Source organism: Acidovorax sp. AC410 (assembly GCF_979253235.1).
The window spans coordinates 4804228-4919570 of sequence record NZ_CEEDCG010000001.1 but is presented as its reverse complement, the minus strand read 5'-3'; the positions used below and the strand labels follow the sequence as shown (position 1 = coordinate 4919570).

At 67.7% G+C, this 115343-nt stretch carries 84 protein-coding genes (1 of these 84 running past the window's edge); 50 read left to right on the top strand and 34 right to left on the bottom strand.

What is annotated here, in order from left to right; translation table 11 throughout:
- The 3 genes from AC0IZS_RS22735 to AC0IZS_RS22725 all read left to right on the top strand — a co-directional run.
- On the top strand, nt 1-276 hold the 3' end of the coding sequence (locus AC0IZS_RS22735; RefSeq protein ID WP_471637721.1) for a hypothetical protein. It extends 519 nt beyond the left edge of the window; only the last 276 of its 795 coding nucleotides appear in the window; the start codon falls outside the window, past its left edge; its stop codon occupies nt 274-276.
- 233 nt (nt 277-509) lie between these two features.
- A complete protein-coding gene (locus AC0IZS_RS22730) occupies nt 510-2018 on the top strand; it encodes a M12 family metallo-peptidase (RefSeq protein ID WP_471637720.1) in 1509 nt (502 codons plus the stop codon).
- A gap of 284 nt (nt 2019-2302) precedes the next feature.
- Nucleotides 2303-2605: a hypothetical protein gene (locus AC0IZS_RS22725; RefSeq protein ID WP_471637719.1), complete on the top strand. Its 303-nt coding sequence runs from the start codon at nt 2303-2305 to the stop codon at nt 2603-2605.
- Nucleotides 2606-2879: 274 nt separating this feature from the next.
- Here the strand turns inward: AC0IZS_RS22725 and AC0IZS_RS22720 are convergent, their stop codons facing one another.
- The 18 genes from AC0IZS_RS22720 to AC0IZS_RS22635 form a co-directional block, all read right to left on the bottom strand.
- Nucleotides 2880-3476 (bottom strand): hypothetical protein, encoded by a 597-nt coding sequence (locus AC0IZS_RS22720; protein WP_471637718.1) that lies wholly within the window; start codon nt 3474-3476, stop codon nt 2880-2882.
- 165 nt (nt 3477-3641) lie between these two features.
- The gene (locus AC0IZS_RS22715; protein WP_471637717.1) at nt 3642-3899 is read right to left on the bottom strand and encodes a hypothetical protein; all 258 of its coding nucleotides are present in this window, start codon (nt 3897-3899) and stop codon (nt 3642-3644) included.
- Between the two features lie 2 nt (nt 3900-3901).
- On the bottom strand, nt 3902-6217 hold the full coding sequence (locus tag AC0IZS_RS22710) for an LPD3 domain-containing protein (RefSeq protein ID WP_471637716.1): 2316 nt from the start codon (nt 6215-6217) through the stop codon (nt 3902-3904).
- A 291-nt stretch (nt 6218-6508) separates the two neighbouring features.
- Complete coding sequence (locus AC0IZS_RS22705; RefSeq protein WP_471637715.1) at nt 6509-6634, bottom strand: hypothetical protein; 126 nt, start codon at nt 6632-6634, stop codon at nt 6509-6511.
- Between the two features lie 145 nt (nt 6635-6779).
- Nucleotides 6780-7193, bottom strand: coding sequence for a hypothetical protein (locus AC0IZS_RS22700; protein ID WP_471637714.1), 414 nt, complete (start codon nt 7191-7193; stop codon nt 6780-6782).
- Nucleotides 7194-7238: 45 nt separating this feature from the next.
- On the bottom strand, nt 7239-8060 hold the full coding sequence (locus tag AC0IZS_RS22695; RefSeq protein WP_471637713.1) for a hypothetical protein: 822 nt from the start codon (nt 8058-8060) through the stop codon (nt 7239-7241).
- 46 nt (nt 8061-8106) lie between these two features.
- The gene (locus AC0IZS_RS22690; protein ID WP_471637712.1) at nt 8107-8394 is read right to left on the bottom strand and encodes a barstar family protein; all 288 of its coding nucleotides are present in this window, start codon (nt 8392-8394) and stop codon (nt 8107-8109) included.
- Nucleotides 8395-8515: 121 nt separating this feature from the next.
- Nucleotides 8516-8755, bottom strand: a complete 240-nt coding sequence (locus tag AC0IZS_RS22685) for a hypothetical protein (RefSeq protein ID WP_471637711.1) — start codon at nt 8753-8755, stop codon at nt 8516-8518.
- A 38-nt stretch (nt 8756-8793) separates the two neighbouring features.
- Nucleotides 8794-9036: a hypothetical protein gene (locus AC0IZS_RS22680; protein WP_471637710.1), complete on the bottom strand. Its 243-nt coding sequence runs from the start codon at nt 9034-9036 to the stop codon at nt 8794-8796.
- Nucleotides 9033-10829, bottom strand: coding sequence for a hypothetical protein (locus AC0IZS_RS22675; protein WP_471637709.1), 1797 nt, complete (start codon nt 10827-10829; stop codon nt 9033-9035). Before AC0IZS_RS22675 ends, AC0IZS_RS22680 begins: the two co-directional genes overlap by 4 nt.
- Nucleotides 10830-10940: 111 nt before the next feature.
- Nucleotides 10941-16412 (bottom strand): MuF-C-terminal domain-containing protein, encoded by a 5472-nt coding sequence (locus tag AC0IZS_RS22670; RefSeq protein ID WP_471637708.1) that lies wholly within the window; start codon nt 16410-16412, stop codon nt 10941-10943.
- Between the two features lie 11 nt (nt 16413-16423).
- Entirely contained in the window at nt 16424-17470 is a 1047-nt protein-coding gene (locus AC0IZS_RS22665) for a hypothetical protein (protein WP_471637707.1), read from the bottom strand.
- Nucleotides 17467-17967 carry a hypothetical protein gene (locus AC0IZS_RS22660; protein WP_471637706.1) on the bottom strand — a complete coding sequence of 167 codons (501 nt, stop codon included), beginning with the start codon at nt 17965-17967 and terminating at the stop codon, nt 17467-17469. The genes AC0IZS_RS22665 and AC0IZS_RS22660 overlap by 4 nt, the downstream gene beginning before the upstream one ends.
- Nucleotides 17968-17976: 9 nt before the next feature.
- Nucleotides 17977-18909 (bottom strand): hypothetical protein, encoded by a 933-nt coding sequence (locus AC0IZS_RS22655; RefSeq protein WP_471637705.1) that lies wholly within the window; start codon nt 18907-18909, stop codon nt 17977-17979.
- Nucleotides 18910-18912: 3 nt separating this feature from the next.
- On the bottom strand, nt 18913-19353 hold the full coding sequence (locus tag AC0IZS_RS22650; protein ID WP_471637704.1) for a GNAT family N-acetyltransferase: 441 nt from the start codon (nt 19351-19353) through the stop codon (nt 18913-18915).
- A complete protein-coding gene (locus AC0IZS_RS22645) occupies nt 19350-20705 on the bottom strand; it encodes a hypothetical protein (RefSeq protein ID WP_471637703.1) in 1356 nt (451 codons plus the stop codon). The genes AC0IZS_RS22650 and AC0IZS_RS22645 overlap by 4 nt, the downstream gene beginning before the upstream one ends.
- Nucleotides 20706-20707: 2 nt before the next feature.
- Nucleotides 20708-20944, bottom strand: coding sequence for a hypothetical protein (locus tag AC0IZS_RS22640; protein ID WP_471637702.1), 237 nt, complete (start codon nt 20942-20944; stop codon nt 20708-20710).
- Between the two features lie 16 nt (nt 20945-20960).
- Complete coding sequence (locus tag AC0IZS_RS22635; protein WP_471637701.1) at nt 20961-23261, bottom strand: portal protein; 2301 nt, start codon at nt 23259-23261, stop codon at nt 20961-20963.
- A gap of 754 nt (nt 23262-24015) precedes the next feature.
- On the opposite strand from AC0IZS_RS22635, the gene AC0IZS_RS22630 reads away from it, so the two are divergent.
- The 16 genes from AC0IZS_RS22630 (at nt 24016) to AC0IZS_RS22555 (ending at nt 58786) form a co-directional block, all read left to right on the top strand.
- On the top strand, nt 24016-27840 hold the full coding sequence (locus tag AC0IZS_RS22630) for a beta strand repeat-containing protein (protein WP_471637700.1): 3825 nt from the start codon (nt 24016-24018) through the stop codon (nt 27838-27840).
- A 92-nt stretch (nt 27841-27932) separates the two neighbouring features.
- Entirely contained in the window at nt 27933-28772 is an 840-nt protein-coding gene (locus tag AC0IZS_RS22625) for a sulfotransferase (RefSeq protein WP_471637699.1), read from the top strand.
- A 544-nt stretch (nt 28773-29316) separates the two neighbouring features.
- Nucleotides 29317-36132, top strand: coding sequence for an Ig-like domain-containing protein (locus AC0IZS_RS22620; protein WP_471637698.1), 6816 nt, complete (start codon nt 29317-29319; stop codon nt 36130-36132).
- 345 nt (nt 36133-36477) lie between these two features.
- The gene (locus AC0IZS_RS22615; protein ID WP_471637697.1) at nt 36478-37302 is read left to right on the top strand and encodes a sulfotransferase; all 825 of its coding nucleotides are present in this window, start codon (nt 36478-36480) and stop codon (nt 37300-37302) included.
- A 15-nt stretch (nt 37303-37317) separates the two neighbouring features.
- Nucleotides 37318-42207, top strand: coding sequence for a beta strand repeat-containing protein (locus AC0IZS_RS22610; protein ID WP_471637696.1), 4890 nt, complete (start codon nt 37318-37320; stop codon nt 42205-42207).
- Between the two features lie 233 nt (nt 42208-42440).
- Nucleotides 42441-46670 carry a DUF4347 domain-containing protein gene (locus tag AC0IZS_RS22605; protein ID WP_471637695.1) on the top strand — a complete coding sequence of 1410 codons (4230 nt, stop codon included), beginning with the start codon at nt 42441-42443 and terminating at the stop codon, nt 46668-46670.
- Nucleotides 46671-46799: 129 nt separating this feature from the next.
- Nucleotides 46800-47207 (top strand): DUF4345 domain-containing protein, encoded by a 408-nt coding sequence (locus AC0IZS_RS22600; protein ID WP_471637694.1) that lies wholly within the window; start codon nt 46800-46802, stop codon nt 47205-47207.
- 286 nt (nt 47208-47493) lie between these two features.
- Nucleotides 47494-47979, top strand: a complete 486-nt coding sequence (locus AC0IZS_RS22595; protein WP_471637693.1) for a hypothetical protein — start codon at nt 47494-47496, stop codon at nt 47977-47979.
- 292 nt (nt 47980-48271) lie between these two features.
- Nucleotides 48272-49336, top strand: coding sequence for a J domain-containing protein (locus AC0IZS_RS22590; RefSeq protein ID WP_471637692.1), 1065 nt, complete (start codon nt 48272-48274; stop codon nt 49334-49336).
- Between the two features lie 207 nt (nt 49337-49543).
- The gene (locus tag AC0IZS_RS22585; RefSeq protein WP_471637690.1) at nt 49544-51790 is read left to right on the top strand and encodes an ATP-binding protein; all 2247 of its coding nucleotides are present in this window, start codon (nt 49544-49546) and stop codon (nt 51788-51790) included.
- On the top strand, nt 51783-52247 hold the full coding sequence (locus AC0IZS_RS22580) for a response regulator (RefSeq protein WP_471637689.1): 465 nt from the start codon (nt 51783-51785) through the stop codon (nt 52245-52247). The genes AC0IZS_RS22585 and AC0IZS_RS22580 overlap by 8 nt, the downstream gene beginning before the upstream one ends.
- Nucleotides 52231-54438 (top strand): response regulator, encoded by a 2208-nt coding sequence (locus AC0IZS_RS22575; protein WP_471637688.1) that lies wholly within the window; start codon nt 52231-52233, stop codon nt 54436-54438. Before AC0IZS_RS22580 ends, AC0IZS_RS22575 begins: the two co-directional genes overlap by 17 nt.
- A gap of 195 nt (nt 54439-54633) precedes the next feature.
- A complete protein-coding gene (locus tag AC0IZS_RS22570; RefSeq protein WP_471637687.1) occupies nt 54634-55035 on the top strand; it encodes a hypothetical protein in 402 nt (133 codons plus the stop codon).
- A gap of 77 nt (nt 55036-55112) precedes the next feature.
- On the top strand, nt 55113-55613 hold the full coding sequence (locus tag AC0IZS_RS22565) for a GNAT family N-acetyltransferase (RefSeq protein WP_471637686.1): 501 nt from the start codon (nt 55113-55115) through the stop codon (nt 55611-55613).
- Between the two features lie 470 nt (nt 55614-56083).
- Nucleotides 56084-58120, top strand: coding sequence for an elongation factor G (gene fusA / locus AC0IZS_RS22560; protein ID WP_471637685.1), 2037 nt, complete (start codon nt 56084-56086; stop codon nt 58118-58120).
- Between the two features lie 318 nt (nt 58121-58438).
- The gene (locus AC0IZS_RS22555; RefSeq protein ID WP_471637684.1) at nt 58439-58786 is read left to right on the top strand and encodes a tetratricopeptide repeat protein; all 348 of its coding nucleotides are present in this window, start codon (nt 58439-58441) and stop codon (nt 58784-58786) included.
- Nucleotides 58787-58894: 108 nt separating this feature from the next.
- On the opposite strand, the gene AC0IZS_RS22550 is transcribed toward AC0IZS_RS22555, so the two are convergent.
- Nucleotides 58895-60385, bottom strand: coding sequence for an RCC1 domain-containing protein (locus tag AC0IZS_RS22550; protein WP_471637683.1), 1491 nt, complete (start codon nt 60383-60385; stop codon nt 58895-58897).
- A gap of 205 nt (nt 60386-60590) precedes the next feature.
- Here AC0IZS_RS22550 and AC0IZS_RS22545 point away from each other — a divergent pair, with 205 nt between their 5' ends.
- The 3 genes from AC0IZS_RS22545 (at nt 60591) to AC0IZS_RS22535 (ending at nt 63278) form a co-directional block, all read left to right on the top strand.
- Nucleotides 60591-61277 carry a hypothetical protein gene (locus AC0IZS_RS22545; protein ID WP_471637682.1) on the top strand — a complete coding sequence of 229 codons (687 nt, stop codon included), beginning with the start codon at nt 60591-60593 and terminating at the stop codon, nt 61275-61277.
- Nucleotides 61278-61363: 86 nt separating this feature from the next.
- Nucleotides 61364-62734 (top strand): MATE family efflux transporter, encoded by a 1371-nt coding sequence (locus AC0IZS_RS22540; RefSeq protein WP_471637681.1) that lies wholly within the window; start codon nt 61364-61366, stop codon nt 62732-62734.
- Nucleotides 62735-62909: 175 nt separating this feature from the next.
- Complete coding sequence (locus AC0IZS_RS22535) at nt 62910-63278, top strand: hypothetical protein (protein WP_471637680.1); 369 nt, start codon at nt 62910-62912, stop codon at nt 63276-63278.
- 14 nt (nt 63279-63292) lie between these two features.
- On the opposite strand, the gene AC0IZS_RS22530 is transcribed toward AC0IZS_RS22535, so the two are convergent.
- Nucleotides 63293-63649 (bottom strand): hypothetical protein, encoded by a 357-nt coding sequence (locus AC0IZS_RS22530; protein ID WP_471637679.1) that lies wholly within the window; start codon nt 63647-63649, stop codon nt 63293-63295.
- A 185-nt stretch (nt 63650-63834) separates the two neighbouring features.
- On the opposite strand from AC0IZS_RS22530, the gene AC0IZS_RS22525 reads away from it, so the two are divergent.
- The 4 genes from AC0IZS_RS22525 to AC0IZS_RS22510 all read left to right on the top strand — a co-directional run bounded on the left by AC0IZS_RS22525 (nt 63835) and on the right by AC0IZS_RS22510 (nt 66199).
- Nucleotides 63835-64200 carry a VOC family protein gene (locus AC0IZS_RS22525; RefSeq protein ID WP_471637678.1) on the top strand — a complete coding sequence of 122 codons (366 nt, stop codon included), beginning with the start codon at nt 63835-63837 and terminating at the stop codon, nt 64198-64200.
- Nucleotides 64201-64296: 96 nt separating this feature from the next.
- The gene (locus tag AC0IZS_RS22520) at nt 64297-65220 is read left to right on the top strand and encodes a hypothetical protein (RefSeq protein WP_471637677.1); all 924 of its coding nucleotides are present in this window, start codon (nt 64297-64299) and stop codon (nt 65218-65220) included.
- A gap of 68 nt (nt 65221-65288) precedes the next feature.
- Complete coding sequence (locus tag AC0IZS_RS22515) at nt 65289-65699, top strand: nuclear transport factor 2 family protein (protein ID WP_471637676.1); 411 nt, start codon at nt 65289-65291, stop codon at nt 65697-65699.
- Complete coding sequence (locus tag AC0IZS_RS22510; protein ID WP_471637675.1) at nt 65696-66199, top strand: MerR family transcriptional regulator; 504 nt, start codon at nt 65696-65698, stop codon at nt 66197-66199. Before AC0IZS_RS22515 ends, AC0IZS_RS22510 begins: the two co-directional genes overlap by 4 nt.
- 15 nt (nt 66200-66214) lie before the next feature.
- Here AC0IZS_RS22510 and AC0IZS_RS22505 read toward each other — a convergent pair whose 3' ends face one another.
- Complete coding sequence (locus AC0IZS_RS22505) at nt 66215-66637, bottom strand: GNAT family N-acetyltransferase (protein ID WP_471637674.1); 423 nt, start codon at nt 66635-66637, stop codon at nt 66215-66217.
- A gap of 106 nt (nt 66638-66743) precedes the next feature.
- On the opposite strand from AC0IZS_RS22505, the gene AC0IZS_RS22500 reads away from it, so the two are divergent.
- From AC0IZS_RS22500 to AC0IZS_RS22490, 3 genes are all read left to right on the top strand, one after another.
- Complete coding sequence (locus AC0IZS_RS22500; protein ID WP_471637673.1) at nt 66744-67418, top strand: hypothetical protein; 675 nt, start codon at nt 66744-66746, stop codon at nt 67416-67418.
- 133 nt (nt 67419-67551) lie between these two features.
- A complete protein-coding gene (locus AC0IZS_RS22495) occupies nt 67552-67947 on the top strand; it encodes a DUF6713 family protein (protein ID WP_471637672.1) in 396 nt (131 codons plus the stop codon).
- A gap of 57 nt (nt 67948-68004) precedes the next feature.
- Nucleotides 68005-70866, top strand: a complete 2862-nt coding sequence (locus AC0IZS_RS22490; RefSeq protein WP_471637671.1) for a PAS domain-containing protein — start codon at nt 68005-68007, stop codon at nt 70864-70866.
- A gap of 12 nt (nt 70867-70878) precedes the next feature.
- On the opposite strand, the gene AC0IZS_RS22485 is transcribed toward AC0IZS_RS22490, so the two are convergent.
- Complete coding sequence (locus tag AC0IZS_RS22485; protein WP_471637670.1) at nt 70879-71145, bottom strand: hypothetical protein; 267 nt, start codon at nt 71143-71145, stop codon at nt 70879-70881.
- A 510-nt stretch (nt 71146-71655) separates the two neighbouring features.
- Between AC0IZS_RS22485 and AC0IZS_RS22480 the strand changes: the two genes are divergently transcribed.
- The 6 genes from AC0IZS_RS22480 to AC0IZS_RS22455 all read left to right on the top strand — a co-directional run bounded on the left by AC0IZS_RS22480 (nt 71656) and on the right by AC0IZS_RS22455 (nt 77731).
- Entirely contained in the window at nt 71656-71871 is a 216-nt protein-coding gene (locus tag AC0IZS_RS22480) for a hypothetical protein (RefSeq protein ID WP_471637669.1), read from the top strand.
- Nucleotides 71872-72105: 234 nt separating this feature from the next.
- Nucleotides 72106-73119: a hypothetical protein gene (locus tag AC0IZS_RS22475; RefSeq protein WP_471637668.1), complete on the top strand. Its 1014-nt coding sequence runs from the start codon at nt 72106-72108 to the stop codon at nt 73117-73119.
- A gap of 576 nt (nt 73120-73695) precedes the next feature.
- Entirely contained in the window at nt 73696-74184 is a 489-nt protein-coding gene (locus AC0IZS_RS22470) for a hypothetical protein (protein WP_471637667.1), read from the top strand.
- 54 nt (nt 74185-74238) lie between these two features.
- A complete protein-coding gene (locus tag AC0IZS_RS22465) occupies nt 74239-74409 on the top strand; it encodes a hypothetical protein (protein ID WP_471637666.1) in 171 nt (56 codons plus the stop codon).
- A 94-nt stretch (nt 74410-74503) separates the two neighbouring features.
- Nucleotides 74504-74968 carry a hypothetical protein gene (locus AC0IZS_RS22460; protein ID WP_471637665.1) on the top strand — a complete coding sequence of 155 codons (465 nt, stop codon included), beginning with the start codon at nt 74504-74506 and terminating at the stop codon, nt 74966-74968.
- A gap of 1065 nt (nt 74969-76033) precedes the next feature.
- Nucleotides 76034-77731 carry an ankyrin repeat domain-containing protein gene (locus AC0IZS_RS22455; RefSeq protein ID WP_471637664.1) on the top strand — a complete coding sequence of 566 codons (1698 nt, stop codon included), beginning with the start codon at nt 76034-76036 and terminating at the stop codon, nt 77729-77731.
- Nucleotides 77732-77746: 15 nt separating this feature from the next.
- Here the strand turns inward: AC0IZS_RS22455 and AC0IZS_RS22450 are convergent, their stop codons facing one another.
- A complete protein-coding gene (locus AC0IZS_RS22450; RefSeq protein WP_471637663.1) occupies nt 77747-78367 on the bottom strand; it encodes a hypothetical protein in 621 nt (206 codons plus the stop codon).
- A 363-nt stretch (nt 78368-78730) separates the two neighbouring features.
- Here AC0IZS_RS22450 and AC0IZS_RS22445 point away from each other — a divergent pair, with 363 nt between their 5' ends.
- The gene (locus tag AC0IZS_RS22445; protein WP_471637662.1) at nt 78731-79891 is read left to right on the top strand and encodes a hypothetical protein; all 1161 of its coding nucleotides are present in this window, start codon (nt 78731-78733) and stop codon (nt 79889-79891) included.
- 69 nt (nt 79892-79960) lie between these two features.
- Here the strand turns inward: AC0IZS_RS22445 and AC0IZS_RS22440 are convergent, their stop codons facing one another.
- The 3 genes from AC0IZS_RS22440 to AC0IZS_RS22430 form a co-directional block, all read right to left on the bottom strand.
- Nucleotides 79961-88534 (bottom strand): glycoside hydrolase family 94 protein, encoded by an 8574-nt coding sequence (locus tag AC0IZS_RS22440; protein ID WP_471637661.1) that lies wholly within the window; start codon nt 88532-88534, stop codon nt 79961-79963.
- Between the two features lie 226 nt (nt 88535-88760).
- Nucleotides 88761-88895, bottom strand: coding sequence for a hypothetical protein (locus AC0IZS_RS22435; protein WP_471637660.1), 135 nt, complete (start codon nt 88893-88895; stop codon nt 88761-88763).
- Between the two features lie 221 nt (nt 88896-89116).
- Nucleotides 89117-89926 (bottom strand): alpha/beta hydrolase, encoded by an 810-nt coding sequence (locus AC0IZS_RS22430; RefSeq protein ID WP_471637659.1) that lies wholly within the window; start codon nt 89924-89926, stop codon nt 89117-89119.
- 547 nt (nt 89927-90473) lie between these two features.
- Between AC0IZS_RS22430 and AC0IZS_RS22425 the strand changes: the two genes are divergently transcribed.
- From AC0IZS_RS22425 to AC0IZS_RS22410, 4 genes are all read left to right on the top strand, one after another.
- Nucleotides 90474-91310 (top strand): hypothetical protein, encoded by an 837-nt coding sequence (locus AC0IZS_RS22425; RefSeq protein WP_471637658.1) that lies wholly within the window; start codon nt 90474-90476, stop codon nt 91308-91310.
- A 43-nt stretch (nt 91311-91353) separates the two neighbouring features.
- Nucleotides 91354-92913 (top strand): glycine betaine ABC transporter substrate-binding protein, encoded by a 1560-nt coding sequence (locus AC0IZS_RS22420; RefSeq protein ID WP_471637657.1) that lies wholly within the window; start codon nt 91354-91356, stop codon nt 92911-92913.
- 125 nt (nt 92914-93038) lie between these two features.
- The gene (locus tag AC0IZS_RS22415) at nt 93039-94433 is read left to right on the top strand and encodes a hypothetical protein (RefSeq protein ID WP_471637656.1); all 1395 of its coding nucleotides are present in this window, start codon (nt 93039-93041) and stop codon (nt 94431-94433) included.
- A gap of 236 nt (nt 94434-94669) precedes the next feature.
- Nucleotides 94670-96445, top strand: coding sequence for a methyl-accepting chemotaxis protein (locus AC0IZS_RS22410; RefSeq protein ID WP_471637655.1), 1776 nt, complete (start codon nt 94670-94672; stop codon nt 96443-96445).
- A gap of 224 nt (nt 96446-96669) precedes the next feature.
- Here the strand turns inward: AC0IZS_RS22410 and AC0IZS_RS22405 are convergent, their stop codons facing one another.
- Together AC0IZS_RS22405 and AC0IZS_RS22400 are read right to left on the bottom strand one after the other, a co-directional pair.
- Nucleotides 96670-97311, bottom strand: a complete 642-nt coding sequence (locus AC0IZS_RS22405) for a DNA-3-methyladenine glycosylase (protein ID WP_471637654.1) — start codon at nt 97309-97311, stop codon at nt 96670-96672.
- Nucleotides 97311-97808: a YciE/YciF ferroxidase family protein gene (locus AC0IZS_RS22400; protein WP_471637653.1), complete on the bottom strand. Its 498-nt coding sequence runs from the start codon at nt 97806-97808 to the stop codon at nt 97311-97313. Before AC0IZS_RS22400 ends, AC0IZS_RS22405 begins: the two co-directional genes overlap by 1 nt.
- Nucleotides 97809-98064: 256 nt before the next feature.
- Here AC0IZS_RS22400 and AC0IZS_RS22395 point away from each other — a divergent pair, with 256 nt between their 5' ends.
- The 8 genes from AC0IZS_RS22395 (at nt 98065) to AC0IZS_RS22360 (ending at nt 105795) form a co-directional block, all read left to right on the top strand.
- Entirely contained in the window at nt 98065-99528 is a 1464-nt protein-coding gene (locus AC0IZS_RS22395; protein WP_471637652.1) for an RCC1 domain-containing protein, read from the top strand.
- A gap of 98 nt (nt 99529-99626) precedes the next feature.
- Nucleotides 99627-100574 (top strand): TIGR03571 family LLM class oxidoreductase, encoded by a 948-nt coding sequence (locus tag AC0IZS_RS22390; protein WP_471637651.1) that lies wholly within the window; start codon nt 99627-99629, stop codon nt 100572-100574.
- 87 nt (nt 100575-100661) lie between these two features.
- Nucleotides 100662-101636, top strand: a complete 975-nt coding sequence (locus AC0IZS_RS22385; RefSeq protein WP_057268273.1) for a magnesium and cobalt transport protein CorA — start codon at nt 100662-100664, stop codon at nt 101634-101636.
- A gap of 259 nt (nt 101637-101895) precedes the next feature.
- On the top strand, nt 101896-103035 hold the full coding sequence (locus tag AC0IZS_RS22380; RefSeq protein WP_471637650.1) for an ABC transporter substrate-binding protein: 1140 nt from the start codon (nt 101896-101898) through the stop codon (nt 103033-103035).
- Between the two features lie 221 nt (nt 103036-103256).
- Nucleotides 103257-105089, top strand: coding sequence for an autotransporter outer membrane beta-barrel domain-containing protein (locus AC0IZS_RS22375; RefSeq protein WP_471637649.1), 1833 nt, complete (start codon nt 103257-103259; stop codon nt 105087-105089).
- An 11-nt stretch (nt 105090-105100) separates the two neighbouring features.
- Nucleotides 105101-105406 carry a YciI family protein gene (locus AC0IZS_RS22370; RefSeq protein WP_471637648.1) on the top strand — a complete coding sequence of 102 codons (306 nt, stop codon included), beginning with the start codon at nt 105101-105103 and terminating at the stop codon, nt 105404-105406.
- Nucleotides 105407-105451: 45 nt separating this feature from the next.
- Complete coding sequence (locus tag AC0IZS_RS22365; RefSeq protein ID WP_471637647.1) at nt 105452-105634, top strand: hypothetical protein; 183 nt, start codon at nt 105452-105454, stop codon at nt 105632-105634.
- On the top strand, nt 105631-105795 hold the full coding sequence (locus AC0IZS_RS22360) for a hypothetical protein (RefSeq protein WP_471637646.1): 165 nt from the start codon (nt 105631-105633) through the stop codon (nt 105793-105795). Before AC0IZS_RS22365 ends, AC0IZS_RS22360 begins: the two co-directional genes overlap by 4 nt.
- Before the next feature lie 162 nt (nt 105796-105957).
- Here the strand turns inward: AC0IZS_RS22360 and AC0IZS_RS22355 are convergent, their stop codons facing one another.
- Entirely contained in the window at nt 105958-107028 is a 1071-nt protein-coding gene (locus tag AC0IZS_RS22355; protein ID WP_471637645.1) for a hypothetical protein, read from the bottom strand.
- A gap of 267 nt (nt 107029-107295) precedes the next feature.
- On the opposite strand from AC0IZS_RS22355, the gene AC0IZS_RS22350 reads away from it, so the two are divergent.
- Nucleotides 107296-109083 (top strand): calcium-binding protein, encoded by a 1788-nt coding sequence (locus AC0IZS_RS22350; RefSeq protein ID WP_471637644.1) that lies wholly within the window; start codon nt 107296-107298, stop codon nt 109081-109083.
- A 139-nt stretch (nt 109084-109222) separates the two neighbouring features.
- Here AC0IZS_RS22350 and AC0IZS_RS22345 read toward each other — a convergent pair whose 3' ends face one another.
- The 3 genes from AC0IZS_RS22345 to AC0IZS_RS22335 all read right to left on the bottom strand — a co-directional run bounded on the left by AC0IZS_RS22345 (nt 109223) and on the right by AC0IZS_RS22335 (nt 112235).
- Nucleotides 109223-110704, bottom strand: coding sequence for an RCC1 domain-containing protein (locus tag AC0IZS_RS22345; protein WP_471637643.1), 1482 nt, complete (start codon nt 110702-110704; stop codon nt 109223-109225).
- A 112-nt stretch (nt 110705-110816) separates the two neighbouring features.
- A complete protein-coding gene (locus AC0IZS_RS22340; RefSeq protein ID WP_471637642.1) occupies nt 110817-111305 on the bottom strand; it encodes an AtaL-like protein in 489 nt (162 codons plus the stop codon).
- A gap of 48 nt (nt 111306-111353) precedes the next feature.
- Nucleotides 111354-112235 carry an SDR family oxidoreductase gene (locus AC0IZS_RS22335; RefSeq protein ID WP_471637641.1) on the bottom strand — a complete coding sequence of 294 codons (882 nt, stop codon included), beginning with the start codon at nt 112233-112235 and terminating at the stop codon, nt 111354-111356.
- Between the two features lie 101 nt (nt 112236-112336).
- Here AC0IZS_RS22335 and AC0IZS_RS22330 point away from each other — a divergent pair, with 101 nt between their 5' ends.
- Entirely contained in the window at nt 112337-113245 is a 909-nt protein-coding gene (locus tag AC0IZS_RS22330; protein ID WP_471637640.1) for a LysR family transcriptional regulator, read from the top strand.
- Nucleotides 113246-113292: 47 nt separating this feature from the next.
- Here AC0IZS_RS22330 and AC0IZS_RS22325 read toward each other — a convergent pair whose 3' ends face one another.
- Entirely contained in the window at nt 113293-114168 is an 876-nt protein-coding gene (locus AC0IZS_RS22325) for an alpha/beta fold hydrolase (RefSeq protein WP_471637639.1), read from the bottom strand.
- 234 nt (nt 114169-114402) lie between these two features.
- Nucleotides 114403-115191 (bottom strand): hypothetical protein, encoded by a 789-nt coding sequence (locus tag AC0IZS_RS22320; protein WP_471637638.1) that lies wholly within the window; start codon nt 115189-115191, stop codon nt 114403-114405.
- Nucleotides 115192-115343: the final 152 nt, after the last annotated feature.

The window sequence follows — 115343 nt, the reverse complement described above, 5'->3', positions numbered from 1 at the left end:
TCCAGCAACACGGGCGCCACGTACAACGCCACCGCCACCTTCACGGCCGCCCAGGCGGTGGTGGACACCTCCCGCATCCCCTCCATCGCGGTGCCCAGCATCAGCGTGCCTTTCGACGGTCTGGGCAGCAGCGGCGACCGCATCTATGCCAACCGCGACTTTCCGCTGTACCTGGTGTCGCTGGACACGACGGCCGCCGCCCGCTACCCGCTCGCGCTGGCCTACCAGGCCAGCGACTCGAGCGCGTCGCACATCTTCGTCTGCGCCAGGCGCTGAAAGCGCCTGGCCCTCAGGCATCTCTCGCACGCGCGGCTGACACCCCACCCGGGGCGAAGCACCTGCAGTGCACCGTCCAGCGCCTGTCTGATACCGCCCGTCGGCGCGCAGCGCCATGTCGTGACATTTGGTTTCACGCCACAGTACGCGCCCTACCCCGGTGATAGATTCGCCGGTCGCTCGGGCCACGCGCCGGGCGTGCCCCGATCCACCGCCCAGAAATACCTCACCCCATGGCCGTTACCGTCTCCGACCTGCAGAACATGCGTTTTTCCGGCAACCCTCAGGCCGATGCCCTGCTGGGCGGCACCCCCATCTGGAACTTCTGGCCCGATGGCCGCAAGGTCATCTACTACACCTTCGACGCCAGCGCCGGCAGCGAAGCGGCCAGGAAGACCGGCAGCGCGGTCACGGCCTTCAACGCCGACCAGAAGCAATCGACCCTGCAGATTCTGCAGCACGCCGCGGCCGTCACCGGCATCGTCTTCACCGAGGTGGCCACCTCGGCCCAGGCCGACCTGCACTTCGCGGCCACCAACCTGCAGGGCCCCTCCACCGCGGGCCTGGCATCCTCGGGCTACAACTACAGCTACTCCGGCCCCAACCAGGTGGTGGGCTCGCTGAACATCGAAGCCGTGGTCTACCTGGACAACGTGGAGCACGCCGGCATCAACAACCGGCCCACGGCCGGCGGCTCGGGCTACGAAGTGCTGCTGCACGAAGTGGGGCATGCGCTGGGCCTGTCGCACCCCTTCGACTCCTCGCACCCGCTGCCCGCAGGGCAGGACAACACCAACAACACCGTCATGTCGTACACGCATGCGGGCCCGAACAAGACCACCTTCCAGGGCTACGACCTGCTGGCGCTCGACTGGCTGTATGGCCGCGACGGCCTGGGCGGCACCTACGGGTTCAACTCGACCAAGGGCCCGACGCTGAACTTCGATGCGGCACCAGCACCAGCACCAGCACCAGCACCGGCACCGGCCCCGGCGCCCGGCCCGGCTCCGGCACCTGCGCCCACCCCCACGCCAGCCCCGGCCCCCAAACCGACACCCACCCCAGCGCCGGCACCGACCCCCACGCCCGAAAAGCCGGTCCCGACGCCCAGCAACCCCCACCTGCCCACGGGCAACCAGGGCACTGCCGACGCCGACCTGTTCAACAGCAAGCCCGCCAACGAGACCTTCACAGGGGCTGCCGGTGTAGACACGCTGCTGACCCATGGCGCCCGCGGGGGCTACACCCTGCAGCCGCTGCCAGGTGGCGGCTGGCAGCTCAACGACAGGGGCGCCGGCCACGACGGCCTGGACACCTTGCAGCAGATCGAGCGCGTGCGCTTTTCCGACCACTCCGTGGCGCTGGACCTGAACGGCGCCGGCGGCACCGCCGCGCGCCTCATCAGCACCTTGCTGGGCTCCGATGCGCTGAAGAACCGCGGCCTGGTGGGCGCCGTGATCAAGGCCGTGGACGAATCGGGTGCCACGCCCCAGCAACTGGCAGAACTGGCCCTGGCCGCCGTGGCCGGCCCCTCCGCCACGCCCCAGCAGGTGGTGGCCCTGCTGTACGCCAACCTGTTCGGCACTGCGGCCGATGCCGCCACCGTGCAGAACCTGGCGGGCCTGCTCCAATCGGGCAGCTACACCGGCGCATCGCTGACCTGGGCCGTGGCCAGTTCGGACCTCACGGCCAGCAAGATCAATCTGGTGGGGCTGAGCCAGGTGGGGCTGGAATACATCTGAACCGAATGGTTGCGCAGGCACCGCCTGCGCAACCACGGCCTACGCGCAGTCAGCTGCGCACGCAAGGCGAATCAAGGCGCCCGGCGCAGCCCTACCTTTGGGGGATATCACCCGCCAGAAATTTGCGCTCCAATCACGATCGATGCTCCCTGGCAAGCAATGTTTTGCCAAGGACAGACATGCTCGCCCCCGGCGACCCCAGGCCCCGGAGAACAACTCCCCGCGGGTGCCATGGTCCCTGAGGCACAACACCTGGCCAACCCAGTGACTGTGGCATACCCAACGTGATTACCGCACTCTTCGAATTCAGCCGCGCCGGCATCTGCAGGTTTGCGCCCAGCGTATCCGCCTCCACCGACGCCCAGGCCGTGCTGCTCAACTGGACCCTCATGGCCAACGACCGCGCATTCCGCACGGTGCTCGACCTGCCCGACCGCCTGGTGGCCGAACTCACCTGGAACGAGCGGCACGACACCGCCCAGCGGCACGACCTCGACTCCTGGGCCCGCCGCCTGGACGTCACCGTGTCCAACGCACTGCGCATGTCGCAGGTCGACCGCCCCATCGCGCGGCCGCTGGCGGCGTAAGGCGCCTCGCCTGCCCCGCCCCTGGTCAGCCCACCGGGCCTGCCGGCACCTGGCAGGGCCTGATCGCACCGCCGCCCGATACACCGCCGTTGCAGTGAACAGAGCGGCCCGCCGGGCTACTCCGGATAGGTTACTTTCCCCCCGCCAATAATCACGGGGCCTTCACACCGGACCTCAAATTCGGGAACCTTTCAATACCCCGACTTCCCGCCAAAGGGTGGGCGGTATTGAAAGATGCCCCCATGGCTCGGCAAAGCGTACCTACCAACTGAAGCTACAGCAAAGGCACTTCGTAGAATCGGGAGTTCAACTTGGGCTGCACTGCATTCCATAGCATCAGCTTGTTGGACGCCCAATAATCATCGCCTTGCCCTCCCAGTATCGCTGCAAGCTTGCCATTTTTTTGCCAGCTCAAGCACAGAGCAACCTCGCACGGCCGATTCTCCAGTCGAGGATTAATCGGATTTTCCTTGATGATGGACATGCCAATCAATTGATCACCGACAAAATCGCGCCATTTCGCTTGCGAAAAGACGGGATCTGATGCTTCAATTGGAAAAAGTACACCCTCCTTTTCGCTCATCGGCGTGGCGCCAAGCCGCCTATGTCTGTCACTGTCAAGCCAAACAATCGCACTATTAAGGCTGTCATCCTCCCCAACCCCGAGGATTCCGGCTCCTTCGAACGTGAGACCCAGCGGCCCTTCAGTCCCTTCAAAAACACGCGAAGGCGACTCTTCCATTTCGGCTCCCGCCTCTTCCTTGGGAAATATGCTGTATCTCGTGAATGAAATCAGCTTGCGCCCCAAGAAAGTTCGGAGAAGAGGAATCGATTGAGATGGCGTCGGTTGATCTTTATATTGGTCAATCATTAAAATCCCTATTTTCCTTCGGCCAATTTTACCAAATAATCGATCATCTTTATGTTTTTTCGATAACCCACATCACCCACCGCAAGCCTCAATGGGTCAGATATCACAATACCACCATCTTTTCCCACAAGAAGTGGGACTGCCCACATATTAAAATAATCCAGCTTACAGCAGCTCTTTTACATAAACATCAAAAACATTCGACTCATTTTTTACATACAACCGGTCACATTCCGTGCATCGATAAACAAGCCTGGAAACCTTATCAATCTCATCAAAGAAGTTCTCCGACGATACATTTCCAGATTCAAGCTGATCTGAAATATTTATCACTGCGGCCTCGGGAATCAGCGAAAACTCGTACGGCGAATCGGCGCCGGTCAAACGCATTTCATGCCCGCAACGGCAACGAAATTTGGCCATCTTTAATTTCCTTTCTTTGGTCGAGGTACATAAATCATTCTCCCACCGGAGTCTTGAAAAAACAAGCTCTGAATCCTTAACGCATTTGGTTTTCCCCAAAATCTATCCTGGATCGCTTGGATACTGGCATCGTCGAGGTCCGTCTGTATAAGAACTGACGTAGCCTGCTCCTTCTTGCGTTCAATTTCCCGAACAATATTTTTCACTTCAGACGTATTCGGTGTGTAAACGTCCACTTGCCCAATGCCTTCAACCTCCAGATCCGCCGTGGGAGTCTCCGGCACACCAAGGTCATTCGCTGTAACTTTATGGATGACGTTGTAGCCTAAATCAGCCAGGCTTCGGCCAGCGCGAAGCTCATTTGCATCAGGCCTCGCGCCCTGCTGAAATGAAATGCGGCCAAATGCGTGAGGCGCTCCATTTTTTGATTGAAGTTCCTGCGGCCCCATTGAAACGCCTTGGCTCGCTCGACCTGAGGCATTGCCATGGAAATCACCTCGCTCCGAAGAAAAATCCCCAGCCACAGGGCCTGAATCAATGCCGCCATTTCGAACCTGTGAGAATGGCACCGGCGCGCCCTCGGCAGGGAGGGTATCCACGACCCCGACCGGAGACGCATGCCCAGCCAACGCCTGTCTCGCCCGCTCGACGCTCCCCGCCGTGACGATCACACCCTCTGGCCCATCTGTCATGGCACCCCCGGGGATGCCCGCGTCCTCAAGCCACTGGCGCACCGCCTTGGTGTCGCCCTGCACGTCGAGCATGCCGCCCTCGCGCATCGACATCTGCACCGATGGTGACGGCTGCCTTACCGCATCGGCATCAGCGCCAGGCTGTAGCGGTGCCAGCACCTGCTGGGCCCGTGCAGCCTGCTCGGGCCCGACCCATACGCTGTCGAGCCACATCCACACCTTGTCTACCCCGGCATTGCGCAGTCGCTTGTCCAACTGGCGAGGATCCCCCTCCACGCTCAGCGTGCCTTTGTCGGTCAAGTGCATTGCACCGACAGGCGCCGCCGTTGGGGCATCTACCACCGGACCCGCCGTGGGCACTTCTGGCTCCATGGCCGGGGTACTTGCGTCCCCAGAGACGTCTTTCAGGTTGACCGTCAACAGCCCGCGAATTACACTGGCTACGTCTCCTGAAGTAGCCTTGCCGGATCGCTCCACACCATCCTTGGTGTCAGTCCCGGAATACCTGGTATTCAGGAGACGCTCTTTTGTACTCACACTGTGCAGATACATCCGTTGAGTATTCGGATCTTTCTTGACCAGCACGGTGACGACGTTCCCCTTTTCATCGATCTCTACCGGCGCGCTGATGTAAAAACTCGTCGCATCTCGGTCATGCTGCGCACTGAGCACAAGTGCGCCGCCCTCGACGACGGCCTTCACGGCCGCGAATGACACGGCCTTGGATGGATTCATGCCGTGTGCCATGGAGTCTCGCACCGCTCGCTCGTCGAGAACCACTTCGCCCAACTCCGGGTGAACAGCGACGCCACCAGCATCCGCGAAGAGCTTGGAGGCCCATGCGCGCAACAAGGCAAATCCGCGGGGCGCCTCATTGCCTAGCAAGATTGCAACGGGCTCACCCTGCAAGATCCTTGCTTTCTTGACCGTTTGAGGATCAAGCGTGGAGATAGCGTTACCCGATGGCCGGTATCCATTTCCATCAGCAGCACCGGGCAAGCGGCTGCCGTCACCGGTTGGCAAGGTTGAAGTGACATCAGCATCTGCCGCGCTGTCTTCCCGTGCCGGCAGTTCATCCGTTTTCGTCTTGCGTGCAAGACTGCTCGAAGCAGTCACACCGTTTTGCACCACTTCATGAGCCAAGCCCTCCGCCTGATCCCTAGACGAGGCGGCCTCGCGCATCGCATCGGGCGGCACTTCAGCCCGAGAAGGCGCCTTCCGCCCAACAGGTGATTGGGAGGATCCCCTGTCCACTTGCATTGCGGGGCTCAGGGCGACAGCATTGCGTCCGGCCAGTACCTGCCGGGCATCCTTGGAAAGCGCAAGTACTTCTACCGGAGCCATGCCCCATTCGCCCACCATCTCCGCCAACACCTGGCCGGGCTGGTCGATCTGGCCCTTTTGCGCCAGTTGCTTGCCCGCCTCGCCGGCACCACCCATGGCTCCCTGCACACCGGCCTGCAGCGGTGCGTTGATGGCCTGGCGCACGAGCTGGTTTTTGATAGCCCTGGGCACCAGCGTTTTGCCAGCCACCCCGCCGGATGCAGCATCCAGCGCACCAACAATCAAGCCGCCCTTGCCCGCGTAGGACATGGCTGCACGAAGCATGTCGGGGTCGGCGAACAACCGGCCAAGCCCCTCTTTGTCGGAGAACGTGTTTGCGGTCTTTTCGGGGCCGCGTTGGGGCGCAACCGGGATGAGTGGATGCTTCGGATGCGCCGCATGGGCTCGTGCCCATGCAAGCAGCCGGGGCGTCCAATCGCCCGATTTCGCCCCAACCCTTCGGGCAAGTGCCTTGCCGGGCGGTCTGCGGCGTTGCGGCGCTTGTTGATAGCGGGGCTATCAACTGCACCCCGCGCCTTGCATCCCATCCCGGCAAGGCACTTGCGCGGCCCCGAAAAGGCCACAAACACGTTCTTATGGGTCCACGCCGTTGTCGCGGGCGAATTCACGGATGGCGCTGCCGAACTCGGTCAGTGCGCTGGTGCCCCCGGCGACCGCCGCGCCACCCACCGGCCCGGTCGTAGCGGCGGCCACAATCATGGGGATCATCTGCGGGAGCGACGGGACCGCAGCCTGGTCGCCCCGCACCACGAGCATGCCCGAGTCCAGCACTTGCACCGGGGCCGGGCCTGGGCCGCTGCGGCGAACGGCAAGACACCCGCTCAGCGAAGTCGCCTGATCGCGGTTACGGAGCTACTTCAGGATCGCCTGCCACGACTATAGAAGATGCGTTGCTCGCGGTCGTCGCTGGCGAGTCGATCTCGCTGTTCAGCAATTCCAGCCAGTGTGCCGCGACCGCGTTCGAACTCGCTGTCTCGGGACGGTGCGCGTTGACTTCGTTTCCGGCCAGCCCCATCCAGTACTTCGCCTCGGTCAGGTCCGGATTCTGCCCACTTGCCAGCGCCTTGTTCCTCGCGTGAGTCTGCCCATCGGCCCAAAAGGGCGCGCAAGACAGCTCCTCGCGCAACCGTGCGCCAGCCGGCGCCATTCGCTGGTATAGCGCTCTCAGTTCGTCCGCCGTCAAAGGATCGAGCCAGTGCTTCTTTGAAGAGTCGGTCGCCGGTGCGGGCGTCGATGAAGTGGCCGGTGTCGAGGTCATGGGTGAGGTTCCTGGCTTCGGGGAAAGCAATGTCCAGAGCGGCGGCTATTGCGCTACTTCACTGGATCTTCGGTTGCGGCTGTAGAAGATCCGTTGCTCGCGGTCGTCACTGGCGAGTCGATCTCGCTGTTCAGCAATTCCAGCCAGTGTGCTGCGACCGCGTTCGAGCTCGCCGTCTCGGGACGGTGCGCGTTGATCTCGTTTGCGGCCAGCCCCATCCACTCTTTCGCCTCGGCCACCTCTTCGCTCTTCCCCTGGGCCCTCGCTTGAGCCCTGGCTGCCTTGATCCCATCGGCCCAAAAGGGCGCGCAAGACAGCTCCTCGCGCAACCGTGCGCCAGCCGGCGCCATCCGCTGATAAAGTGCCCGCAGCTCTTCCGACGTTAAAGGATCGAGCCAGTGCCTCCCTGGATGTGATGTCTCCGGTGCGGGCGTCGATGAAGTGGCCGGTGTCGAGGTCATAGGTCAGGTTCTTGGCGTCGGGGAAAGTATTTTCAAGAGTAGCCAGATTCACGTCAATCAGGCGCTGGATGTTGCCCACGCTGTCGCCATAGACCCAGAGCAGCGGAGGAACGCCGAGTCTGGCATCGCCAGCCACTTGCCGTGGGTGCGGTGCAAGGTGGTCTGTGGTGCCGAACTTCAAGGCGCTAGACAGCATCAACTCGGCAAGCCGGAGTAGCGCCGCATCGCTCACACCCGAAGGGTCGCCAATGAGGATGCGCCCCGTGTTGTGGGCATAGTTGGCCGCAATGCTGTAGGCCATGGCTCCGTTCTGCCCTGGCTTGAATTGCAACAGATCGATCCATGCGTCCGAGCGCGACGCAACCGGTGGAGGCTTCAGGCGTGGGCGCTCCCAGATGATCGTCACCAATCCCTCCGAGCATCAACTCGCGAGCCGTGGGAGATTGCCTCAGCTACTTCAGCCGCAGCTCGAATTTCTCTTCCAGGCCCCAAGCAGCATCCTGCTTTTCAACCTGACGCATTAATTCGATGATTGGTTGAAACCTGTCCCCCAGAGCCGCTTGCGACGCCTGCGCATCCTTCCACACCAGCACAACTGGCCGCTCGACATCACCCGTCAAAACATCCCAGAGTGCGTCCAGGTTACGTCCGTAATACCCAGGAAAGTCCAATGCCGAGGCAATCGCCGCATGGAATTCAGCCTCTGATCGGATTTTTTTGCCTTCAAGCTCTTTGATCATCATCGCCTCCATTGTCCTATCGAGTACACCGTCTCGTAGTGGTCGTGGGAAATGTAAAGTAGGCCGTCGCTGGAGTAGAGCAGCCGTGTTCCCGGTTGGCTCGCTCGCTTCCTCGTAGGTATCAAACCGACGTCGGCTTCGTACCAAATCCGCCCATTGATTGAGGGGCAAGCCCCGTCGTGTTCAGGAATTCGTCACCACCGATCTGACCGTTTGGCAGGTAGCTGGCCAGTGCCTTTCCTGGTTTCCAGTCCAATTGAACGGCGTGCTGTTTCGTCAAAAATCCAGACCACCGGCCGCGTACATTTTTTGGGCTGCAGGCATTGAGGGCTACCACTGCGCCACTCAGCCAGAAGAGCATATTGAGCGGCACCTGCCTCTGGCTTTAATTATTGAATACTATTTCAGGTATCCGGATAACCGCAAAAGCTCTGCCATAACCATATCCAGGTCCGAATCAGGAATCCCCCCCTGAGCCCGAACTCCGACCCAGCGTCGAACCAATTGAATTGCTCCAGCATCTAACTCTGGATATTGCATGGCAAGAAGATGAGAAAGATCTCGCCCCGTCAAGGTTGGATCTTTCTTCAGCATATCCCTAAATAAAACGGATGCAGCTACGCCTTGAGCTAGTTCCATCATAAATTTGGCCTCCTAAAATAAGCAAACTGCACGCGCCCCATTGGGGCTGAAACCAAGACTTGAGTATAACCGTATTTTGAGACAACCCTACCCGTCCAGGTACTCATTGCAGCTCGCTCCTTTGTCATTCCGGCGTTGATATTCCGTACGAATTCGGCAGCATTCACGCTGTCGGTTTCAGAATCCCATAGCCCATTAATTCCATTAATCTCAATATTTTCACTTTTTATTCGCTGCATCAAGCTGGCAAACATGTCTATACCTGACCCCAGGACGGACGCGTCGCCTTGAGCACGTATCTCGAATAAGAGAATTCCGTCTCGATTGACGTAGGCATTCAAGCCATGGATTCCATTTTCTGCATCAAGATAGTCGATATTAATCAGGCCATCAAGTCGGTTGATACTAAATCGCTCACTTACATCCAACCTGGGTATAGGTGGCCCTTGAGATGCCTCATCCAACTGCTGGGTGAGATTTGGATTCTTACCTTCATTTGGATTCCTACCTTCTTCACGCGAAGTCGCCCAGCGCGCATCCCGCAGCAGCACTGGCGCCCCCGTGCGGGCCTTGAGCACCGTGCCCACAACGAACGCCTCGGCCTGCGTCAGCGTCATGCCGCGCAATCGCCGGGACACCTTGGGCATGCCCCACTGGTGCGCCAGGTCGGCTATCCAGGCAATCGTGCGCCGCACCCAGCCCGCCATCTCCCGGGTGCCTATGCCACGGCGGCCATGGTGGATTTCTTCAGCCATGTCCGCAAGGGCCTCTTCCACGGCCTTGGCATACCAGTCGTTGACGGGCAACTTGCCCTTGCTGCTGTGCCCGTCTTCTGTCATTCTCCAACGCGCAGCGTACTTGCGAACCAACGGGTCCGACAAGAATTTGAGCATCGCCTGGCGGTATTCTTCAGGCTTGACCGACTGACTGAGGCCCAGATGAAAAAGTTCGTGGAATACGACCCTGAACCCCTCAACCTCATCCCTGATTCCCTCAAGGTAAAGGTAGATTTCACCCCTCCTATTGCCTCCACTTGGTACTTCGCTCGAAGGGGCGACAAGGCCGATAGCCCCGGGATTGCTCTGAACCTGCGGCGTGACCATTCCACGCATCCCCAGACCATCAAGCGCCTTGTCCACAATGTCTTGCGCCTGCTGGGCCGTTATGCCCGGCCCTGGCGAAACCGAAGCTGAGGGCTCGTCGAACTCGCTGGCATATGCCGGGTTCTCGCGCTGTGCCACTGCAAACGCCAAGTCCACCAGATCCTGGCTGTCGAACAGCTCGGGCCGATTTGTGAGCCTGTCCCACGCCCCGCGCATGGCTGCCCGCACCCGGGCCAGCCAGCCCTGCACCGTGGTGATGGGGCGCATGGCCGTAGGCTCCACGCCCAGCTCCATTGCTACCTGCACGGCATAGGGGAACAGTTCTTCGCTGCTGTAGTTGGCCGCGTCTGCGCCCGCCGGGCGTGAGGCATCCACGCGCCGCACCGCCTCGTCGTACACCTGCCGCTCCAGGCTGCCATCGGGCTTACCCACCCAGGTGCCGATTACCTCGTGCAGTTGCCTCCAGCCCCTCTCACCGAGCACCGCCTTGCCGTGCTTGTGCATCAACTCGTGCGCAGCCACAGCCATCTCCTGGCCGGCTTCGATGTGGTCGGCGATCAGGAAGACGGTTTTTGTTTCTGGGTCGTAGAAGCCATGGGCAAGGCCGGTGTCTTGCGAGCCCATGTCCACCTCGCCGATCAGGGGTTCCCAGTGCGTCTTGATGTTGGCTGAGGTGACGACCGTAGCCATCAAGTGACCCACGTCGCAAGACCTTACCCTTCAGTCCAAGCAGTTTGACTCACCACAATATCGAAGGGAGGTCCCGGTGCTCACCTAAAGTAGACCGCAGGAGTGGTACTTTTAAAAGTCCGAACGGTTCTCCTTTTTCCAACCTCCGAACTGCTTGTCAGTTAAAATACGTCGTGTTCCCGGCTTGTTCTGAAAAGCATCGGAGGATTGGACTCTGACCCTTCGCAGGACATCCGGGAATACTTTTTTGTCGATGTACCAGGCCTTTCCTTCGCGAGCCCATTTGCCCACAGGTGGTGGGCCGCCGTCCTTGTCGTAAGCATTGGTCAGTAAACCGACGGTCACTCCCGGCCTGTTTCCCTGGGCTTTGGGATTGATGGTCATCATGACTATCGCGCCGTTAACAAGCTCTGGCGCTATCAGCACCAAATCACCGGTTACCGTGTCAGAATCAAAAACTGCGGCTGGAGTCTCCAGCCATTGCGGTACGTTCTTCCATTGCTCGGCGGTCATGTTGGGATGTTTTGCGGGTGAGCCCCGCGGCAAACCGCGATCTGGCTTGCCTACTGCAGTTTCGTCCAGGTAAACCGGGCCGTTGGTGATCTTAAGGAATTCCAGCATGTCGGACCGATCAAGTACGACTGCGGCTTGCTCACCCCGATGAATGCCCCTCGGCTTGTCTCCAGCGAATAACGCATCAATACGCGCTTCGAAGGTAGCCTTTGTCCCAGGTGAGCGGCTGAATTGGAGAACTGCAGTTTCAGCTTCGCTGGTGGCACTTGTCCCGGCAATTGCCTCCTCCACCTCGGTATTCGATGTGGCGAAGGGATGTCTCGAAATCTCCCGCTGCGCCACCGCAAACGCCAGGTCCACCAGGTCCTGCCCATCGAACGCCTGCGGATTGCCCGTCAGCTTGCCGAGTACGGCCCGCAGCGATGCCCGCACCCGCGCAAGCCACCCCTGCACGGAGGTGATGGGCCGCATGGCGGTGGCCTCCACACCCAGCTCCATCGCCACCTGCACGGCATAGGGGAACAGTTCTTCGCTGCTGTAGCTGGCCGCGTCTGCGCCCGCCGGGCGTGAGGCATCCACGCGCCGCACCGCCTCGTCGTACACCTGCCGCTCCAGGCTGCCATCGGGCTTGCCCGCCCAGGTACTTATCACCTCATGCAGTTGCCTCCAGCCTGCCTCCCCCAGCACCGCCTTGCCATGCTTGTGCATCAGCTCGTGCGCAGCAACGGCCATCTCCTGGCCGGCTTCGATGTGGTCGGCGATCAGGAAGATGGTGTCTGTGTTCGGGTCGTAGAAGCCTTGCGCCAGGCCCGGGTCTTGCGAGCCGACGTCCACCTCGCCGATCAGGGGTTCCCAGTGCGCCCTGATCTCGTCGGACGTGGCAACCACCACGCGACCCCGGCCGCCGGCCAGCAGGCCCATGCTGTTGGTCAACTTGGCAACCGCAGCGCGCACGGATTGAACCGTGGCGGGCTGCGATGGCAGGCCCCTGGCCTGCGAAGCCTGATCTGGCGCAGGTGGCGCGCTGCGGCTGAACTGCTGGCCCTGCCGGGATGGGCTGGTCGAGGACTGGGCTCGCGCAGCCGCCAGCAACACTTGCCGTGCCTTGCCCACCTGGCCGAGCCCAACCACGAGGCCACCATTGCGCTCGATCACGCGGTCCACCCCGCCGGCCAGCAGGCGGGCACGGATGAGCTTGGCGTCGCCCCTGACCATCAACGTGCCATCGCGCAGTGGCTCCATTTGCACGGGAGCTGGTGCATTCCCAGCACCGGCTTGCAGGTCGGCCTGAGGATCTTGTGCACTGAGGGTGCTGAACCGCGTCTGACCGGTGCTCGTAACCTCACCGCCTGTCGCCCCAGCATGGTCAATGGCGCGCATCACGAAGCGCTCGGCCTCGTTGTAGGTCATCGCCCGGATCGACTGGGCCAGTTGGCCTATGCCCATGCGGTCCGCCACGCTGGCCAGCCAGCTTGCGAGCACGCGTACCTGTGGGCCCAGGCGCAAGCCCGCCTGCATGCGCCCGCGAAGCTCCTCGGCCACCACGGCCAAGCCCTCCTCGATGGCCAGCGCTTCATACTGCGCTGTCAGCTCGCTGCCAGTCCATCCGGCATCGCGCAGCGCCTGCAACTGCATCGGCGCTTCAGGTGCGTCCTTCTTCCAATCCATCGCGTACTGCTGCACCCTGGCATCACGCTTTGCCAGATCGAGCATGGCCTGCACATAATCACGCCGGGGCAAGATGTTGCGCAGCCCGGCATGGAACAGCTCATGAAAAACCGTCTCTCGAACCTGTACGACCTGCCGATGATTCTCGACGACGATGGCAAGCCGATTCCCCGTCCATACACCCATTGCACCTTCCGGCGCGACTATCCCCAGGTCGGCAGCCCTCAGCACGACATCAACTGGTGGCGGGTTCCTGAGCCCCGACAAAGCTTGCTGTACAAGCTGCTGCACCTGTTCAAGCGATAGACTTTGAGCAGAGGTGTCGCTGCGTGTGCTGAACCTCGGCGCAGCATCGCGTGGCGCGGTTGCAGAGATACTGGCAGTTGGAGCCTCCACATTGACCGTCAACAACCTGCGAAGTACACTGGCCACGTCTCCTGAAGTTGCCTTGCCGGGTCGCTCCATGCCGCTTGCGGTGTCGGCCCCGGAATTACCGGACTTCAGGAGGCCTTCTTTGGTGATGGCACTGTGCAGGTACATCCGCTGGCTGTTCGGCGTTGTACGAACCAACACCGTGACAATGTTCTCCACCCCTCCGATATCCACTGGCGCACTGATGAAGTGGCCCGTTGTGTCGCGGCTGTGCTGCGCGCTCAGCACCAGCGCGCCGTGCTCCACCACTTGTCTTGCTGCGGCGAACGCGACAGCCTTGTAAGGGTTCATGCGGTGTGCCATGGAGTCGCGTACCGACCGCTCATCCAGCACCACCTCGCCAATCTCGCGGTTCGTGGCCTTGCCGCCGAAAGCCTGGAACAGCCGCACGGCCCAATCGCGCAGGAGTGGATACCCGTGGGGTGCTTCATTGCCTTTGAGCACCGCCACCGGCGCGCCCTGCAGGATGCGCGCCTTCTCCAGCGTTCTGGCGTCAGCCTGGCCGTACCCACTGGCTGGTGCGGCTGAGGCGGCTTCGGGCTGCGGTGTAGCCGCTAACAGTTGCCGCGCCTTGTCCACCTGATCGAGCCCGACCACGAGGCCACCCTTGCGCTCGATCACGCGGTCCACCCCACCGGCCAGCAGGCGGGCACGGATGAGCTTGGCATCGCCCCTGACCATCAACGTGCCATCGCGCAGTGGCTCCATTTGCACGGGGGCCGGTGGCAGCGCGCGCACATCCGCAGCGCTGGCTTGCGGGCCAGCCTGCGGACCCTGCGATGTGGGTGACACGGCGGTGCCAGCCGCGCTGGTGCCTGCGGTTCGTGCTCCGGCAGAAGTGCCGGAGGCTGCCGGTTCTCCACGATGGACTGCCGAGGCTTGCTGGGCTCCCTGAGGGCTGGCTACCCCCTGCCGCGCAGCGTTCTCTGTCGTCAGGGCCTGCTGTGGCACGCCGCCCACCTGCCGGTGGGCCGGTTCGACAGGCGGTGCGCTCAGCACCCGCCGCGCCAGGGCCGCCTGCTCCACCGGCACGACCGTCACGCCAGAGAAAGACCTTGCACCGCCCACGCCGCCTGCCTGCAGGCGCGACTGGATCGCGGCTCGGTCGCCCCGCACCACGAGCATGCCCGAGTCGAGGGCCTGCACCTGCATAGGAACCTGGGCCGCTGCGGTGTGGCGGGCTGCGCCCTGCTCTTCGGCCTGCGCCGCGCTGGGATCGGCGTCCGCAGAGGTGGAAGCGGCGGTTGATGGAGCAGCCTGACCCACATCGGCATCGGCCGGCGCATCCTGCGCGGGCAATGCATCGGCCTGGCGCAGTATCTCGGCCTCGGCCTGGGCCTTCCTGTCGGCGGCGGCCACCTCTGACCAGGTGGCGCCGCTGCCGGGCAGCATGCCGCCGGAATAGGCGTAGGAATGCTCAATCGGAGCAGCAGAGAGGTCTGCAGAGGGAGAAGGTGGTGAGGGCGGCGGGGGCGATGCGGGCCCACCAGCAGTGTGCGGCTCGGTGCCCCGTTGCTCACGCGCTGTGGGCGGTGCAGGAGGAACGGTGGGCCGGGTGGGCTGCTGTGGCACGCGCGGGGCTGCACCCGCACCGTGCGCCCCCGCAGTGCCGCCCATGATGCCCCCCACGGCCATGCCCTGCCCTGCGGCCTCGCCGGCCATCTCATCGAGCTTAACGTCCTGGCCGGCCCGCGAGAGTTCCAGGCCCTTGGCCACTGCGCCGGACGCTTCCTCGGCCCCCTCGGAGAACGATTCGGTTCCAGCGGATCGGGCCCTTCGCACCAGCACCTCCAGCGCCTGGGAGCCAAGGCTTCCCTCCATCCCCCTCGTCAGCGGCCGGGTCATGAAGGAGGTGGACTTGACGGCCTCGCGCGCCGTGCCCTTCAGGTGCGAGGGCAGGAACATCTTTTCGATGGCGTCGCCGCCGGGCACCAGCTTCATCGACAGCACGGACGCCCCGGTACCTACCAGCAGTGCGCGGTTTGCGGCCGCCGCGGCCAGGATGCTTCGGGCCTTGTCTTCGCCGTGCTCCCGGGCCAGTTGCTGGAACTCAGGCTCCGCCGCAAAGGCGGACGTGGGCAGCTTCTGCAGCTCTGCATACAACTCGTTGGCGACCGAAGCGCCTTGCTGCGCAGCCGATACCCCGACGGCGCTGCCGGACGCCACCACCGGTGCCGCGTTCTTGAGGGCCACGGCCGATCTGGCCGCAGCCTCGGACCCCGTGGCGATGGTGCGCCCCAGCAGCGCATTGCCCGCGGCATCGACCGCGCTGCCCGCAGCCCGCCCGAACAAGCCCCCGGCGAGCATTCCCGGCCCGCTTCGCGCAACGGCATCGCCCAGCAAGGCCGGGTCGGTCAACGTCTCCCACCCCGCCACGGCCAGCTTCTCACGCCAGCCTTCGGCGGTGGAAAGCTTCTTTTGCAGGGCCTGCGCGTGCGCCTGCATGGCGGGGGACTTCCCGTCCTGCAGCACCTCTTGCGTGCCGCGGATCGCATTCAGGTACGCCGTATCGTAATCGCCCGTGAAAGCGCTGTAGGCCACGCCCGGCAGCGACCCCACGTCGAGCAGGCCCTGCGCCAGCGACTTGGAGGTATCGGACAATGCCTCACCCCAGCTGCGCTCCGGCACGGATGATGGCGAGGTTGGAAGCGACTTCTGCGGCACAGGTGCCTGCTTGCGCAGCAGGCTGCGCGGGTCATCGGCCGCGCCGCGCCCGGCGCCTGCGTTCACGCGTTCATCCGGCGCACGGTCCAGTTCACCGTTGAACAGCAGGTACCCTGCCGGCAGAGGCATGGCAGCCGCCCGCCTGGGCAGATCGGCGGCCATGGGTGGGTTCACCACGCCGCGCCCACCGCCCGCATTCACGCCCACGCCCACATCCACGCCTACGGGGTCAAGGTCGCCCGTGAACAGCGCGTACGCGCCCGCACCGGGCGAGTCCAGCTCGCCGGCAAAGTCTTCGAACTGCATAGGGTCTGGGCTCAGGGAGCGCGGGACGCGCGGGGATTGGATGTCTTGACGGCAACCACACGGCTGCCATCGGAGCGCTGGTACACGGGCTGGCCCTTGGATGTACCGATCCAGCGCAAGCCCTTGGGCAGATCCGCGGGCGCCAGGGCTCCAGCCTGGCTTTCACTCTGCCCCCCGCCCGGGTTGGCGTTGCCGCCTGTCTGCATGCGCTGGTTCTCTGCTTGGATCATGCGGATCTGCTCGTCCCGGCTGGCCTGCGCCTCGCCCCGATGGAGTGGCTGCGTCTGCAGCCGTGCAATGGAGCGGCTGTTGGACTCGATCAGCGAGCGCATGTCTGCAGCACTGGTGTCCCGGGCCGGTGGCGCGGACGGATAAGCATCGGCCGCCGGCACGCTGCTGCCGCTACTGCTGCTGCGCGGGTAGGCACCGCCACCGTCATCGGGGGCGTCACCAGGCTGCAGCCCTTCGCGTGCGCGAGTGCCGCCGCCCGTCTCGTTCGGCCTGCCAGGCTCCATGAACATCGCATACGCCCGCTGCAGCGCCTGCACGCCCTTGTCAGCGTCGTACTGCGCGCGCTCCAGCGTGGTGGTGGGCGGAGCGGCCTGCATGTCCCCCGCGCGGTCATGGCGCGCAAAGTCGCCCGCCGTGGGCTCTGTGCGGGTCATGCGCGGCGTGCCATACATCCGCTCGGCCAGCACGCTGGCGGCATCGTTGCCGTGGAAGCTGTCCACCAGGGCGATCACCCGCTGCTGCTCCTCGGGCGTGCGGGCGTCGTAGGCCATCCTGGCCAGGTTGATGCCCTCCGCGCCGGCACGGCCCTTGCCCACACCGCTGCCGCCCGCGCCGCCCGTTGCCGCCTTCATCTGCAGCGCCTGCGTCTGCTCTTGCTGCCACTGCCGGTCGGCCGTGCGTTGCTGCTGCAGCTCCAGCGCGGCCTGCTGCTTGTCCTGCAGCAGCGCGCGCTGTGCCTGCAGCTTCTCTTCATCGGCGGCCATGGCCGACATGCCGGCGCCCACGCCTTGCAGCGTGCCGCCCAGGAGGTTGGCAAAGAAGCTCATCGCACACCCCCTTGCTGCCGTGCCGTGGGCGCCACCCGCGCCGGGCCTGCGCCGCGCGGCGGCGCAGGCATCAGCCCATCCTCGGCGTCCATGCGCATGTACTCGGCGATGGACTCCTGCATCACCTGCTGCAAAAAGGGTTCGAGCTGCTCGTCGGGCACCATGCCCGCGTCGTTGGCCAGGCCGGCGATGTCCTTGACGAACTGCACGCCCACATGCAGCAGCACGGCCGGGTCCACGGGCTGGCCGGCCTTTTCGGACTGCTGGGCCAGGTAGCGCAGGGTCTGCGTGCCCATCCGCACCGCGGCTTGCGCAGGGTCGATGTCCATGGCCTCGCGCCACGCTTGTGCCTGTTCGCCCATCATCTGGCGGGCACGGCCCAGCAGCATGTCGAACTGGGCTTGTTGCCTGGCGCTGGCGGGCTGGCCACCGCCGGTGCTGCCGACCGTCGGGTCTTGCGCAGGGGCGCCCTGTCGGGCCATTTGGTTCAGGTTCATGGTGGTTCCTTATGCGACGCGAACGCCAGAGACGCTGCGGTAGTTGCGCTCAAGCATGGCCATCCTTTCGCGCTCAAGCCTTTCCTTCGATGCGTTGGTGATGCCGGTGCCGACGCCCTGCACAATCGCCCCCAGGCCCTTTTCGCTGGTCGCCAGGTTGCCGAGCCGGTCGAAGAAGCTGCCCTTCAAGGGCGCCACCGGCGCCGTGGCAGATCCTCCGGCCATGGCAGGGGCGATCACGGGGGCCGAGGCGTTGGGCTGGACGTAGCGCGAGAAGACCTGTTGAGCCGGGCCTTCGATCGGTGCCGCAGCACCGGTCAGGGCGGTCTTGTGCAGACCCGCGGGGCCCTCGATGGGGTCGATGTCCATCCCCAAGGGCTGGCCAGGCGCGGCGACGCTGGTGCCCGCCGAGGCAGCGGGCCCGGCAACCCTGGCCACTTCGGCGACGTCGTTGATCGGCAGCCCGTCCCCGCCCAGTCGCAGCAGGCCCTGGTCTCCCTGGCCCAGGATCGAGTGGTTGCCAAACGCGTTGGTGCCATCCAGGGCAGCCTTGCCCACGTTCGCGGCATCTGCGAGGTTGAATGCGCCCTGCGCGGAGTTGGCCCCGAAGGCGGTGGTGCCGTCCAGCATGGCCTTCGTGCTCAGCGCGCCGCCCGCCTCGGTCAGGCCGGCGCCACCTTCGCCAAAGTTGAAGCCACCATTCACCGCGCCATACACGGCCCCGGCAATGTTGATCACCTTGACCATGTCCTCGCCGAAGACCTTGGAGGCCGCCTTGTTGACCTTGTCATTGATGCCGGTGACCTGAAAGGCAATGGACGCGACCGTGGAAACCACGGTGGCGGCTGCCGCTGATCCGATGGCGGCAGTCAGGCCCACGGCAGAGGCAATGGTGGCAGTGGCGCCCGTGTAGGCCATGATGATGGGGATAACGACGGCCATGGATCAGCTCTCCAGTGCGGACACGTAGGCCGTGCCCATGACGCCAAAGCCCCGGCGGGCCATGACTTTGTTGAAACGGGTGGGGTCAGCAATGCCCGCGTAGTCATGCACGACCAGCTGCACGGCGCGCATTCGCGCGGCCCAGGCCTTGAGAGCGGCCAGCAGCCGCAGGCCGGAGCCGTCTTCGGCGTACCAGAGCAGCTCGAAGGCGGTCTGGTAGCGGTTGAACAAGCCGGGTTGCACCATGCCAGCGATCAGGCCGCGCAGTTGGCCGCCCTCTTCGCTCACGAACACGACGCCAGCCATGCCATGGATCACCCCCAGGAACGAGGCCTGCACCTGGGCCAGGTCCACCGGCTGGTGGGCGAACTGGCTGGCGGCGTGCTCACGCAAGGCCAGAGCCACCATGCCGGGCAGGTCGTCACGCGTGGCGCGGCGGATCATTCGCCTGGCCCATCACCGCCATTCCCATCGGGATTGGCGCTGGTTGCGGGCGCTGGCGATGGCTCACTGGTCGTTGTCGTGCGTTTCGTGAGCAGCCAGCTATCCGGCGTTATTCCCAGGTACGTGGCCTGGTTACCAAGGCTTTTATTGGTCATATCGACCACGTTGTCGATGGCCTCCTGCTTCCGTTCCGGGCTCATGTCGCTGGTCTGGATGCGGAAGATCTTGTCCGTGCCATCGTTGCGCAGGTTGGTGAGCGTGTTGCGGCCGTCCAGCGCCATCTGCTGATTGGTCTTCTTCTCGTCTGCATCCAGCTGCAACTGCAGCCGCGCCATGCTGGTGTCAGGCTGGATGCTGGCCGCACGCGAAGCCGCGTCCAACTGGGCAATGCTCAGCTGGTTCTGCGCCGCGAACTGGTCGCGAGCCGACTGGTAGCCGTTCTGCACGGCATCGCGCTCCAGTTGCAGCTGCTGCTGGCGGTCCAGCATGCGGTAGTCGCGGTCCCACTGCTGCTGCGCCGCCCACTCGTTGGCCTGCACGTTGAAGTCGGCCATATAGGCATCGCGCACGAAGGCGTTGTTGTCGCGCGCAAAGGTGTTGGCCTGGCCCGCGTTGAACTCGCCGGAGCGGGCATAGGTGCTCGCGTCCTGCTGGGCAATCGGCATGGCCGCGTCGTACATCGCCGAGTCGGCCGCCGTCATGGCCATGGAGCTGTTGAGCAGGCCACGCGTGTTGGCAGTCTGCAGCGCGCGGGCGCGGGCCTGCTGCATCAGCGGGCTGTCGTCGGCAATGATCTGCTGCAATTGGCTGCGCACCGTCTCGTTGGGCGCCACGTCCCAGCGCGTCATGCCCTGCAGTTGCGACAGGTTGATGCCCGTGGTGGGCGGCTTCTTCGTGTCCTTGGTCCAGCCCTTCTGGGCGTCGTAGGTGTAGTCGTAGTAGGGCTTCTCCAGCCCGCCTGTGGTGCCATAGCCACCGATGGCCGAGTCCTCGGCCGACCAGCCGTAGAGTTGCCCGAACTGCTTTTGCGTGAGGCCCAGGCCCTGGGCCTGTGCGGCGACTTCCTGGCTGGTCTTGCCCACCGACCACTGCTTGCCGGTGTTGATCTCGTCGGCCGTGAGGTCGCGCCCGCCCTCCCAGCCGGAGGAGACTGCGGCGGGTGCCGGCGATGGCGCATACGCGGGTGCCGGCGCTGGCGACGGCGCTGCGCCCCAGGCCTGGCTGGCCAGGTTGAACTGCGCGTCGGTGACGCCCAGCGACTTGCCGATGCGTGCCAGGTCCTCGTCCGACGCCCCGTTGGCCCGCTCGGTCGCATAGGCCGCGTTGACGTGATCCTGCGTGTACTGTGCCATGGTCAATATCCTTTGCTGCGGTCGGTGGTGCCGCGCTGCTGCGCCTGCAGGGCAATGCGGCCGGGCAGCGCCAGCAGGGCCTGCAGCTCCTGAATGGCGGCCTGCGCGGCGCGGATCTCGGCGTCGCTGGAGCGCACGGTGGTACACACCGTGGTCAGCTCGGCAATGCGCTCGGCCGCGTAGGCCTCAACGCCGCGCCACACGGCGGTGGCGGGGTTGATCTGCTCCATCCAGCTCATGTGAAATTCCCTCCGGTCATACGCCCTTGCCCATCTGTGCGCTGAATGCCATCTCGGCATTCAGCATCTGCGCCTTGCTGTCGCGGTCGGCCTGGCGGTCGGCCAGCACGGCGCGGGTCTTTTGCGCCTCGAAGGCCTGGCGGCTCTGTGCGTCGGCCTGGCCCATGCGTTCGCGCGCGGCAGTGCTGGCGGCATCCAGCGCCATGCGCTGCTGTGCCAGCTCGCGCTGGGCCATGGCCTCGTCGCGGCGCAGTTGCAGGCGGGCCTTTTCCAGCTCGCCCTGCATCGCGGCCTGCTCGCGCTGCTGGGCCAGGCGCTCGGCGTCGGGGCCGCTTGGGCCCGGGGGCTGCTGCGCCTCAGCCTGCTGCATGCGGGCGATCTCCTGCTCGGTGGGCAGCACGCGGTCGGGGTCGAGCTTGAAGGCGCGCGCAAACTCGCGCATCAGCCGCATCTGGTTGCTTGGCGGCAGGCCCATGGCCTGCGCCGTCTGCATGAAGGCCTGCAGCCGCTGCGCCTGGCCTTCCAGTTCCACCAGCGCGGCAATGCCCAGCGCACGCACGCGGCTGTCGCCCTTGATCTCGGCCTTCTCGCTGTACTGCATGTTCCAGTCGAAAAAGCGCGTGATCAGCGGCGTGACGATGTCGTCGTCCCAGTTGCGCACCGCGCGGCGCACCCACAGGTTGGCCGCGTTGTAGGCAATGCTCGCGCCCGTGGCGCTCTGCATGTAGTTGGGCGCCTCGGTGCCTTGCAAAAAGGCCGGCAGCGTGCCCACCTCTTCGATCAGCTGCTTGCTCATGCCGAAGATCGCCTGCAGCTCCTGCAAGCGCGCATCGATGGCGATGAACTGGATGCCCTGGCGCGCGTCCGAGCCCGGGCGCTTGTTGCGCCAGAACTTGCCCGGCGCCATGCGCCAGGAGCCATCCACCGGCTCGATGGCCTGGTCGTCCACCACCACCTGGGGCAGCACGCACAGGCCCATGTTGTCGTGCATGGCGCGAAAAGCGCTGTTGGCGCTCTCCTGGTTGTCGCGCACCTCGTACGGCATGCCAAAGCCGAAGATGCTGGCCTCGTCCATCTGCCAGGTGAACACGCTGTAGGGGTGCTCGTTGCTATCGAGCGGGTTGAGCGCCGCTTTCAGCACCTCGCCCTGGCTGCCGAACCAGACCACGCCGGTGTAGGTCTTGAGCGGATCGTCCTCCACCGCGCAGCCGCAGTCGATCAGGTCCTGCGCGGTGATGGGGCCGTGGTACTCCCACACCTCGTAGCGCCGGTCCTTAGCGCCACTGGCGCCGCTGATGGCGCGCAGCCGCTCGCGGTAGTTGTTGGTGGGCGCGGTCGGCTCGGCGCCCAGCATGCGGCGCAGGGCATCGGCGTCCACGTCGGGCATGTCCTGCAGGTCGGCCGCCTCCTGGCGCGTGAGGTAGTGGCGCTCGAACACGAACTCCGCCTCGCGGATGTGCGTGCTGCTCATGTCCGGGAAGAAGTTCCAGATGTCCACGCGCGCGGCCTGCGGCAGCGGCTTGCGCGTGAGGCCCATCACATACGCCCCATCGCCCTGCCGCGCCCAGCGCTTGGTGGTGCGAAACATCGGCACCGGGCCCTTGAGCACGCCGGTGCCGTACAGCACCGCATCGTGGATCACGTCGCGCGCATGGCGCGGGTAGCTGCATTCGGCCAGTTGGTCGTCGATCTCGCGTTGCATCGCGTCGCAGCGCTTCGTGGCCTCGTCCATCAGGGTGCCGATGGCGTCCTTGATGGCCCCTGCCGTCAGCATCGGCCCCTCGGGCGACTGCATGGGTGTGCCCGGCGGCAACTGCCCGGCCAGGTCCAGGGCCTCGTCCAGGTCGGGCACGGGCGTGGGCTCGATCACGTAGCTGCGCTCCTCGCTGGGGAACAGCATGTCGAACAGCCGCGCCTCCACCAGCCCGCACAGGCGCCGCGTCAGCGGCACGAAGACCCGGCTGCCGTACTCGCCCTCGTCGCCGAACATGCCGGGGTCGTACTGCCCGTTGAACTGGCGCACGTCCTTGTACCAGCGCTCCTCGGTCACCTGGCGCTGCTGCACCTGCTCCTGCGCCAGCGACAAGAGCCGCCGGCCCAGCGCGCCCACACGCACCGCGCGGGCTTCTGCGTCCCTGCGCTGCTGCGCGGCATCGGCCTGGCTCGCCTCGGCCAACAGGGCGAGCACCTCGTCGGCGCCCATCTCGCCACGGGCAACCAGGCCGACAATCTCCTGTGCGGCAGGACTCTCAAGGCCGCCCGCCGATGGGGCCAGTGGATCCGGGCGACCGGGGCGTTGGGGTGGGATGAAGCTCATGCCCCGCAGTGTTGCCAGGCCGGAGCTGGCGGCCAATGCGCTGCATATATGCGGTGCAGCCTGCGCCTGCCACCAAGATCCCGGCACGCGCAGGATGTGTTGCAGTCTGCCGACACGTCGTCAACAATCAGCCGCAAGCCACCGAATCGTTTCCGGCGCGCCTGCAAGGAGCCTGTCGGACTTGGAGCGTCGAAAGCGAAAATCGGCCTCAGCGAGGACAGTTTTTGCCGGATTTGCAGCCCCATAGCCAGGCTATGGGGCAAAAAGACGGTGAAAAATGGACCGCTGCGGCCGATTTGCAGCCGACGATTTCCAAGTCCGACAGGCTCCTATCGTCGCCAACGCGCGAGCCCAGGCCTGGCGTGCGCTTGCCGTGCCAGGGCACCCATGGCGCAGGGTGGATGGCAGCGATTTGCCAGAGGCCCTTGCGCACCCGGCATGCTGGGGAATTGCCGGTGCGGGTTGACCCTTGCCGCGGTTTCATTTACAACCGATTACAAAGCAGCGGGCATGCCTCAAGCGCCCGCCTGCATCCGCAGCCAAGGAACACCGGAACAGTACGCAGGGTCGCAGCCAGGACCCATGCCCCCCCATTGCCGATGCCTTCTTCCTGCCAGCCAGTCTTCGGACCACAGCCGCCCAGCGACTTGTGCTCGGCGCGCATCCACGTACCCCGCCCTGCTGATCGCGCAGCCATGCGCCGCCATCAGGCACACCCGCCACCTTCCTGTTCGAGCCTCGGGACTACCGCACCATGACCTACCAGACGACCTACCCCTCTTACGCCACAGACCCCGAAGCCAGCGCCGGTGGGCAGGAATTTTTCGGTTTCTTCAGCAGCACATCGGCAGTTGTCGTGGTCGAAGTGACCCACCTCCTTGACGACGGCACGCCAGGATCACTGCGCGAAGCGCTGGCGGTCAGCGGCAACAAGACGATCACATTCGCCGCCGGCCTTGCCGGGACCATCCATCTGGCCTCCAACGCGGCGGTGCCCGCCGGCACCACATTCGACCTGACCGGTGCCGGAGCCATCACCATCGCAGGCAGCACGCTGAACCTGGCCGCAGGCCTGAACGTGCAGACCGACAGCGCCGCCTTCACCATCAGCAGCGCCCTGGCGGGCACGGGAGGGATCACCACGGCAGGCAGCGGCACCCTGGTGCTGTCGGGCTCCAACGCCCTCACCGGCACCGTCCTGGTCAGCGCCGGCACGCTCAGCGTGGCCAGCGACGCCCATCTGGGCAGCGGCAGCATCTCCGTGGCCGACGGGGCCAAGCTCGCGGTCACCGGCGGCACCACCATCGACAACGCCATTGAGCTGACCGGCAACGCCACCATCGAGGCCAATGCCACCGTCACGCTGTCGGGCGAGGTGAGCGGCACCGGCAACCTGGTCAAGACCGGCACCGGCGTTCTCTCGCTGTCCGGCATCAACACCTACTCCGGAACCACCACGGTCAGCGGCGGCACGCTCGCCCTAAAGGGTGGCAACGCCATTGCCAACGGTGGCGCGATCACGGTGGGCGCCGGCGCCACGTTGAGCGCGGTGGACGACGAGACCGTCGGATCCATCGCGGGAGACGGCACGGTGGGACTGGTTGCGACACTGACCGCCGGCGCCAATGGCACCAGCACCACCTTCAGCGGCGTGCTGGATGGCGAAGGCGCACTGGCCAAGACGGGCAGCGGAACGCTGACGCTGTCCGGCGCCAATACCTACACCGGTGGCACCACGGTCAGCGACGGCACGCTTGCCCTGCGGGGTGGCAGTTCCATCCCTGATCAAAGCGATGTGACGGTGGCCAGCGGGGCCACACTCACAGTCGAACAAGGCACCGAGACCATCGGTTCGCTGGCCGGCAGTGGCAGCGTGGGACTGGGCTACACGCTGATCACCGGGAACAACAACGCCAGCACGCAGTTTGGCGGCGTCATCAGTTCCACCAACACCAGCGGCATCCAGAAAGTGGGCTCGGGCACCTTCACGCTGTCCGGCACCAACACCTACACGGGCTCCACCACGGTCAACGGCGGCGTCCTCGCCCTGCAGGGGGGCGCTGCGATTGCGAACAACAACGTGGTCACCGTCAATGCCGGTGGCAAGCTCGACCTGACCAGCGCCGATGAAACCATAGGTTCCCTGGCCGGAGCGGGCGTCCTGGGCCTGGCCAACAAAGTGCTGACCGTGGGCAGAAACGGCGCCAACACGGTGTTCTCAGGGACGACCCAGGGCTCGGGCTCTCTGGTCAAGACCGGCTCCGGCGCGCTGACCCTGACCGCCACGGCCAACTTCAGCGACGTCACGGTGGCCGAAGGGGCCCTGGTGCTGGGCAGCGCGGGCTTCCTCAACAACACCTCCGTCACCGTCAACTCCGGCGCCACCATGGCCGGCACGGGCACGGTCAATGGCGCGCTCACCGTTGCCAGCGGCGGCACACTGGCACCCGGCAACACGGCGGCAGGTGCCGGCGTGGGCAAGCTCAGGGTTCTGGGCGACCTGGCCATTGCCGCTGGCGGCAAGCTGGCCGTGAACATCAATGGCGCCAGCACCTACGACCAGCTCGAAGCCGAAGGCGCTGTGAGCATCGCGGGCGCCATCCTGGATGTTTCGCTCGGCTACACGCCCGCAGGGGGCGACGTCTACGCACTGCTCGACAAGTTTGTCAACGGCACCTCCATCTCCGGCACCTTCAACGCGCTGGCCGAGGCCGGCAGCATCACGGCCAACGCCACCACGCTCAAGGCCAGCTACACCGGCGGCAGCAACAACAATGATTTCACGCTGACGGTACCGGCGCCCCCACCGGCCGAGGACCCGGGCCCGTCGGCACCGCCGCCCGCCCCCACCACCGTGGACGGCGTACCCATCACCACCACGCCGGGCACCAATGGCGCGACCATCGTCACCGTCCCGGTGGTGCCATCCAACCGCCCCGAGACACCCGGCACGCCCAACCCCACCCTGGCCGACATCCCCCTGGCCAAGGACAGCAGCGGCCAGAGCCTGCTGCAGGCGGGCGTGCCCACCGGCATGGGCCTGGCGGCCGAGGGCCTGCCCACCGCACCCACCGGCACAGCCGCACAGGCCGAGCTCATGCAGCGCATTGAGCGCCTGGCCGGCACGGGCTCCGAGCTGGGCCCGCAGGCCCAGGCCTTCCTGGCCACGCTGGGTGCCACCGAGCCGCTGACCGTGCAGACCCTCAAGCCCACCGTGGGCGCAGGCTTCAACCCGGCCGTTCCCCTGGTCATCACCGGCGGCAGCGGCCAGCAGGCCATCGTCATCGACACCAGCGCCCTGCCCCCGGGCACGGTCATCCAGGTGGACAACGTGGAGTTCGTGGCCATCGTCGGTGCCGTGCGCGTGATCGGCGGCGCCGGACAGAACATCGCCAGCGGCGATGGATCGGCCCAGTGGATCGTGCTCGGCCCCGGCAACGACACCATCCACGGCGGTGGCGGCAACGACACCGTGGGCAGCGAGGGCGGCGATGACCAGGTGTTCGGCGATGCCGGTGACGACACCGTCTTCGGTGGTGCCGGCAATGACCTGCTCTCCGGTGGCACGGGCAGCGACAAGCTCAATGGCGGCACGGGCTTCGACGTGGCCGTGCAAGAAGGGGCGCGTAGCGACTACACCGTCACCCTCGATGGCGCGGGCATCAAGCTGACCCATACCGCCAGTGGCGTCTCGGACTGGCTGGTCGATGTGGAGCAGGTGCGCTTTGCGACCGGGCCGAGCCTGACGGTGGCGCACAGTGCGGCCGAGGAAGCCGGGGCCTACCTGTTCCAGAAGTGGATTGGCCGCGATCTGAACCAGGGCGAGGGAGCGATCATCCAGACGCTGACGGGCAAGACGGCACTGGAAGTCGCAACGCTCTTCGCCCAGGTGTTCCCGCAACAGTCCGCGGGCAAGACGCCGGCGCAACTGCTGGAGGGCATGGCCAATGCCGGAGCCATCCGCGTGGACGCCGTGCGCGATGTGATCGTGAACGGCGACGCCGGCAACAACAGCATCAGCCCGACCTTGGGCCTGGCCCGGTATGTGGATGGAGGGGCGGGCATCGACACCGTGGTCATCCCCGCCACCCTGGGGCAGACGCACATCCAGACGGACAATGGAAACGCCACTCTGCAGCGCCTGACCGATGGTGCCATGCTGGATGTTGCGCGGGTGGAGCGGATCACATTCAACGACACCCGACTGGCGCTGGACCTGGGCGGCCACGCGGGCGAAGCCGCCAAGCTCCTGGGTGCCCTGGGCGGCACGGCAGCCCTGGCCAACAAAGGGCTGGTCGGCGAGGTGATCCGCGCGCTGGACGCCGGGGCCACCAGCCAGACGCTGGCGGGCATCGGCCTGCAGGGACTGGGCGCGCAGACGCCTGCCCAGGTGGCGCAGCTCTTGTGGACCAACGTCATGGGCCGCGCAGGTACGCAGGCCGAGCTCAAGCCGCTCACGGACCTGATGGCCAGCGGCGTCTCGTTCAATGAGGTGGTGGTGATGGCGGCCCACCTGGAGCTGACCGCCACGCGCATCGACCTGGTGGGCCTCACGGCCAAGGGGATCGAGTTCGCCTGACGGCGAGTCCATCAGCGTACGCCCGGCGGCGAGGGGCCGGCGGCGTGTGATCGTATGCGATAGTCTGCCCACATCACCTCCCCCTCAGCCCGATGACCGCCCCCTCGCCCCGCTACCACTTCATCACCGGCTTGCCCCGCGCAGGCTCCACCCTGCTGTCGGCCCTGCTGCTGCAGAACCCGCGCTTTCATGCCGGCATGAGCAGCCCCGTGGGCGGGCTGTTTCGCGGCATGCTCAACCAGTTGGGCGCGGGCAGCGAGTTCGGCCCCGTGGTCACGCGCGCACAGCGCCACCGCCTGGCGCGCGGCCTGTTCGACAGCTACTACGCGGACCAGGCGGGCGAGAAGGAGGTCATCTTCGACACCAACCGCATGTGGAGCGCGCAGATGCCCGCCCTCATGGAGATGTTTCCGGGTGCGAAGCTGATCGCCTGCGTGCGCAACGTGGCTTGGGTCATGGACAGCATCGAGCGGCGCTACAGGGCCAATCCCTTCGAGATCACCCGCCTGTTCAACGACGACACCGAGCGCAACACCGTGTACAGCCGCGTGGACACGCTGGCGCAGCGCAACCGCATGGTGGGCTACCCATGGACGGCGCTCAAGGAGGCGTTCTACGGCGAGCACGCCGCATCGCTGCTGCTGGTGGACTACGACCTGCTGGCCCAGGCACCGCACAAGGTGCTGCCGCTGATCTACCAGTTCCTGCAGGAGCCGGCCTTCGAGCACAACTTTGAAAAAGTGCAATACGACGCCCCCGACTTCGACGAGGCCCTGGGCCTGCACGGCCTGCACAAGGTGCGCCCCACGGTGGGCCTGGAACGGCGCGAGACCATCCTGCCGCCCGACCTGTTCGAGCAGTACAGCAAGCTGTCGTTCTGGAATGACCAGGCGGGCAGCCGTGCCAGCGTGATCACGGCCAAGGCAACGTAGCCGGCAGCCCAGCCACCTGCCTGGTGCGAACCGGCAACATTCAATGGCGTTGCCGCCCTGCGTCGCACCACTGTCATAAGGCTGCCGCACGCGCTGTACGTGGTCAACACCACCTTGGCCCTTGTCTTTGCGGCCAGCGGGGGCAGCGTGTCGCATTGAATGGAATCAAGATGTTACGAGGGTTGCCACATGGCAGCTTTTTTGTTGACCCCCACATTCCTTTCACTTACGTTCAACCGTCGCCCCAACAAGGGGATTTTCGGCTGCAAGCCTTGCCATGGAATGAACGCAACAGACGCCTCGACCCTGCACGCACCCAGCGGCCCACGCCGCCATGCCTGCAGCCACGCGCCCGCACCGCTTGCGTTCAGACTGTGTTGACCGATAGCCGGCCCATGTGCATGCACGCCCCCACTGCCATGCACCCCACCGGCAACCCCTTGATCGCCAGCGCCACAGGCCGGGTCGCGGTACGCCATGCACACGCATGCGCGCACCAGCTACCAGCGAGCAGCCCCTTCACCCAATTCACTGTGCCAGCACCATGACCACCCTCCACACCAACGATGCGGCCGCCCGTGAAATCATCTTTATCGACAGCCGCGTCAAGGACGCCGACACCTTGCTCAAAGGCTTTCCACCCGGCGCGCAAGTGGTCTATCTGGAGGCGGGCAAGGATGGCCTGCAGCAGATGGCGGACGCAATGGGTCAGCAGGGCGATGTGGGGGCTGTGCATGTGCTGGCCCATGGCAGCGAGGGGCAGATGTGGCTGGGCACTACGTTCCTGGACGAAAGCACCCTGGCCGGACAAGGCGATGCGTTGGCCACCATCGGGCGCGGCCTGACTGCCGAAGGCGACCTGCTGGTGTATGCCTGCAACCTGGCGCAGGGCGAGACCGGGGCGCAGTTCGTCTCCAGCCTGGCAGCCCTCACCGGTGCGGACGTGGCGGCCAGCGACGACCGCACCGGTGCAGGGGGAGACTGGAATCTCGAAATACAGCAGGGCCCGATCCAGGCCCATGCGATGCAAGCCGGAGATGCGTACAACATGCACTCGCTTGCCACCATCACCGTGACCACGGGCCTGGATACAGGTGCCGATGGGAACATTGGCGCCAATATGGCTGCCGACCTTGCGGATGGCGGCGGCCTGTCGCTGCGCGAGGCCATCAACTGGGCCACGCCGGGCGACACGGTCACCTTCAACGGCGCCATGACGGTGGTACTGGCAAGCGGCGAACTGGCCATCAGCAAGAATCTCGTCATCGATGGTGACCTGGACAACAACAATACGCCGGACGTCACCATCGACGCCAACTACACCAGCCGGGTGCTGAGCATCACGACGGGCTCCACTGTGACGCTGGACGGTCTGGTGATCACGCATGGCTCGCTCTCCGGTGTCGGGGGCAGAGGCGGTGGTCCAACCCCCAGCGCCGACGGGGGCGATGCTCTGGGTGCCGGCATTTCCAACGCGGGCACGCTGACGATCAAGAACACCAATGTGACGGCCAATGGCGCTGCCGGCGGCGGTGGCGGCGGCGGGGTGGCTACCTCATACTTCGGCGGCGGCGGCGGCGGGGGCGGGCCCTTGATCAATGGTGCCAACAAGGGAACCGGGGCCGCAGGAGGCAGTTTGGGGCCTGAAAGCGGAGAGTATCTGGGTGGTGCTGGAGGATTGGGAACCGGAGGCAATGGAGGCGGCTTCGAGACGGCATTGGGCCATATGGGTGGACGCGGAGGGGCTTCCGGCGGCGGCGATGGTGGCATAGGTACAAGTAGCTACTCCATTGGCGGTAAGGGCGCTACCGCCCAAAGCGGCTCGCTCACAGTGAGCGGCGGCGGGGGAGGTTCTGGCTGGGACGCCACAGGCAAGGCCGGAGGCATGGGCATAGGCGGCATCTACAACGCCGCCACCGGCACCATTTCCGTCATCGGAACCTCCGCCATCACCAACAACGTGGGTGCGGGCGGCGGCGGCGGCGGGGGCAGCGGCACGGGAAGCAACAATGAAAATGGAGGCGCGGGAGGTGTAGGCGCAGGTGGTGTCTACAACGAGGGCACCTTCAACATCACCGCCGCCAACTTCGGGCTCATGGCGAACAACGTGGGGGTCAGCGGTTTGGGTGGTCTGGAAGGCGGCCTCGGTGCTCTCGGCGCCTCACCTTCTGTGGTTCTCAACGTCGGAGGCCCTGGCACCCACAACACCGCCTACGTGCCCCCGACCACCATCACCGGCGTAACCTCCAGCACCGCCAATGGCACCTACAAGGTGGGAGACCAGGTTTCCATCCAGGTTACCTTCGACGCAGCGGTGACCGTCACCGGCACCCCCCGGCTCACCCTGGAAACCGGCACCACGGACCGCGTGGTCAACTACGCCTCGGGCACCGGCACCAACACCCTGACCTTCACCTACACCGTGCAGGCTGGCGACACCAGCACCGACCTGGACTATCAGAGTGCGACCGCCCTGACCCTCAACAGCGGCACCATCCGCGATGCCGCCACCAACAACGCCATACTGACACTGGCAATTCCATCAGCTGCAGGCTCGCTGGGCGCCAACAAGGCCATCATCATCGACGGCGTGGCCCCCACGGTCACCGGTGTGTCATCGGGCACCGCCAACGGCAGCTACAAGGCAGGCGACACCGTCTCCATCGAGGTCACCTACAGCGAGACCGTCAACGTCACCGGCACGCCCCAGCTCACGCTGGAGACCGGCACCACCGACCAGGTGGTCAACTACGCCTCGGGCACCGGCACCAACATCCTGACCTTCACCTACACCGTGCAGGCCGGCGATACCACTGCCGACCTGGACTACCTCTCCACCAGCGCCCTGGCGCTCAATGGCGGCACCATTCTCGATGGGGCGGGCAATGTGGCCACGCTCACGCTGGCCACCCCGGGCACTGCCGGCTCCCTGGGCGCCAACAAGGCCATCGCCATCGACACGGCCGCCCCCAGCGTCACCGGCGTCAGCGCCAGCACCGCCAATGGCACCTACAAGGCGGGCGATACCATCGCCATCCAGGTCAGCTTCAACGAGAGCATCACCGTCACCGGCCTACCCCAGCTCACGCTGGAGACGGGCAGCACCGACCAGGTGGCCACCTACGCCACGGGCAGCGGCAGCGGCACGCTGGTCTTCAACTACACCGTGCAGGCCGGCGACACCGCGCTCGATCTGGACTACCTGGCCACGAACGCGCTGGCGCTCAATGGCGGCACCTTGCGCGATGCCGCGGGCAACAACGCCACGCTGACGCTGGCCGCCCCGGGCGCTGCCGGCTCCCTGGGCGCCAACAAGAACCTGATTGTCGATGGCGTGGCCCCTTCGCTCACGGCCGGTGGCGTGCCTGCCAACGCCACCTATGTGCTCGGCCAGCAGCTGGATTTCACGGTGACGTACAGCGAGGCCGTGACCGTCAACACCGGCGGGGGCACGCCGTACATCGCCCTCACGCTGGACACCGGGGGCTCGGTGCAGGCGGCCTATGTGTCGGGCTCGGGCACCGACACCCTGAGCTTTCGGTACACCGTGGCCGCAGGCAACCAGGACACCAACGGCATCAACGCAGCGTCTGCCATCACCCTGAACGGGGGCACGGTGCGCGATGCCGCCGGCAACAACGCGGCCGCCACCGGCATCACCTTCGCCAGCACCGCCGGTGTGCTGGTGGATGCGGCCGCCCCCACGGTCAGCAGCATCAACCGGGTGGGCAGCGCCAGCACCAACGCCACCAGCGTGGACTACACCGTCATCTTCAGCGAGTCGGTGACGGGGGTGGACACCAGCGACTTCACCGTGACAGGCGTCGGCGCAACGGGCACCGTGGCCAGCATCACCGGCTCCGGCACCACCTACACGGTGACGGTCAACGGCATCACCGGCACCGGCACGCTGCGCCTGGACCTCAAGAACGCGGGCACGGGCATCACCGACACGCCGGGCAATGCCATTGCCACGGGCTTCACCTCGGGCCAGACCTACACCATCGACACCGTGGCCCCGCCGGCCCCCAGCATCACCGCCCTGGACGCCGCCAGCGACACCGGCAGCTCCAACAGCGACCGCCTCACCTCGGACACCACGCCCACCCTCACCGGCACGGCCGAGGCCAACGCCACGGTGCGGCTGTACGACACCGATGGCACCACGCTGCTGGACACCGCGGCTGCCGATGGCGCGGGCAACTGGTCGCTCACCAGCTCGGTGCTGTTGGCCGGCGCGCACACCCTGACGGTCAAGGCCACCGATGCGGCGGGCAATGTGAGCACGGCCTCCACCGGGCTGGTGGTCACCATCGATGCCTCGGCCCCGGCTGCCCCCTCGGCCCCGGACATGGATTCCGGCAGCGATTCGGGCGCGTCTCCCACGGACAACACCACCAGCGACACCACGCCCACCGTCTCCGGCACGGCCGAGGCGGGCAGCACCGTCACGCTGTACGACACCGATGGCACGACGGTGCTGGGCACGGCGGTGGCCACCGGCGGCGTCTGGTCCATCACCAGCAGCACGGCCCTGTTGCAGGGCACGCACACCCTGACCACCAAGGCCGTGGATGCGGCGGGCAATGTGAGCGTGGCATCTGCGGGGCTGGTGGTCACCATCGATACCTCCGTGGCCGCCCCCTCGGCCCCCGATCTGGTGGTGGGCAGCGATTCGGGCACCTCATCGACGGACGACATCACCAACGCCACCACGCCCACCCTCAGCGGCACGGCCGAGGCGAACAGCACCGTCACGCTGTACGACACCGATGGCACGACGGTGCTGGGCACCATGGCTGCCGATGGCGCAGGCAACTGGTCCATCACCACCAGCACGGCCCTGTCGGCGGGCGCACACACCCTGACCGCCAAGGCCACCGATCTGGCGGGCAATGTGAGCGTGGCGTCGGCGGGGCTGGCCCTCACCATCGATACCACGGCACCCGCAGCCTCGTCGCCGCCCAACCTGGACACCGCCAGCGATTCCGGCGCCTCCAGCACCGACAACATCACCAGCACCACCCTGCCCACCTTCTCGGGCACGGCGGGGCTGAACGCCAATGTCACGCTGTATGACACCGATGGCACCACGGTGCTGGGCAGCACGGTTGCCGATGGCGCGGGCAACTGGTCCATCACCCCCGGTGCGGCCCTGGCCGCTGGCACCCATACCCTGACCACCAAGTCCTCGGATGTGGCGGGCAATTTCAGCACGGCATCGTTCGGCCTGTCGGTCACCATCGATCCCGCGGCCCCGGTGCTGGCCTCGGCCACGGTCAATGGCAGCACGCTGGTGCTGACCTATACCGATGCGGGCACGCTCGATGCGGTCAATGCCGCTGCGCCCGGGGACTTCACCGTGATGGTGGGGGTGGTCCCGAACGTGGTCACGGCAGCGGTGGTGAATGCGGCGGCAAGGACCGTGACCCTGACCCTGACCACAGCCGTGACCAGTGGCCAGGTGGTGACGGTGGCCTATGCCGATCCCACGGGGGGCAATGACGCCAGCGCGGTCCAGGATGCGGCCGGCAACGATGCCGCCACGCTGGCGGCCACGGCGGTGACCAACACCACCGCCGCCCCTGATCCAGGCCCCGGGCCCACGCCTCCCATCACCCCCATCGACGGCGTGCCCGTCGTCACCGAACCGGGCCCTGGCGGCTCGACCATCATCACCATCCCGGTGGTCGTGCCCACCCGGCCCGATACCCCCGGCACGCCTTCTCCGCTGGCGGACATCCCCCTGGTCACCTCGCCCAGCGGCACCCCCATCGTCTCGGTGGGTGTGCCCACGGGCGTCGGGCTGCAGGCCGAGGGGCTGACCACCACGACCACGGGCTCTGCGGCCCTGGCCGAACTGGGCTTCCGCATCGAGCGCATTGCCGGCGACAGCCCCGAGCTGACCAATGCGGGCCAGGTGTTCTATGCCACCCTGGCGCCCAACGAGCCCTTGAGCGTGCAGATCTTGAAGCCCACCATCGGTGCCGGCTATGACGGATCGCAGCCCCTGGTCATCACGGGCAGCAACAACCCGGCCGACGGCAAGCAGGCGGTGATCGTGGATGCCCGAAGTCTGCCTTCGGGCACGGTGATCCAGGTGGACGGCATCGAGTTCCTGGCGGTCGTGGGTGCCGTGCGCATCATTGGCGGTGCGGGCCAGAATGCGGCCAGCGGCGACAGCGCAAACCAGTGGATCGTGCTGGGACCGGACGACGACATCATCCATGGCGGTGGTGGCAACGATGTGGTCGGCAGCGAAGGCGGCGACGACCAGGTGTTCGGCGATGCCGGCGATGACATCGTCTTCGGTGGTGCCGGTAATGACCTGCTCTCGGGCGGCACGGGCAGCGACAAGCTCAATGGCGGCACCGGCTTCGATGTGGCCGTGCAGGAGGGGGCCCGCAGCGACTACACCGTCACCCTCGATGGCGCGGGCATCAAGCTGACCCATACCGCCAGTGGCGTCTCCGACTGGCTGGTCGATGTGGAGCAGGTGCGCTTTGCGACCGGCCCGAGCCTCACAGTGGCGCACAGTGCCGCCGAAGAAGCCGGGGCCTACCTGTTCCAGAAGTGGATTGGCCGCGATCTGAACCAGGGTGAGGGAGCCATCATCCAGAGCCTCACAGGCAAGACGGCCTTGGAAGTGGCGACCTTGTTCGCCCAGGTGTTCCCCGAGCAGAGTGCAGGCAAGACACCTTCCCAGTTGCTGGAAGGCATGGCCGCAGCGGGAGCCATTCGCGTGGATGCGGTTCGGGATGTGACCGTGACCGGCGATGCCGGCAACAACACCATCAGCCCGACCTTGGGCTTGGCGCGCTACGTGGATGGCGGTGCGGGAACGGACACGGTGGTGATCCCCGCGACCTTGGGCCAAACCCATGTGCAGGCCAACGGCAATGGATCGTTCACGCTGCAGCGCCTGACCGATGGCGCGATGCTGGACACCACCCGGGTCGAGCGGGTCACCTTCAACGACACCAAGCTGGCGCTGGACCTCAACGGCCATGCGGGCGACGCAGCCAAGCTGCTGGGGGCCCTGGGTGGCCCGGCCCTGCTGGCCAACAAGGGCGTGGTGGGCGAGGTGATCCGCCTGCTCGATGCCGGGGCCACCAGCCAGACCATCGCGGGCCTGGGGCTGCAGCTCTTGGGGGCGCGCACGCCCACGCAGATCGCGCAGACACTGTGGACCAACGTGGTCGGCCGTGCGGGTACGGATGGGGAGCTCAAGCTGCTCACCGACATCATGGCGGGCGGGGTGTCGGCGGCCGATCTGGTGGTGATGGCGGCGAACCTGGAGCTGAATGCCACGCGCATTGACCTGGTGGGGCTGACGGCCAAGGGCATCGAGTTCGCCTGATGGCGGGGGTCTCAGGTTTCACCTGAGACCTGCCCCGCCCACGGGGAGCGCAATGCTCTGCCGGCCCACCACCCTCCATTACCGCGCCCGCCAGGGGCGCAGACAGCACCTCCCCGCGCAGACCCAGACCCTTGCCCGGCCAGTCCCCCTACCTCGGTAGGGTTTACCACTTGGTAAGGCCCGGCTACAAACCGTGTCATGTGTTGCCAATCTTTGGCGACGCTGTCGGCAGGCCTGGCACCGCATCGCCAGGCTTGGCGCCGTGATCACCCACGTGAAAAGAACGAAACGGCGCCCGCCGGCAATTGCGCGGGTGCGTTGCGTTTTTTGGCCCCTTGGAAATCTGTGCACAAGTACCACTTCATCACCGGCCTGCCACGCGCAGGCTCCACCCTGCTGTCCGCACTGCTGCTGCAGAACCCGCGCTTCCATGCGGGCATGACCAGCCCGGTGGGCGGCCTGGTCTCGGCCAACCTGCGGTTGATGAGCGCGGGCGGCGAGCTGTCGCTGCTGATCGACCCAGCGCTGCGCAAGAAGATCCTGCAGGGCCTTTTCGACGCGTTCTACGGCGACGTCGGCAAGGAAGTCGTCTTCGACACCAACCGCATGTGGTGCGCCAAGATGCCCATGGTGGCCGACATGTTCCCACAGGCCAAGATGATCGCCTGCGTGCGCGACATCCCCTGGATCATGGACAGCATCGAGAACCAGCTGCACAAGAACCCGTTCGAGAACACCAAACTGTTTTCCAACGAAGCCGAGCGCCTGACCATCTACAGCCGCATGGCCGCACTGGCACGGCACGACCGGCTCATCGGCTTTCCCTGGGCTGCCCTCAAGGAGGCCTACTACGGCCCCCACGCCGGCAAGCTGCTGCTGGTGGACTATGACCTGCTGGTGCGCGCGCCGCACAAGGTGCTGCAGCTCGTCTACCGCTTCATCGGCGAGCCATGGTTCGACGGCCATGACGTCGACAACGTCGAGTACGACGCGCCGCAGTTCGACGAAGCCCTGGGCATGGCCGGCATGCACCAGGTGCACCGCAAGGTCGCTCCCCGCGACCGCCAGACCCTCCTGCCGCCCGACATCGTCGAGAAGTACCAGGACATGGCCTTCTGGCGCACGGACACGCGCAGCACGGCAAGCGTCATCAAACCCACCGCGAACTGATCCAGGAAAGCCCCCATGGCACTTGCTTACACCTCCGGCCAAAGCCTCTGGTCCTACTCCAACACCAGCGACAACTCCAACGCCACCACGGCCCGGTTCGCCGACCTCGATGGCGATGGCGACCTGGACATCTTCATCGGCGTGGAGAAGGCGGCAGGCAACCAGCCCAGTCAGGTCTGGAAGAACGACGGCGCCGGCAACTTCAGCCTGCACCAGAGCCTGCCTGCGGCGCGCATCGTCCAGTCCTGGCTGGTCAACCTCGACGCCGACCCCGAGCTGGAGCTGGTCACCCGCTCCTACCAGTCGCCGCTGCAGATCTGGCAGAACAACGGCACCGGCACCTTCACGGCGGGCGGCACCATCGGCGGCAGCGTGCAGACCGCCGAGATCGCCGACCTCGACGGCGATGGCGACCTGGATGCCTTCATCGGCCTCTTCCAGGGCAACTACGCGGTCTACAAGAACAATGGCTCCGGCGCATTCACGCTGTCGTCCAGCCCGGCCAAGGTCTCGGACCCCCAGGCTGCGACGCTGGTGGACCTGGACAGGGACGGGGACAAGGACGCCGTGCTCGTCGAAGAAAACGCGGTGCGCATTCTGACCAACGATGGCAGCGGCGGCTTCACCCAGCACAGCAGCTTTGGCGACGCCTTTGGCGGCGCGGCCCTGTCTGCAGACCTGACGGGCGATGGCCATGCCGATGCCCTGGTGAGCGGGGTGAACGGCGTTGCCGCCAACCTCATCCTGTTCCAGAACAATGGCAGCGGCGCGCTGGGAACCCAGTTGCAGGCCTTCACCCGGGCCGAGGCGCCGAGCGCCTTCGCCGACGTGGATGGCGACGGCGACCTCGACGGCCTGGGCCAGAAGATCATGCTCAACAATGGGACCGGCACGTTCACCGACTCCGGCGTGGTGCTGCAGGACCCGGCCTTCATGTACCAGGGCACGCCGGTGACCGGCCAGGCCCTGGCGGCCGGCGACGTGGACGGCGATGGCGACATCGATGTGGCAGTGGCCTTCTATGCCGGCGACTGGACGGTCCCCATCTACGCGGGGGCCGTCAAGCTGCTGCTCAACAATGCCGTGCCGGCCACCAACACCGATGGCACCCTCACCGCGGGCACGGGTGTGAGCGAGCCCGTGGCCCTGCCCAGCACGGCAGACACGGCGGCAGAAGCGGTCGATGTGTTCGACTTCAAACTCACCGACGGGGGCGGCAGCGACGGCCTGGCGCTCGGGGTGTCGCAGCTCAAGGTACACACCTCGGGCAGCGGCGATTTCAGCAAGGTAACCTGGCGCCTGAGCGGCCCCGACGCCACCAACGTGGTGGGCACCTACAACGCCGGCACCAACGAGATCACTTTTTCGGGGCTGTCCATTTCGGTGGCCAGCGGTGGCAACGAGACCTACAAGGTCAGCGGCTTCTACAACGACCGCACGGGGCTCGCCAACGGGCAGACCTACATCCTGTCCATTGATGGCGACACCGATCTCACGCTCGCCGCAGGTGGCACGCGCATGGCCAGCGGGCAGGCAGCGGTGACCAACGGCGCGGGCAGCACCGTCAGCGTGGTCAACGAGGCGCCCACCAACATCGCGCTCTCGGCCGCCAGCGTGGCAGAGAACACCTCCACGGCCACACCGCTGAGCATTGGCGCACTCACCACCACCGACGTGAATGCAGGCGACAGCTTCACCTACAGCATCGTGGGCGGCGCGGACGCGGGCGACTTCGCCATCAGCGGCAGCAACCTGCAGTTCAAGGCCGGCACGGTGCTGGACTACGAGGCCAAGGCCAGCTACGCCGTCACCGTGCGCAGCACCGACAGCGGCGGCCTGTTCACCGACAAGGCCTTCACCGTCGCAGTGAGCAACGCCAACGAGACCCCCACGGTGGCCACCCCGCTGGCCGACCAGGCGGCCACGGCCACGCAGGCATTCAACTTCACCTTCGCATCGAACGCCTTCCAGGACCCCGATGCCGCCACCACGCTGGCCTACACGGCCACGCTCGACGGCGGTGGCGCCCTGCCCGGCTGGCTCAGCTTCAACCCCGCCACCCGCAGCTTCAGCGGCACCCCGGCCGTGGGCGATGCGGGCACGCTGCAGGTCAAGGTCACGGCCAGCGATGGCAGCCTCTCCGCCAGCGACACCTTTGCCCTGGTGGTCACCGCCGCCCCTTCGGTCAGCAGCATCGTGCGCACGGGTGGCTCGGTGCTGACCAATGCCCCCAGCGTGGACTACACCGTCACCTTCAGCCAATCGGTGAGCGGCGTGGACATCGGCGACTTCACCGCGACAGGCGTTGGCGCAACCGGCAGCGTGACTGGCATCAGCGGCGCGGGCAGCACCTACACCGTGACGGTCGGCAGCGTGAGCGGCGACGGCACCTTGCGCCTGGACCTCAATGGCAGCGGCACGGGCATAGAGAACGGCCTGGGCATGGCCATCACCGGCGGCTACACCGCCGGCGAGGCCTACACCATCGACACCGTCGCCCCCGCAGCCTCGTCCCCACCCGACCTGGATGCCGCCAGCGATACCGGCGCCTCCAGCACCGACAACATCACCAGCGCCACCCTGCCCACCTTCTCGGGCACGGCCGGGCTGAACGCGGGCGTGACCCTGTACGACACCGATGGCACGACGGCGCTGGGCAGCACCACGGCCGATGGCGCGGGCCACTGGTCCATCACCAGCACCACCCTGGCAATGGGCACGCATACGCTGACCACCAAGGCATCGGATGCAGCGGGCAACTTCAGCACAGCCTCGCTCGGCCTCTCGGTGACCATCGATCCCAATGCGCCGGTGTTCACCTTGGCCACGGTCAATGGCAATGCGCTGGTGCTGACCTACGCCGACGGGGGCACGCTCGATTCCCTCCATACCGCTGCGCCTGGGGCCTTCACCGTGTTGGTGGGGGTGGTGCCGAACGTGGTCACGGCGGTGGCCGTGAATGCGGCGACCCGAACGGTCACGCTGACCCTGACCACGCCGGTGGCCAACGGCCAGGTGGTGACCGTGGCCTACACCGACCCCAGCGGGGCCAATGACGCCAACGCCCTGCAGGACGCAGCCGGCAACGATGCCGCCACGCTGGTGGCCACGGCGGTCACCAACAACACCCCGCCCCCCGATCCAGGCCCGGGCACACCGCCCTCCACTCCCATCGACGGCGTACCCGTCGTCACCGAGCCCGGCCCCGGTGGCTCGACCATCATCACCATCCCGGTGGTCGTGCCCACCCGGCCCGATACCCCTGGCACGCCTTCTCCGCTGGCGGATATCCCCCTGGTCACCTCGCCCAGCGGCACCCCCATCGTCTCGGTGGGGGTGCCCACGGGCGTCGGGCTGCAGGCCGAGGGGCTGACCACCACGACCACGGGCTCTGCTGCACTAGCGGAACTCGGGTTCCGCATCGAGCGCATTGCCGGCGACAGCCCTGAGCTGACCAACGCCGGCCAGGTGTTCTATGCCACGCTGGCGCCCAATGAACCGCTGTCGGTGCAGATCATCAAGCCCACGGCAGGCGCGGGGTTCAACCCCAACGTGCCGTTGGTCATCACCGGCAGTTCCAACCCCGCCGACGGCAAGCAGGCGGTGATCGTGGATGCCCGCTCCCTGCCCCCGGGCACGGTGATCCAGGTGGACGGCATCGAGTTCCTGGCGGTCGTGGGGGCCGTGCGCATCATCGGCGGCGCGGGCCAGAACGCGGCCAGCGGAGACAGCGCAGGCCAGTGGATCGTGCTGGGCCCCGATGACGACACCATCCATGGCGGTGGTGGCCATGACACCGTGGGCAGCGAGGGCGGCGATGACCAGGTGTTCGGCGATACCGGCGACGACATCGTCTTTGGTGGGGCGGGCAATGACCTGCTCTCGGGCGGCACCGGCAGCGACAAGCTCAATGGCGGCACGGGCTTCGATGTGGCCGTGCAGGAAGGGGCGCGCAGCGACTACACCGTGACTCTGGAAGGCGCAGGCATCAAGCTCACGCACACCGCTTCGGGTGTCTCCGACTGGCTGGTGGATGTGGAGCAGGTGCGCTTTGCGACCGGGCCCAGCCTCACCGTGGCACACAGCGCCGCCGAAGAGGCCACCGCCCACCTGGTGCAGAAGTTTCTGGGCCGCGACCTCACACAGGGCGAGGGTGCGGCCATCCAGACCCTGGCGGGCACCAGCGGCCTGGAGGTGGCACGCCTGTTCGCCCAGGTGTTCCCTGAGCAGACCGCAGGCAAGACACCGGCGCAGTTGCTGGAGGGCATGGCCGGTGCAGGCGCGGTGCGCGTGGATGCGGTCAGGGCGGTGGCGGTGACGGGCGACGCGGGCAACAACAGCATCGCCCCCACGCTGGGCCTGGCCCGGTATGTGGATGGCGGCGCAGGCACCGACACCGTGCTCATCCCCGCCACCCTGGCGCAGACGCACATCCAGACGAACAATGGCAACTTCACCTTGCAGCGCCTGACCGATGGGGCAATGCTGGACACCACCCGGGTGGAGCGGGTCACGTTCAACGACACCAGGCTGGCGCTGGACCTCGATGGCAACGCCGGCCAGGCAGCCAAGCTGCTCGGCGCCCTGGGCGGCCCGGCCCTGCTGGGCAACAAGGGCGTGGTGGGCGAGGTGATCCGCCTGCTCGATGCCGGGGCCAGCAGCCAGGCCATCGCCGGGCTGGGTCTGCAGCTCTTGGGGGCGAGCACGCCCACGCAGATCGCGCAGACACTGTGGACCAACGTGGTAGGCCGTGCGGGTACGGACGGTGAGCTCAAGCTGCTCACCGACCTGATGGCGGGTGGGGCGTCGGCGGCTGATCTGGTGGTGGTGGCGGCGAATCTGGATGCCACAGCCGCGCGCATCGACCTGGTGGGGCTGGCGGCCAAGGGAATTGAGTTCGCCTGACGGCGAGGGAATCGAGTTCGCCTGGAGGGCGCCCCCACCATAAACACATCGCCCTGCCGCTCACTTTCTGGTAGAAAGAACGGTCGCGGCCGATCACGTCCTGGGCGTTTCCAGCCCATGCCGTTGTGCCGCGCGCCCCCTGCCGAACGCCCGCGTGGGTATCCGGTCCCCGATGGAGATCCGCTGCCGCAGGTATCCGGTCTCCTGTCCGCCAGAACGAGGATGCAATCAGCATGGCCTACTCTATGGACGACCTCACCCACCCCACAAACGCACACAGCCCCGTGCAGGTGGTCTTCATCTTCAACGACCTGCACGATGGCGCGGCGCTGGCCACAGCGGCCCCGCAGGGTGCCGAGGTCGTGGTGCTCGATGGCATGCGTGACGGGCTGGCGCAGATGGCCGGGCACCTGCAGGGGCGCAGCGGCATCGGCGCTGTGCATGTGCTGTCCCACGGCAGCCATGGCCGCCTGCACTGGGGTACCACCGTGCTGGATACCGGCAACGCCCCCGCGCACGCCGACCTGCTGCGCGCCATCGGCAGTGCGCTCGCCGACGATGGTGACGTGCTGCTCTACGGCTGCCACTCTGGCGCGGGCCGGCAAGGGGCCGCATTGCTGCGCACGCTGTCCGACCTGTTCGGGGCCAACGTGGCGGCGTCCACCCATCTCACCGGTTCACCGCACCTGGGCGGCGACTGGGTGCTCGGCCGGCACCACGGCGCCGTCCACACCCCTGCGCTGGTGGGCCCCGCCCACTATGCCGCCGTGCTGGCCGCGCCCGCGGACGAAAACTACGATACCAATGCGGGCGCCAGTTTCTCCACGGCCACGTTCACGCAGGATGGCATCAAGTACACGGTCACGGGCACCGGCAGCTACACCCACGTCGTCTCCAACAGCAGCGCCTTGTCACCGCTCGGCAACAACGGCACGGACTACTTTCTCCGCTTCAACCAGGCCGGCGCTTCCGGCATTTCCAGCATCAAGGTGGAGGCGGCCGATGGCAGTGCATTCCGGCTCAACAACCTGAGTTTCCACGCAACGGCAGATGCCAGCATCACCATCACCCCCAATGGCGGGGCGGCCCTGCCCTACACCAGCAATGGCGTGCCCCTGCTGCAGCAGAACGTGAGCACGTCGGGCAATACCGACTTCCAGAACATCACCAGTTTCACCCTCGCGGGAGCCAACCTTTCCCTGGCCCTCGATGATCTGGATTTCGAGCCTGCGGTCGCAGCTGCCTCGGCCATCACCAGCGCCACCTACAACGCATCGACCGGGGTTCTGTCCGTCACCGGCAGCAACCTGGCCAGCGGTGGCAATGTCGATGTCGGCAAGCTCTCCCTCGCCGGCCAGGGCGGCAACAGCTACACGCTGACCAGCGGCAACGTCACCGCCAGCAGCGCAACGGCCTTCTCGGTCACGCTCAACGCGGCGGACAAGCTCAACGTCAACGGCCTGCTCAACAACAACGGCAGCGCGGCGGTGGACGCCAGCAGCTACAACCTGGCTGCCGCCGCAGGCTGGCAGTCGGGGGCCTCCGCCGACACCACCGGCAATGCCGTCACCGCCGCCAGCGTGGCCGCCCCCACCATCACCAGCGCCACCTACGACACCAGCACCCATGTCCTCACGGTCACGGGCACCAACCTGGTCAAGACCGACGGGGCCAGCAACGATGTCACGGCCAACAAGCTGACCCTCACCGGCGAAGGTGGCGTCACCCGCGTGCTGCTCACCTCGGGCAACGTGGAGGTGATCGATGCCACCAGCTTTGCCGTGACCCTCTCGGGTGCCGACATCGCGGCGGTGGCGGCGCTGCTCAACAAGAATGGAACCAGCTCCACGGGCGGCACCTCCTACAACCTGGCCGCGGCCGACGACTGGAACAGCGTGGTCACGGGCGGCAGCATCGCCGACCTCACGGGCAATGCCATCACGGTATCCAGCCCGGGGCCGCTGCCCACCATCACCAGCGCCACCTACAACGCCACCAGCGGCGCCCTGGTGGTCACCGGCACCGGCTTCAGCGCCCTGGCGGGGGCCGCCAACGACATCGTCGCCAACAAGTTCACCTTCACCGGCGAGGGGGACGCAGAGTACACGCTGACCACCACGGCCAATGTGGAGATCGCCAGTGCCACCGCCTTCACGCTGACGCTGAGCGCGGCCGACCGGGCCGCCGTGAACCAGCTGACCAACAAGAGCGGCACCAGCTCCAGCGGTGGCACGACCTACAACCTGGCCGCGGCCGAGGACTGGGCCGCCGGTGCCGATGCGGCGTCGGTGGTGGCCGACCTCACGGGCAATGCCATCACCGTGAGCAACATCGCCGTACCCGCCGTCACCAGCGCCACCTACGACGTGGGCACCGGGGTGCTGGTGGTCACGGGCACCAACCTGCTGGGCAAGGCCGGCACCGCCAACGACATCGTGGCCAACAAGCTCACCTTCACCGGCAAGGGCGGCGGCACCTACGTGCTCACCGACACCCCTAACGTGGACACCACCAGCGCCACCACCTTCAGCCTCACGCTCAGCGCCTCCGACAAGGCCTTCGTGAACCAGTTGCTGGACAAGACCGGCACCAGCGCCACCGACAGGACCACCTACAACATCGCCTTTGCCGAGGACTGGAACGCCGGTGCCGATGCGAGCGTGGTGATCGCCGACCTCACCGGCAACGCGATCACCGTAGGAGGCACGCCTGGGCCATCGACGAACGTGGATGGAACGCCCGTCATCATCACCAAGGCGCCCGACGGCACCACCACCACCACGGTGCCCGTGGTCGCCAGCAACCGGACCGATACGCCCGGCTCGGGCAGCCCGCTGGCCGACATCCCCATCGTCAAGGCCACCGACGGCCACGCCCTGGTGTCCGTCAGCATCCCCGTGGGCGTGGGCCTCACGGCCGTGGGGCAGTCCGTGAGCACCACGGGCTCGGCCGCGCAGACCGAGCTCCTGCAGCGCATCGATTCTGCGGCGGGCACCAGCTCCGAACTGGGCCCCCAGGCACAGGACTTCCTGGCCACCCTGGGCGCCAGCGAACCGCTGGTGGTGCAGACCATCAGGCCCACGGCGGGCACCGGCTTCAACCCCAATGTGCCCCTGGTGATCAACGGCAGCGCCGCGGCGGGTTACGGCAAGCAGGCCGTCATCATCGACGCACGCGCCCTGCCCGCGGGCACCGTGATCCAGGTGGACAACGTGGAGTTCGTGGCCGTCGTCGGTGCCGTGCGCGCCATCGGCGGCGCCGGCCAGAACATGGCCAGCGGCGATGGTGACGCCCAGTGGATCGTGCTCGGCCCGGGCAACGACACCCTCCACGGCGGCGCCGGCAACGACACCGTGGGCAGCGAAGGCGGTGATGACCAGGTCTATGGTGATGCGGGGGATGACATCGTGTTCGGTGGTGCAGGCAACGACCTGCTCTCGGGTGGCACCGGCAGCGACAAACTCAATGGCGGCACGGGCTTTGATGTGGCCGTGCAGGAAGGTGCGCGCAGCGACTACACGGTCACCCTGGATGGTGCGGGCATCAAGCTCACGCACACCGCCAGTGGCGTCTCGGACTGGCTGGTCGATGTGGAGCAGGTGCGCTTTGCGACGGGCCCAAGCCTCACCGTGGCGCACAGTGCCGCCGAGGAGGCTGCCGCCTTCCTGTTCCAGAAGTGGCTGGGGCGCGATCTCACGCAAGGCGAGGGGGCCATCATCCAACCCTTCACCAGCACGTCGGCGCTGGAGGTGGCCACCCTGTTTGCCCAGTTCTTCCCGCAGCAAAGCGCGGGCAAGACGCCAGCACAGTTGCTCGAAGGCATGGGTGCCGCAGGCGCTGTGCGCGTGGATGCCATCCGCGAGGTCACCGTCACGGGCAATGCGGGCCACAACACCATCAGCCCCACGCTGGGCCTGGCCCGGTATGTGGACGGCGGTGCCGGCACCGATACGGTGGTGATCCCTGCCACGCTGGGCCAGACCCATGTGCAGGCCAATGGCAATGGCGGCTTCACACTGCAGCGCCTGACCGATGGCGCGATGCTGGATGTGGCGCGGGTGGAGCGGTTGACCTTCAACGACACCAAGCTGGCGCTGGACCTCAATGGCAACGCCGGCCAGGCAGCCAAGCTGCTCGGCGCCCTGGGTGGCCCTGGCTTGCTGGCCAACAAGGGCGTGGTGGGCGAGGTGATCCGCCTGCTCGATGCCGGGGCCAGCAGCCAGACCATTGCGGGCATCGGCCTGCAACTGCTTGGGGCGCAGACGCCTGCCCAGGTGGCACAGCTCCTGTGGACCAACGTGGTGGGCCGCGCAGGCACGCAGGCCGAGCTCAGGCCGCTCACGGACCTGATGGCCAGCGGGGTCTCGTTCAATGAGGTGGTGGTGATGGCGGCCCAGCTGGATCTGACCGCCACGCGCATCGACCTGGTGGGCCTTGCGAACAAGGGACTTGAATTCGCCTGAGGGCGAAGGGACCTGACTGTCGGTTTCAGTGGACCAATGCATGCCAAACATGCTTTGCCAAACCGGTCGCCCCGGCGTTAGCATGCAGCAACCCTGGCATGCGCCTCGGCCCACCCACCGGGAACCGCCATGCCATCCAGCCCACAGCCATCCACCGTCACCGGCCGCCAGCGCGTGGTGCAGGTCTGCCTCTTCCTCGTCGCCGCCATCGCCGTCTTTGGCGGCACGCTGCAGATGTTCCTGGGCCAGCCCGACACCACCCCCCGGCTGGACAACGTACACCGCTTCATGGCAGGCGTGTACCTGTCAATGGGCTTCATCGCGGCATGGGCCGCCATCACCATCCGCCAGCAGGGCGCGCTGGTGTACCTGATCGCTCTGGGCGTGGCCATGGCCGCCGTGGGGCGCCTGGTCTCGATGAGCCAGGTGGGCCTGCCCGAGCCGGCCGCGACATGGATCGGCTACCTGGTGCCCGAGTTGCTCGTGCCGATCATCCTGGTCCTGGCGCACCGCAACTCCAGGCCTTCCGGGGCGTGAACCCGATGGGGTTGGCCGCCGGCATGCTGCGGGGCCGCACACGCCAAAACCCAAGCTGCCGATGGTCTTCTTCGCGCACACCCGCCAGCGATATAAAACCTACCGCACCCTCGGCCTGAGCGCCACCCCGGCCAAGCCATATGGGCCGAACACGGCGCCGTGGCCCGACCCACACCCAAGACTTATCTCTTTCCGGCCACTTTTGCAACTGGCAATAGCTGCAGGCCACAACCGCCCGGACGACGCCACAATACGGTCCCACAGCCACCACCACACCCCCCGCCCCATGCTCAAGCTCTACCGCTTCTCCGACACCAGGAAGGAATACTGGGAAACCTGGAAAGAAGGCAAAGGCGAACACATCGTGCACTGGGGTGAACTGGGCACGCGCGGCGAGTTCAAGACCGTCAAGACCAAAGGGACCGACAAGGCCAAGGATGTTGTCGAGGCCGAGGCCCAGGCCATGCAGGCCCAGGGCTTTGCCGAGATCGACCTGGACGACCACGTGACGCTGCTGGTCGAGTACGCCATCGATGGCATGGGCACCAAGGCCGACATCAAGAAGCGCCACGACCTCGAAGACCGCCTCAACGACACTCTGGGCTGGACCGGCCTGGGCCACTGCGATGGCGGAAGCATCGGCAGCGGCACCATGGAGGTCTGCTGCTTCGTGGTCGATTTCGAGACCGCCCGGAAGGTGATCGCCGACGACCTGGCTGGCAGCAAGAAGTTTGCAGACTACACGCGCATCTTTGACGAAGATGCACCGTAGTCCCTCTTGCGTCGCATAAGCGCAGAGTAGCCGCGGCCACTTCGCTCGGCTTTTGGTGGTCATCGGCCAGGAAAATCCCCAAACCCTCTGACGCCCCCCGAAGCGCCGGGCTGTACAGGAGCCGTTGCCGCGGCACAGGCGCCTATGCACGCGCGCGCATACGCAGTTGCGTGACGCAAATCACCATCCCCGGTATTTGTAAGGCCTGTCCTACAAATTACAGGACGCCTGCGATGTAACATGTGGTTTCATATCACCTGCATCCCAGTACGGTCGGCGAATCCTTCACCCCATGGCCACCCGCGTGACTACGCTGCACACCCATTACGACAACCTGAAGGTGGCGCGCGATGCGTCGCCGGCAGCGATCGACGCTGCCTACCAGGCCATGGTGCGCAGGTTTGGCCCGGCCAGCCACCCGGGCGACTCGCTGGCCGCGCGCAAGATGGCCATCGTCGACACATCCTATGCCGTGCTGTCCAACCCGCACCAGCGCGCGCTGCACGACCTGTGGGTGGCCCAGAACGACGATGACGAGACCGCAACCGCATTGCGCCGCCCTCCGCCATCGACCATCCCCCCGCTGTGGATGCACAGCGAGGCACCGCAGCACTACCACCAGACGCGGCCGCTGCCCCTGCATGCGTCCGAGCCCCCGGCACGCCGCCGGCGCCACCGCCGCTCCACCCTGCCGCCAGCGCACACTGCCGCCCCCAGCTCGCACCTGCAGCGCAACTGGAGCCTGTACGCCCTGGGCGCCGTGGTGGCCTGCCTGGCCCTGGTCACCGCGTCGCCCAAGCCCTTCCTGGGCGATGACCCGGGCAGCGCGGCCGCCTCCGCCACGGCAGCTTCCGGCCCGCTGCGCGGCTTCTCCGTGCCCGTGTTTTTTAACCCGCCCCGCTACACGCGCCCCGCCACGGCGCCCAATGGCCGGCCCTGGCCGGCCAGCGCCGGTTACGTGGACGGCTATCCGCTGCTGGCCAACGACGGAGAGGGCAGCCTCACCGTGGACAACAGCAACAACGACTCGGACGCCTTCGTCAAGCTCGTGTCGCAAGACGGCGGCCAGCCCCAGGTCGTGCGCCACATCTACGTGCCCGCCTTCCAGCGCTTCACCGTGGACCGACTGGCCCCCGGCCAGTACGACCTGCGCTACCGCAACCTGGCCAGCGGCGCCCTGGCCCGCACCCCCGCCGTGACCGTGGCAGCAGCGCCGCCGCAGGCCCAGCCCCCCAGCGACCCGGCATCCCCCCAGCCCAGTGACGCCGGTGGGGCCGCTGTTCTCACCGTGGCGCTGCACAAGGAGCCCCGGGGCCGATTGCCGGCGCTGCGGCTGGCGGAAAAAGAATTCTTCTGAAAACACCGGCAGCGGCCCGCCACGGGTCGCGGCCCACCGCCCCACCCCGCCGGGGGTGCAGCGCGGCGCAGGCAGGCAATGTGCGCGCCAAGAACACCTGCTGACCCACAGGCAGCGTAGGAACGCTCTGACACAAGCGGACGCCATTTGAAGGCATGATGGCCTTTTGATACTCCGGTCGGTCGGGGGGTCACTCCATCTTCATTCATGACATCCATCTCCGGCTTGCCCCAAGCCCTTGATCCTGACCTGTCGGCCTGCCACGCAGAGCCCATCCGCGTACCTGGGGCCATTCAACCGCACGGGCGTCTGCTGGTTCTCGACCCCTCGACCCTGCAGCTGCGGGCGTTCAGCGACAACTGGCAGGCCGACGCGCTTGAGTCTGCTGCCACCCGGCTGGCAGCGGGCGCGCCGGCCGCGCTGGCCGCATTGGAGCCCGGTGCCGCACCCGCCTCGCTGGGTGCCTGGAATCTCGATGGCCAACCCTGGGACGTATCGGCCCACCGCACCGACCAGCACCTGCTGGTCGAGTTCGAGCCGGCCTCGCCCGCGGATGGCAACGCAGCGCCGATCTACTCCCTCACCCGCGTCTTCCTGCCACGCCTGCAGGACGCCGACTCGATCGGGCAGCTGGCCCAATTGGCCGCCACCGAGATGAAACGCCTGTCGGGCTTTGGCCGCTGCCTGGTCTACTGCTTCGATGAAGCCGGCCACGGGCAGGTGCTGGCCGAAGACCTGGACCCGGGGTACGACAGCTATGCCGGCCACCACTTCCCGGCCGACGACATTCCGCAGCAGGCACGCGCGCTGTACCTGCTCAACCACTTTCGCCTGATCGCCGACGCCAACTACACGCCCGTACCGCTGCGCAGCGAAGACCGCTCGCTGGCGCCCTCGGGCATCGACCTGTCGCAGGCCCAGTTGCGCAGCGTCTCGCCGGTGCACCTGGAGTACCTGCGCAACATGGGTACGCTGGCGTCCATGTCGGTGTCCATCGTCATCGGGGGCAAGCTGTGGGGCCTGGTCTCGTGCCACGACCACGCACCCCGCGTCATCGGCGTTGCCACGCGCCTGGCCTGCGAGCACCTGGGCCAGTTGCTGGCGCTGCAGATCCAGTCCAAGGAAGCCACCAGCCAGGTCGGCGAGCGGCTCGCCCTGCGCCAGCTCACGCTCGACATGGTGGCGCACCTGGCCGACAGCGACGAAACCCTCTCCCTGCTGGCCAAGGCGCCCGGCCTGCTGCGCTTTGCCCGCGCCAGCGGCGCGGCCGTGGTGCGCGACGACGAGGTCTGGAGCGTGGGCGAAGTCCCTTCTGTGCCCGATATCCAGGCCCTGGCCGCCTGGGTGGCAGGCCAGGGGGTCGAGGTGTTCCATACCAGCCAGCTGGCCCTGCACCATGCGCCGGCGCAGGGCTTGCCGGGCATTGCGGCCGGGGTGCTGGCGGTGTCCATCTCCCAGGTACACCGCCACCTCATTCTCTGGTTCCGGCCCGAGATCGTGAAGACCGTGACCTGGGCCGGCAATCCGCACAAGAGCCTGCTGGCGGCCGATGGCCGCATCCACCCACGCCTGAGCTTCGAGAGCTGGCAGGAGCGCATCCGCGGCACCTCGCTCCCATGGTCCGCCGCCGAAGTGGGCGTGGCGGGTGAACTGCGCCAGGCGCTCATCGGCATCGTGCTGCGCCGGGCCGAAGAATTCGCCGAGGTGGCCCACGAGCTCACGCGCGTGAACAAGGAGCTCGAGGCCTTCTCGTACACCGTCTCGCACGACCTGCGTGCGCCCATGCGCCACATCGCCGGCTATGTGGACCTGGTGGTCGATCTCGACAAGAAAGCCCTGTCCGAGCGCGCCCTGCGCTACCTGGGCAACGTGAAGGACGCCGCCGCCTACGCAGGCCAGTTGGTCGATGCCCTGCTCGACTTTTCGCGCATGGGCCGGGCAGCGCTCAAGCAGCGACCGGTTGACATGCGCGTGCTGGTGCAGGACCTGGTGCGCGAACTTTCGCGCCAGGAGCCCCAGCGCCGCGTGGAATGGGCGCTGGACGACAGCTACCCCGTGCTGTTTGCCGACCCGTTTCTGCTGCAGATGGCCACGCGCAACTACCTGACCAACGCCCTCAAATACACGCGCGGCCGTGACACCACCCGCATCGCCGTGCGCGCCATCCGCCGGCCCGAGGGCGATGGCATCGAGGTCGAAGACAACGGCGTGGGCTTCAACATGGAATACGTGGGCAAGCTGTTTGGCGTGTTCCAGCGCCTGCACCAGGCCGAAGACTTCGAGGGCACGGGCATCGGCCTGGCCATCGTCAAGCGCATTGTCGAGCGCCACGGCGGCAGCGTCTGGGCGGCAGGCACGCCGGACCAGGGCGCCCGCTTTGGCTTCACCCTGCCGCGCGTGGCACCAGTCACGGACACCTCTCCCCCATCTCCTCCCGGAGCCCCCGATGCTTAAGCCCATTTTGCTCGTCGAAGACGACAAGCGAGACCTGGAACTCACCCTGATCGCGCTGGAGCGCAGCCAGCTGGCCAACGAAGTCGTGGTGGTGCGCGACGGCGCACAGGCGCTGGACTACCTGCGGCGCGAAGGGGACTTTGCGGGCCGTGATGCGGGCAACCCGGCTGTGGTGCTGCTGGACCTCAAGCTGCCCAAGGTCAACGGGCTCGAGGTGCTGCAGGCCGTGCGCGCCGACGCCGCGCTGCGCAGCCTGCCGGTGGTGATGCTCACCTCGTCCCAGGAAGAGAACGACGTCGTCAAGAGCTACGAACTGGGCGTGAATGCCTATGTCGTCAAGCCCGTCGCCTTCGATCGGTTCGTCTCGGCCATCGGCGACCTGGGCGTGTTCTGGGCGGTATTGAACGAGCCGCCACCAGGCTCCTACAGGGCCCAGCGCCATGACGAACAACCCTGATCGATCGCCCGCGGTGGATGCTGCGGCGACGCCATCGGCGCCGCTGCGCGTGCTGGTGCTCGAAGACTCCCGCTTCGACGCCGAGCTGCTGGTCGAGGCGCTGGGCAACGCGCGTCCGGGCGCCCGCATCACGGTGGTCAGCGACGAACCCGGCTACGTGCAGGCGCTCACGGGGCAGCGCTTCGACGTGATCCTGTCCGACTTCGAGCTGCCGGGGTTTTCTGGCGGCGCGGCGCTGGCAACGGCGTGCAGGCTTGCGCCCGAGGTGCCCTTCATCTTCGTCTCCGGCGTCATCGGCGAGGACAACGCTGTCGAGCTGCTCAAGCGCGGCGCGACCGACTACGTCAGCAAGAACCGGCTGGCGCGCCTGCCCGTGGTGCTGGACCGCGCCTTGTCGGAAGCCGCCAGCCGGCGCACCCTGGGCGCGGCCGAGCACCGCCTGCGCGAGGCCGACGCCGCCATCGGGCGCGCCGAATCCCGGCGCCTGGCCTTGACTGAACTGAGCGACCGCATCCGCGACATGGACGACGTGGCCGAGATCAGCTACACCGCAGCAGAAACCCTGGCCAGCCAGTTCAACGTGGACCGCGCCGGCTACGGCGTCGTGGACAAGACCGCCGAAACCATCACCATCGAGCGCGACTGGAACGCCCCCGGCGTGCAGAGCCTGGCAGGCGTGCTGCAGTTCCGCGACTACGGCTCCTACATCGACGACCTGTCGCGCGGCATCACGGTGGCGTTTGCCGATGCCCGCGAAGATCCGCGCACCCAGGCCACGGCGCATGCGCTGGAGGCCATATCGGCCCGCGCCGTGCTCAACATGCCGCTGAGCGAGCAGGGCAACTTCGTCGGCCTGCTGTACCTCAACCACAGCCAGCCCCGCACCTGGACCGAGGACGAGGTGGCCTTCGTGCGCGACGTCGGCGACCGCCTGCGCTCCATCCTGGGCCGCAGGGAGGCCCAGCAGGCGCTGCAGGCCCTTGCCGCATCGCTGGAGCGGCAGGTCGAAGAGCGCGCGGCCGAGCTCGAAGCCGCCAAGGAACAACTGCGCCAGAGCCAGAAGCTCGAAGCCGTGGGCCAGCTCACGGGCGGCCTGGCGCACGATTTCAACAACCTGCTGGCGTCGATCACCGGCTCGCTCGAACTGCTGCGCCGCCGCGGCGGCGCCCACATCACGCCAGACATGGAGCGCTACATCGGCGTGGCCCAAGGCGCGGCCAAACGCGCCGCCTCGCTCACCCACCGGCTGCTGGCCTTCTCGCGCCGGCAGACGCTGGAGCCCAAGACCCTGTCGCTCAACGAACTCGTACACGGCATGGAAGAGCTGCTGCGCCGCACCGTCGGCCCCGAGATCGACATCGAGATCGCCGCTGCACCCGGCCTGTGGAGCGTACACGTGGATGCCAGCCAGATCGAAAGCGCCCTGCTCAACCTGTGCATCAACGCCCGCGACGCCCTGCCCCAGGGCGGGCGCATCGTGATCGAGACCGCCAACCACACGCTGGATGCACGCGCGGCCCATGCCGCCGACCTCCAACCCGGTGCCTATGTCTGCATGTGCGTGCGCGACAACGGCGTGGGCATGCCGCCCGAGGTGGCGGCCAGGGCCTTCGACCCCTTCTTCACCACCAAGCCGCTGGGCATGGGCACGGGCCTGGGCTTGTCCATGGTCTACGGCTTTGCCAAGCAGTCCGGCGGGCGGGTCAGCATCGAGTCCCAGGTCGGCGTGGGCACCGCGGTGTGCATCGAGCTGCCGCGCAGTGAGCGCGCGCCCGAACACGGCATGGCCGAGGAAGGCCCCGCCGCCGCGCCGCGTGCGGACCAGGGCGAGACCGTGCTGGTGGTGGACGACGAGGCATCGCTGCGCATGCTGATCGTCGAGGTGATGCAGGACCTGGGCTACGCCACCCTGGAGGCCGGCAACGGCGCCGAAGCCATGCGCTGGCTGCGCTCGGACCGCGCCATCGACCTGCTCATCACCGACGTGGGCCTGCCCGGCGGCATGAACGGCCGCCAGGTGGCCGATGCCGCGCGTGGTGAACGGCCAGCCCTCAAGGTGCTGTTCGTCACCGGCTACGCACAGACCGCCTTCGACGAGGGGCGCCTGGAGGCCGGCATGCACGTCATGACCAAACCCTTCGACATGGATGCGCTCGCGCGGCGGGTGAAAGAAGTCATCGAGGGGGCATGAACCGCTGCGGCGCGCAAAAGCGCGCCAGGCAGCCCGGCCGCGCCAGCGCAACGTGACCGCAACATGGCCGCGTGAACCCTCCTTTGCACATCGCAGCCGACACACCGGCCTCCGACCTCCTTCGTCAGCGATGGCCTACGCCGGCCGGGCACCGGCACGGCGACAGTGCAGTGTCTTTCATCCAAGGAGGTTCCCATGAAGACGAGCATCATTGCAGCGGTCATCGCATCGGGCGTTCTTGTCTGCTCCGGCGCCCACGCCCTGACCGATGACCAGTACAAAGCCGCCAAGGCCAAGATCGAAGCCGACTACAAAGCCGGCAAGGCCCAGTGCGACACCCTGAAGGCCAACGCCAAGGACGTCTGCGAAGAAGAAGCCGAAGCGAAGGAAAAGATCGCCAAGGCCGAACTGGAGCAGCAGCACAAGCCCAGCCCCGCCCATGCCCGCAAGGTGGCCGAGGCCAAGGCCGAAGGCTCGCACGAGGTCGCCAAGGAAAAGTGCGACGACCAGTCGGGCGATGCCAAGAACGCCTGCGAGAAGCAGGCCAAGGCCGACTACGACAAGGCCAAGGCGGACATCAAGGCCACCAAGTTCTGAGCCTGACGGAAGGCGTGCGGCGGGGTCACAATCCCCAGGTGACCACCCGCCGCAAACCACCCACAACCGCCGCTCGCGTGCATCTGCTGCCCGTGCAGGCGATGCACCAACCTGTCTTCCTTGCCGCCGTGCGCGCCAGCCGGACACTGCACCGGCCGTGGGTGTCACCACCGGCCACGCCCGAGCAGTTCACGGCCTACGTGGAACGCATGCAGGCGCCCGGCCATTGCGGGCTGCTCGTCGTGCGGCAAGGCGAAACCGGCGCGCTGGAACTGGCGGGCGTGGTCAACATCACCAACATGGTGATGGGGCCCTTCTGCAGCGGCTACCTCGGCTACTACGCCTTCGCGGGGTTCGAGCGCCAGGGCTTCATGCGCGAAGGGCTCATGCAGGCCATGCGCCATGCTTTTCGCACGCTCAAGCTGCACCGACTGGAGGCCAACATCCAGCCCGGCAACGCGGCTTCGCTGGCGCTGGTGCGCTCGTGCGGGTTCACGCAAGAGGGATACTCGCCGAAGTACCTCAAGATCGGCGGACGCTGGCGCGACCACGAGCGCTGGGCCCTTGTGGCGGGGTAGAAGGGCACCATCTGCCAATTCAAGCACCAGGCCTTTGGCTATCGCGGCGATAGCAAGGCCCGCTTGCAAGTGTTCTGCACCACGGGGATAATCCACCCACTATGAAAATCCTCACCAACGTGATCAAGGCATCGTTCGCCACCTAGTTGCGCCCCTCGATCGCGTGTCGGAGGGCCGTGCGCCTTCCGGACCCCCAAACCCCGGCAGGCTCCTCCTCCGGGGTTTTTTGTTTTCAGACCACTGACCTACTCACTTCTCAACCCATGCGTACCTACGACAAGTTGATCGCCACGATTCCCGACCGCCGGAGCATGAGCCCCGTGCGCCCGGGCTCCGGCGACAGCACACATCCCAGACGCTAGCGACCAGGCGAATCCCTTTTTTGTGATGCCTGGGCTGGCGCAAAGCCAACCAGGCGGCAGCTGCTCGCAGAGCCGAGTGCAGCCGCAAGAAAGATTGAAAGATTCGCAATGACCAAGAATTCACGCCATACCAGCAACGCCCATCTGCGCAACCTCGGTGTCATCGCCCACGTCGACGCGGGCAAGACCACGACCACCGAACGCATCCTGTTCTACACCGGCGAAAGCCACCGCATCGGCGAAGTACACGACGGCACCGCGCACATGGACTTCGACCCGCAGGAGCAAAAGCGCGGCATCACCATCAACAGCGCGGCCGTCACCGTGCACTGGAAGGGCACGCAGCTCAACCTGATCGACACGCCCGGCCACATCGACTTCAACATCGAGGTGAACCGCTCGCTGCGCGTGCTCGACGGCGCGGTCGTCGTGTTCGACGGCGTGGCCGGCGTGGAGCCGCAGACCGAGACCAACTGGCGCCTGGCCGACAAGTACCGCGTGCCGCGCATCGCCTTCATCAACAAGCTCGACCGCGTGGGCGCCGACTTTTACCGCGTGGTGGCGATGATGGAAGAACGCCTGGGCGTGCGCGTGGTGCCGCTGCAGATCCCCATCGGTGCGGAAGGCGACTTCCGCGGCGTGGTGGACCTGCTGAGCCTGCGCGCCCGCATCTGGGACAAGGACGACGCGAGTGCGCCCTACCGCGAAGCCGACGTACCCGCCGACCTGCTTGAGCAGGCCGTGCGCGCCCGCGCCCGCCTGGTCGAAGCCGCCGTGGAGCAGGACGAAGCCGCCCTGCAGGCGTATGTGAACGGCGAAGAGATCGCCGTGGACGTGCTGCGCGCCGGCCTCCGCAAGGGCGTGCTGGCAGGTGCCTTCGTGCCTGCGCTGGCCGGCTCGGCCTTCAAGAACCGCGGCGTGGAGCCCCTGCTCGACGCCGTGGTGGACTACCTGCCCTCGCCGGACGACATCGTGCGCGAAGGAAGCGAGACCGCTGCGGACCCGTTCAAGGCCCTGGCGTTCAAGGTGGTCACCGACGACCACGGCGCCAAGGTGTTCGTGCGCGTGTACGCAGGCCGGCTGGCCCGCGGCGACGTGGTGCTCAACGCCAGCACGGGCAAGGCCGAGCGCGTGTCGCGCCTGTACGAAGTGCATGCCGACAAGCACATCGAGCGCGACGAGCTGGTGGCGGGTGACATCGCCGCCGTCGTGGGCCTCAAGGACACGCTGACGGGGCACACCCTGAGCGACCCGGCCCACCCCGTGGTGCTGGAGCAGATCAGCGTGCCCGAGCCGGTGATCCACGTGGCCATCGAGCCCAAGGCCAGCGCGGACCAGCAAGGCCTGTCCAAGGCCCTGCAGTCCCTGCTGCGCGAGGACCCGAGCCTGCGGCTGCAGCACGATGCCGAATCCGGCCAGACCATTCTGTCCGGCATGGGCGAGCTGCAGCTCGAAGTCTCGATCGAGAAACTGCGCGCACGCCACGGCGTCAACGTGTCGGTCGGCCGCCCCCAGGTGGCTTATCGCGAGACCATTTCGAAGAGTGTGGAGGTACACCATGTACACAAGAAGCAATCGGGCGGCCCCGGCCAGTTCGCCGAGGTGAGGCTGCTGCTCGCCCCCCTACCCCGGGGCGAAGGCATCCAGTTCGAGAACCGCATCGTCGGCGGCGCCGTGCCGCGCGAGTTCATCCCCGCCGTGGAGGCTGGCATCCGCCGCGCCGCCCTGGCAGGCGTGGTCGCAGGCTTCCCTGCCGTGGACTTTGCCGCCACGCTGGTGGACGGCAGCTTCCATGAGCGCGACTCGTCCACGCTGGCCTTCGAGCTGGCGGCCATGGCCGCCTTCCGCGAAGGCTTTGCGAAGGCAGCGCCCCAGGTGCTGGAGCCGGTGATGGCCGTCGAGGTCATCACCCCCGCCGACTACCTGGGCGACGCCATCGGTGATTTGAACCGCCGCCGCGGCGTGGTGCGCGGCCAGGGCCAACGCGGCAACGCCGCCACGGTCGAGGCCGAGGTACCGCTGAAAGAGATGTTCGGCTACATCGGCAGTTTGCGTGCGCTGTCGTCAGGCCGTGCGCAGTATTCGATGCAGCTGGACCACTACGGGGTGGTGCCTGCGGCCCAGGCGGCTGAGCTGGTGGGCTGAGCTGAAGAGCGTGCCGGGCAGGAGCCCGGTGATGCAAGAAAGTGAGAGGGGCGTGGACGCATGTCTGCGCCCCTTTTTTACTTTGCGATGGGAGCATGCATGGCTGCATTGCACCGGAAGATGACACGACCCTCACAGATTTCATTCTCAGCCCACACAGCCCCTCAAAACTCGCATGCAAGAGGCATGGCAATTCATGTTGGTAGAGAGTCCCGACTCGTACGCCTGGACCGGTCCGATGTCTGACAAACACTTGACCTCAAGTGCGGTTGATGTTTTAAAAACAGGGGCAACGCAACTCCCCCCGGCCCCTGCACCATGGACATCCAACCCCTCGAAGCCCTGCTCCAACGCGGGATCGACAACGCCTTGCTCCGGTTCGCGCTGGGATCGCACTACCTGAAGATGAACGAGCCTGGCACCGCGGCCGAGCATCTGCAGCGGTGCGTTGAATGGTCGCCCGACTACTCCGCCGCGTGGAAGCTGCTCGGCAAAGCCCATGCCCTGCACGACCACCCCGATGCCGCACAGCACGCCTGGACCCAGGGCATGGCGGTGGCCCAGCGCAACGGGGACCACCAGGCGTACAAGGAAATGCAGGTGTTTTTGCGCCGCCTGCAACGGGCTGCACAGGCCCCCGCCGATTCAACCGGGCTAGCGTCCTGACCCCTCCATTCACCGCACCGAACAAATCCCCCCGGTTGCTTGTATTGCAGCGCCGCTGCTTGGCGATACCCCGGGCGCGCGTACGCAGGTTTCACGGTGCATCTGCGGTCACTGCCTGGCCAACCGTACCCACTGCGCAAGCGGCCCCAGGTCCAGCAGGCGCCCACCGCTCTCGGGGCCCTGGTACATCAGGTGGGGCGTGCCGTGGCCGTTGACGGCAAGGTGGTGCCCGCCGGGGTAGATGCGCTCGTAGTAGCTGGTGATCCAATCGGGCACGTACCAGCTACCGGGGCCGGGGCGCACAAAGATTTGCGGCATGGCCTTTTCCGCCCACTCCATGACGACGCCCGCGTCCTTGGCGGGGCCCAGGCCGGGCATGGCATACGGGCTGATGGACCCCGTGCCGCTGAAGCACGCGCCCGCGTTGAACTGGGGATGGGGCAGCACGCCGATGCCGGGGTAGAACGCCTCGCCGCCACGGCAAAGCCCATGGTGCACCCCAGCGCCGGCGCCCCAGCAGTTCACGTAGCCGCCGTCCAGCACGGCGCAGGCATGGGTCGCCCCGGCGCTGATGGCAATGGCATTCGTGATGCCGATGACCTGGCCCGAGGCGGGGACCATGATGGGGGTGTTGGTGCCGTTGGTGGTTCTGCTGCCGGTGCCTGCCTGGGCCAGCGCGTTGTCGCCCCAGCAGCGCACCGTGCCGTTGTCCAGCAGCGCGCAGGTGAAGCCGTAGCCTGCCGAAACGGCCTTGGCCGCACCGCCCAGGTCCGGCACGGCCACTGGGGTGTTCACGCTGCCTGCGCTGGCCGGCACGCCCAATTCGCCAGAGGTATTGCGACCCCAGCACGCCACCTGCCCGCCCGCACGTAGCACACAAGCATGGCCATCGAAGATGGAGACATCGACCGCATCGCTGATGCCCGGCACCTGCAGGGGCGTGCGCGGGTCGTCGCCAGCACTGCCCAGTTGCCGGCCAGCGCCCAGGCACGACACCGCGCCCGAGCGGTGCACCGCGCAGGTGCTGCCGTTGCCCGCCGCGATGCGAACCACATCGGAGAGCCCTCGCACCCTGACGGCATAGGAGACCATGGTGCTCCCGCGCTCCGGCACACCCATCTGCCCCTGGCCCGCATCACCCCAGCAGTAGACCGCGCCATCGCGCCCCAGCGCACAGCCGTGCCGGGCACCCAGGGCGATCTGCGTGGCCCGGACCAGGCCGATGTCCTGGCCCGCCCAGTACTGGACCGCCGGAGCGCCCGACTGGAGCCAGGGCGACACATAGCCCTGCTGGTAGAACTCGTTCTGGGCGCCCCAGCAGCTCACAGCCCCGTCGTCCTGCAAAGCGCAGCTGAATCCGTTGCTGGTCTTGATGTCGACTATGCCCACAGGGGCCCTGGCCGACGCAGGCAACGGCACCATGCCCCAGCATGTGGGCACCCCCACGTCGGAGACGGAGCACCCGGTCTGGTAGCCAGCACTGACCGTGGTGGCCTGCGCGTCCGGTGCGAAGCCCGTGGACAGCATCCACAGGGCTGCCAGGGCCAGCAGTAGCCTGGCCGTGGCAGCAGCGAACGCGCGGGGGTGGTATCGGTGCATGGCGGCTGTCTCCTCCAGGGTGTGGGGCATCTTAGGCAGGGGCGGCCATCATCATGCCCGAGCCGGACGTCCGGTACAAAAAGTCATCGGCCTGTTCAAAACACCTACCCTAGAATGAATTTTTCAGTCCGTCCCGACCCGAGCACACCCGGTGGCTTCCCCCCCGTTCGCAACGCGCGCCGGACGCATCGCAGAAAGAACAGACATGAGACCGTTCCATTCCATCGCTGGTGTGGCAGCCCTTCTATTCGCCAGCGTTTGCAGTGCGACCACGCCACTGAGAGACCTGATCGACAACGATGGCGTGTGGAACGTTGTGACGCCAAGAGACCAGGTGTCGCTCGACTTGCAGGAAAACGAGAAAACCCGGGAGATACGACGGCAGGAACGCTGCTCCGCCATCGGCGCGCCAAAAGGGAAATGGAGAATTGCTGACCGCCGCCTCTGGCTGGTTGCCCTGTTCAAGTGCGGTAGCGACATCAAGCTGGAGACCGTTTACGGCGGAACTGGCGAACCCATCTTTGCAGAGTGGATCACCGCCGACCTGGTAACCCAGCAAGGCAAGGGTCTGTGCAGACCTGCCGACGGTCTTTACATTCTGGAGGAGTCGATTTTCATCCGGGTGGAGCGCGGCATGGTCATGCAGACCACCCGCGTGAGCAACCGGAACCACCCAGCGATTCCGACCTTGGAAGTCCTGCGCAAGATTCTGGGCCCCCGTGATGCGCACTTGGCGGAGGAGCTGTTGCCCGACTGGCAGTGCCTGAGCGAGTACACCCTGAGGCGAGTACAAGGACAGGGCTCCGAAAGCACCTCGGCCTCACCGGCACCGAAGGGCAGCACCTATGGTGAGTACCTGCACGACCACGCCAAGAAGCTGATTGGCCAATAGCTGCAATAGCCGGCCTCCCAATCGTTGCTTTCCCAACCGCAGAGTGCTTGTCCATCCGCAAGCACCCTGCCTACCATGGCCCTCCCATGCCAGCAGACACCAGCGCCACCCCGACGACGACGACCACCCTGCCCCGCCGGTTCCTGCGCTTTCTCGGCCCGCTGGTCGCTACCAACCTGCTGCAGGCCCTGGGCGGCACGGTGATCATCATCTGCCTGGGTCAGTTGCTGGGCGCGCGGGCCCTGGCAGCGGCGGTCAGCTTCTTTCCGCTGTTCATGTGCTGCATCGCGTTCGTGATCGGGCTGGGCGCGGGGTCCTCGGTTCTGGTCGGCCAGGCCTGGGGGGCACGTGACCCGGACAAGGTGCGGCGCGTCGCTGGCGCCGTGCTGGTCGGCGGCTTGGCACTGGGCTGCGGGGTAGCGGTGCTGGGCGCCACGGTCATTGGCGAGCTGCTGCGCATGCTGGGCACGGCGGACGATGTGCTGCCGGAGGCAGTTGCCTATGCGCACATCCTGTTCCTCGCCATGCCTGTGCTGTTCGTCCACCAACTGGCCGCAGCCTTGCTGCGCGGGCTGGGCGACACGTCCACGCCGCTGCGCGTGCTGGTGCTGGCCTCGGGCCTGTGGATGCTGCTCACGCCGGCCTTCATCCTGGGCTGGCTGGGGCTACCCCGGCTGGGCACGGCGAGTGCCGGCTGGGCCAGTTTGATAGGCAACGGCGTGGCCGTCGTTTGGCTGGCCTGGCACCTGCAGCGCAAAGACCACTTGTTGGCCCCCAGGCACCTGCGCCCGCACCTGCGCTGGGACGTGCCCTTGCTGCGCACCGTGGTGCGGCTGGGCGTGCCCACCGGGCTGTTCTTCATCACCAGCTCGTTGGCCGATGTGCTCTTGCTCCGGCTGGTCAACGGCTACGGTTGGCAGGCCACGGCGGCCTGGGGTACGGTGAACCAGGTGATGGCCTATGTGCAGATGCCGGCCATGTCGATTGCGATTGCAGCCTCCGTCTTTGCGGCGCAGGCCATTGGCGCCAACAACCCCGACGAGGTGCGCCGCGTCACGCGCGTGGGGCTGTGGATGAACCTGGCGCTGACCGGCGGCCTGGCCTGCACCGTGGCAATCGCCTCCCCGCTGGCAACCCGCCTGTTCACCAGTGACCCGACCGTCGTGGGCCTGGCCGCCACGGTGCTGCGCATCACCGTATGGGGCAGCCTCGCCTTCGGCATGGCCAGCGTGTTCACCGGCGTCATGCGCTCGGCGGGCACGGTGCGTGTGCCGACCACGATCTCGCTGTCGTGCCTGGCCTTTTTGCTGGTGCCGCTGGCCTATGCCCTGCAGCAGGTGCTGGGCCTGCAAGGCATATGGGCCAGCTACCCGCTGACCTACCTGTGCGCGCTGGTGCTGCAGGCCACCTACTTCTACGCCGTGTGGAGCAAACGGCCGATGACTCGGCTGGTGTAACAGCCAAGGCGCCCCGCACCAGCTACCGGGCTGGCGCCGGGAAGGCCGTCGGAAAGTTCCGCGCCCATCGCTCAAAGAAGGCCTGCTTCCTCCGTGTTTCACCCGGCAATGCGGTAAGCCGTCCCGGCCCACAATGGCGTTGGCCGCAAGCCAATCCCGACACAACCCTGCCTCCGTGCCCAATTCTGGAAACACCACCGTGCGCCGCCACGCCCTGACCCTTGCCTTCGTCCTGTGGAACCTTCTGGGGTCCGCCGCCCATGCCCGCGACCGGTGCCGCGGGGATTGCCAGAGCGCCGGCCTGGCGGTGCTGATTCTGGTGCCCCTGCCCTTCATCGTTGCCTACTTCTGGGGCCGAAAGAAGGATGGCCCCGACCTGGGCCAGCTGCTGGCCTATGTGATCCAGAGCGGCGTGATCGGGCTGTGCGCCGCGTACCTGCTGCAGGGCCTGGGGGCACCGCGCTGGAGCGCCTGGATGGCGCTGGGCATCGCCCAGTACGCCGTGTTCGCGGCCCTGGTTCACCCCCAGCGCCATGCTGACTGATCTGGCGCCTTGCATCAGTCCCGAAACCAGATCCTGAACGACACGTACAGCGCGTACGCCAGGAACAGCACTATCCAGGCGAGAAAGAACACGTTGCCCCAGTACTGGCCGGCCTGTTCAGCGAGGGTGTACACCTGCCCCCGGCAGCCCTTGCCAACGCACTCTATCTCGCCGCGGGCCAGCGCTCGCAGCAGGCCAAAGCCCAGAAAGCAGGCAATGGCCGCGCACACCACAAAGCCCACGGGCCCCAGGGGCGGCTTGGCGATCTCGTCGTTCTCGTCGCGCAAGCCCTGGGCAAGCAGCTTCTGCCCGTAGCGGTAGGCGGCGTACCCGAGCAGGAGCATCAGCGCGTAGTAAAGGGTGGCAAGCATATCGGTGGGTCGGTTGGCAAGAAAAAAGCGCAGCAGGATCGCGCGTTGCCAACAATGGTAGCCGCCCCCCGGCCACCTGCAGGCCAACGCTGCGGGCAGGGCTTTGGCGCCCATGCCGGGCGCTGCCGCCGACATAATCGCAGCACATGCTGGCGTTGTCGGCGCATGACGGAAGGGGAAACACCATGGGAATGGAAACGCTGGAAATCAAGGCCTACGTGCCTGCGCGCGACTTCGCGCTGTCGCGCCGCTTCTATGTCGACCTGGGCTTCATCGAGGAACTGCTGTCGCCCGACATGGCCTACTTCAACGCCGGCCACTGCAGCTTTCTGCTGCAGAACTTCTATGTGAAAGAGCACGCCGACAACTTCATGATGCACATGCTGGTGGCCGACGTCGAGGCCTGGTGGGACCGGGTGGTCTCGCAAGACCTGGCCGGCCGCTACGGCGTGCGCACCATACCGCCCCAGGACCAGCCCTGGGGCATTCGCGACTTCTGCCTGGTCGACCCGACCAGCGTGCTGTGGCGCATTGGGCAGGGCATCGGCTAGCCAAGCCTGCGCACGGCGCGTGCCCCTGGGGGACTTCATCCCCACCTCACACAGCCCCGCAATACTGCAGGCAAGGCCCCATGAGAGCACCACACCTTGAACCCTGCAATATCCCGGGCTGCAACCGCCGGCCGCGCCGCCCTCCGCGCCGCGGCGCTGGGCATTCTCCTGTTCGCACTGTCCGCCTGCGGGCAGGTAGATGACGAGGGCTTGAAGACCAGGGCGCGCGCGCAAGTGCCTGTGGGCGTGCTGGCCAGCGACATCCATGTCTCCATCGCGCAGCACCCCCTGGTGCTGCCCTTCGTGGCGCTGGAGGAGCATGCCCGCCAGGGGATGTCCTTCTCGCTCGACCGCCAGCGCGATCGCCAGCGCGCGGCCGAAGCGCGCCAGCAGTTCCTGCGCGATTCGGCCGACCCCGGCCAGCCCCTGCCGCTGGACAGCCTGTCCGTGGTGGTGGATACCTATGGCTGGAACCATTCCGACCCGGGCCAGCCGCCGCTGTGTGCCCTGCTGACCCGCGGGTGGGCGCGCTCCGTCTGCGACAACCCCTGGGCCGCCACGCGCCAGGCGCTGCCTTACAACCGCCTGCGCCTGCTGGACCTCAGCCGCCTGCGCACCACGGGCCCCGGGCGCCAGGCCGACTGCCGCGAAGGTACCCCGCCGCCCCGGGCCCTGCCCACCACACCCAGGCAGACCGTGCTGCTGTGCAACGCCATGGTCTACGGCGGGCCCGAGGACCAGCACCACCACGCGGTAGTGCGCATCGACGGCGACCTGGGCGCCCTGTGGGCCGTCTGGAACTACGGGCAAAACGGCGAGACTGCCGAGGCCATGGCCCAGCGCGAGGGGCAGGCCATCGCCCACTTCGTGCAGCACGCGCTGGGCCCGCGCGAGGACTTCGCCGCGCTGCAGGCCCGCATGTGCCGCCTGCGCCGGCCGGACTCGGCGGACCACCCCCATGGCCCCGACTGCGGGCGCGGGGCGCGCCGGAAGTCGGTGCAGCGCAATCCCTCCACTTGACATAGAGTGCACTCTAGCTCGCCCAATCACGGCTCCAACCACTTTTCCATCTTTTCTGGAGCCGCACCATGCAAGCAAACAAGGCACTCATGCAAGCCATCTTTTCCGAACTGGCACAGGGCAACGGCCGCCCGCTGGTCGATGCCATGGCCGACGATTTCTGCTGGACCTTCAAAAGCGAAGGGCCCTGGCGCGGCAGCTACCGCGGCAAGCGGGCGGTGCGCGAGGAACTGCTCGGGCCGCTCATGGCGCAGTTCGCCGACCGCTACACCAACACCGCCCAGCGCTTCATCGCCGAAGGTGACCACGTGGTCATCGAATGCCAGGGCCGCGTCACCACCAAGGCCGGCCAGCCCTACCACAACCAGTACTGCTACGTGTGCCGGCTCGAGGGCGGCCAGCTCAAGGAGCTCACCGAGTACATGGACACCGCGCTCGCCCAGACCGTGCTGGCCCCGCCTGCGAGGCCGGGCACATGAGCGGCGGCGACATCCAGGGCGGCCGCAAGCACGGCGAAGGCGCCCTGTTGCGCATTGGCGAGCTGGCGCAACGCAGCGGCCACAGCGTGCACGCCATCCGCTGGTACGAAACCCAGGGGCTGATGCCCAACGTCGCGCGCGATGCCGCGGGCCGGCGCGTCTACCATGCTCGGCACCTGGAATGGCTGCAGCTCATGGACCGGCTGCGCCGCACCGGCATGTCGATCGCCGAGATGCGCGAGTACACGGATTTGGTCCGCCAGGGGCGCACCAGCCTGCGCCAGCGCAAGGACCTGTTGCTGGCGCACCGCGTGCGCGCCCAGGCCACCATCGCCGAGTGGCTGCAGGCGCTGGAGCTCATCGACGGCAAGATCGCCTTCTACGACGAGTGGATCGGCACCGGGCAGCCGCCACCGATGCTGCCGCACGAGAAGGCGGGCCCGGCAACTCTGGCAGCGCCTGCGGGTGCGCCCCAGCGCCGCCGTGCACGCAAGGCCTGAGCAGCAGCGAAAAAATCAGACCAGCGTCTTCTTCATGAAAAAGCGTGAGAACCCGGTCGGAAAATCGGGAAGCTCGCCAAAGCACACGTAGCCCATGCGCTCATAGAACGCCCGGGCCTGGAACTCGAAGGTATCCAGCCAGGCGCCATGGCAGCTGCGGGCCAGGGACTCCTTCTCGGCCATCTGCAAGAGCCTGGTTCCCAGACCCTGGCCGCGCAGCTGCTCCGGCACCACGAGCAACTGCGTGAACAACCAGCCATAGGCCGTGTAGCCCCACAGGCCGCCGATGACAGCGCCCGTGCCATCATTCACCTGGACGACCAGGGGGCGCCCCTGGCTCGGCCCCGCCTGGCTGTCGTTGTAGGCAACGAGTGGCGCGAGGATGGATTTTCGGATGTCTTCGTTGGCGACATCGGTGATTGCCAGTGTGTATTCCATGCTGCGTGCAAGCAAAAAAGCGATTGGTAAAGGTCGATGGCAATATAGCCTGCCCCCCCCAATCCTGGATGGGCGGTGGCGCGCCGGCTATATTGCAGTCCACCCCATGCCTACCGACACCCCCCACCGCCCCCACCTGCACCGCACCGGCCTGGCCCTGGTCATCGTGGGCCTGGTCGACATCGCCGCCTGGCTCATCTGCCTGGCGCTCGACCTGCCCTATGTGTCGAGCTTCAACATCTTCTCCGTGGCCGGTGGCATCTTCCTGCTGCGCGGCAGCCTGCGCGCGGCATCCATCGTGCGGCGCATGTCCATCTCCATGCTGGCGCTTCTGGCGGCGGTGGTGCTGGTCTCGCCGCTGCTGCAGCCGCCGGGCCTCACGCTCGCGATGGTCAAGACCCATGCTGCACTGGCCGTGCTCGGCGGCGTGCTGCTGGTGTTCACCGTGGCGCTGATGGCCTGGCTGGTGCGCGAGCTGGGCGCGCCCTCGGTGCGGGCCGCCATTGCCGCCGCCGGCCTCAAGGTGCGCAGCACGCGCTGGCCCATCGCCATGGGCGCGGGCATCGCCGTGCTGCTGGCCGGCGCCAGCATGGCCCTTCAGCACACCGATGCGGCGGCCCGCGCCATCGGCCAGGCGCGGGCCGCCAACGGCGATGGCTACCGCTACCACCTGAGCCTGATCCAGGCCAAGGAAACCCCTGCCGGGCGTGAGATCACGGGCACCGTGTCGGCGTGGAATGGCGATGGGGTCAAGACCGTGCCGTTCCGCTGGGTGCAATGACCGGGGCAAGGCTTGCGCACGTGATCGGCGCCCCTGGGTGGGTGAGAATGCAGGGGGCACCGCGCCGCTCCAGGCGCGATTCCCTCCGCCATCCTGCCTGTCCGCCAGGCACCCCACCCAGCCCCCCCACCCCATGCTCACCCTCAACCGCATCGCCGTTCTCGACATCGCCCTGGTCTTCGCCCACCAGGGTGATGCAGCCTACTGGCACGAGTGGGAGATGTTCGGCCTGCCCGGCGGCATACAGCTCTTCAACGTGTTCAACGTGCTGGTGTTCACGCTGGTGCTGGCCCTCTTCATTCCGGTGGTGCAGCGCCGGCCTGCGGGCTGGGGCTGCTCGATGGCCATCGCAGCGCTGTGCGCCTCGGTGCTGCCCATCCATGCGGGGTTTGCGCTGGCCGGGTTCGACCAGTTCCACCTGCCGGTCTCCATCGCGCTGATCGGCGCCACCTTCGTAGCGGCCTTGGCGCATGCGGTGGTGACGTGGCGCGCACGGGCGGAGTTTTCCGCAGCCCACGCACCGGTGTAAATCCGGGCCACGGGTAGGCCGGGTTATCCTTGGCGCAACATGGCCGCAGACCTGCCGATGAAGCCACTCACTCCGCACCGCGCCTCTGCCTTCCACTCGGGCGGTGGCCTCATGGGCGCGCGCATCCGCGCATTTGACTGGTCCACCACGCCACTGGGGCCTGTCGTGCAATGGCCCGCCTCGCTGCGCATGGCGGTGGACATGGTGCTCGGCTCCGACTTCGCCGCGTGCCTGTTCTGGGGGCCAGACCTGATCGCCCTGTACAACGACGGCTACCACACCATCCTGGGCGGCAAGGGCGACGCGCTGGGCCAGCCCATGCGCGTGACCTGGGCCGAGGCGTGGGAGGGGCTCCACCCCATTGCCGAAAAGGCCCTGGCGGGCGAGTCCACCTTCATCGAAGACTTCCAGATGCACATCGACCGCGGCGGCGCGGCCCTGGAGGAAGCCTTCTTCACCTTCTGCTACAGCCCCTGGTTCGATGAGCACGGCACCATCGTCGCCATGCTCGACACGGTGGTCGAGACCACCGACAAGGTGCTGGCCGAGCGCAAGGCCCGCTCCGAACGGGCGCGCCAGCAGCGCCTGCTGCAGCAGATGCCCGGTTTCGTGGGCGTGTTTACCGGGCCTGAACACACCTTTGAGTACGTGAACGATGCCTACGTGAAAATCTCGGGCCCGCGCGACTTCATCGGCCGCACGGTGCGCGAGGTGTTCCCCGAACTGGCCAGCCAGGGCTATTACGAAATGCTGGACCGGGTGTACGCCACCGGCGAGCCCATGCACGCATCCGCCCTGCCCCTGCAGCTCTACGGCGAAGCGCACCAGCGCCACGTCGATCTCCTGTACGAAGCCACGCGCGACGACAGCGGCGCCATCAACGGCATTTTCGTGGGCGGCTACGACGTGACCGAGCGCGTGCAGGCGCAGGCCGCCGTGCAGGCCAGCGAGGCGCGGCTGCGCGCACTCAATGCCGACCTGGAGCGCCTGGTGATCGAGCGCACGCTCTCGCGCGGCCGCGCCTGGGCTGTCAGCCCCGAGCTGCTGTGCGTGATCAACGCCAGCGGGCACTTCGAGGCCGCCAACCCCGCATGGGAACGCACGCTGGGCTGGACGGAAGACGAGATGCAGCGCATGGGATTTCGCGAGCTGGTGCATCCCGACGATCTGGCCGCCAGCGAGCACGCCTGGACGGACGCCAGCGAGCGCGGCCTGCCCGTGCTGCGCTTCGAGAACCGCTACCGCACGAAGGCCGGCGGCTGGCGCTGGCTGTCGTGGGTGGCGGTGCCTGAGGACGGCCTGGTCTACTGCATCACCCGCGACGTGCAGGACGAAAAAGACCATGCCGCAGCCCTGGCCGAGCGCACGGCCGAGCGCGACGTGCTGGCCACCATCGTGCAGACCACCGACGCCTTCATCCAGGTGCTCGACCGGGACTACCGCTTCCTGGCGATCAACCAGGCCAACGCCGACGAGTACGAGCGCGTGTACGGCGTGCGCCCTGCACCGGGCGACAGCCTGCCCGCGCTGCTCAACGGCACGGGGGCCGACGTGCAGGCCGCGCTGGCGCTATGGCAGCGCGCCATGGCCGGCGAGTCCTTCACCATCCAGGGCCAGTTCGGCAACCCGGCCATCGCCCAGCGCCAGTACGAGCTCAAGTTCGAGGTGCTGCGCGCGGCCGACGGCACGCAGATCGGCGCCTTCGCCACCGGGGTGGACATCACCGACAAGCTGCGCCAGCAGGCCGCTTTCGACGAAGCGCAAGAGGCCCTGCGCCAGGCCCAGAAGATGGAGGCCGTGGGCCAGCTCACCGGCGGCATCGCGCACGACTTCAACAACCTGCTGGCCGCCATGAGCGGCAGCCTGCAGGTCATGAAGATCCAGATGGCCAAGGGCAAGCGCGAGGGGCTGGAGCGCTACATCGAAATGTGCGAGCGCTCGGTGCGCAGCGCCGCCAGCCTCACGCAGCGCCTGCTGGCGTTTTCGCGCCGCCAGACGCTGGACCCGCGCCCCGTGGACGTGAACCGCCTGGTCGCCGGCATGCAGGACCTGATCGCCCGCACCGTGGGCCCCACGGTGGACCTGCAGGTGGCCGCCGCGCCCGACCTGTGGGCCGCGCGCATCGACCCCTCGCAGCTCGAAAACGCCCTGCTCAACCTGTGCATCAACGCGCGCGACGCGATGATGCCCCAGGGCGGGCGCCTCGTCATCACCACCGCCAACCAGGTGCTGGACGAGCGCAGCGCCCGCGAACTGGAGCTGCCCGCCGGTGAATACCTGGTGCTGAGCGTGGCCGACAGCGGCGCCGGCATGCCGCCCGGGCTCATCCAGCGCATCTTCGACCCCTTCTTCACCACCAAGCCCCTGGGCCAGGGCACGGGGCTGGGCCTGTCGATGGTGTATGGCTTCGTGCGCCAATCGGGCGGCCAGGTGCGCGTGCAATCGGCGCCCGGCCAGGGCACCACCATGGACCTGTACCTGCCGCGCCACCAGGGCCACGCGCAGGAGGAAACCGCGGCGGCCAACCACGACCTGGCGCCAGGTGCAGGCGAATCGGTGCTGGTCATCGAGGACGAGCACACCATCCGCGAGCTGGTCAGCGAGGTACTGGCCGAGGCCGGCTACCGCGTGCTGCTGGCCGACAGCGGCCCTACCGGCCTGCACCTGCTGCAGGGGCCCGAACGCATCGACCTGCTGGTCACCGACGTGGGCCTGCCCGGCGGCCTCAACGGCCGCCAGGTGGCCGACGCCGGCCGCACTGTGCGCCCGGGCCTCAAGGTGTTGTTCATCACCGGCTACGCCGAGAACGCCGCCGTGGGCAACGGCCTCATGGAGGAAGGCATGGCCATCCTCACCAAGCCGTTTGACGTGGCGCACTTGGTGCGCAAGGTGCGGCAGATGCTGGATGGGGTGAGGTAGGAGGCAGCGGGTTCACCCGCCGGGAACCTCGTCGCGCAGCACCCCATGCGTATCGCACTGCTCATCCAGGTCGCTGATGGCCTGTGCGGCCTGCTCGGCCGGGTAGAGCAGGCGCACCACCAGAAACTCCTCGCCGCTGTCGTCCAGCACCTCGTGCCGGCGCCCTGCGCCCAGGGCCTGCCAGACGAGCACGACGCTCATCGCGTCCGTGGTCGCGCTGATCATGGTGCTGTGCGATTCGCGGCCATCGCGCGTGAATCGAAAAACGGCTGACGACATGGGCATACGGCGCTGGGTCCCTGGATCTGCTGTCTGCTCTGAGCGATGCCCAGATAGCGCCATGGTAGCAATACCCTGCTGGCCGGGTGTCCAACAATGCCTGCGCTAAAAGTAAGCCATTGGTAACAGACTCGGCGCCGAAAAAAGGGCCCGCACAGCGGCGGGCCCAACTCGCGATGGTCACGAGGGAGAGAGGCCGATCCGGGGTCCACATCACCCCTCACGGCGCAGCCATCGTAGTGGGCCGCCGGTGGCCACGCTTGTAGGACCAAACGCCAAGCTTTTTGCACCCTTCTCGGGTGCCGGCGGCGCGCTGCAAAGCCTTGCGCCTGCTTACATTTTGCAGGCCTGCGCACCCCGTGGATACAGCCCGTGCATCTGCTTACCGGGGTGGGTGATTTTCCGACCGGCGCATAGGACAAGACCTACATGGCCACCCACCCCGGCACCGAAGAATGGAGCCACACACGGTCGTCGTGTGCAATGTTTTCACCTCAAAGGAGAACGTGTATGCCAAAGAACAACCCCCAAGGCAGCAACCACCCGAACCAGGACGACAACAGCCTGCAGCGCAAACCTTCGGGCGAGCGCCAGCAGGAGCAGAGCACCGGCAGCTCGGGCAGCCGCCAGCAGGGCCAGAACCAGCCCGGCCAGCAAAACAACGAGGCCAGCCGCCAGCAGGGTGAATCGTCGAACAACCAGCGGTCTCCCAAGAGCCAGCATTGACCCCCGGTTCTGCGGCCCGCACCGGCCCAGCGCCGGAGGGCGCGATGGCGCTCTCCCGGTGCGCAGCGGCGTGCGGGCCGCAGTTCCGGCAACCGCCGTGAGGGTGACGATGACGACCATCATCTTCGCGGCACATCATCGATTGCATTTGGAAGCACAGAGAAGGAAGGACAGGGGCGCGCGGCCCGTTGGGGCAGCGCATCGCCCCGCCTGCCCTCACCAAGGAGCAAGACAATGGGATACCGAGACAGTGACGACAGTGGCTTTTCTCGCCACGGAATGAACCGCGACAACGACCACCACGATCCCCTGCAGCACCAGCGTGCGCAGCGCGTGGGCTTCGACCACCCCGACCTGGACCGCGACGAAGACCTGCGCACCAGCCATTCCATCCCCGGGGACAACCGCGGGAGCCGCTACGAGCCCTACGGTGGCCGCCGCGATGGCCAGGGCTACCAGGGCACACGCGCCTGGGAAGGCCGTGACACCGGGCGCGATACTGGCAGAGATATTGGCCGCGATATTGGCCGCGACCGCTACTACCAGGGCGGCAACAGCAACTACCGCAACCACGATACCGGCTATGGCTATGGCTATGGCGCACGCAGCCCCGACATTGGTGGCTACGAGCCCTACGAAGCGGAACAGCGCTATCGCCAGCAGCAATACGGTGGCGGCGCATACGGCAGCGCTGGCTACGATGGCGGATACGGCCGGGACGACCGCGCCCGCCTGAACCGACCCGACGCCTGGGCCCGCGAAGGCTACGGCAACAGCAGCAGCAGTTATGACCGTGACCAAGGCGGCGGCGGCTACGGTTACGGTTACGCCACCCGGCGGGGCCGCAGCTACGGCTATGGCTACGATGGGCGCCAGGACGGCGACAGCGGCAACTACGACCGCCAGCAGGGCAACCCGCAGTACCGCGGCAGCAGCCAGCGCGACCACCATGACCCCGACTATTCCGCCTGGCGCCAAGAGCAACTGCGCCTGCTCGACGAAGACTACGACTCGTGGCGCAATGAGCGCTACCAGAAGTTCTCCGACGAGTTCAACACCTGGCGCACCTCGCGCAGCCGCAATGAAGGCCTGCCCGGCTCCAACCCGTCGGGCCAGGTCACGCAGGGCAATGCCGGCAATGGCAAGAGCAGCACCCCGCAGGGCGGCAACTCGGGCCTGACCGGCACGGGCAGTAGCAGCACGGCGAGCACCGCGGCCTCGGGCAAATCGTCCAAGGATACGAACTGAACGGCGGGCTCGATTCAGCGCAGCACGCCGGCCGGCGGGCCAGGGTTTACTGCAACCAGGGCCTGTTCACCCCGTTTTTGACATCGACTGATTGATTGATTGATTGATTGAATCGGCGTCGCCCGGTGGCCTCACGCATCGACAGGCTTGGCGACGCCCCGAAGACCCGCCCTGCCGTGCCAATCAAGGCCGCGCTGCGCCAGGAGCGCAATCCGCCGGCGCAAAGCCGAGTGCCACGCCCGGCAGGTCTTCCTTTCCTTCAGGTCGAAAACGGCGTGGGCAGGCCCAGGTGCTTCACGCACCCACCGCCCTGCGGCACATCCCCCGCTAGGGTGCCTGCCGCAAGCAAGCCGGCAACCAGAATGGCCTGTTCGCGGGCCATTCTGCTTTTGGACCGTGGAAGCTCTCGCCAAAAGCTTGCGGCCCGCGCCGCTCGATTGTCCGGCTGCGCCATGCGCGTCCGTCCGACAGCGCCTGCACCACCCTGGGGCGACCATGGCGTGGCAGGCCGTGCGGCGCAGAAAGCCCCGCACAGGCCTTGGAGCCGAACGACAACACCCCTATTTGGAGACCGCCATGGCCACCCCATCCACAACAACCACCACCACAACCACAACACCCCGTCCCTCCGCCCCGGGCAGCAACCCCGAACCCACCAGCGGCAAGGAGAACACCAAGGCCATGTGGTACGTGGTTGGCATGGTCGCCATCGCCGTGGCGGCAGTGATCGGCTTCAACGTGATGGGCCCCAAGGGCAACGCCAGCCGCATGGGCGACACCACCCCTGCGGCTGCTTCGTCCTCCACCGGCAGCATGGCCCCGGCAATGCCTACGGCATCCTCGCCCGCCCAGGCCGGCACCCAGGGCCCCGGCCAGGCGCAGCCCCAGTCAGCCGACACCCCCGTGGACGCGAGCCGCAACACCATGGGTGCGCCTGCGGGCTCCACCCTGCCTTCTACTACGGACCAATCCACACCCACGGGGGCGACGACAGCAACCGGCGCCGTCCCCATGCAGGCCACCGCGCCCGCCAGCGATGTGCCTGCGTCGCCCGCATCGCGCTGATGTGGCGTGGTGATTGAAGTGAAGATGATGATGATGAAGAAGGGGTCTACGACCATGCCGTTCCACTTTCCGTCCCTGCTGCAGCAGTTGCTGGGTGCTGCCGTAGCTACTACGGCCACCCACCCCAACCCCATGGGCCCGGTGGACCCCGTGCCCGATCCCCTGCCCGGCAACCCCCTGCCACCCGAACCCGTGGGGCCGCACCCCACGCCAGCGCCGATGTAGGCAGTGAGTGGTACAGGCAGTAGTGGCAATTGTTTGATTGATCACACCCCGGTTCTGTGGCTACGATGGCTGGTTGATCCGGAGCCCCCTACCCATGCGTTTAGTGCTTGCCTACCCCGAGGATGCAGACAGCGACGACAAGGCCGCGATGGCAGAGCGTGCCGCGCTCGACGTCTGCCTGGCCGCTGGCGTACACCCTTACATGGCCTGGCACGACTACTCCCTGGTCCACTCCGGCCTGAACCTGCCCTCCTCGGCCTTCGCCACCGCAGAGATCGCAGGCGCCTTCGTCTGGATCGAGGCCATCGCCGCCGCGCAGGAGTTCCTGAACCCGCCCAAGGGCGCCAAGGTCGAGATCGATGTGCTCTTCGAGCCCGGCGACGAAAGGCCCCCACCCGTGCTGTTCGGCCCCAGCCGTGCGGTGCTGCGCGACCACCTGTACCTGCAGATGTGCCTGGCGCCGCGGCCTGCGATCAACGCGCTTGCAGACCCGGATGATCCGCCGACCGGGCCGGCGCCGCTCAGTTACTGGCCAGAGCTGAGTTTGGAGAACGGGTAGCACCGGGGAGCCGGGTCTCTGCCCGGCGGGCTGAGCTTGGTGGCGGTGCTGCTGCTGCTTGGTGTCTGTGGTTGCGTCTGTTCTTTTGCTGAGGGCGGAGGCCGGGATGTGCGCCCGGCGGCGCAGTAACTTTCTCTTGGCCGCCAAGAGAAAGTCACCAAAGAGAAGGCGGCCCCCAGTCTGCGTCCCCCATCGCCCTGTCGGGCGATGGGGGCAGCCTGCGATGCTCGGAACTGGGGTGGTGCCGATGAACTCGCTGCGTTCTTCGAACTCCGCTCAAACAGCATCGGCAAGCTAGACCACGAAGTGCGTGTGTCCTGCGGCACACGCACCCACCCCAGCCCCTGCGCTTCTCGGCGCAGCCAGCAGGGGTGGGGAGCGGGGTCAGAGACGGCTGCTGCTGCGCAGCTGCGCCGGGTGTCGGTTCGCGCTGTGCGCTGCCGACGAGCTGTGCGCGATCTCCCTGCTCAGGCCAAGCGCAGCGAGGCAGTTTGGGCCGAGCGAAGCAATGGCCCGTATGGGGCCCGCTCCCACCCCCCTTCTGACCGTGCCGAGAAGCGCAGGGCCTGGGGTGAGCGCGTGCCGAAGGACACGCGCCTCGTCATCTGGCTCGCCGAAGCTGTCTGACCGGAGCTGCCTCGCAGAGGCTGCGCAGGGAGTTCTTCGGCGTCACCCCAGGACCGAGCATCGCAGGCTGCCCCACTCGCCGCCAGGCGAGTGGGGACACGGGCAGCGGGGTCGCCTTCTCTTTGGTGACTTTCTCTTGGCGACTCAAGAGAAAGTTACTGCGCCGCCGGGCGCACATCCCGGCCTCCGCCCCAGGCAAAAGAACAGAAGCAACCACACCCACCAAGCCGCAACAACAAAACGAAGACCACCCCACATCAGCTAACATCCCACCCGCGGTGCAAGCCGCCCCCGGGCCCGCGGAAAGGGTAGAACCCACTTGCACGGAGGACAACACCAGCACCACGCTGCAGTTGCCCTCCACCCCACGCCAATCCACCGCCTTTTGTGCAGCCGGATCTGCGGGCCATCGGCACCTGATGCACGGAGGTACTCTTCATGACGACGACGCCCTACAAGCGCCTTCCCGCCCGGCCCGACATCGGCCACCTCAAAAAACAGGCCAAGGACCTCCTGGCCTTGTACCGCGGCCACGACGCTGCCGCCTTGGAGCGCTTTCGCGCCGCATTGCCGGCCGCCGCAGGCAAGGACGACGCCACCCTCACCGCCCAGGGCCTGCGCCTGCACGATGCGCAGTCGTGCATCGCGCGCGAGTACGGCTTTGCATCCTGGGCCGACCTTCAGGGCTTTGCCATCGCACGCCGGGCCCAGGCCGATGACCCGGGCAAGGCCCTGCTGCACTGGCTGGGCCTGGTCTATGCGGGCGATATCTCCGGCGGCATGAACCGCGCGCTGCCTGCGGTGGCTCTGCGCCTGCTCGAAGACAACCCTGCCCTGCTCGGCACGGGCGACCCCTGGCTGGCCTGCGCCACCGGCGACGAGGCCGTGCTGCGCCAGGCCAGCGCACACGACCCAGGCTGGGTACACCGCACGGGCGGGCCGCTGCAGTTGCTGCCGCTGGTGGCGGTCACGCATTCCGGGCTGCTGCAGCTGCCGAGCCACCGCGAACGGCTGATCGCCTGCGCACGGTACCTGCTGGCGGCCGGCGCATCGCCCGACCAGTCGGTGGGCAACCGTTGGCCGCCGGCCTCGCTGCAGGCCCCGGCCGAGGACGAACGCCTCTCGGCCCTGTACGGTGCCGCCGGCCGCAACCTCGACCCCGAACTCACCCGGCTGCTGCTCGATGCGGGTGCCAACCCCGACGACAACGAATCGCTCTACCACGCGCTCGACCAGCCTGAATGCACCCGGCTGCTGCTCGAAGCCGGCGCGCACATCACCGGCACCAACGCCATGTACCGCGTGCTCGACCTCGATGACCTGGCCACCCTGCAGCTGCTGCTGGCGCACGGCGGCGATGCCAACGAAGCACCGCCGGGCCCACCCACATCGGAATGGGGCTCGCTGCTGCTGTGGGCCATCCGCCGGCGCCGCTCGCCCGCCCACATCGCAGCCCTGCTGGCCGCCGGTGCCCGGCCCGATGCGCGCACCCAGGACGGCACGCCCGCCCGCACCATGGCGCTGCGCTACGGCCTGACCGAGGTGGCACAACTGCTGCAGGACGCCACCGAGGGCCCACAAGGCAACGGCGGCGCACCGCTCGCTCCGGACGAAGCCTTCATCGCCGCCTGCGCACGCGCCGACGGGCCGGCGGCCCGCGCCCTCCAGGCTGCGCACCCCGGCATCATCGGCACGCTCGGCCCCACCCAGCTCAGGCTGCTGCCCGAGCTCGCGGCCCAGGGCTGCGGCGAGGCGGTGCGCACCATGGTCGCCCTGGGCTGGCCCATCGAAGAGCGCGGCGGTGACTGGGACGGCTCGGCCCTGAACCAGGCAGTGTTCCGCGGCGACGCGCCGCTCGCCCGCTTCCTGCTCGACCACGGCGCCGACTGGCGCGCCCTGCACGGCTTTGGCGACAACGTGATCGGCACCCTCTCGTGGGCCTCGATCAACGCACCCGTGCCCGGCGGCGACTGGGTCGGCTGCGCCCAGGCCCTGGTGGCCCATGGCATGCCCGGCGTGCGGCCCGACCCCGAGGGCATGGACGACGGGGCCGTGCTGCTGGGCACGCACCGCAGCAGGTTCTCGGAAGAGGTGGCGGAGTACCTGCTGGGCGCGGCGCCCCAGAACACCGCCTGAGTTCGCGCCCCGGCCTTACTGGCAGGCCGTGGTCTGGTTGCCGTAGACCACGCTGGTGATGGGCATGTTGAAATTGAAACCTGCAGGCAGGTTGTTGATGGTGCCCACCACCAGCCGCTCGCCCCGCGCCAGCGGGCGCACACTGTACAGGCTGGAACTGGCCAGGTTCATGAGCGCCGTGTTGGGGTCCACCTCCGAGGGCTTGAGTGTCAGGGCATAGGCCGTCTGGTTGTGTACGAAGCGCCAGCCATACAGCGAAAAGCTCCAGGGATCCTGGGGTCCATCATTGACCACCGACACCTGCACCGCCCGGTTGCCCGGGTCCACCTGCAGCATCAGCGTGCCCGCCCGCGCGCTGGACGCGAACACCGGCGCATTGCACAACAGGCCCGAGGCCGCCTGCTCACTCACCTTGGTGGGCACGAAGGTCGCGGCCAGCGGGTTCCACTGCACCTCCAGGATGTAGCGCCGGCCCGCGTACTCCACATTGTTGATGCGCAGATTCTGGCCATCCACCACACCCACCTGGGATGCCGCAAGATTGATCTGCACCCCCTGCGCCTGCACGGCCGCGGGGCCCATCACGGCCAGGGCGGCCAGGCAACTCAGTAGTACGGAAGAAAAGGCAGTCTTCATGGGGGGGCGTCTCTCAAAAAAAGGAAAAAACAAAAGCGCTGAAGACCCGACCATATCGGCGCAGCACAAGGCAATGAACTGTCAGATATGACAGTGGCCGTGCGCTCATCAGTGGGCTGCGCCCGCAGACGCATCTGCCCGACGGACATCTGCAACAAGGCGTTGCAGAGACGTCGTGCACCGCAAGGGCGTAGCCAGGTGTTGCAGGGCGGGGCACCGGCTGCGCCGCAGGCGCAACGTCCTACCCGGCGCACACCTGTACCCCTACCACCCCGCCTGCCCGCCGGTAGCAGCATGGAAGGCATGGTGGCATGGGGCCTGCTGTTCAGGCCCTGGTCCACCGCCATCCACCAAGGAGTCCCCATGCTTGCCACCCCTATCGTCACTTCACGCGCCCCTTCGCGCCGCAGCCTCGCGGCCCCGCTGATCGCCGTCTCCGTGCTGGCGCTCGCCACCGCGCAACTGGCCCAGGCCCAGGGCGGCTTCGGTAGCGCCAGCCCGGCCACGCCATCCACCGTCACCATCGGCAGCCCTGCCAGCACCACCACCAGCGCCCCGAGCGATCCCAGCACGCCGAGCAGCAACAGCAGCATCGGCAACACCAGCGTTCCGGGCAACATCCCCAGCGGCATTCCGAGCAGCAGCAACGTGGGCAATGCCAGCACCAGCACCTCCAGCATCCCCAGCAGCGTGCCCAGCAGCAGCAACAACAACAGCATCGGCAACATGACCAGCACCGCGCCGGTCAACCGCACTGCCACTACCAGCACCACGACCGCCACCACGCCCAGCAGCAACAGCAGCATTGGCAATACCAGCATCCCCGGCAACATCCCCGGTGGCATACCCAGCAGCACCAGCATCGGCAATCCGGGCAGCAGCACCTCCAGCATCCCGGGTGCCGTACCCAGCAGCAGCAACACCGCCACGACCAGCGCGACAGGCAACACAGGTACCAGCACCGCTACGACCGGCACTGTCGGCAACACCGGCAGCACTGCCACCACCGGCAGCACCCCTGCAGGCAACACCAGCGGCAACGCGACGGGCACGGGCAACAGCACCGGCACGCCGGGCACCGTCGGCACCCCAGGCGGCAGTGCCACGGGTACCGGCAGCACTGCGACAGGACCCGGCACCTCCGGTACGACTGGGTCCACGGGTTCCACCGGATCCACCGGTGGCCCAGCCCCGGGCACCAGCAGCGGCGCGGGCGTGGGCAGCGGTGCCCCGGGCGCCAGCGGCACGGGCATTGGCACGGCAGCGCCAGGGCCGTCCGGCAGCGGCTCGGGCGGCAGCGTCAGCGCGGGAACGCCGGGCGGCGCCACCGGTGCAGGTGCCGGGTCGGGCGTAGGTGCAGGCTCCAGCGCAGGGCCTGGCCCCGGCGTGGGCTCGGGTGCGGGCGCCGCGGGCGTGGGAGCCGGCGCCCCAGGTGCCGGGGCAGGCGCCGGTGCAGCCGGTGCGGGCGTTGGCGGCCCAGGTGCGGCAGGCGCAGGATCCGGTGCGGGCGCGGGCGCTCGCTGATCCAGCGGCCGCACCTCTCCTGCGGCATGCGCCACAGGGTCCGCAGTTCCTCCCCAAACCCCTGGCCGCTTAACCCCGCAGCAACCCGATCCGCAAGCGGTGCTCGCCCTCGACAAGCGGCACCCGCAGCGGCACCGCGCCACACGCCAGCGCAATCCCATCCAGCTCCGCCGAGACCACCCTGGCCTCCGCTCCGGGCGGGCCCGACGCGGTGAATTCGATGGTGTAGAAGGCCCCGGCCACATCGACGCGCGCCTCGAATCCCGGCCATTCGGCCGGGATGCACGGGTCGATCACCAGCACCTGGCCTTCACGCCTTATGCCCAGGATGCTTTCCACCCCCGCGCGGTACATCCAGCCCGCGGCGCCGGTGTACCAGGTCCAGCCGCCGCGCCCGGTGTGCGGTGCCACCGAATAGACGTCGGCCGCCACCACATACGGCTCCACCCGGTAGCGCGCCACCTCGGCGGGCGTGCGCGCATGGTGGATGGGGTTGACCAGCGCGAATAGCGCGTGCGCCCGGGTGCCGGCCTGCGGGTCGTTGCGCAGCTGGGCGCGGGCCATGATGGCCCACATGGCCGCATGGCTGTACTGCCCGCCGTTCTCGCGCAGGCCGGGCGGGTAGCCCTTGATATAGCCGGGGTCGTGCGGCGTCTGGTCGAACGGTGGGGTGAACAGCAGGGCCAACCCCTCCTGCGGCAGCACCAGCTTCTCGCCCAGCGAGGCCATGGCGATCAGCGCGCGCGCCGGGTCGGCCGCGCCCGAGAGCACCGCCCAGGATTGGGCGATGGAATCGATGCGGCATTCCTGCGCATCGTGCGTGCCCAGCCAGGTGCCATCGTCGAAGGTGGCGCGGCGGTACCAGGCGCCGTCCCAGGCCTCGCGCTCCAGGGCTGCGCGCACCGATTCGGCATGCGCGCGCCAGCGCGCCGCGCGGCCGGGGTCGCGGGCGTCCGCCAGCGGCGCCATCAACGCCACCGTGCGCAGCAGCAGCCAGCCCAGCCACACGCTCTGGCCCCGGCCCTCCTGGCCCACGCGGTTCATGCCGTCGTTCCAGTCGCCCGTGCCCATCAGCGGCAGGCCCAGGTCACCGGTCAGCGCCATGGCCTGGTCCAGTGCCAGCGCGCAGTGCTCGAACAGCGTGGCCGATGCGTCGGCCAGCATGGGCTGGAAGAAGGCGTCGTGCTCACCGGACTGCAGCGGCGGCCCGTCCAGGAAGGGCACGGCCTCGTCCAGCACCGCCACATCGCCCGACACCTGCACATAGCTGGCGGTGGCAAACGCCAGCCACACCCGGTCGTCCGAGATGCGCGTGCGAACGCCCTGCCCCGAGTGCGGCAGCCACCAGTGCTGCACGTCGCCTTCGGCAAACTGCCGGCCCGCAGCGCGCAGCAGGTGCGCGCGCGTCTCCTCGGGGCGGGCAAAGGCCAGCGCCATGCCGTCCTGCAACTGGTCGCGAAAGCCGTAGGCCCCGCTGGCCTGGTAGAAGGCCGAGCGGGCCCAGACGCGGCAGGCCTGCGTCTGGTACAGCAGCCAGCCGTTGAGCATGATGTCCATGGCCCGGTCCGGCGTGCGCACCTGCACGGCGCCCAGCAGGCTGCGCCAATGGCGCACCACCTCCTGCAGCAGGGTGTCCACGTCGAGCAGGCGGTAGCGGGCCACCAGGGCCAGGCTTTCTGCCGCCGATGCACACTGCCCGATGAAGCCGGTCACCTCCCGGGTCTCCCCGGGCTGCAGCGTGAGCCTGCATTGCAGCGCCGCGCACGGGTCGCGCCCTGCGCCGCCGCCGCCGGACAGCACGGCCTGGCCGCGCAGCGCCGCTGGCGCCGCCAGGCTGCCATGCCGCCCCAGAAACTCCGTGCGGTCGCTCGTCCACGCGGTCTGCTGGCCGCCCAGGTCGGCAAAGGCCACGCGGCCCGCAAACGCCGTGCTCCAGGGGTTGCGTGCCAGCAGCACGCCGCTGTCCGCATCGCGCTCGGTCAGCACGAACGGGGCCGATGCCCCGCGCGAAGTGCCCAGCACCCATTCGGCATACAGCGTCACGGTGATCTGCCGCACCTGCGCCGTGCGGTTGTGCAGCGTGAGGCGCGAGACCTTGACCGGGTCGGCGATGGGTACGAACTGCAGCAGCTCCAGCGCGATGCCATGGGCCTCGTGCAGAAAGCGGCTGTAGCCGTGCCCATGGCGCGCCGTGTAGGTGCCCTGGCCGCGCATGGGCTGCGCGGTGGGGCCCCACAGCTGGCCGCTGGCATCGTCGCGCACGATGAAGGCCTCGCCCGCCGGATCGCTCACCGGGTCGTTGGACCAGGGCGTGAGCTGGTTCTCGCGGCTGTTGCCGGCCCAGGTGTAGCCGCTGCCATCGGCCGACACGTGAAAGCCGAAGCCCGGGTTGGCGATGACGTTGATCCACGGCGCGGGCGTGGTCGCCCCATCGCGCAAAATGCTCACGTACTCCGTGCCATCCTTGTCGAAGCCGCCCAGGCCGTTGAAGAACTCAAGCCCGGTGGTGTCCGGCGCGGGGGCCGGCTCGTACGGGGGCTGCGGTGCCAACACGGCCACCGGTCTGGCCACCGCCTCGGGCGCCTCCCCGGGTACCAGTTCCAGCTGCTGGGCGATGGGCCCGCGCCGCGCCACCAGGGCCACGCGGGCGATGGACTGCAGCAGCGCGCGCGAAGCCGCATCCATGAGGTCGGCGCGCAGCGTATGCACCACGCCCTGCGCCAGCGACTCGCCCAGGCGCGGGCGCGACTGGCTGCTGCGCACGGCGGTCTCGATGGCGATCTGCAGGTCCTGCACGTACGACGACGCACGCTCGTTGATGACCACCAGGTCCACGCCCAGGCGCTTCATGCGCCAGTATTCATGCGCCTGCAGCAGCTGGTGCAGTTGGGAGATGTCCTCGATGTCGTCGATGCGCAGCAGCACGATGGGCAGGTCACCCGAAATGCCGTGCTGCCACAGGCCCGACTGCGGGCCCGCACCGCGTGCAATGGCATCGGCCGGCGCGCGAAAGCGCGCATCCGCATACAGGATGGGCGCCGCCAGGCGCTGAAAATCCGCCGCCGCATCGGCGCCGATGCCGATGTGGCGCAGCTGCACCTGGGCCTGCGTCCAGGCCAGGGTGCGCGCGCGCTCGAAGGCGCTGCGGTCGTGGTGCTGGTCCAGCAGGTCGAGCAGCGCCTCGCGCGTGGGCGCCACCAGGGTCCAGAAGGCCACGCGGGCCATCTGCCCGGGGGCGATGCGCACGCGCTGGCGCAGCGCGAACACCGGGTCCAGTACCGTGCCCACGGTGTTGGACAGCGCACCGCCGCCATGCACCGCCAGCGCATTGCGCGCCGTGCGGCCCCGGCCCAGGAACAGGCCCCGGTCCGTCTCGTACTGCGCCGGGGCGGTCACCGTGCCCTCCACCACCGCGAAATGCGCGGCCCACACCCCCGGCTCGCCCGGGCTGCGCGCACGGCGCGTGGCCAGCAGCGCGCCAAACTCGGGCAGGTACTCGGTCTGCACGAACATCTTGGAGAACGCCGGGTGCGCGTTGTCGGCCGCAAGCGGGGCCAGCACCAGCTCGGCATACGAGGTCAGGTCGATCTCGCGCGCACGCGGCCCGGTGTTGACCAGCGTGACCTGGCGCACCTCGCCATCGGCCTCGGCCGACACGATCACCTCGGTGGTGGTGGTCATGCTGCCGTCGTGGCGGGTGAAGGCCGCGTGGTCCTCGGCAAACGCCACCTCGTAGCTGTCGGCCGCGCGGCCCGAGGGCTCTGCCGCTGCCGACCAGGTGCGCCCGCTGTGCGCGTCGCGCAGGTAGACATGCGAGCCCCAGTCCTCGCTGGTCGCATCCTCGCGCCAGCGGGTCACGGCCAGGTCGCGCCAGCGGCTGTAGCCGGTGCCGGCCGCAGTGAGCATGACGGCATAACGCCCGTTGGACAGCAGGTGCGTGGCCGGTGCGCCCGCACCCGGCGCGCCCATGCGCCGCACGGCGTGCAGGTCGTCGCGCACGTCGGCGGGGCCGGTCTGCGTCTCTTCGGCACGCGGGTGGGCCACGGCCACCAGGCGCGGCATGCGCTCCTGCAGCAGCAGCTCGCAGGCCTGCACCATGGGCTCGCGGTGAAAGCGCTCGCGCATCTGCCCGCCGTGCAGCGTGTTGGCAATGGCCACAATGCTCATGCCCTGGTGGTGCGCCATGTAGTTGCGCACGATGGCCACGGCCTGCCCCTCGGGCAGGCGGCTGCGGGTGAAGTCCAGCGCCTCGTAGAAGCCATGCTGCCCCAGGGCGCCGAGCTGCGCCAGCCGCGCGAAGTTATTCCCTGCTGCGGTCGCGTCCACCATGCATGCAAGGCCGGTGGCGTAGGGGGCGATCACCAGGTTCTCGGCCAGCCCGCGCTTGAGCCCCAGGCCCGGCACGCCGAAGTTGGAGTACTGGTAGGTGAACTCCAGGTCGCGCGCGTTGTAGGCCGACTCGGAGATGCCCCACGGTATGCCCTGCTGCGCGCCATAGGCCATCTGCCGGCGCACCACCAGGGTGTTGGTCTGCTCCAGCAGGCTGCCCGCGGGCGCGCGCATCACCAGCGAGGGCATGAGGTACTCGAACATCGAGCCCGACCACGACACCAGGGCCGAGCCCTTGCCCACCGGGATCGCCGTGCGCCCCAGGCGGAACCAGTGGCGCGTCTCCACGTCGCCCTTGGCGATGGCGAACAGGCTGGCCAGCCGCGCCTCGGACGCCAGCAGGTCGTAGCAGTTGGCGTCGAGCCGGTTTTCCACCGCCGCGTAGCCGATGGACAGCAGCTTGCGCTCGGGGTCGAGCAGAAAGGCGAAGTCCATGCCCAGCGCCAAGGCACGTGCTGTGTCGGCCAGCGCCTGCCAGCGCAGGTCGAGCGTGGGCGCATCCGCTCCGGCAGCCTGCAGATCGCGCCCCTGCTCGGCGATGCGTGCGCGCACGGCCGCAGTCCAGAACAGCAGGGCATCGCCCCCGCCATCGCCACCGCTGCCTGCCGGCACCGCGATGTCCTGCGCCTCCTTCAGCGCCTTGTCGGCCAGGCGCTGCAGGGCGGGCAGGCCCATCTCCACGGCGCCGCCCGCCACCGCGGTGTCGATCTCGGCCAGCATGGCCAGCAGCCTGCGGCCCTGCGCGCCCTGGGCTGCGGGCACGCCCTGCACCGCCTCGCGTGCCAGCGCCACGGCATCGCCCAGCCCTGCCACCCAGGTGGCGGGCAGCGGCGCGCGCACCCAGCCCTCGCAGGCATTGGCCAGCGCAATCAGGTGGCCGGCCAGGTTGCCGCTGTCCACCGACGACACGTAGGGCGGCGCCAGCACCTGTGCCGTGCCGGTGTCATACCAGTTGTAGAAATGGCCCCGGTGGCGCGCCAGCGCGCCCATGCTGGCCAGCGTGGCCTCCAGCCGCTCGGCGGTCTGCACGGCACCGGCCCAGCCGAAGTCGCGCGCCGCCACGGCCGACAGCAGGTACAGCCCCATGTTGGTGGGCGAGGTGCGGCGCGCCACCACGGGCTTGGGGTCTTCCTGGAAGTTGTCAGGCGGCAGGTGGTGCTCGGCCGCCGTGACGAAGGTCTCGAAAAAGCGCCAGGTGCGCCGCGCAATGCGCCGCAGCGCCAGCGCGTTGTCCAGCGCCGGCGCGCTTTGCGGCGCGGGCACGGATCGGCGGCTTGAACGCCAGGCCAGCGCCGGCGCCGCCAGCCACAGCGCCAGCAGCGGCAGCACCAGGGGCCGCGAAGCGGGCGCGAAGACGGCAGTAGCTGCCGCCAGCACCGTGGCCAGCAGCAGGCCACCGGCCATCAGCCGGTAAAAGCCCGCAGGCCCTGGGCGCGGCTTGGTGGCCGACTGCGCGGCGGTCTTCCACTCCAGCATCTGCCGGTGCGTGGCGTACAGCCGCACCAGCGCGCGCACGATGGCATCGACCGCGCGCCAGGCGTGGTCGGGCAGCAACGCGATGGCGGCCACGGTCTGCAGCACAGCCACGCGAAAGTCGCTCACGAGCAGGCGCAGATGGCTGGCCACGCGGATGCCGGGGCGGCTGGCCCACAGCTCGGCCATGCCCGGCAAAAACGCCGGCACGCCCAGGGCCGCAAGCACCAGCAGCACGCCCCAGGGCGCCTGCGGCCAGGGCAGCGCGCAGCACAGCAGCAGGGTCAGCAGGCCGGCCGGGGCCAGCACCGAGCGGCGCAGGTTGTCCAGCATCTTCCAGCGGCCCAGGGCGGGCAAGGGGGCGCCCTGGTAGCGCCGGCCCAGCACCCAGGGCAGCAGCTGCCAGTCGCCGCGCGTCCAGCGGTGCTGGCGCTGCACGGCCACGTCGTAGCGGGCCGGAAAGTCCTCCACCACCTCCACGTCCGACGCCAGGCCGGCACGCGCCAGCACGCCCTCGAACAGGTCGTGGCTGAGCAGCGTGTTCTCTTGCACGCGCCCGGCCAGCGCGGCTTCGAAGGCGTCCACGTCGTAGATGCCCTTGCCGGTGTACGAGCCCTCGCCGAACAGGTCCTGGTACACGTCCGACACCGCGGCCGCATACGGGTCCATGCCGCCGGGGCCCGAGGTCAGCCGCTGGTACAGCGAGCCTTCGAGCCCCATGGGCAGCGCCGGCGTCACGCGCGGCTGCAAAATGGCATGGCCGCCCACCACGCGCTGCTCGGCCGGGCTGAAAGTGGGCTGGTTCAGCGGGTGGGCCATCTTGCCGATCAGGCGCAGCGCGGCGTCGCGCGGCAGCCGGGTGTCGGCATCGAGCGTGATGACGTAGCGCACGCCGGGCAGGATGTCGGGCTGCGCCGCATCGCCGAGCGCCATGAAGCTGGTGTCCGTGGCGCCGCGCAGCAGGCGGTTGAGCTCGTGCAGCTTGCCGCGCTTGCGCTCCCAGCCCATGAAGCAGTTCTCGCCGGCATTGAAGCGGCGGTGCCGGTGCAGCAGGTAAAAGCGCTGGCCGCCCGGCGCCGGGCCGTGCCGCAGGTTGAGCGCAGCAATCGCCTCCTGCGCCACGGCGATGAGGTGGGCGTCGCTATCGACAACCTCGGTGGCGGCATCGAGCCCGTCCGACAGCAGCGCGAACGACAGGTCGCCCCCCGCGCCCGCCAGGTGGTGTACCTCCAGGCTCTCGATGTGGGCGCGCAGGTCCGCCTCGCTGGTCAGCAGCGTGGGAACCACCACCAGGGTGCGCAGGTGGGTGGGCACGCCATCGTCCAGCGCCAGGCCCGGCAGCCCCACGGGGCCAAAGCGCCGGGTGACGCGCCGGTTGACGAGCACGCTGGCCACCTCGGTGGCGGGCAGAAAGCCGGCCAGCGCCAGCGCCACCAGCCAGCCCGGGTGCGTGCCCTGCAGGCCGGCCCACCACAGGGCCGCGCCCAGCAGCAACACGGCCAGGCCCAGGATGGCGGCAATGTAGCCGCGCACGCCCAGGCCCACCTGCCAGCGGTTGAAGCGAAAGCCCCAGGGCGGCTTGAAGCCAATGGCCTGCTCCAGCGCGGGCCGGCCTTCGGCCACCAGGTGGTAGCCGGGGTCGGCGGCACGCGCGGGGCCGGCGCCGGTGCCCTGGGCGGCCGCTGCCGCCTGCGCGCTGGCCAGGGCCTGCTCGGCAATCGCCAGCTCGGTCCAGTCAGAGCCGCGTGCCAGTTGCTCGATGGCGCTGCGGTAGAGGTTGCGCGTGGCAAAGTCCATCGCCGCAAAGCCGCTGCCATCCCGCAGGCGCGCGTCCACCAGGCCCATGCCCTCGACCAGGTCGGCCCAGTCGATGTCGGACATCAGCCGCATGCTGGTGATCACGTTGCGCACGCTCACGTTCGATGCGCCCTGGCGCTGCTGGGCGTGCTCGATCACCAGGCCCACGCTGGTGCCCTGTTGGGCCAGCCGCTCTTCCAGCCACTGCAGCGCCGGGGTGGTGCGCGGGTCCTGGTCGCGCAGGCGCTTGGCCAGCTGCGCTGCGAACAGCTCCGACAGCGGGCCGCTGGCGCGCGTGCCGATGTCGCCCACCAGGGCCGAATGCGCGCTGCCCGAGGCGAGCAGGCGGTCGGCCAGCGCCTGCGCATCGGCGCGGTCGGCCCGGCCGGCCGTGATCTGATCGGCCAGCCGGCGCAGGTTTTCCACCAGCACGATGCGCAGGGTGATGGCCACCGCCCACAGCTCGCTGATCATCAGCGGCTGCACCTGCTGGTAGGCGGCGATGAAGCGGCGCAGCGCCAGCGGATCGAAATGGCTGTCGGTGTGCGCGACAAAGGCCCAGGCAATGCCGAAGACGCGCGGGTAGCCGGCAAACGGCCCCTGCGCCAGCTTGGGCAACTGGCGGTAGTAGCCCGGCGGCAGATCGACCCGGATCTCGCGGATCTGCTCTTCCACCACGTGGTAGTTGTCCAGCAGCCAGTCGGCTGCGGGCACCACGCTGGAGCCCGACTCCAGCTCGGCGGCGCTGGCCCGGTACGCGGCCAGCAACTGGCTGGCATTGGACCGCAGGCGCCGGTGCAGCGAAGGGACCGAGGGCGGCCGCAGGCTCACCTGCTGGGCGGCGGCCAGGCTGCGCGCATGCTGCTCCAGGCGCTCCATGCCGAAGAGTTCTTCGCGCACCGGGGCGGTGCCGTTCCAAGGGGGCAAGGCTGCGCCCCGCACGGCATGGGAGAGAGAAGACAACAGGGCATCGACAACAAGCATGGGCGCCTTTCGGGGCACCCCGGGGCCGCGTTGTGCCTCGTGATCTGCCCGCTGCAGGAAAAAGGGGGGCGGGCGGGCCAGGCCGTCCGCGTCGGAGGGGGCAGCGTGCTGCCACGCTGGCAGGCCTGCGCGCTTGCGCAAGGCCGAACGCTGCGCGCTCCCATCAAGCCCGGTGCCTGAAGGGAGCAGCGTGCAGCCAGGGGCGCAGTGGCCCCTGTGGTGGAGCTCAGCCCTTCTTGGCTGCGCGTGGCGGCGCCGCGCCGCCGGCCTTCGCGGGGGCGATGGGGTCCACCACCGCTACCGGCTTCTGCTTGGGCTTCTTCGATTCCTTGTTGCCGCGTTTCTGTTCTTTTCCTGCCATGAAAGGCTCCTTCGCTTGGAACACGCCCCGTGGGTTGGCGGGCGCAATGGTCTCAGCCACCCGGCGCAGGGCGCGGATGGGGCGTGCAAGCGCCCGCCGGCACCCCCGATGGAGGGCGCAGATGGATGCGTGGAGGAAGGGAAAAGGTCTGCAGAACGCAGGCGTCCAGCGGCGGGACGTGATTTGAGCGGCAGTTCTTCGACAGCACCATGTGGGGGCGGTCAGCGCGATTGCAAGGTGCCGTCAGCCGAAAAAGGAGGCGCCCCCGGGCCCGGGTGTTGAAGGCGCCTGCCCTGCAGCCACTCGACCACGATGCGGTGGTATGTCTGGCGCCACTTTGGCTGTGACAGTTCATGGTCCGCCCCGAGCAGCATGTGCCGCACCAGCGAGCGCGCATTGCCAAAGGCCCAGGCGTAGCTTTCGGCCACCGGGCCCGGCACCACCTGGTCACGCTCGGACTGCACCAGCAGCACATCGCCCCGAAAGGCAGCGCACGCCGCCAGCGCACGGTTGGTGTCGGCCATGTGTACCTGGCGCCGGTAGGCATCCACCGCGCGCTTGTCCAGGTCTTCCTTGGGGGTGGACCAGTCTTCATCGGGGTAGATCGCGGGCGAGCGCAGCACCAGCCAGTCGAAGGGGTACATCCCCGCCAGCAGCGCCGCCATGTAGCCGCCGTAGCTGAAGCCCAGCACGCCCACGGCATCGGGCCGCTCCTGGGCGTGCAGCAACTGGTAGTCGTGCAGCACCTGGCGCAGGTTGTCCTCGCGGTTCACGCTGGCGCGCTCGGCGGCAGGCCAGCTGGCATCGGGCAGGTTGCCGCGGCGGCAGTGCCATCCCTGCGCCGACAGGTCCTGGTCGAACAGATCAAACTGGGCCCTGCCATGGTCCTCCCAACCCGGCAGCACCAGCAAGGCAGGCCGGTGGTGGATTCCGGCGCGCCGCAACAGCGGCGCGCCGGGCGACGGCACCGGTGCTGCTAGCTCGGCGCCGCCATGCGCAGGGGACAGGGAATCTGCGTGCGAGAAGGCCATGCCCCCATGGTGTCCGCGCCTGGGGGCAGCAGCCTGTCAGCGGCGCGCCCTTGCGCGCGTAAGACACGCTTGCAACGCGCGGCTAGTGTCCTGAGTTGGAAGTTCGTTGAAGAAAGAAATCTGCCGAAATCGCTGCCAAGTTAGGCGCAAAGCGCAGACATGCCGTGCGCATGGCGAGCATTTGCAACGACGCATGGCGGGGATTGTCGGTAGATTTATTCAACGAATTTCCAACTCGGGACGCTAGGAGCGTGCGCGGCAGAAGGAGCATCGGCTGCAACGCCCGATAAACCGGTCTCGCCGGGTATCACCTCTGGCGCCCAGGGGTCCACCCTGGGCTTGTCGGTACTACCCAACGATCCTCGGTTTTCGAGCGTTTCGCTTCGATGCCTTCTGCCGCGCACGCTCCTAGGGCCCGCCGGTGAGCAGACCCACCAGGCGGTGGGGCGCCTGCGGCCCCAGGCAGGCGTGAAGCACGTGGCGAGGGCCTGGGCCAATTCCGCGCGGCGTTCAGGCGACAATGGCCGAAGAGAGGAAGAACCACACGATGCCATCCATGAACATGCGGCGCAAGTCCGCGGCACTGGCGGTACAAGCCGTCCTGGCGGGCCTGCTGCTGGCTGCCGCACCATCCCCGGCACAGGCGCAGAAGCGCCCTCCCCCTTCGCAGGCACAAGCCCAGCTGGAACAGCAGGCGCTGGACTCCGCCGCCAAGGCGGCCCCCCTGCTCGACAAGATCGATGCGGGCGGGTTGCCCACCGACCAGGAGGTCAAGGACGCCCGCATCGGCCTGCTGGAGCCGATCATGCTGGTGAAGGCCGCCTACCGACGGGAGACGGATGCGATCGAAGTGCGCTACGTGCAGGAGGTCATGGCCCTCAAGCCGCAGCTGATGCTGAGCACGGCGTACCTGGCCTCGCCGGCGCTGCGCAGCCAGACACGCAGCCAACTGGGCCCCTGGAAGCAGGCCATCGCCGCCTACAAGGTCCAGATGGAAGCGGCCAACGCCCGGGGGCTGCGGGGCATCAAGGCCACGGAGCCGCTGTTTCCGGCGTCCGTCTACCAGCCCATCGCCCGGGGCTTTGGGCGGGCCGTGCGGCTGAACGGCGATTTTGTGGCCAGCCTGGTGGCCAGTGAAACCGCCGTCGTCGCGGGTGTCGCCGCCCTGCTCGACCTGCTGGATGCCACCAACCCGCAGGACTATGTGTTCGAGCAGGACCCTGCGCCCAGACTGCTCTTCAGGGACCAGGCCACCCTCAACCGGTACAACCAGCTACTGAACAGCGTGAAAAGCGCCAGCCAGGAAAGCGCCAAAGCCAAGGCCCAGCTGAGCCAGGCGCTGGTGACCCCGGATGCCCGGCCCGGCGCACCGTCCAGGCCCTGACGGCTGCAGCGCAAGGGCGGCCAAAGCAGCGCAGAATCCCCCGATGCACCCTACCCGCCTGCCCTGGCGCACCGCCGCCGCCGCCACCCTGCTGTTCCTGCTGGCCTGGCCCCTTGGCGCGGCCGCCGAGCAGTTGGCCATCGGCTCCAAGCGCTTCACCGAAAGCTACATCCTCGGCGAGGTCATCTCCCAGGCCGCGCGCCAGGGCGGCGCCACGGCCGAGCACCGCCAGGGCCTGGGCAACACCGCCGTGGTGGTCGAGGCGCTCAAGACCGGCTCCATCGACGTCTACCCCGAGTACCTGGGCACGGTGGAGCGCGAGATCCTCAAACTCCCCACCGGCTCGTCCCGGGAGGCCATCGACCAGAAGCTGCGCGACATGGGCCTGGCCATGGGCGTGCCGCTGGGCTTTGCCAACGGCTACGCGCTGGCCGCCAGCGCCGAGGTGGCGCGCAAACATGGCCTCAAAGCCCTGGGCGACCTGCGCAACGCGCCCGACCTGCGCATCGCCATCTCGCAGGAGTTCCTGGGCCGCGAAGACGGCTGGCCGGGCCTGGCCAGGCGCTACCAGTTGCCGCAGCGCCCCACCTCCATCGACCACGGCCTGTCGTACCAGGCACTGGCCTCCGAGCGCATCGACCTGACCGACATCTACACCACCGACGCGCGCATCGCCGACCTGGGGCTGGTGACCCTGCAAGACGATGCCAACTATTTCCCGCGCTACGACGCGGTGCTGCTCTACCGTGCCGACCTGCCCACGCGCGCGCCGCAGGCCTGGCGCCAGATCGCCGCGCTCGCAGGCCGCATCGACGTCACGCGCATGATCGCCATGAACGCGCAGGCCGAGCTGCACGGCCAGGCGTTCCCGGCCATCGCGGCCGACTTCCTGGCCGGCAAGGCCACGGCAGCTGCGGCACCCGCAAGTGCGGCCAATGCGGCCAGCGCAGCCCCGGCGCAGGCCCGCCCTTCCCTGTCCAGCGCCATCTTCGGCGGCGACTTCTGGCGCCTCACGCGCGACCACCTGTGGCTGGTGGCCGTGTCGGTGGGCATCGCCGTGCTCATCGGCATCCCCCTGGGCACGCTGGCCGCCGCGCGGGCGTGGCTGGGCCAGGGCATCCTGGGTTTCGTCGGCCTGCTGCAGACCGTGCCCTCGCTGGCGCTGCTGGCCGCGCTGATCCCGCTGCTGGGCCGCATCGGCACCGTGCCAGCCATCGTGGCGCTCAGCCTGTATGCCCTGCTGCCCATCGTGCGCAACACCGCCGTGGGCTTGATGCAGGTGCCCAAGGGCACCCAGCAGGCCGCCGTGGCCCTGGGCATGACGCCCGCGCAAAGCTGGCGCCTGGTGCTGCTGCCGCTGGCCCTGCCGGTCATCATTGCGGGCGTGAAGACGGCCACGGTGATGACCGTGGGCACCGCCACCATCGCCGCCTTCATCGGCGCGGGCGGCTATGGCGAGCGCATCGCGCAGGGGCTGGCGCTCAACGACGGCACCACCTTGCTCGCGGGGGCCATTCCTTCGGCCGGTCTGGCGGTGCTGATCCAGGTGGTGTTCGAAGTGGTCGAGCGCATGTTCCGGCAACCAGGCGCTGCAGCCAGTTGATGCAGCACAAGTAAAAACGCCCTGCGCGTGAAATGCGTCACACCGCGCCGAGCGCGCGGCCGCGGGCCGGTGCTTCAATGGCGGCTTCGCCACCCGATGGCCTGCCTGCACTGCATTGCCCCCGCATGACCACCTACACCAGCCACTGGCTCCAGGCCGCACCAAGCGGCGACAACAAGGCTCCGCTGCTGATCAAGATCACGCTGATACCGCATGGCTACGATGGCCACGCCTACTGGAAGCGCCAGGAGGCGCGCGCCTCGGACCGCGAGTTCAAGATGGTGGAAGACCTGCGCCTGCCCCCCGAGGGTGGCCCAGAGGCCGTGCTGCAGCGCCTGATGGACCTGCGCCAGGCCCTTGCCCGGCAAGGCTGGCAGGAGATCGTCGTGCACGACAGCCTGGCCCTCTTCCCCAAGGACCTGCTGAACCACCGCCCCAAGACCGAGGACGAGTGCCTGATGGACCTGGCGGCGCTGCACACCGAGTGCAGTGACCACGAAAGCGCCCTGTCCGCCCTGCACCGCTGCCGCCACAGCGAACAGGCCTGGTACTGGCACACGGCGGCCCGGCGCGCCCATGCCAACCGGGCGCGCGCCCACCCCGGCCCGCAGGCGGACGGCGACTGGGCTGCAGCCGTCGAACACGCCATGTTCATCATCCACCAAGCAGCAGACACCGACGCCGCACAGCCAGACGCCATGTACAGCTTTGGCGACAGCTACCGGCACACGGCTTCGCAACAGGCTGCTGCCGCGCAGACCGTGGCGGAGTACCTGCTGAACATCGCCGGCGATCCGGCGCAGGCGATGCAGGCCCTGGCCATCGCCGATGCCACGAACCATGGCACCTCTCAGCTGCAGCTATTGAAGGTGACGGCGCTGCTACAACTGGAGCGCAACAGCGAGGCCTACGAGACCCACCTCAAGTGGCGCCTGCAGATGCCCGAGGTGCTCGAATCACCAGGCTACCGGGCCTTCGTCGAGCGCCAGCAGACCCAGGCACGCGACGCGCAGAGCCAGCGGGTCCGCCAGCTGCGTTTCGACTACGCCACGGGCACCCCTGCCTCCGAAGGCGAACTCGAACAGCTGCTGCGGCATTTTCAGCAACCCTCCCACGCCTACCTGCAATGGATCAGCCAGCCCGAGCGGCACCAGCTCACCGTGGTCGATGGCGAGAACGAGGAAACCTACACGCTGCTCAGCATTCCGGCCGCGCTCGAAAAGCATGAAGAGCTGCTGGGCTGGCTCAGCCTGCACGACGAAAGCTCGCCCGAGCTGGCCGAGGAGATCCGCAGCGCCATCGCCGACAGCGGCATCGACCCGCGGCACATGCTGCCCATCGTGGGTGACGAGAACGCCTCGGACTGCTTCCTGCTGCGCACGCAGGGCCCGGGCGCGGGCGGTATCTACTTCTGGGCGCACGATGAATGCACCGTGTTCAGCCCCATCGTGGACAGGGCGGACCAGTTGTTCCCCTGGCTGCAGGCGCAGGCAAGGGCGGGCTCGACCTTCGTGCTCTGAGAACGCGTTGGCGGTCTTTTCGGTACCGCATCGGAGGCCGCTATCGGGATGAGCGGACGCTTCGGGTACACGGCATGGGCCCGTGCCCCTGTCCCCCCCGGGTTAGCCCTGCGATTTCTTGCTTAGCAAATCCGGAATCATTGGCTATGCTATGGCGAGCGCGTTCTTGGATCAGGTCGCCGGGTCGAAGCGGCATGCAGCGCGCCACCATCCCAATACCCCGAGGGAGAATCGCCATGGACAAGATGACCATCGCCACCCGGCTCACAGTGGCTTTTGCAGCGATGGTGCTGCTGCTGATGGCACTGGGCGCCACCAGCCTCGTGCGGTCAGCCCATCAGCGCTCCGAGCTGAGCGACGTCATCGACACGCGCGTGCCGATCACCAATGCGCTCGGTGTGCTGGCGAACAGCGTGAACACCCAGGCGATCCAGTTTCGCAACCTCGTCCTGTTCAACTCCGAGCCCATCGCCAAGGCCGCCCACGAACAGATCACCTCTTCGCGGGCCACCACGGTCGATCAGTACAAGCTGCTGGACACGCTGATCTCCTCGCCCAAAGGGGAGGAACTGCTGGCCAGCATGCTCAAGGCGCGCGCCGACTTCTACCGCCATAGCGACGAGTTCCTGGGCCTGGTGCAAAAGGGCCAGAAGGACGAGGCGACCAAATTGCTGGAGGAAAAGCTGCGCCCCATCCAGCTCGACTACCAGAAGACACTGCGCGACCAGGTGGAGTTCCAGGCCCGACTCACCGACGAAGCCGGCAAGGAAGCCGAGGCCGCCGCCGCGGCCCTGCTGCGCGATGTGCTGATCGCCGGGGCAGCAGCCATCGCCCTGGCGATCTTCCTGGCCATCACCATCATCCGCTCCATCACCCGGCCCCTGGCCCAGGCCGTGCAGGCCGCCGACCGCGTCGCCGCTGGCGACCTGAGCAGCGACATCGTCGTGCAGTCGACGGACGAGACCGGCCGCCTGCTCAGCGCCCTGCAGCGCATGCAGCAAAGCCTGGTGGCCACCGTGGCCACCGTGCGCGGCAACGCCGAAAGCGTGGCCTCGGCGAGCGCGCAGATTGCCTCGGGCAACAACGACCTGTCGGCACGCACCGAGCAGCAGGCCTCGGCGCTGGAAGAAACCGCCGCCTCGATGGAAGAACTGGGCTCCACCGTGCGCCAGAACGCCGACAACGCGCGCCAGGCCAACCAACTGGCCCTGAACGCCTCCACCGTGGCCGTACAGGGCGGCGACGTGGTGGCCGAAGTGGTGGAGACCATGAAAGGCATCAACGCCAGCAGCAGCAAGATCGCCGACATCATCAGCGTCATCGACGGCATCGCCTTCCAGACCAACATCCTGGCCCTGAACGCGGCGGTGGAAGCGGCCCGTGCGGGCGAGCAAGGCCGGGGCTTTGCCGTGGTGGCCAGCGAAGTGCGCAGCCTGGCCGGGCGCAGCGCCGAAGCGGCCAAGGAAATCAAAAGCCTGATCACCGCCAGCGTGGAGCGGGTGGAGCAAGGCACGCTGCTGGTGGACAAGGCCGGGAGCACCATGACCGAAGTGGTGGCAGCCATTCGGCGGGTGACCGACATCATGGGCGAGATCAGCGCGGCCAGCAGCGAACAAAGCGCAGGGGTAGGCCAGGTGGGAGAAGCGGTCACGCAGATGGACCAGGCCACCCAGCAAAACGCGGCCTTGGTGGAAGAGATGGCGGCAGCGGCCAGCAGCCTGAACAGCCAGGCGGGCGAGTTGGTCAACGCAGTGGCGGTGTTCAGGCTGGCGGGCGATGGCAGCGGTGCAGGCAACTACCGCGCACCGGCACCGGCGCCAGCGGTGCGCAAGCCAATGGGCATGCCAGCACCAGCGGCGCGCGCGGCGGTCACGTCCAGGCCTGCCACCAAGGCAACTGCGGCCAGCCGGCTGGCGGCACCCAAGGGGCCCGCACCCCGCCCGACAGCGGCAGCACCCAAGGCGCCGGCCAAGGCAGCCGGGGGCGGGGATGATGAGTGGGAAAGCTTTTAGACAGGCGATGCCGTGGCCTCTGCTGCGCGGCCTGGCGAGTACCGTGCGCCCCTCCCCCGGTCGCGCCATGGGCTGACACGCCGCTGCTGCATGGCCCATACCATGGTCTTTTCACAAAGGGGCCACCATGGCAAAAGTCATACGGAGCGCAGCGCGCGGACAGGTACGGCTAAACCGGCCGCAGCAGCAGGACATGGCCTTGTCCTGAGACCCTGGCCGGCCGGCTAAGCGCTGCCCTGCGAAACCTTGGGTGCGGAAAATGCACGGCTGAGATAGCGCGAACCCTTGAGCCCGAAGCGCCAGGGCATGTCCACCGCTTTTGAAATGCCGATGCGCGAGCCTGCCACGATCTCGTCGGGGAGGCGGTCGGCACGACCCTCAGAGGCCGCTGCATCCGCTCGCAGCAGCGCAAAAGGCGGCATGTGCAGCGGCAGGCCGTTCATCCTGGCATCGATGCCGAGCGCCTGGGCCAGGCGCCCCGGGCCGGCGCACAGCAACCGCACGTCCTGCACCCCGCGGCGCTCGCGCATGGTGCCGATGCCGTGCGTGGGCGCCAGCGCACGCAGCAGCACGCCTGCGCCATGCCCCGCCTCACGGCACACGGTGTTCAGGCACCAGTGCAGCCCATACGAGCGGTAGACATAGGCATGGCCGGGCGGACCGAACATGGACGCATTGCGCGCCGTGGGCCCGCCAAAGGTGTGCGATGCCGGGTCTGCCTGGTCATAGGCCTCGGTCTCCACGATGCGCCCGCCCACGCCGTCCACCAAAAGGGTGACACCGATCAGCCGCCGCGCCACCTCGTGTGCGTGGGCGGCAAAGTCGATGTCGGCCACCACCAGCGGATGGCTGGGCGACTGGGCCATCAGGACGCCTGCACGGCCTCTTCAATGGCCGCTGCCTGGCCCAGCTTGCCCAGCTTTTCGTCGGTGGCCTTCTCTTCGGCCAGCGATGCCTGCAGCAATGGCAATGCCGGCGTGTAGCCCAGCTTGGTGGCCAGCGCGATCAGGGTGGCGTAGCTGGCGATCTCGTAGTGCTCCACCTTCTGCGCTGCACCGATCAGCGCCACGTCGAGCACCGGGCCCTTGTCGATCTCGTCAATGAGGTCCTTGCCTTCTTCGACCAGGCCTTCCATGGCGGCGCACTTGATGCGCTTGAGCTTGAGGTTCAGGATCTCCACGATCTCGTCGATGCGCTCCACCTGGCCACGTGTCTCCTCCAGGTGGTCCATGAAGGCCTGGGCCAGTTCCTCGTCGGAGGCTGCGCGCGCCAGGTGGGGCAAGGAACGGGTCATCTGCTTTTCGGCACTGTAGGTGTCCGACAGTTCGTGCAGGAAAAGGTCTTCGACGGTTTTCACGGCCATGGCAATGCTCCTTGATTGGTTGATGAAAAGGCCATGGTGATTGCACAGCCATTGCCGCTTCGTAAGACAACGCCGGGTCGGGGCGCCGGCCCGATTGGGGGATTGCGGCTCGGGCGGGGTGCGTGCACAGGGACCCTCTGCACAAATCCCTGCGGCCGTTGGCAGCGCGGACTCGGGCGGTCCGCACCACCACCGATCCGCGAGGTTTGTGCAGAGGGTCCCTAGAATGGCTTTTCCAAACATTGCCTGGGCCGCCATGAACCGCAACCATCCCATCATCACCCGCCGCCTCGTCTCGCGGTGGCTGCTGGCCTGTGCGGCTTGGTTGCTTGGCAGCGCGCTGGCCCCGGCGCTGGCCATCACCATCAGCGCGGGGTACGGGCAGTCGTGCTCGGTCACCGATGCCGGGGCCTCGCTGTGCTGGGGCTACCTGCCGGAGGAAACGGGCATTGCCGGTGCGATCGACATCCGGGTCGGCAATGGCTTCAGTTGCGCACTGCTGCGCGATGGGCGCGTGCTCTGCCGCGGGCAGCAAAACGCGTTTGGCCAGTTGGGGGTGGCCTTTTACCTTTATGGAGGCGGCCAGCAGAACATCAACCCGGTTACCTGGAGGCAGGCAGACGGCTTCTCGCATCCCGTGCGGGCCCGCCAGGTGGCCACCGGTGAACGACACGCCTGCGCGCTGACACTGGACGGCGAGGTCTACTGCTGGGGCGATGCCGGCCAGGGGCAGTTGGGGCTGCAGCAGCCAACCCTGTCCATGTCGAGCGATGCGCGCCCCGTGGCCGGCCTGTCCGGCGCGGTGCGTATCGCGGCAGGCGATGGCAGCACCTGCGCGGTGCTGCAGCCCGGCAGCGTGTGGTGCGTAGGCGCGGGCCGCCTGCTGGGCGATGGCGCATCGGACGATCCGCGCACACCGCGCCAGGTGCCCGGCATTACCGATGCCGTGGATGTGGCCTTGTTCGAAGGCCATGCCTGCGTGCTGCGCGCGGGCGGCCAGGTCGCCTGCTGGGGCCGCAACGCGTATGGCGAACTGGGCGTTCCCGCCAGTGCCGGCACGCGCACCAGCCCCGTGGCAGTCACCGCACTCCCCGGAGCGGCCAAGGCCATTGCCGTGGGCTACGGCTACAGTTGCGCCGTGCTGGTGGACGGTGCCATCTGGTGCTGGGGCAACCATGCTGTTGGCCAGCTCGGCGCGGGCTACCTGGCCAACAGCGCCACCACCGGCTTCGCCCAGGTGCTGGGCATCACCGATGCGGTGGCCATCAGCGCGGGTCAGCAGCACGCCTGTGCGGTGCTCGACGGCGGCTATGTGCAGTGCTGGGGGCGCCCGCCCGGCCTGGGCAACGGGCTGTGCAATACCTTGGGCACCTACTACCCCACGTTTCCCCTGATCGGATACCCCATCTTCAACAACGCCGGCTGCCTGAACAGCACGGCGCCCGTGCCCTTCGCCGTGCGCGGCCTGGGGCCCGAAGCCGATACCGGCCTGGTGATGGCCTGGGCCGAGCGCACCCTGCCGCAGGTCTTCCCCCTGCCGCGCGGCGAGTACAACGGACTCACCGGCGACTTCGTCCCGCGTTACTACCCGCGGGCCGCGACCTACCTGGCAGTCAATCACCACGGCACACCCTACCTGATGTACATGGGGCCGGACACCAACGGGCAGGTCCTGAACCTCGGGCGCCTGGCCCAGTGGGCACGCGAGGCACGCAAGTAGAAGGGTCGGGTGACCCACGCCCATCGCGTCCCTTGCACACCCGGGTGCTTTGGCCGCACGGCCTGCACGCACCAACCGATCGCCCTATCCTTCGTGCCATGTCCTCGTCTTCATTCAACGCCGGCCACGCCCAGGTATTCCAGCCCGGGCGGCTCACGCTGGGCTTCATGACCCCCTTTGGCCCGCATGGCGGCGCCATGGCCGACCTGGCCGAATCCACCCGACTGGCCACGCTGGCCGACGACCTGGGCTTTGCCGCCCTGTGGGCACGCGATGTGCCGCTGATGGTGCCGCAAGGCAGCGACAACACGGCCAGCGCGCTCGACGACCCTTTTCTGTGGCTGGCGGCGCTGGCCGCATCCACGCGCCGCATCGCCATCGGCGCGGCGGCCATCGTGCTGCCGCTGCGGCACCCGCTGCATGTGGCCAAGGCCGCGCTGTCGCTCGACCGCCTGAGCAACGGCCGCTTCATCCTGGGCATGGGCTCGGGCGACCGGCCCGAGGAGTTCGCCTCCTTCGGCGAAAGCCTGGACGCGCGCGGCGATGCCTTTCGCAGCCGCTGGCCGCTGGTGCGCGCGGCGCTGTCGCCCGACCCGCTGGAGCGGCAGGCGCTGACGGATGCCACGGGCGGCTATGACCTCATGCAGCCGCCCACGGCGCGCATCCCCATGGTGGTGGTCGGCTCGGCACGGCAGTCCCTGCAGTGGACCGCGGCCAACGCCGACGCCTGGGCCAGCTACCACCGCGAGGAGGCGCGCCAGCAGGGCCGCATCCACCTGTGGCTGCAGGCGCTGGACCAGAAGGCCGGCGGTGAGCGCAAGCCCTTCGTGCAATCCGTACAGCTCGACCTGCTGGCCGACCCGGCAGCCGGCGCCGAGCCGCTGGAGCTGGGGCTGCGCACGGGGCGCAATGAACTGGTGGAGTACCTCAAGCGCATGCAGGCCATCGGCGTCGGCCACGTGATGTTCAACCTGGCGCAAGGCAGCGGCCGCACACCGGCCGAGGTGCTGCGCGAGATCGGCGAGCAGGTGCTGCCCCGCTTGTGACGGCGGGCATGCGTGCGCGCCCGGGAGAGCCATGGAACCATGGCACCATTGCCGCCAACCACCACAACCGACCCCGGAGAGCCCCCGATGCTGATCAACTGCGTTGCCTACGAAAACGGCGCCAAACTGGCGGACATTCCCGTCGCGGACATCAGCGAATACATCGTGCGGCCGGGCTGCTTCGTATGGGTGGCGCTGGCCGACGCCACGCCCGAAGAGCTCAACGAAATGCGCGAGGAGTTCGGCCTGCATGAATTGGCGGTAGAAGACGCCCACCACGGCCACCAGCGCCCCAAGGTCGAGGAGTACGGTCCCTCCCTGTTCGTGGTGATGCACCTGCTGGAGCCCGAGCCCGAGCGGCCTGGCCATTTCAGCGCGGGCGAGGTCGATGTCTTCGTCGGCCCCAACTACGTGCTCTCGGTGCGCAACCGCAGCAAGCAGGGGTTCCTCGGTGTGCGCGACCGCTGCGAGCACGAGCCCGACCTGCTGCGCCATGGCTCGGGCTTTGTGCTCTATGCGCTGATGGACGCTGTGGTGGACCGGTACTTCCCCATCATCGATGCCCTGGAGGTCGAGCTCGAACGCATCGAGCACCAGATCTTCACCAAGAAGGCCGCCCGCGACAACATCGAGCAGCTCTACCACCTCAAGCAGCGCGTGATGCTGCTCAAGCATGCAGTCTCGCCCTTGCTGGAAGGCGCCAGCAAGCTGCACGGCGGCCGGGTCCCGCAGATCTGCATGGGGTCGCAGGAATACTTCCGTGACGTGGTGGATCACCTGGTCCGTATCAACGGCCTGATCGAGGGTATGCGCGACACCATCGGCACGGCGATTCAGGTGAACCTCTCGATGGTGACCATCGAAGACAACGAGATCACCAAGCGCCTGGCCTCGTGGGCCGGCATCTTCGCCATCTGCACTGCTTTTGTCGGCGTGTGGGGCATGAACTTCGAGCACATGCCCGAGCTGAAGTGGCGCTACGGCTACCCGGCCGCGCTACTGCTCATCGTGAGCGTGTGCTCCTACGTCTACTACCGGTTTCGCAAGGCCGGATGGCTGTGATGGCGTACTGAAGCAAGAAGCACCTGGCCAGTGGCGGGCCGCCCTGCCCGGTGCGGCGATCACCCTAAAATTGCCTGGGGCAAGCCTGTAGACTCATGCACTCGCACGGCACCGCGCTGCCCGCCCCAGGGCGCAGCAGCATGCGGTCTTGCCGGCGCGGGTTTTCATTTTCATGCCTTCATGCTTCGGTGCCGCAGGGGAGATCGTGTTTTTCGGGTGGTGCGGACCGGGCGTAACACACAACGATTCACAACATCCCATGCGTTCCATTCGTTTCCTGTGCCGCTCCGTGCTGGCCGCGTCCGTGCTGTGGTCCGCCAGTTCGCTGGCGCTTGCACAACAGAGCATCGTCTTCGGCCAGATCGGGCCTTTCACCAAGCTGCCGGTGCCCGATGCGGTCGAGGTCAACCAGGGCATCAAGGCCTACCTGGGCCAGGCCAACAAGGCCGGCATCAAGGGCCAGAAGATCACGCTGTTCGAGGCCGATGACCAGTACAGCGCCGAAGGCTTTCTCGCGCAGTTTCCCAAGGCGCTGGAGAAGAAGCCGCTGGCGCTGATCTCGCCCATCGGCTCGGCGGCCATCAAGCGCATGCTGGACGACAAGCTGCTGGACGCCGCGCCGGTGGTGGTGATGAACGCCGTGCCCGGCGCCGAGAGCCTGCGCACGCCCGGCCATGCCAAGCTGTTCCACATCCGCGCGGGCGACAAGCAGCAGATCGAGAAGATCGTCAGCCACACCCGCACCCTGGGCATGACCCGCCTGTCGGCGCTGTACCAGGACCTGCCCATCGGCACCTCGGGCATGGCCATGGCGCAGGAGGCCGCCAAGGCCACGCAGGGGCTCACCCTGCAGGGCACCAAGTCCGCCACCGACGCCGCCGCGCTGGACGCCGCGGCGCAGCAGGTGGCCAAGCAGGACGCCCAGGGCGTGCTGGTGCTGGGCGCGCCGCGCTTCATGGCCGAGGGCGTCGCCGCGCTGCGCAAGGCGGGCGTCAGGCAGTCGATCTTCGTGCTGTCGTACGTGCCGGCCGGCCTCATCGTCAAGCTGGCCGGTGTGGAAGGCGCGCGCGGCGTGGGCATTGCCCAGACCTACCCCAACCCCAACGGCAAGACCCTGCCCCTGCACCGCGAGTTCCAGGCAGCAATGAAGGAGGCCTTCCCGGCCGTGCAGGAGTACACCTCCTTCCACCTGGAAGGCTACCTCTCTGCCCGCACGGTGGGCGAGGCGCTCAAGCGCGGCAAGGACGCCAACCCCAGCGCCGCCAGCCTGGCCACCACACTCACCTCCATGGGCGAGATCGATTTCGGCGGCTTCCGCGTGGACTTCTCCAAGGGCAATGTGGGCAGCCGCTTTGTGGACATTGGCGTGATCGGCAGCGACGGGCGCCTGCGTTACTGACGCGGGCAGCACCTGGTCCGCGGCGGGCGGCACGGCCCTGCGCTGCAACCACCGGACAGCGCCGGGGGCGCAGCCACGCTGCCGCCAACAATTTGTTGCGCTCAAAAACTCGACCCGCCGCGCGGATTGCGGCATCCTCATCCCGGCTCCAGGCAGCCTGTTGCGGCCTGCCGGCTGGCGGGGCCCTCCACAAAAACGCGATCCTCGGGAGAGAAAAGTCCATGCCACTGGCACACACCGCCCTGCACACGCCGCGGGCCTCCGGCCCGCTGTCCATCGCTGCGCTGGCCGATGACCGCATGCTCGTCGTCTACGGCGGCAGGCACTCCGATGACAGCGACGGCGAGGCCGTCATCGGCCGCATCGCGGACCGCAGCACCGGCACGCTGGCGGGTGGCGAGTTCGTGGTCAACACGGTCACCCAGAACCACCAGTACGGCGCCAACGCCGAGACGGCCACCCAAGGCTCCGTGCTGGTGACCTGGCAGCCCAACGCCAGCAACGCCATCCAGGCGCAGCGCTTTGGTGCAGACGGCGCGCGCATCGGCACCGAGCAGACCCTGATCGCCAACCGCGAGAACATCTCGGGCATCAGCGCGCTGGCCCTGGCCAATGGCAAGTTCTTCGTCTCCTGGGGGCAGTACTCCAGCACTGTCACGGCCTACGGCAGCCTGCATGACGCAGCCGGCGCCGCCGTGGGGGCGCCCATGGGGTATGCCGCGCGCAGCCTCTTCTTTGCGGTGGATGCCGCGCGCTTCGCCGGCCTGCGCACCACCACCGAGCCTGGCGCCACGGGCTCTGTCAACTGGCTGCAGTTCTACAGCGCCGACACGGGGGCCCCCATCGGCGCGGAAATCAACCTCGGCGTGTATTCCGGGCGTGCCCTCATCCATGCCCTGGGCGACGGGCGCCTGCTGCAGCTCTACAGCAGCAACGGCACGGGGCCCAACACCAACGACAGCATCGACGTGCATGGCCAGTTCCTCGACGCACAGGGCCTGCCCCAAGGCAGCGCCTTCGTGGTCAACACGGCCGGCGCCACGGGCAACCAGAGCCCGCAGGCGGTGCAGGCACTGGCCGATGGCCGCTTCGTCGTGTTCTGGAGCACCGTCGACGTCAACGGCAACCTGGGCGGCGAGGTCCGGGGCCAGATCTTCAACGCCAACGGCAGCAAGTGGGGCGGCGAGATCCTGGTGGACGCCCACTCGTATGTGCGCATCGTGGACAAGACCTTCTCCGTGAGCACCGCCACACAGGCCTTTGCCGACGGCAGCTTTGCCATCGGCTGGACGGCGGGCGACGGCGCCTACCTGTCCGCCTTCGACGAGCTGGGCACCATCGCCACCACCACCGCCCATGGGCAGGCCACGGTCACCGGCACCACGGGCGCCGACACCCTGGCCGCGGCCGACGGCGCGCGCACGCGCTTCATCTCCCAGGGCGGGGCCGACCAGATCACCGGCAGCAGCAACATCGACGCCGTGGTGCTCGACACCCCGTACGCCGGCCTGCAGGCCCTGGGCCTGCTGCACCGCAGTGACGGCGTGATCACCTTCACCCCCGCTGGCAGCAGCACAGGCAGCACCCCCGCCACGCTGAAGGGGGTGGAACGCATCGAGCTCCAGGACACGGTGCTCGCCTTCGACACCGCCCTGCCCCAGCTGGGCGTGACCGAGGGCGGCCACGTGGGCCAGGTCTTCACCCTGTTCAACTCCCTCACCGACCGCAGCCCCGACCGGCACGAACTCTCGGTCTGGGTGCGCAAGGCCGACGAGCTGGGCAGCTACAACGCCCTGGCGCAGAACATGGTCGACACCCTGCTGCCCGGCGCGTCCACCACCACCCTGGTGCGACTGGTCGGCTCCAACCTCCTCAACACGCCGGTGGACGACGCCTTCGTGGCCCAGTTCTCGGCCATGGTGGGCACGGGCAAGCCCTTCGCCACGCCCGGCGAGATCATCGCCGCCGCCGCCGCACTGCCCGTGGCCACCGATCCGCTGGTGGCCCTGGTGGGCGGCATGCAGCAGCTGTCGATAGACGTCTTTGCGCTGTGACTGAACCTCCCATGAACGAATACCTCCTGCTGATGCACCCGGACGCGCCCGACACCCAGGCCGCCGATGACCCCGAGCGCTGGGGCAACTACCTCACCCACCTGCGCAGCACCGGGCAGTTCGACGGCGGCAGCGCCATCGGCCCCGGCGAGCGCGTGCGCAAGAGCCAGCCCGACCAGGCCGCCACCGACGGGCCCAACGGCTTCATCCGCGTGCGGGCGGCCAGCCTGCAGGCAGCCAAGGAGCAGTTTCTCGCAGGCAACCCCGTGTACGAAGCCGGCGGCACGGTGGAGGTGCGGGAGCTGCCGCGCAGTTAACCCGGGCGACAACTGCGCCGCCCCCCATCCCCGGAGCCAATCACCATGGGCCGCAAGGAATTCGAAGCACCACGCGCCGACGGCATGCACGCACAACTGGCGCGCATGGCCGGGCAGTGGCAAGGCCGCTTTCGCCTCTGGTTCACGCCCGGCGAAGCCCTGGCCCTGGAGGTGAACCACCGCCGCGTACCGGTCAATGGCCGAGAGAACCCGGGAGACAACGCTTGAAGCCCACGCACTACCCGCTGATCGCAGGTGCCCTCGTCCCGCTCGCCCTGTTCGGGGCCGGCCAGCCCGAGGCGGCGGGCGTCGTCTTCTTCCTGTGCCTTGTGGTGGAGATGATCGTCTCGGCCATCACCGGCAAGAAAGGCAACGATACCGAGCGCTGATACGGATTTGCCTTCAACCGTAAACGATAGTTGGTTCGCCTTGCCGTGCTACAGCACTGTCTGCGGCTCCCGCCTAGTTCTACGATCGAATGCAAATCCGTATGAGGCTGGGCGCTGGGCAGCCCTTTGCCTGGCGGCGACGTGCCATGACAACCGCGCTGCTCAAGCGGTGCCACCGGGTCGGGTGCCGAACATCGCTTTTGCGCTGTCACCCTGCAGGCCACGGTAAGTGGCGTTCAGGAAATAAGACGTCATGTTGTGCCGAACGCAGCGCTGCACGAGGAGCTCGAAGCGCCGTTCGACATTGGCTTCGCCCGCCCAGTGGGCGAGAACGAGGTTGGCCTGGTACGGCTTGATGGCGATGGACGGCCGCGGCTCGCCCAGGTCGTAGGCCAGAAACCCCGGCACCGTGCGGCATTGCTCCAGCACGGGCAAAACCGCGTCTTCCAGCCAGCGGGTGGTGGCCACCAGAAACTCATCCAGTTGGCCGGGCTTTGAAAGCTCTACAGGATTGCTGTCGTAAGGGCCAGAGCGCAAGGGGCTCACAAAACGCTGCAGCGGCCCGGCATCCATAAGGTGCAGATCCACCATGTGCTGGGGGTTGCACAGCGGCGCCAGTTCAAGCGGCAGCACCGGGCGCATGCCTGCCGAGGTGCGGGCCTCGTAGAACGCGCCATCCGACAGAATCTTCCAACCCAGCGACATCCGCTGCTCGCCCAGTGGCGTATCCCGGAGCCAGCGGGTCTGCACCGTGACCAGCGACGATCTCTCGATCTCCAGCCGAAACCCGTGCGCCGCCAGGCGCGGATGGACCAGTGCCCGCACGCGGTCCTCGATGTCGGGCAAGCTGGCTGGCGCTGGCGCCGGAGGGTGCCAGGCCAGACGCTCGCGCCCCTCGGGCAACAGCCGCCAGGGACCGGGCACAAAGCATTCACCCGTGCTGTCGTCGTAGACGCTGAGCCCCAGTGCGACGGCCGCATCCACGAGCCGGGGGTAGAAAACCCCCAGATCGTGGATGTCCACGGCCAGCACGGCGTCGTTGGGCAAGTCCTTGGGTGAACCCAAGTCCCAGTCGTCACCGTACTGCGGGAAAGCGGCTTTCATGCGCTGGGCCAGCTCGACGAATTTCGGATTCAGCGCAGCCCGCTGGTCCCACATGCGCTCAAACACCGCCTGCGCTTGCGCCAGGCTCGTCGGGGTGGGCTGGTCCCAGATGTGGATGACGTAACTCAATATCGGCTCCTGAAGCGCTGCACACCACCGGTCGGCCCTCAGGGCCTGCCACGGCCACGGCCAGGTAATTCAACCGCAGGCGGGCCCAGTATGCACAGGCCGCGGGCGCTTGTGTCTTGGCGACGGCGTCCGTTGAAAGCGCCCCGGCCTTTCGGGGGGAAACACCACAGATCGCGCCAAATTCACCGTTGTCACCCCACATTCGCCCATCAACGGCAAGGCACTCTATGATTCTTACAAATATTCACATCCAGACTGGAGCAGGCCATGGCCCTTACCTCGCAGGAGCAGCACACTCTCATCAAACTCATCATCGGCATGTTGGGCATCGCGCCGGGCTATACCTACCTGGGGGTGGTGAGCAAGGTCTATGAAGACCTGGGACGCACCCGGCCGGGTACCGCCGACGAACTGGGCAAGCTGCCGCAGTTCCTGGAAATGTACCCGGCCGACATGAGCGCCACCGCGTTCGCGACAAAGTTCCTGGGCACCCTGGGCTTGCAGAACGACGCCGTCGCCCAGGACTTCGTGACGCAAAAGTTCAAGGCAGGCCTGCCGCCCGGGCAGATCATCCTGGATGTCATCTACGCGCTCAACGACTCCACGGTGCTCCCGTACACCGCGGCCCACGCCCTGCTCGAGAACAAGGCCGCAGTGGCCTACTACCACTCCCAAATCCTGGGGCGCACCGAGACCGACTTCAAACAGCTGGCCCAGGTGCTCAACGGCGTGACGAGCGACCCCGCCTCGGTGGAGGCAGCCAAGGCGGTGCTCACCGCGCCCCCACCGGCGCCCGAGCCACCGGCCGCACCACCGCCGCCTCCTCCCCCACCTCCACCGCCCGACTTCACCCTGACCGCCGGCGCGGACACGCCCGCCGCCGGCGCTGGGAACGACACCATCGACGCCCCCGTGGGAACGCTGAACAGCGCCGACGTGATTGACGGCCAGGGAGGCAACGACACGCTCACCGCCACTGTCGGAAGCGGCTCATCCGCCCCCACCATCAACAACGTCGAGCGCATCAACATCACGGTGAACGGCGGCTACTCGCTCAGCGCCAGCAATGTGACCGGCCCGACAGAGCTGCACATCCAGGGTGCCAGCACCTTCACCCTCTCAGGCACCATCGGGAACGGTGGCTCCTGGGTGGTCGACGGCTCGGCGCTCACGGGCAACCTGGTCATTTCGGGCAATCCGGTCACGGCCATCAACATCAAGGGTGGCTCGGCCGGTGACGAACTCAAGGGCGGTAGCGGCAACGACACGCTCAGCGGCGGCGGTGGCAATGACACGCTGACTGGCGGTGGCGGCAACGACAGCCTGACGGGCGGCAGCGGCGAGGATACGCTGTACGGTCGCACCGGCGACGATACGCTCAGCGGTGGCGACGGCAACGACACCATCGAGCTGGGCGTGCATTACATGAACGACGCCTCGGGCGCCGACTCCATCACCACCGGGACAGGCAGCGATGTGGTGCGCTTCACGGGCAATGTGGCCGCAGGCACCGGCGCGGCCACCGGCTACGCGGCGTTTGCCCATGTCACCGATTTCGCGGTGGCGTCCGACCGGCTGGCCTTCAGCGCGGCCGATGTCAACTTTTCCCTCAGGACCGCCGACGGCACGGCCACCACCGCCACCGGCCTGGCCAAGGGAGCGGCAGCGCAAGGGCTGACCGCAAGCGATGCAGTGGTGGTGCAGACCGTGGCACAGAACGCGGTGGCGACCGCCGGCATCGGCGCTGTCTCGTTCATCAAGCTGACCACGGCCGTGGCCTTCACCACGGACGTCAAGGGCACCTTTGCTGCGGCCCTGGGGTCCGCCACCCTCACCGGCATGGCGGCCAACGGCAACTACCTGGTTTCGCTGTACGACACCACGGCGCAGCGCATGGTCGTGGGGGTGGTGAACATGGGCGGCAACGCCGATGCCGACACCACCCTGGCCAGCGATGACTTCGTCAATGCCGACATCGCCATCGTGGGGGTGGTGACGATGACCGCAGGCGACTACGCGGCCTTCGGCGCAGGGCAGCTCGCAGCGGCGTTCTGATGATCCAGGCGGGGCCGTGCAGCAGGCCCGCCCCGGGGACTGCTGAGCGCCGGGGTCGCTGCGCACCGGCTGGGCCACCACTGCGCGGCCGGGTCGGCTCCGCTGCCGCCGTTCGCCCAGCGTATCGCCGCTGCGCGCGCTACTTCACTTGGCGCACCCAGTGCGTCAGGCGCCCCAGGCTCGTCCACGCGCCGCCCGTTTCGGGGCCAACATAGAACACATGGGGTGTGCCGTTGGTCGAGACCGCCAAGGAGCGCCCGCCCGGGTACAGGCGCTGGTAGTAGCCCTCCTGGATGTTGAACGAGGAGTCCAGCCCCCACTGGAGCGCGCCGGTCAGCGAGACCTCGGCCCAGTCGAGCACGCGATCGGCGTCGCGGCGCACGTCAAAGCCCTTGACCTCGTGCGGCGTGATGCCCGCCGTGTAGGGCACGCAGGGGCCGATGTTGAAGCGCGGCGAGTTGTCGCGGTAGTTGAAGTACAGGGCCAGGTGTACGTTGCACAGGCCCGCGCCGCCCAGTTGGCCGTTGGCGTTGGAGCCCCAGCACTGCAGGTAGCCGCCCTCGAGCATGGCGCAGGCATGCGTGCCGCCGGCGCTGACCAGCACGGCGTCTTCGATGCCCACGGCCTGGCCCTGCCACCAGGGGTTCTTGTCATTGCCGGCGCCCAGCAGGGCCTGTGCGCCCCAGCAGCGCACCCGGCGCGTGGACTGCACGGCGCAGCTGACGCCTGCGCCCACGCTGATGGACAGTGCGGCGGCTACCGCGCCAGGTTCGGGCGGCGGCAGCAGCAGCCCCGTGGCATCCACAGGCACCGTCGTCACGAAGCTCGGCGACGCCGGCCTGCCATCGAGCTGGCCCGATTCGTTGCGGCCCCAGCAGGCCACCCCGCCCGCCCTGCGCAGCACGCAGGCATGCCCTTCGTGGGCCGCCATGTCCAGCGCATCGCCAAGGCCTGGCACGGCCCGGGGCTGGCCGGGGTCGGCCGCCGCTGCGGCCAGCCAGTCGGCCGTGCCCACGCAGGCCACCTGGCCCGTGGCGCCGGCCAGGGCACAGGTGGCGTCACCACCGGCCACCAGCCGGGATACGGCGGGGCTGGATAGCGCGGCCACCGGGGTGGCATGCGGCCCGGGCAGCAACAGAGCCGGGCCCGCGGCCGTAGCAGCCACCCCCCGTTGCCCGCGCGAGCCATCGCCCCAGCAATAGACATCGCCGGCCACGGTAAGCGCGCAGGCGTGGCTGCTGCCTGCCGCCAACTGCAGGGCCGGCGGCAGGCCCTGCACGGGCTGCGCGCTGGTGCCGCCGGTAATGCGCCCCCAGCAATGCACCGACCGGTCGCCGAGCAAGGCACAGCTGAACCCACGCCCGGCCTGGATGGCCGACACCGCCAGCGCAGGCAGGCCCTGCACGGCGACCGGGCCATCGCGGTCGGTGCGGCTGCCGTCGCCCAGCTCACCGGCCGCATTGCTGCCCCAGCACAGGGCCACGTCGGCGCGGTTGATGCCGCAGGTGTGCGAGTGCCCGGCACTCACGGTGGTGGCCAGGGCCGGGGCGGCGGCAGCGCTGCACAGCCACCAGGCCAGCAGGACAAGCGTGCGCAGGAGGTGGGTGGGCAACAGGTGCATGCGTGGGAGGTGTGGTTGCACGAAGGGGGCTGCCTTTCCAAGGGTGAACTCCATGGCGACAAGGAGCGTGCAACCTATGCACTCTGCCTTCGTGCCGCAGGGGTGGGGCCCATCATGCCCCGCCCACCGGCAGCTGCCCTTGCGCGAGCAATTCGCGGGTGCGCTGCAGGGTCGAGAGCAGCGCGCTGCGGTAGCCCTTGTCGCCGTCCATCCAGGCCTGCTCGGCTTGCTCCTCGGGTCCACCGGGCTGCTTGCCGCGCAGGCCGAGGTAGCCGTAAAAGCGCAGCTGCAGTTGCCCGTGTTCGTCCTCGAACAGCTCATTGATGATAGCGCCTTCGCGCGGGCCGCTGGCCTGGAAGAAGGTGACCTTGGTCTGCGGCTCGAAGGCGATGATCTCGCGCAGCGCCTGCCCTGCGATGGTGGCCTCGCGCACGATGTGGGTGCCGCTGTCCTGCACCACCTCGCAATGGGTGCACAGATTGGGTGGCAGAAACAGCCGTGCGTCGCGGGCCTTGAGCACCAGGCCCGCCCAGGCCTGGGCACGGGTGAGCGGCACCTGGCCGGCAGGGTTGACGGGGACGGTGGCGGTGGAATAGATCACGGTGTTTCCTTTGGGTGTTGCTTGCTAGAAGAGGTCGCTGCGCGGCGCTCAGGCAGCGTTGGCAATGGCGCGCACAAAGTCGCGGTACGAATGCAGCGGGCGGCCCAGCAGCTGCACCAGGCGCTGCACGTCGCCCGCCTCGGGCACCATGCCGTCGGTGATGAAGCGCTCGGCCATCAGGCGCATGTCGTAGGCCATCCAGTGCGGCATGGCGTTGCGCAGGTTGGTCTCGAAGCCGGCGGTGTCGTCACCGCCATAGGCCACAGTGCGGCCCAGCGCGGCGGACCAGAGGGCGGCTACCGCCTCGCCGGTCAGCGTGTCGGGGCCCACCAGGTTGATGCGCGCCAGCGGCAGCGGTTCGCTCGCACGCTCGCGGCGCAGCAGCTCGATGGCGGCGACCTCGGCGATGTCGCGCACGTCCACCATGGCCAGGCCCTTGCTGCCGATGGGCATGGGGTAGACACCGTAATTGCGCACGACATCCTGAATGCTGTGGTCGTTGTCCATGAAGTACGCCGGCCGCAGGATGGTGGCGCCAAAGCCCATCTGCTCCAGCATGCGCTCTACCCCGAACTTGCCCGCAAAGTGCGGCACGTTGAGGTAGCGGTCGCTGTGGATCACCGACAGGTAGACCACGCGCTTGATGCCTGCCTCGCGCGCCAGGTTCAGCGCCAGCAGCGCCTGCGTGAACTCGTCGGGCACCACCGCATTGAGCAGGAAGAGTGTGGACACGCCGTCGAAGGCGCGCCGCAGGGCGTCGACGTCGAGCAGGTCGCCCTGCACGGTCTGCACGCCTGCCGGCAGCTTGGCAGTGGCGGGGTCGCGCACCAATGCACGCAGTTGGGCGCGCACATCGGCGCCGCGGTTCACGAGTTGGTTGACGACCTGGCGACCTACGTTGCCCGTGGCGCCGGTGATGAGGATGGTCATGGAAATGCTCCGTTGCGTGTTGAAGGAGCCCTGATCTTCTTTGTTCCGCCTGATGTCCGATAGACGTTATATTTAGACTTTGCGTCTCACTGGTGGAACACATGGACCTGCTGGCATTGGCCGACTTCACGCTGGTGGCCCGGCACGGCGGCTTTGGCCGCGCGGCGCGCGAATCGGGCCGGCCCAAGGCCACCCTGTCGCGCCGCGTGGCCGACCTGGAAAGCGGCCTGAACCTGCGCCTGTTCGAGCGCGGGCCGCGCGCGCTCAAGCTCACCGAAGAGGGGCGCGCGCTGTACGAGAAGACCTCGGTGCTGCTCGCCCAGCTCGACGAGAGCACCACCGCCATCGCCAGCGGCGGCGACGCCCCGCGCGGGCGGCTGCGGGTGAGCGCGCCCCTGCTTTTTTCGCAGGCCGCCATGGGCAGGCTGGCCGCCCGCTTTGCCCTGCAGCACCGCCAAGTGCGGCTGGAGGTCACGACCGAAGACCGGCCGGTGGACATGGTGGAAGAAGGCTACGACCTGGTGATCCGCGTCAACCCCGACCCGGACGAACGCCTGGTCGGCCGCATCTTCATGCGCGACCGCATCGTGGTCGTCGCCAGCCCCGAGCTCGGCCGGCCATCGGGCGCCACCCCTGCCCCGGCCGTGCTGCGTGGGGGCGCAGGCGCAGACGCCGCCGCCCCCGCCACCACCTGGGACCTGACCGACGCCAAGGGCAAGCCCCGGCGCCTGGCGGTGCAACCCGTGCTGCACCTGTCCTCGCTGTTCATGGTGCGCGATGCCGTGCGCGCCCAGGTGGGGGCCGCACGCCTGCCCCTGTCGCTGGTGCTGCACGACCTGGCGGACGGCACCCTGGTGCAGTGGGGCGATGTACCGGGCCCGGAGATCGCGCTGTGGGCGCTCTACCCCTCGCGCCGCCTGCTCAGTCCGCGCGTATCGGCCTTTCTGGACCTGTTGAAGGAGGCGTTTCCGCAAGGCACGCCGCAGGAGCTCGCGGCGTACATCGCGTGAGGTGGCGTGGCTGGGCTTGCAAAGACCAGCGTGCCAGCGGCTGCAGGCTATGCCGCGTGGGCCCGCAGCCAGGCCACCATGTCGGCAGTCACCTCGTCGCGGTTCGTCTCATTGAGGATTTCGTGGCGCGCTGCCGGGTACAGCTTGACGGTCACATCGGCCATGCCTGCGTCACGGTAACGCTGCCCCAGCAGCTCAATGAGCGCACCGCCACCGGCCAGCGGATCGGCGTCGCCAGAGGCAATCAGGATGGGCAGGTCACTGCGGATGCCCGCCAGCAGCGCCGGGTCCGCCAGCCGGGACGCGGGTGCGAACAGCGAGGGGATCACATCGCCCGGTACCTCCCACCCGCACCAGGGGTCGGCCACATAGGCATCGACCTCCGCCTCGTCCCGCGAAAGCCATTCGTACCCGGTACGGTGCTCAAAGCCTGCATTGAATGCCGCGAGCCCCGCCGGCGCATCGGCGGGCGCATTGGCCATGGCAGCGGCGAGCGCGTCGAGTGCGGTGGAGCCGGAGAGAATGACACCGGCCCACGTCGATGCGTAGTCCAGGATCGCCGCTTGCGCTGCAAACGAACCCATCGAATGGGCCAACAGAAACACCGGAAGGCCGCCATGCTGCGCACGCAGTGCCGATCCATACTGGGCCACATCGGCAATCAGCCCGCTGAAACCAGCGCTGCCGAAATCGCCCAGCCGATCACCGCCGGTACGCCCGTGTCCACGATGATCGACCGCGTGGACCACAAACCCCGCGGCATTGAGCTGCCTGGCAAAACGGTCATAGCGCTCACCATGCTCGGCAAGTCCGTGGGCAATCTGCACCACACCGATGGGGCGTCCAGCAATGTCGGCCCAGGTGTAGGTCGCGACCTTGGTGCCATCTGCTTTGGAGAGAAATGAAGAGGTCGAAGTGCTCATCGCTTCATTCTGACACGGCGGTGGTGGAGGGACCTTGGGGGGTGCTTGGGGGGTGATGGGCAGGAGCCCGTCTCTAGTGTCCCGAGTTGGAAATTCGTTGAATAAATCTACCGACAATCCCCGCCATGCGTCGTTGCAAATGCTCGCCATGCGCTCGGCATGTCTGCGCTTTGCGCCTAGCTTGGCAGCGATTTCGGCAGATTTCTTTCTTCAACGAACTTCCAACTCAGGACACTAGCGCTGCACCCTGGCGCACACCGCTTTCGTGCCGCTGGGGTTGGCCAGGGTGGCGCCCTCGAAATAACACGCCGCCTGCGTAGTGCGGATTTCGAAGGCGGCCTGGGCATCCACCAGCTGCCGCAGGGTCAGCTCGCCATGGAGCGGCCGGGAGGCGCCCCACAGAGGGCAGGGTTCGCCCTCCAAGGCCCACCAGCGCAAGGGCGCATCGCCGGTGACGGTGAAGCCGCTGCACCATTCAAAGCCCACCCGCCGGGCCGGGCTGCCGGACCCTTCGTAGAACGATGCGAGCAGGCCGTCGCCCTGCAGGTTCACCTCCACGGACACGGGGCAGTCGGCGCTTTGGGGGCCGATGCAGGCCAGGCGGAATTGGCCACGCGCCAGCGGGGGCGCGGTGCATGCCGCGTCGAAGCCCCCGCCGCACAGGCTTTGCACCTGCCGGGTGGAGAACACGATGCCAGCCTGTGCCAGCTGCCGTTTGGTGAACTCGCCGCCGAGCACGCGAAAGGAGGCCGTGGGCTCGCAGATGCCCCATGCGGGGTGCAACCAGCGGTAGGGGCTCTCCACGCCCATGCCCTTGCACCAGAAGACCTCTTCGCGTTGCAGTGTTCCATCGGCCTGGCGCTGGTGGTAGGAGGCAACGAAGGTCTCGCGTTCCAGGCGTACGTCCACGGCCACGGGGCAGTCGTCCGACTCGGGGCCGATGCAGGCGATGGTGATGTCGGCCGCCGCAGCGATCACGGGGGCGCACAGCGCCAGGGCGAACAACAGGAGCCAGCGCTTCACGGCACGGCCCCCAGCCGCGCCCGCGTGCGCAACTGGCCCTTCTTGCCGTCAACGGTGTAGAACAGGGCACGGCGAAGGTCGAGGCGGTTCATGGCGGTGCAGAGGGCATAGGGTGCAAGGGGCAAGGAGAAAGGCCCTGTCACTGTGCCACA

Coding starts and splice junctions, on each gene's coding strand:
- AC0IZS_RS22730 (WP_471637720.1), top strand. CDS start 510: ATGGCCGTTACCGTCTCCGACCTGCAGAACATGCGTTTTTCCGGCAAC.
- AC0IZS_RS22720 (WP_471637718.1), bottom strand. CDS start 3,476: ATGATTGACCAATATAAAGATCAACCGACGCCATCTCAATCGATTCCT.
- AC0IZS_RS22715 (WP_471637717.1), bottom strand. CDS start 3,899: ATGGCCAAATTTCGTTGCCGTTGCGGGCATGAAATGCGTTTGACCGGC.
- AC0IZS_RS22705 (WP_471637715.1), bottom strand. CDS start 6,634: ATGATTGTGGCCGCCGCTACGACCGGGCCGGTGGGTGGCGCGGCGGTC.
- AC0IZS_RS22700 (WP_471637714.1), bottom strand. CDS start 7,193: ATGACCTCGACACCGGCCACTTCATCGACGCCCGCACCGGCGACCGAC.
- AC0IZS_RS22690 (WP_471637712.1), bottom strand. CDS start 8,394: ATGATCAAAGAGCTTGAAGGCAAAAAAATCCGATCAGAGGCTGAATTC.
- AC0IZS_RS22685 (WP_471637711.1), bottom strand. CDS start 8,755: ATGCTCTTCTGGCTGAGTGGCGCAGTGGTAGCCCTCAATGCCTGCAGC.
- AC0IZS_RS22680 (WP_471637710.1), bottom strand. CDS start 9,036: ATGATGGAACTAGCTCAAGGCGTAGCTGCATCCGTTTTATTTAGGGAT.
- AC0IZS_RS22675 (WP_471637709.1), bottom strand. CDS start 10,829: ATGGCTACGGTCGTCACCTCAGCCAACATCAAGACGCACTGGGAACCC.
- AC0IZS_RS22670 (WP_471637708.1), bottom strand. CDS start 16,412: ATGCAGTTCGAAGACTTTGCCGGCGAGCTGGACTCGCCCGGTGCGGGC.
- AC0IZS_RS22665 (WP_471637707.1), bottom strand. CDS start 17,470: ATGAGCTTCTTTGCCAACCTCCTGGGCGGCACGCTGCAAGGCGTGGGC.
- AC0IZS_RS22660 (WP_471637706.1), bottom strand. CDS start 17,967: ATGAACCTGAACCAAATGGCCCGACAGGGCGCCCCTGCGCAAGACCCG.
- AC0IZS_RS22655 (WP_471637705.1), bottom strand. CDS start 18,909: ATGGCCGTCGTTATCCCCATCATCATGGCCTACACGGGCGCCACTGCC.
- AC0IZS_RS22650 (WP_471637704.1), bottom strand. CDS start 19,353: ATGATCCGCCGCGCCACGCGTGACGACCTGCCCGGCATGGTGGCTCTG.
- AC0IZS_RS22645 (WP_471637703.1), bottom strand. CDS start 20,705: ATGGCACAGTACACGCAGGATCACGTCAACGCGGCCTATGCGACCGAG.
- AC0IZS_RS22640 (WP_471637702.1), bottom strand. CDS start 20,944: ATGAGCTGGATGGAGCAGATCAACCCCGCCACCGCCGTGTGGCGCGGC.
- AC0IZS_RS22635 (WP_471637701.1), bottom strand. CDS start 23,261: ATGAGCTTCATCCCACCCCAACGCCCCGGTCGCCCGGATCCACTGGCC.
- AC0IZS_RS22630 (WP_471637700.1), top strand. CDS start 24,016: ATGACCTACCAGACGACCTACCCCTCTTACGCCACAGACCCCGAAGCC.
- AC0IZS_RS22625 (WP_471637699.1), top strand. CDS start 27,933: ATGACCGCCCCCTCGCCCCGCTACCACTTCATCACCGGCTTGCCCCGC.
- AC0IZS_RS22620 (WP_471637698.1), top strand. CDS start 29,317: ATGACCACCCTCCACACCAACGATGCGGCCGCCCGTGAAATCATCTTT.
- AC0IZS_RS22610 (WP_471637696.1), top strand. CDS start 37,318: ATGGCACTTGCTTACACCTCCGGCCAAAGCCTCTGGTCCTACTCCAAC.
- AC0IZS_RS22605 (WP_471637695.1), top strand. CDS start 42,441: ATGGCCTACTCTATGGACGACCTCACCCACCCCACAAACGCACACAGC.
- AC0IZS_RS22600 (WP_471637694.1), top strand. CDS start 46,800: ATGCCATCCAGCCCACAGCCATCCACCGTCACCGGCCGCCAGCGCGTG.
- AC0IZS_RS22595 (WP_471637693.1), top strand. CDS start 47,494: ATGCTCAAGCTCTACCGCTTCTCCGACACCAGGAAGGAATACTGGGAA.
- AC0IZS_RS22590 (WP_471637692.1), top strand. CDS start 48,272: ATGGCCACCCGCGTGACTACGCTGCACACCCATTACGACAACCTGAAG.
- AC0IZS_RS22585 (WP_471637690.1), top strand. CDS start 49,544: ATGACATCCATCTCCGGCTTGCCCCAAGCCCTTGATCCTGACCTGTCG.
- AC0IZS_RS22580 (WP_471637689.1), top strand. CDS start 51,783: ATGCTTAAGCCCATTTTGCTCGTCGAAGACGACAAGCGAGACCTGGAA.
- AC0IZS_RS22575 (WP_471637688.1), top strand. CDS start 52,231: ATGACGAACAACCCTGATCGATCGCCCGCGGTGGATGCTGCGGCGACG.
- AC0IZS_RS22570 (WP_471637687.1), top strand. CDS start 54,634: ATGAAGACGAGCATCATTGCAGCGGTCATCGCATCGGGCGTTCTTGTC.
- fusA (WP_471637685.1), top strand. CDS start 56,084: ATGACCAAGAATTCACGCCATACCAGCAACGCCCATCTGCGCAACCTC.
- AC0IZS_RS22555 (WP_471637684.1), top strand. CDS start 58,439: ATGGACATCCAACCCCTCGAAGCCCTGCTCCAACGCGGGATCGACAAC.
- AC0IZS_RS22550 (WP_471637683.1), bottom strand. CDS start 60,385: ATGCACCGATACCACCCCCGCGCGTTCGCTGCTGCCACGGCCAGGCTA.
- AC0IZS_RS22545 (WP_471637682.1), top strand. CDS start 60,591: ATGAGACCGTTCCATTCCATCGCTGGTGTGGCAGCCCTTCTATTCGCC.
- AC0IZS_RS22540 (WP_471637681.1), top strand. CDS start 61,364: ATGCCAGCAGACACCAGCGCCACCCCGACGACGACGACCACCCTGCCC.
- AC0IZS_RS22530 (WP_471637679.1), bottom strand. CDS start 63,649: ATGCTTGCCACCCTTTACTACGCGCTGATGCTCCTGCTCGGGTACGCC.
- AC0IZS_RS22525 (WP_471637678.1), top strand. CDS start 63,835: ATGGGAATGGAAACGCTGGAAATCAAGGCCTACGTGCCTGCGCGCGAC.
- AC0IZS_RS22515 (WP_471637676.1), top strand. CDS start 65,289: ATGCAAGCAAACAAGGCACTCATGCAAGCCATCTTTTCCGAACTGGCA.
- AC0IZS_RS22510 (WP_471637675.1), top strand. CDS start 65,696: ATGAGCGGCGGCGACATCCAGGGCGGCCGCAAGCACGGCGAAGGCGCC.
- AC0IZS_RS22505 (WP_471637674.1), bottom strand. CDS start 66,637: ATGGAATACACACTGGCAATCACCGATGTCGCCAACGAAGACATCCGA.
- AC0IZS_RS22500 (WP_471637673.1), top strand. CDS start 66,744: ATGCCTACCGACACCCCCCACCGCCCCCACCTGCACCGCACCGGCCTG.
- AC0IZS_RS22495 (WP_471637672.1), top strand. CDS start 67,552: ATGCTCACCCTCAACCGCATCGCCGTTCTCGACATCGCCCTGGTCTTC.
- AC0IZS_RS22490 (WP_471637671.1), top strand. CDS start 68,005: ATGAAGCCACTCACTCCGCACCGCGCCTCTGCCTTCCACTCGGGCGGT.
- AC0IZS_RS22485 (WP_471637670.1), bottom strand. CDS start 71,145: ATGTCGTCAGCCGTTTTTCGATTCACGCGCGATGGCCGCGAATCGCAC.
- AC0IZS_RS22480 (WP_471637669.1), top strand. CDS start 71,656: ATGCCAAAGAACAACCCCCAAGGCAGCAACCACCCGAACCAGGACGAC.
- AC0IZS_RS22475 (WP_471637668.1), top strand. CDS start 72,106: ATGGGATACCGAGACAGTGACGACAGTGGCTTTTCTCGCCACGGAATG.
- AC0IZS_RS22470 (WP_471637667.1), top strand. CDS start 73,696: ATGGCCACCCCATCCACAACAACCACCACCACAACCACAACACCCCGT.
- AC0IZS_RS22465 (WP_471637666.1), top strand. CDS start 74,239: ATGCCGTTCCACTTTCCGTCCCTGCTGCAGCAGTTGCTGGGTGCTGCC.
- AC0IZS_RS22460 (WP_471637665.1), top strand. CDS start 74,504: ATGCGTTTAGTGCTTGCCTACCCCGAGGATGCAGACAGCGACGACAAG.
- AC0IZS_RS22455 (WP_471637664.1), top strand. CDS start 76,034: ATGACGACGACGCCCTACAAGCGCCTTCCCGCCCGGCCCGACATCGGC.
- AC0IZS_RS22450 (WP_471637663.1), bottom strand. CDS start 78,367: ATGAAGACTGCCTTTTCTTCCGTACTACTGAGTTGCCTGGCCGCCCTG.
- AC0IZS_RS22445 (WP_471637662.1), top strand. CDS start 78,731: ATGCTTGCCACCCCTATCGTCACTTCACGCGCCCCTTCGCGCCGCAGC.
- AC0IZS_RS22440 (WP_471637661.1), bottom strand. CDS start 88,534: ATGCTTGTTGTCGATGCCCTGTTGTCTTCTCTCTCCCATGCCGTGCGG.
- AC0IZS_RS22435 (WP_471637660.1), bottom strand. CDS start 88,895: ATGGCAGGAAAAGAACAGAAACGCGGCAACAAGGAATCGAAGAAGCCC.
- AC0IZS_RS22430 (WP_471637659.1), bottom strand. CDS start 89,926: ATGGCCTTCTCGCACGCAGATTCCCTGTCCCCTGCGCATGGCGGCGCC.
- AC0IZS_RS22425 (WP_471637658.1), top strand. CDS start 90,474: ATGCCATCCATGAACATGCGGCGCAAGTCCGCGGCACTGGCGGTACAA.
- AC0IZS_RS22420 (WP_471637657.1), top strand. CDS start 91,354: ATGCACCCTACCCGCCTGCCCTGGCGCACCGCCGCCGCCGCCACCCTG.
- AC0IZS_RS22415 (WP_471637656.1), top strand. CDS start 93,039: ATGACCACCTACACCAGCCACTGGCTCCAGGCCGCACCAAGCGGCGAC.
- AC0IZS_RS22410 (WP_471637655.1), top strand. CDS start 94,670: ATGGACAAGATGACCATCGCCACCCGGCTCACAGTGGCTTTTGCAGCG.
- AC0IZS_RS22405 (WP_471637654.1), bottom strand. CDS start 97,311: ATGGCCCAGTCGCCCAGCCATCCGCTGGTGGTGGCCGACATCGACTTT.
- AC0IZS_RS22400 (WP_471637653.1), bottom strand. CDS start 97,808: ATGGCCGTGAAAACCGTCGAAGACCTTTTCCTGCACGAACTGTCGGAC.
- AC0IZS_RS22395 (WP_471637652.1), top strand. CDS start 98,065: ATGAACCGCAACCATCCCATCATCACCCGCCGCCTCGTCTCGCGGTGG.
- AC0IZS_RS22390 (WP_471637651.1), top strand. CDS start 99,627: ATGTCCTCGTCTTCATTCAACGCCGGCCACGCCCAGGTATTCCAGCCC.
- AC0IZS_RS22385 (WP_057268273.1), top strand. CDS start 100,662: ATGCTGATCAACTGCGTTGCCTACGAAAACGGCGCCAAACTGGCGGAC.
- AC0IZS_RS22380 (WP_471637650.1), top strand. CDS start 101,896: ATGCGTTCCATTCGTTTCCTGTGCCGCTCCGTGCTGGCCGCGTCCGTG.
- AC0IZS_RS22375 (WP_471637649.1), top strand. CDS start 103,257: ATGCCACTGGCACACACCGCCCTGCACACGCCGCGGGCCTCCGGCCCG.
- AC0IZS_RS22370 (WP_471637648.1), top strand. CDS start 105,101: ATGAACGAATACCTCCTGCTGATGCACCCGGACGCGCCCGACACCCAG.
- AC0IZS_RS22365 (WP_471637647.1), top strand. CDS start 105,452: ATGGGCCGCAAGGAATTCGAAGCACCACGCGCCGACGGCATGCACGCA.
- AC0IZS_RS22350 (WP_471637644.1), top strand. CDS start 107,296: ATGGCCCTTACCTCGCAGGAGCAGCACACTCTCATCAAACTCATCATC.
- AC0IZS_RS22345 (WP_471637643.1), bottom strand. CDS start 110,704: ATGCACCTGTTGCCCACCCACCTCCTGCGCACGCTTGTCCTGCTGGCC.
- AC0IZS_RS22335 (WP_471637641.1), bottom strand. CDS start 112,235: ATGACCATCCTCATCACCGGCGCCACGGGCAACGTAGGTCGCCAGGTC.
- AC0IZS_RS22330 (WP_471637640.1), top strand. CDS start 112,337: ATGGACCTGCTGGCATTGGCCGACTTCACGCTGGTGGCCCGGCACGGC.
- AC0IZS_RS22325 (WP_471637639.1), bottom strand. CDS start 114,168: ATGAGCACTTCGACCTCTTCATTTCTCTCCAAAGCAGATGGCACCAAG.